At 71.3% G+C, this 115,343-nt stretch carries 94 protein-coding genes and 5 pseudogenes (2 of these 99 cut by a window edge); 42 read left to right on the top strand and 57 right to left on the bottom strand.

Annotated elements, in window-relative coordinates; all coding sequences use genetic code 11:
* The 3 genes from ACIQ7D_RS21935 to ACIQ7D_RS21925 form a co-directional block, all read left to right on the top strand.
* Positions 1–778, top strand: the 3' portion of a protein-coding gene (locus tag ACIQ7D_RS21935) for an alkaline phosphatase PhoX (RefSeq protein WP_403939967.1). Its footprint begins 587 nt before the window's first position; only the last 778 of its 1,365 coding nucleotides appear in the window; its start codon lies beyond the left edge, outside the window; its stop codon occupies positions 776–778.
* Between the two features lie 120 nt (positions 779–898).
* Positions 899–1,861 carry a PPK2 family polyphosphate kinase gene (locus tag ACIQ7D_RS21930; protein WP_403939966.1) on the top strand — a complete coding sequence of 321 codons (963 nt, stop codon included), beginning with the start codon at positions 899–901 and terminating at the stop codon, positions 1,859–1,861.
* 72 nt (positions 1,862–1,933) lie between these two features.
* Positions 1,934–2,803, top strand: coding sequence for a polysaccharide deacetylase family protein (locus ACIQ7D_RS21925; protein WP_403939964.1), 870 nt, complete (start codon positions 1,934–1,936; stop codon positions 2,801–2,803).
* Between the two features lie 118 nt (positions 2,804–2,921).
* Here the strand turns inward: ACIQ7D_RS21925 and ACIQ7D_RS21920 are convergent, their stop codons facing one another.
* The 4 genes from ACIQ7D_RS21920 to ACIQ7D_RS21905 all read right to left on the bottom strand — a co-directional run bounded on the left by ACIQ7D_RS21920 (position 2,922) and on the right by ACIQ7D_RS21905 (position 5,451).
* A complete protein-coding gene (locus ACIQ7D_RS21920; RefSeq protein WP_403939961.1) occupies positions 2,922–3,089 on the bottom strand; it encodes a hypothetical protein in 168 nt (55 codons plus the stop codon).
* Positions 3,090–3,156: 67 nt separating this feature from the next.
* A complete protein-coding gene (locus ACIQ7D_RS21915) occupies positions 3,157–3,828 on the bottom strand; it encodes an ABC transporter (RefSeq protein WP_403939959.1) in 672 nt (223 codons plus the stop codon).
* Positions 3,825–4,751: an ATP-binding cassette domain-containing protein gene (locus ACIQ7D_RS21910; protein WP_403939957.1), complete on the bottom strand. Its 927-nt coding sequence runs from the start codon at positions 4,749–4,751 to the stop codon at positions 3,825–3,827. The genes ACIQ7D_RS21915 and ACIQ7D_RS21910 overlap by 4 nt, the downstream gene beginning before the upstream one ends.
* Before the next feature lie 22 nt (positions 4,752–4,773).
* A complete protein-coding gene (locus tag ACIQ7D_RS21905) occupies positions 4,774–5,451 on the bottom strand; it encodes an AIM24 family protein (protein WP_403939955.1) in 678 nt (225 codons plus the stop codon).
* Between the two features lie 98 nt (positions 5,452–5,549).
* Between ACIQ7D_RS21905 and ACIQ7D_RS21900 the strand changes: the two genes are divergently transcribed.
* From ACIQ7D_RS21900 to ACIQ7D_RS21885, 4 genes are all read left to right on the top strand, one after another.
* On the top strand, positions 5,550–6,389 hold the full coding sequence (locus ACIQ7D_RS21900; protein WP_403939953.1) for a peptidyl-tRNA hydrolase: 840 nt from the start codon (positions 5,550–5,552) through the stop codon (positions 6,387–6,389).
* A 112-nt stretch (positions 6,390–6,501) separates the two neighbouring features.
* The gene (locus tag ACIQ7D_RS21895) at positions 6,502–7,278 is read left to right on the top strand and encodes a DUF4142 domain-containing protein (RefSeq protein ID WP_403939951.1); all 777 of its coding nucleotides are present in this window, start codon (positions 6,502–6,504) and stop codon (positions 7,276–7,278) included.
* 244 nt (positions 7,279–7,522) lie between these two features.
* Positions 7,523–8,887 carry a DUF692 domain-containing protein gene (locus tag ACIQ7D_RS21890; RefSeq protein WP_403939949.1) on the top strand — a complete coding sequence of 455 codons (1,365 nt, stop codon included), beginning with the start codon at positions 7,523–7,525 and terminating at the stop codon, positions 8,885–8,887.
* Between the two features lie 6 nt (positions 8,888–8,893).
* Positions 8,894–9,883, top strand: coding sequence for a TIGR04222 domain-containing membrane protein (locus ACIQ7D_RS21885; RefSeq protein WP_403939948.1), 990 nt, complete (start codon positions 8,894–8,896; stop codon positions 9,881–9,883).
* A 502-nt stretch (positions 9,884–10,385) separates the two neighbouring features.
* Here the strand turns inward: ACIQ7D_RS21885 and ACIQ7D_RS21880 are convergent.
* Together ACIQ7D_RS21880 and ACIQ7D_RS21875 are read right to left on the bottom strand one after the other, a co-directional pair.
* Positions 10,386–10,796 (bottom strand): annotated as a pseudogene (locus tag ACIQ7D_RS21880) (LysR substrate-binding domain-containing protein); the annotation flags it as partial.
* A 115-nt stretch (positions 10,797–10,911) separates the two neighbouring features.
* Entirely contained in the window at positions 10,912–11,751 is an 840-nt protein-coding gene (locus tag ACIQ7D_RS21875; RefSeq protein ID WP_403939947.1) for an SDR family oxidoreductase, read from the bottom strand.
* A 92-nt stretch (positions 11,752–11,843) separates the two neighbouring features.
* On the opposite strand from ACIQ7D_RS21875, the gene ACIQ7D_RS21870 reads away from it, so the two are divergent.
* Positions 11,844–12,215: a winged helix-turn-helix transcriptional regulator gene (locus ACIQ7D_RS21870; protein WP_403939945.1), complete on the top strand. Its 372-nt coding sequence runs from the start codon at positions 11,844–11,846 to the stop codon at positions 12,213–12,215.
* A 68-nt stretch (positions 12,216–12,283) separates the two neighbouring features.
* On the opposite strand, the gene ACIQ7D_RS21865 is transcribed toward ACIQ7D_RS21870, so the two are convergent.
* Positions 12,284–12,469, bottom strand: a complete 186-nt coding sequence (locus tag ACIQ7D_RS21865; RefSeq protein ID WP_403939943.1) for a hypothetical protein — start codon at positions 12,467–12,469, stop codon at positions 12,284–12,286.
* Positions 12,470–12,844: 375 nt separating this feature from the next.
* On the opposite strand from ACIQ7D_RS21865, the gene ACIQ7D_RS21860 reads away from it, so the two are divergent.
* Positions 12,845–14,479 (top strand): alpha/beta hydrolase, encoded by a 1,635-nt coding sequence (locus ACIQ7D_RS21860; RefSeq protein ID WP_403939941.1) that lies wholly within the window; start codon positions 12,845–12,847, stop codon positions 14,477–14,479.
* Here ACIQ7D_RS21860 and ACIQ7D_RS21855 read toward each other — a convergent pair.
* Positions 14,476–14,907 carry a MarR family winged helix-turn-helix transcriptional regulator gene (locus ACIQ7D_RS21855; RefSeq protein ID WP_403940036.1) on the bottom strand — a complete coding sequence of 144 codons (432 nt, stop codon included), beginning with the start codon at positions 14,905–14,907 and terminating at the stop codon, positions 14,476–14,478. The two genes, ACIQ7D_RS21860 and ACIQ7D_RS21855, sit on opposite strands and share 4 nt — an antisense overlap.
* Positions 14,908–15,244: 337 nt before the next feature.
* Between ACIQ7D_RS21855 and ACIQ7D_RS21850 the strand changes: the two genes are divergently transcribed.
* Positions 15,245–16,318 (top strand): alkene reductase, encoded by a 1,074-nt coding sequence (locus ACIQ7D_RS21850; RefSeq protein ID WP_403939939.1) that lies wholly within the window; start codon positions 15,245–15,247, stop codon positions 16,316–16,318.
* A 241-nt stretch (positions 16,319–16,559) separates the two neighbouring features.
* Here the strand turns inward: ACIQ7D_RS21850 and hemQ are convergent, their stop codons facing one another.
* Positions 16,560–17,276 carry a hydrogen peroxide-dependent heme synthase gene (gene hemQ / locus ACIQ7D_RS21845; RefSeq protein ID WP_403939938.1) on the bottom strand — a complete coding sequence of 239 codons (717 nt, stop codon included), beginning with the start codon at positions 17,274–17,276 and terminating at the stop codon, positions 16,560–16,562.
* A gap of 4 nt (positions 17,277–17,280) precedes the next feature.
* Complete coding sequence (gene hemG, locus ACIQ7D_RS21840; protein WP_403939936.1) at positions 17,281–18,741, bottom strand: protoporphyrinogen oxidase; 1,461 nt, start codon at positions 18,739–18,741, stop codon at positions 17,281–17,283.
* A gap of 146 nt (positions 18,742–18,887) precedes the next feature.
* Here hemG and ACIQ7D_RS21835 point away from each other — a divergent pair, with 146 nt between their 5' ends.
* Both ACIQ7D_RS21835 and ACIQ7D_RS21830 read left to right on the top strand, forming a co-directional pair.
* Entirely contained in the window at positions 18,888–19,931 is a 1,044-nt protein-coding gene (locus ACIQ7D_RS21835; protein WP_403939934.1) for a DUF4349 domain-containing protein, read from the top strand.
* Positions 19,932–19,978: 47 nt separating this feature from the next.
* Complete coding sequence (locus tag ACIQ7D_RS21830) at positions 19,979–21,358, top strand: FAD-dependent oxidoreductase (protein WP_403939933.1); 1,380 nt, start codon at positions 19,979–19,981, stop codon at positions 21,356–21,358.
* Between the two features lie 86 nt (positions 21,359–21,444).
* Here the strand turns inward: ACIQ7D_RS21830 and hemE are convergent, their stop codons facing one another.
* Positions 21,445–22,509: a uroporphyrinogen decarboxylase gene (hemE, locus tag ACIQ7D_RS21825; RefSeq protein ID WP_403939931.1), complete on the bottom strand. Its 1,065-nt coding sequence runs from the start codon at positions 22,507–22,509 to the stop codon at positions 21,445–21,447.
* 91 nt (positions 22,510–22,600) lie between these two features.
* Between hemE and ACIQ7D_RS21820 the strand changes: the two genes are divergently transcribed.
* The 6 genes from ACIQ7D_RS21820 (at position 22,601) to ACIQ7D_RS21795 (ending at position 32,799) form a co-directional block, all read left to right on the top strand.
* Complete coding sequence (locus ACIQ7D_RS21820) at positions 22,601–23,275, top strand: DUF3000 domain-containing protein (protein WP_403939929.1); 675 nt, start codon at positions 22,601–22,603, stop codon at positions 23,273–23,275.
* Positions 23,276–23,606: 331 nt separating this feature from the next.
* Positions 23,607–24,266, top strand: a complete 660-nt coding sequence (locus tag ACIQ7D_RS21815) for a response regulator transcription factor (RefSeq protein ID WP_329823583.1) — start codon at positions 23,607–23,609, stop codon at positions 24,264–24,266.
* A gap of 106 nt (positions 24,267–24,372) precedes the next feature.
* Complete coding sequence (locus tag ACIQ7D_RS21810) at positions 24,373–25,665, top strand: HRDC domain-containing protein (RefSeq protein ID WP_403939927.1); 1,293 nt, start codon at positions 24,373–24,375, stop codon at positions 25,663–25,665.
* Between the two features lie 185 nt (positions 25,666–25,850).
* A complete protein-coding gene (locus ACIQ7D_RS21805; protein WP_403939925.1) occupies positions 25,851–27,071 on the top strand; it encodes a thiolase family protein in 1,221 nt (406 codons plus the stop codon).
* Positions 27,068–29,194, top strand: coding sequence for a 3-hydroxyacyl-CoA dehydrogenase NAD-binding domain-containing protein (locus ACIQ7D_RS21800; protein ID WP_403939923.1), 2,127 nt, complete (start codon positions 27,068–27,070; stop codon positions 29,192–29,194). The genes ACIQ7D_RS21805 and ACIQ7D_RS21800 overlap by 4 nt, the downstream gene beginning before the upstream one ends.
* Positions 29,195–29,316: 122 nt before the next feature.
* Positions 29,317–32,799: a BTAD domain-containing putative transcriptional regulator gene (locus tag ACIQ7D_RS21795; RefSeq protein WP_403939921.1), complete on the top strand. Its 3,483-nt coding sequence runs from the start codon at positions 29,317–29,319 to the stop codon at positions 32,797–32,799.
* 129 nt (positions 32,800–32,928) lie between these two features.
* On the opposite strand, the gene ACIQ7D_RS21790 is transcribed toward ACIQ7D_RS21795, so the two are convergent.
* The 3 genes from ACIQ7D_RS21790 to ACIQ7D_RS21780 all read right to left on the bottom strand — a co-directional run bounded on the left by ACIQ7D_RS21790 (position 32,929) and on the right by ACIQ7D_RS21780 (position 35,703).
* A complete protein-coding gene (locus ACIQ7D_RS21790) occupies positions 32,929–33,906 on the bottom strand; it encodes an RICIN domain-containing protein (protein WP_403939919.1) in 978 nt (325 codons plus the stop codon).
* A 15-nt stretch (positions 33,907–33,921) separates the two neighbouring features.
* Positions 33,922–34,101, bottom strand: coding sequence for a hypothetical protein (locus ACIQ7D_RS21785; protein WP_403939918.1), 180 nt, complete (start codon positions 34,099–34,101; stop codon positions 33,922–33,924).
* A 441-nt stretch (positions 34,102–34,542) separates the two neighbouring features.
* On the bottom strand, positions 34,543–35,703 hold the full coding sequence (locus tag ACIQ7D_RS21780; RefSeq protein WP_403939916.1) for a hypothetical protein: 1,161 nt from the start codon (positions 35,701–35,703) through the stop codon (positions 34,543–34,545).
* 148 nt (positions 35,704–35,851) lie between these two features.
* On the opposite strand from ACIQ7D_RS21780, the gene ACIQ7D_RS21775 reads away from it, so the two are divergent.
* The gene (locus ACIQ7D_RS21775; protein ID WP_403940035.1) at positions 35,852–36,241 is read left to right on the top strand and encodes an NTP pyrophosphohydrolase; all 390 of its coding nucleotides are present in this window, start codon (positions 35,852–35,854) and stop codon (positions 36,239–36,241) included.
* Between the two features lie 39 nt (positions 36,242–36,280).
* On the opposite strand, the gene ACIQ7D_RS21770 is transcribed toward ACIQ7D_RS21775, so the two are convergent.
* The 9 genes from ACIQ7D_RS21770 to ngcE all read right to left on the bottom strand — a co-directional run bounded on the left by ACIQ7D_RS21770 (position 36,281) and on the right by ngcE (position 48,647).
* Entirely contained in the window at positions 36,281–37,780 is a 1,500-nt protein-coding gene (locus ACIQ7D_RS21770; protein ID WP_403939914.1) for an amino acid permease, read from the bottom strand.
* A 173-nt stretch (positions 37,781–37,953) separates the two neighbouring features.
* Positions 37,954–39,861 carry a 1-deoxy-D-xylulose-5-phosphate synthase gene (gene dxs, locus ACIQ7D_RS21765; RefSeq protein WP_403940034.1) on the bottom strand — a complete coding sequence of 636 codons (1,908 nt, stop codon included), beginning with the start codon at positions 39,859–39,861 and terminating at the stop codon, positions 37,954–37,956.
* A 239-nt stretch (positions 39,862–40,100) separates the two neighbouring features.
* Positions 40,101–41,426: a sugar ABC transporter permease gene (locus ACIQ7D_RS21760; protein ID WP_403939913.1), complete on the bottom strand. Its 1,326-nt coding sequence runs from the start codon at positions 41,424–41,426 to the stop codon at positions 40,101–40,103.
* Entirely contained in the window at positions 41,423–42,211 is a 789-nt protein-coding gene (locus tag ACIQ7D_RS21755; RefSeq protein WP_403939911.1) for an ATP-binding cassette domain-containing protein, read from the bottom strand. The genes ACIQ7D_RS21760 and ACIQ7D_RS21755 overlap by 4 nt, the downstream gene beginning before the upstream one ends.
* A gap of 312 nt (positions 42,212–42,523) precedes the next feature.
* On the bottom strand, positions 42,524–43,624 hold the full coding sequence (locus ACIQ7D_RS21750) for a substrate-binding domain-containing protein (protein ID WP_403940032.1): 1,101 nt from the start codon (positions 43,622–43,624) through the stop codon (positions 42,524–42,526).
* A gap of 133 nt (positions 43,625–43,757) precedes the next feature.
* The gene (locus tag ACIQ7D_RS21745) at positions 43,758–44,981 is read right to left on the bottom strand and encodes an ROK family protein (RefSeq protein ID WP_403939907.1); all 1,224 of its coding nucleotides are present in this window, start codon (positions 44,979–44,981) and stop codon (positions 43,758–43,760) included.
* Between the two features lie 238 nt (positions 44,982–45,219).
* Positions 45,220–46,152 (bottom strand): carbohydrate ABC transporter permease, encoded by a 933-nt coding sequence (locus ACIQ7D_RS21740; protein ID WP_403939905.1) that lies wholly within the window; start codon positions 46,150–46,152, stop codon positions 45,220–45,222.
* Positions 46,152–47,075 (bottom strand): carbohydrate ABC transporter permease, encoded by a 924-nt coding sequence (locus ACIQ7D_RS21735; protein WP_403939903.1) that lies wholly within the window; start codon positions 47,073–47,075, stop codon positions 46,152–46,154. The genes ACIQ7D_RS21740 and ACIQ7D_RS21735 overlap by 1 nt, the downstream gene beginning before the upstream one ends.
* A 120-nt stretch (positions 47,076–47,195) precedes the next feature.
* Positions 47,196–48,647, bottom strand: coding sequence for an N-acetylglucosamine/diacetylchitobiose ABC transporter substrate-binding protein (gene ngcE / locus ACIQ7D_RS21730; protein WP_403939901.1), 1,452 nt, complete (start codon positions 48,645–48,647; stop codon positions 47,196–47,198).
* Between the two features lie 423 nt (positions 48,648–49,070).
* On the opposite strand from ngcE, the gene ACIQ7D_RS21725 reads away from it, so the two are divergent.
* Positions 49,071–52,943 carry a GH92 family glycosyl hydrolase gene (locus ACIQ7D_RS21725; protein ID WP_403940030.1) on the top strand — a complete coding sequence of 1,291 codons (3,873 nt, stop codon included), beginning with the start codon at positions 49,071–49,073 and terminating at the stop codon, positions 52,941–52,943.
* Between the two features lie 69 nt (positions 52,944–53,012).
* Here the strand turns inward: ACIQ7D_RS21725 and ACIQ7D_RS21720 are convergent, their stop codons facing one another.
* From ACIQ7D_RS21720 to acnA, 4 genes are all read right to left on the bottom strand, one after another.
* Positions 53,013–55,334 (bottom strand): ATP-binding protein, encoded by a 2,322-nt coding sequence (locus ACIQ7D_RS21720; protein WP_403940028.1) that lies wholly within the window; start codon positions 55,332–55,334, stop codon positions 53,013–53,015.
* A 105-nt stretch (positions 55,335–55,439) separates the two neighbouring features.
* Positions 55,440–56,069 (bottom strand): DUF6879 family protein, encoded by a 630-nt coding sequence (locus tag ACIQ7D_RS21715; RefSeq protein ID WP_403939899.1) that lies wholly within the window; start codon positions 56,067–56,069, stop codon positions 55,440–55,442.
* Positions 56,062–56,331, bottom strand: coding sequence for a hypothetical protein (locus tag ACIQ7D_RS21710; protein ID WP_403939897.1), 270 nt, complete (start codon positions 56,329–56,331; stop codon positions 56,062–56,064). Before ACIQ7D_RS21710 ends, ACIQ7D_RS21715 begins: the two co-directional genes overlap by 8 nt.
* 342 nt (positions 56,332–56,673) lie before the next feature.
* Positions 56,674–59,388: an aconitate hydratase AcnA gene (gene acnA, locus ACIQ7D_RS21705; protein WP_403939895.1), complete on the bottom strand. Its 2,715-nt coding sequence runs from the start codon at positions 59,386–59,388 to the stop codon at positions 56,674–56,676.
* Positions 59,389–59,885: 497 nt separating this feature from the next.
* Here acnA and ACIQ7D_RS21700 point away from each other — a divergent pair, with 497 nt between their 5' ends.
* Together ACIQ7D_RS21700 and ACIQ7D_RS21695 are read left to right on the top strand one after the other, a co-directional pair.
* Positions 59,886–60,299 (top strand): hypothetical protein, encoded by a 414-nt coding sequence (locus tag ACIQ7D_RS21700; RefSeq protein ID WP_403939893.1) that lies wholly within the window; start codon positions 59,886–59,888, stop codon positions 60,297–60,299.
* Positions 60,300–60,365: 66 nt separating this feature from the next.
* Positions 60,366–61,895: a helix-turn-helix domain-containing protein gene (locus tag ACIQ7D_RS21695; protein WP_403939892.1), complete on the top strand. Its 1,530-nt coding sequence runs from the start codon at positions 60,366–60,368 to the stop codon at positions 61,893–61,895.
* A gap of 262 nt (positions 61,896–62,157) precedes the next feature.
* On the opposite strand, the gene ACIQ7D_RS21690 is transcribed toward ACIQ7D_RS21695, so the two are convergent.
* The 3 genes from ACIQ7D_RS21690 to ACIQ7D_RS21680 form a co-directional block, all read right to left on the bottom strand.
* Complete coding sequence (locus ACIQ7D_RS21690; RefSeq protein WP_403939890.1) at positions 62,158–63,099, bottom strand: hypothetical protein; 942 nt, start codon at positions 63,097–63,099, stop codon at positions 62,158–62,160.
* 4 nt (positions 63,100–63,103) lie between these two features.
* Positions 63,104–64,195, bottom strand: coding sequence for a trypsin-like serine peptidase (locus ACIQ7D_RS21685; RefSeq protein ID WP_403939888.1), 1,092 nt, complete (start codon positions 64,193–64,195; stop codon positions 63,104–63,106).
* Between the two features lie 251 nt (positions 64,196–64,446).
* Complete coding sequence (locus ACIQ7D_RS21680) at positions 64,447–64,632, bottom strand: CsbD family protein (protein WP_403939886.1); 186 nt, start codon at positions 64,630–64,632, stop codon at positions 64,447–64,449.
* A 318-nt stretch (positions 64,633–64,950) separates the two neighbouring features.
* Here ACIQ7D_RS21680 and ACIQ7D_RS21675 point away from each other — a divergent pair.
* The 3 genes and pseudogenes from ACIQ7D_RS21675 to ACIQ7D_RS21665 form a co-directional block, all read left to right on the top strand.
* Positions 64,951–65,215 (top strand): annotated as a pseudogene (locus ACIQ7D_RS21675) (non-heme iron oxygenase ferredoxin subunit); the annotation flags it as partial.
* A 5-nt stretch (positions 65,216–65,220) separates the two neighbouring features.
* A pseudogene (locus ACIQ7D_RS21670) lies at positions 65,221–65,502 on the top strand (TetR/AcrR family transcriptional regulator); the annotation flags it as partial.
* 44 nt (positions 65,503–65,546) lie between these two features.
* Entirely contained in the window at positions 65,547–66,014 is a 468-nt protein-coding gene (locus ACIQ7D_RS21665) for a hypothetical protein (protein ID WP_403939884.1), read from the top strand.
* Here the strand turns inward: ACIQ7D_RS21665 and ACIQ7D_RS21660 are convergent.
* The 3 genes from ACIQ7D_RS21660 to ACIQ7D_RS21650 all read right to left on the bottom strand — a co-directional run bounded on the left by ACIQ7D_RS21660 (position 65,963) and on the right by ACIQ7D_RS21650 (position 67,996).
* Positions 65,963–66,385: a VOC family protein gene (locus ACIQ7D_RS21660; RefSeq protein WP_403939882.1), complete on the bottom strand. Its 423-nt coding sequence runs from the start codon at positions 66,383–66,385 to the stop codon at positions 65,963–65,965. The two genes, ACIQ7D_RS21665 and ACIQ7D_RS21660, sit on opposite strands and share 52 nt — an antisense overlap.
* Positions 66,386–66,487: 102 nt before the next feature.
* A complete protein-coding gene (locus ACIQ7D_RS21655; protein ID WP_403939880.1) occupies positions 66,488–67,267 on the bottom strand; it encodes an Fpg/Nei family DNA glycosylase in 780 nt (259 codons plus the stop codon).
* 45 nt (positions 67,268–67,312) lie between these two features.
* Positions 67,313–67,996: a UdgX family uracil-DNA binding protein gene (locus ACIQ7D_RS21650; RefSeq protein WP_403939878.1), complete on the bottom strand. Its 684-nt coding sequence runs from the start codon at positions 67,994–67,996 to the stop codon at positions 67,313–67,315.
* 1,006 nt (positions 67,997–69,002) lie between these two features.
* Between ACIQ7D_RS21650 and ACIQ7D_RS21645 the strand changes: the two genes are divergently transcribed.
* The 4 genes from ACIQ7D_RS21645 to ACIQ7D_RS21630 are packed head-to-tail and all read left to right on the top strand — an operon-like array spanning position 69,003 to position 72,140.
* On the top strand, positions 69,003–70,022 hold the full coding sequence (locus tag ACIQ7D_RS21645; RefSeq protein WP_403939876.1) for an acyl-CoA dehydrogenase: 1,020 nt from the start codon (positions 69,003–69,005) through the stop codon (positions 70,020–70,022).
* Complete coding sequence (locus ACIQ7D_RS21640; RefSeq protein WP_403939874.1) at positions 70,022–70,819, top strand: PIG-L deacetylase family protein; 798 nt, start codon at positions 70,022–70,024, stop codon at positions 70,817–70,819. Before ACIQ7D_RS21645 ends, ACIQ7D_RS21640 begins: the two co-directional genes overlap by 1 nt.
* Positions 70,816–71,433 (top strand): class I SAM-dependent methyltransferase, encoded by a 618-nt coding sequence (locus ACIQ7D_RS21635; protein ID WP_403939872.1) that lies wholly within the window; start codon positions 70,816–70,818, stop codon positions 71,431–71,433. Before ACIQ7D_RS21640 ends, ACIQ7D_RS21635 begins: the two co-directional genes overlap by 4 nt.
* The gene (locus ACIQ7D_RS21630) at positions 71,430–72,140 is read left to right on the top strand and encodes a glycosyltransferase (protein WP_403939870.1); all 711 of its coding nucleotides are present in this window, start codon (positions 71,430–71,432) and stop codon (positions 72,138–72,140) included. The genes ACIQ7D_RS21635 and ACIQ7D_RS21630 overlap by 4 nt, the downstream gene beginning before the upstream one ends.
* Positions 72,141–72,233: 93 nt before the next feature.
* On the opposite strand, the pseudogene ACIQ7D_RS21625 reads toward ACIQ7D_RS21630, so the two are convergent.
* Positions 72,234–72,616, bottom strand: a pseudogene (locus ACIQ7D_RS21625) (ornithine decarboxylase); the annotation flags it as partial.
* 79 nt (positions 72,617–72,695) lie between these two features.
* On the bottom strand, positions 72,696–73,574 hold the full coding sequence (locus ACIQ7D_RS21620) for an SDR family oxidoreductase (protein ID WP_403939868.1): 879 nt from the start codon (positions 73,572–73,574) through the stop codon (positions 72,696–72,698).
* A 225-nt stretch (positions 73,575–73,799) separates the two neighbouring features.
* Between ACIQ7D_RS21620 and ACIQ7D_RS21615 the strand changes: the two are divergent.
* Positions 73,800–73,955, top strand: a pseudogene (locus ACIQ7D_RS21615) (glutathione-dependent formaldehyde dehydrogenase); the annotation flags it as partial.
* Between the two features lie 19 nt (positions 73,956–73,974).
* Here the strand turns inward: ACIQ7D_RS21615 and ACIQ7D_RS21610 are convergent.
* The 10 genes from ACIQ7D_RS21610 to gvpO are packed head-to-tail and all read right to left on the bottom strand — an operon-like array spanning position 73,975 to position 79,102.
* Entirely contained in the window at positions 73,975–74,262 is a 288-nt protein-coding gene (locus ACIQ7D_RS21610; protein WP_403939867.1) for a gas vesicle protein K, read from the bottom strand.
* A complete protein-coding gene (locus ACIQ7D_RS21605; RefSeq protein ID WP_403939865.1) occupies positions 74,259–74,489 on the bottom strand; it encodes a gas vesicle protein in 231 nt (76 codons plus the stop codon). Before ACIQ7D_RS21605 ends, ACIQ7D_RS21610 begins: the two co-directional genes overlap by 4 nt.
* A complete protein-coding gene (locus tag ACIQ7D_RS21600; RefSeq protein WP_403939863.1) occupies positions 74,486–75,304 on the bottom strand; it encodes a GvpL/GvpF family gas vesicle protein in 819 nt (272 codons plus the stop codon). Before ACIQ7D_RS21600 ends, ACIQ7D_RS21605 begins: the two co-directional genes overlap by 4 nt.
* Positions 75,301–75,669 carry a gas vesicle protein gene (locus ACIQ7D_RS21595; protein ID WP_403939861.1) on the bottom strand — a complete coding sequence of 123 codons (369 nt, stop codon included), beginning with the start codon at positions 75,667–75,669 and terminating at the stop codon, positions 75,301–75,303. Before ACIQ7D_RS21595 ends, ACIQ7D_RS21600 begins: the two co-directional genes overlap by 4 nt.
* Entirely contained in the window at positions 75,666–76,619 is a 954-nt protein-coding gene (locus ACIQ7D_RS21590; RefSeq protein WP_403939859.1) for an SRPBCC family protein, read from the bottom strand. Before ACIQ7D_RS21590 ends, ACIQ7D_RS21595 begins: the two co-directional genes overlap by 4 nt.
* 7 nt (positions 76,620–76,626) lie before the next feature.
* Entirely contained in the window at positions 76,627–77,268 is a 642-nt protein-coding gene (locus ACIQ7D_RS21585; protein ID WP_403939857.1) for a histone protein, read from the bottom strand.
* A complete protein-coding gene (locus ACIQ7D_RS21580) occupies positions 77,268–77,528 on the bottom strand; it encodes a gas vesicle protein GvpG (RefSeq protein WP_403939854.1) in 261 nt (86 codons plus the stop codon). Before ACIQ7D_RS21580 ends, ACIQ7D_RS21585 begins: the two co-directional genes overlap by 1 nt.
* A 1-nt stretch (position 77,529) precedes the next feature.
* Positions 77,530–78,276 (bottom strand): GvpL/GvpF family gas vesicle protein, encoded by a 747-nt coding sequence (locus ACIQ7D_RS21575; protein WP_403939852.1) that lies wholly within the window; start codon positions 78,274–78,276, stop codon positions 77,530–77,532.
* Positions 78,277–78,279: 3 nt separating this feature from the next.
* On the bottom strand, positions 78,280–78,735 hold the full coding sequence (gene gvpJ / locus ACIQ7D_RS21570) for a gas vesicle protein GvpJ (protein ID WP_403939850.1): 456 nt from the start codon (positions 78,733–78,735) through the stop codon (positions 78,280–78,282).
* Between the two features lie 37 nt (positions 78,736–78,772).
* Positions 78,773–79,102 carry a gas vesicle protein GvpO gene (gvpO, locus tag ACIQ7D_RS21565; protein ID WP_403939848.1) on the bottom strand — a complete coding sequence of 110 codons (330 nt, stop codon included), beginning with the start codon at positions 79,100–79,102 and terminating at the stop codon, positions 78,773–78,775.
* A 313-nt stretch (positions 79,103–79,415) separates the two neighbouring features.
* Between gvpO and ACIQ7D_RS21560 the strand changes: the two genes are divergently transcribed.
* Positions 79,416–80,453 (top strand): SDR family oxidoreductase, encoded by a 1,038-nt coding sequence (locus ACIQ7D_RS21560; protein WP_403939846.1) that lies wholly within the window; start codon positions 79,416–79,418, stop codon positions 80,451–80,453.
* Positions 80,454–80,517: 64 nt separating this feature from the next.
* Here the strand turns inward: ACIQ7D_RS21560 and ACIQ7D_RS21555 are convergent, their stop codons facing one another.
* Positions 80,518–82,296: a glycoside hydrolase family 15 protein gene (locus ACIQ7D_RS21555; protein ID WP_403939844.1), complete on the bottom strand. Its 1,779-nt coding sequence runs from the start codon at positions 82,294–82,296 to the stop codon at positions 80,518–80,520.
* Between the two features lie 444 nt (positions 82,297–82,740).
* Between ACIQ7D_RS21555 and ACIQ7D_RS21550 the strand changes: the two genes are divergently transcribed.
* The 4 genes from ACIQ7D_RS21550 (at position 82,741) to ACIQ7D_RS21535 (ending at position 89,115) form a co-directional block, all read left to right on the top strand.
* On the top strand, positions 82,741–82,872 hold the full coding sequence (locus ACIQ7D_RS21550; RefSeq protein ID WP_403939842.1) for an LPFR motif small protein: 132 nt from the start codon (positions 82,741–82,743) through the stop codon (positions 82,870–82,872).
* A 159-nt stretch (positions 82,873–83,031) separates the two neighbouring features.
* Positions 83,032–86,106 carry an FAD-binding and (Fe-S)-binding domain-containing protein gene (locus ACIQ7D_RS21545; protein ID WP_403939840.1) on the top strand — a complete coding sequence of 1,025 codons (3,075 nt, stop codon included), beginning with the start codon at positions 83,032–83,034 and terminating at the stop codon, positions 86,104–86,106.
* 52 nt (positions 86,107–86,158) lie between these two features.
* Positions 86,159–87,979 carry a thiamine pyrophosphate-requiring protein gene (locus tag ACIQ7D_RS21540; RefSeq protein ID WP_403939839.1) on the top strand — a complete coding sequence of 607 codons (1,821 nt, stop codon included), beginning with the start codon at positions 86,159–86,161 and terminating at the stop codon, positions 87,977–87,979.
* Between the two features lie 20 nt (positions 87,980–87,999).
* A complete protein-coding gene (locus ACIQ7D_RS21535) occupies positions 88,000–89,115 on the top strand; it encodes an enolase C-terminal domain-like protein (RefSeq protein WP_403939837.1) in 1,116 nt (371 codons plus the stop codon).
* Between the two features lie 25 nt (positions 89,116–89,140).
* Here the strand turns inward: ACIQ7D_RS21535 and ACIQ7D_RS21530 are convergent, their stop codons facing one another.
* Positions 89,141–91,507 carry an MMPL family transporter gene (locus ACIQ7D_RS21530; protein ID WP_403939835.1) on the bottom strand — a complete coding sequence of 789 codons (2,367 nt, stop codon included), beginning with the start codon at positions 91,505–91,507 and terminating at the stop codon, positions 89,141–89,143.
* Between the two features lie 164 nt (positions 91,508–91,671).
* Between ACIQ7D_RS21530 and ACIQ7D_RS21525 the strand changes: the two genes are divergently transcribed.
* Entirely contained in the window at positions 91,672–92,313 is a 642-nt protein-coding gene (locus ACIQ7D_RS21525) for a TetR/AcrR family transcriptional regulator (RefSeq protein ID WP_403939833.1), read from the top strand.
* Positions 92,314–92,438: 125 nt separating this feature from the next.
* Here ACIQ7D_RS21525 and ACIQ7D_RS21520 read toward each other — a convergent pair whose 3' ends face one another.
* Complete coding sequence (locus ACIQ7D_RS21520; RefSeq protein ID WP_403939831.1) at positions 92,439–92,912, bottom strand: tetratricopeptide repeat protein; 474 nt, start codon at positions 92,910–92,912, stop codon at positions 92,439–92,441.
* Between the two features lie 388 nt (positions 92,913–93,300).
* Here ACIQ7D_RS21520 and ACIQ7D_RS21515 point away from each other — a divergent pair, with 388 nt between their 5' ends.
* Both ACIQ7D_RS21515 and ACIQ7D_RS21510 read left to right on the top strand, forming a co-directional pair.
* Positions 93,301–94,380, top strand: coding sequence for a cellulose binding domain-containing protein (locus ACIQ7D_RS21515; protein WP_403939829.1), 1,080 nt, complete (start codon positions 93,301–93,303; stop codon positions 94,378–94,380).
* Between the two features lie 106 nt (positions 94,381–94,486).
* Entirely contained in the window at positions 94,487–96,154 is a 1,668-nt protein-coding gene (locus ACIQ7D_RS21510) for a cellulase family glycosylhydrolase (protein WP_403939827.1), read from the top strand.
* Here the strand turns inward: ACIQ7D_RS21510 and ACIQ7D_RS21505 are convergent.
* A complete protein-coding gene (locus ACIQ7D_RS21505; RefSeq protein WP_403939824.1) occupies positions 96,086–97,585 on the bottom strand; it encodes an acyltransferase in 1,500 nt (499 codons plus the stop codon). The two genes, ACIQ7D_RS21510 and ACIQ7D_RS21505, sit on opposite strands and share 69 nt — an antisense overlap.
* A 218-nt stretch (positions 97,586–97,803) precedes the next feature.
* Entirely contained in the window at positions 97,804–101,154 is a 3,351-nt protein-coding gene (locus ACIQ7D_RS21500) for a S8 family peptidase (protein ID WP_403939822.1), read from the bottom strand.
* 320 nt (positions 101,155–101,474) lie between these two features.
* Between ACIQ7D_RS21500 and ACIQ7D_RS21495 the strand changes: the two genes are divergently transcribed.
* Entirely contained in the window at positions 101,475–103,304 is a 1,830-nt protein-coding gene (locus tag ACIQ7D_RS21495) for a hypothetical protein (RefSeq protein WP_403939820.1), read from the top strand.
* Positions 103,305–103,398: 94 nt separating this feature from the next.
* On the opposite strand, the gene ACIQ7D_RS21490 is transcribed toward ACIQ7D_RS21495, so the two are convergent.
* Positions 103,399–103,797 (bottom strand): RidA family protein, encoded by a 399-nt coding sequence (locus tag ACIQ7D_RS21490; protein ID WP_403939818.1) that lies wholly within the window; start codon positions 103,795–103,797, stop codon positions 103,399–103,401.
* Positions 103,794–104,981, bottom strand: coding sequence for an acyl-CoA dehydrogenase family protein (locus ACIQ7D_RS21485; protein ID WP_403939816.1), 1,188 nt, complete (start codon positions 104,979–104,981; stop codon positions 103,794–103,796). The genes ACIQ7D_RS21490 and ACIQ7D_RS21485 overlap by 4 nt, the downstream gene beginning before the upstream one ends.
* A gap of 98 nt (positions 104,982–105,079) precedes the next feature.
* Between ACIQ7D_RS21485 and ACIQ7D_RS21480 the strand changes: the two genes are divergently transcribed.
* Positions 105,080–106,756 carry an AMP-binding protein gene (locus tag ACIQ7D_RS21480; RefSeq protein ID WP_403939813.1) on the top strand — a complete coding sequence of 559 codons (1,677 nt, stop codon included), beginning with the start codon at positions 105,080–105,082 and terminating at the stop codon, positions 106,754–106,756.
* A 4-nt stretch (positions 106,757–106,760) separates the two neighbouring features.
* Complete coding sequence (locus tag ACIQ7D_RS21475) at positions 106,761–107,597, top strand: PaaX family transcriptional regulator C-terminal domain-containing protein (protein WP_403939811.1); 837 nt, start codon at positions 106,761–106,763, stop codon at positions 107,595–107,597.
* Here ACIQ7D_RS21475 and ACIQ7D_RS21470 read toward each other — a convergent pair.
* Both ACIQ7D_RS21470 and ACIQ7D_RS21465 read right to left on the bottom strand, forming a co-directional pair.
* Positions 107,584–109,854 (bottom strand): bifunctional salicylyl-CoA 5-hydroxylase/oxidoreductase, encoded by a 2,271-nt coding sequence (locus ACIQ7D_RS21470; RefSeq protein WP_403939810.1) that lies wholly within the window; start codon positions 109,852–109,854, stop codon positions 107,584–107,586. The two genes, ACIQ7D_RS21475 and ACIQ7D_RS21470, sit on opposite strands and share 14 nt — an antisense overlap.
* Before the next feature lie 219 nt (positions 109,855–110,073).
* Positions 110,074–110,904, bottom strand: a complete 831-nt coding sequence (locus tag ACIQ7D_RS21465) for an enoyl-CoA hydratase family protein (RefSeq protein ID WP_403939808.1) — start codon at positions 110,902–110,904, stop codon at positions 110,074–110,076.
* Between the two features lie 319 nt (positions 110,905–111,223).
* Between ACIQ7D_RS21465 and ACIQ7D_RS21460 the strand changes: the two genes are divergently transcribed.
* Positions 111,224–111,634 (top strand): ATP-binding protein, encoded by a 411-nt coding sequence (locus ACIQ7D_RS21460; protein ID WP_403939806.1) that lies wholly within the window; start codon positions 111,224–111,226, stop codon positions 111,632–111,634.
* A 66-nt stretch (positions 111,635–111,700) separates the two neighbouring features.
* Here ACIQ7D_RS21460 and argF read toward each other — a convergent pair whose 3' ends face one another.
* From argF to ACIQ7D_RS21445, 3 genes are all read right to left on the bottom strand, one after another.
* Positions 111,701–112,711, bottom strand: coding sequence for an ornithine carbamoyltransferase (gene argF / locus ACIQ7D_RS21455; RefSeq protein ID WP_403939804.1), 1,011 nt, complete (start codon positions 112,709–112,711; stop codon positions 111,701–111,703).
* 181 nt (positions 112,712–112,892) lie between these two features.
* Positions 112,893–114,125 carry an arginine deiminase gene (locus ACIQ7D_RS21450; RefSeq protein WP_403939802.1) on the bottom strand — a complete coding sequence of 411 codons (1,233 nt, stop codon included), beginning with the start codon at positions 114,123–114,125 and terminating at the stop codon, positions 112,893–112,895.
* A gap of 18 nt (positions 114,126–114,143) precedes the next feature.
* On the bottom strand, positions 114,144–115,343 hold the 3' portion of the coding sequence (locus tag ACIQ7D_RS21445) for a hypothetical protein (protein ID WP_403939800.1). 1,131 nt of this gene lie beyond the right edge of the window; 1,200 of the gene's 2,331 nt are visible here — the last part of the coding sequence; its start codon lies beyond the right edge, outside the window; the stop codon is at positions 114,144–114,146.

Genomic DNA, 115,343 nt, shown 5'->3' with positions numbered 1-115,343 from the left:
CGGAGCCGTGCCGCTGACCGCCATGGGCCGCTTCCAGCACGAGGCGGTCGCGATCGACCCCGGCACCGGCGTCGTGTACGAGACGGAGGACGCGTTCGAGAAACCGTTCGGGCTCTTCTACCGCTTCCTCCCCGAGAAGCCGCGCGGCGGCAGAGGCTCGCTGCGCGCGGGCGGGACGCTGGAGGCCATGCGGGTGCCGGGGGTGCCCGACCTGTCCACGGTCATGGAGACCGGCGCGGCCTTCGACCGGATCGAGTGGGTCCCCGTACCGGACCCGCTGGCGCGGGAGACCCCGATCCGCTTCCAGGACTTCGGCCCCGGTGGCATCACCCACGCGCAGAAGCTGGAGGGCTGTTACTGGGGCGACCGGGCCGTCTACTTCGTGTCCAGCTTCGCGCACAGCGCGGACGGCTCGGCGGGCGACCACTACGGGCAGGTCTGGAAGTACGAGCCGCGACGGCGCCGGCTCACGCTGGTGATCGTCTTCGGCCCGGACACGGACATCCAGTTGCCCGGTGAGTCCCCCGACAACATCTGTCTGGCGCCGAGCGGCGGCCTGATGGTGTGCGAGGACGGCGGGGGCGCGCAGCACGTGTTCGGGGTGACGCGCCGGGGCGAGGTGTACGCGATGGCCCGGGGGGCCAACAACGTGGGCACCCCGGAGGATCCGGAGTGGGGCGAGTTCGCCGGGGTGACGTTCTCGCCGGGCGGCTCCACGATGTACGTGAACTGCTACACGCCGGGGACGACGTTCGCGGTGACGGGCCCCTGGCGCTGACAGGTGCGTACGGGACGGCGCGCCCCGCGGCGGCGCCAGCGGTCGCAGGGCGCGCCGGTCCGTCGCATCCTCGGGTGAGGGCCCTTCGGTGCGGGGCCGACCGAGCGGAAGGGGTGCGCGGTGGCCGCGAAGGGCGGGAAGACCGGTGGAGCGAGGAAGCCGGGAAAGCGGGGGAAGCCGGGAGCTCGGCCCGGACCGGAGCCGGGTCTGCGTGAGCTGCTGCGCGTCCCCGGGGGCGCCGCGGTCGACCTCTCCGGGTACGACACGAGGGCGACCCCGGGCGGTCCGGCGGACAAGGCGGCGGGCCGGGCGGCCCTGGGCGCGCTGGCCGAACGCCTGGCCGGTCTCCAGGACCGTCTGTACGCCTCCTCCACCGCGGGCGACACGCGCCGCCTGCTGCTGGTGCTCCAGGGCATGGACACCAGCGGCAAGGGCGGCACGGTCAAACATGTGATCGGGCTGTTCAACCCGTCCGGTTGCCGGATCAGGGCGTTCAAGACACCGACGCCGCGGGAGCGGAGCCATCCGTTCCTCTGGCGGATCCGGCGGGCGCTGCCCGAGCCCGGCGAGATCGGTATCTTCGACCGTTCGCACTACGAGGACGTCCTGATCGCCCGCGTCCGCGCGCTGGCCTCCCGCCGGAACCTCGCCGACCGGTACGAGCAGATCAACCACTTCGAACGGGAGCTGGCGGACAACGGGACGACGATCGTGAAGGTCTTTCTCCACATCGGCTACGAGGAGCAGCGCGACCGGCTCCTGGCCCGGCTGGACAACCCGGACAAGCACTGGAAGTTCCAGCCGTCCGACATCGCGGACCGGGCGCTGTGGCCCGCCTACCAGGAGGCGTACGAGCTGGCGCTGCGGCGCTGCTCCACGGAGGCCGCGCCCTGGTTCGTCGTCCCGTCGGACCGCAAGTGGTACCGCAACTGGGCGATCAGTACTCTGCTGCTCGAACACCTGGACGCGCTGGCCCCGGTGTATCCGGCGGGCGACTTCGATGTCGAGGAGAGCCGCGGACGGCTGCTGGCGATGGACCCGCCGGGCCGAGCCCGCGGGGCCGATCGGGTCCCCGCCTCCTGACCTGACACGCGACTTCGGTGTGTGCGAGTGCCGTACACCGATTCCAGGTAGATCATCATATATTTTCCGCGTGTGACCAGATATGTACGCACGCTCACCGCCGTCGGCGCCCTCGGGGTACTCGGCCTGCTCGGCGCCGCCCTGTCCGGGTGCGCGGGCGCCGGCCGCGCCGCCGCCGGGCCCGCCTCCGCCGTCTCCGCCCGCCCGCCCACCGCGACGCCCGGCCCCGCCACGGCCAAGGGGCCGCCCACCATGGTCCCGGGGCCCGACGGCCTGACGCCGGTCTTCCAGCGCGGCGCCCCCGCCGCCGGGAAGACGGTGGCCCTCACCTTCGACGCCGACATGACGGCCGACCAGGGACCGCGGGCCGCGCGCGGCGAGCGCTTCGACAACCCGTCGCTGATCGCGCTGCTACGCCGGCTCGAAGTGCCCTCGACCGTGTTCATGACGGGGCGCTGGGCCGAGGAGTACCCGACCCAGGCGAAGTCGATCGGCACGGACCCGCTCTTCGAGATCGCCAACCACTCGTACAGCCACTACGCCTTCACCGCCGACTGCTACGGGCTGCCGGTCATCGGCAAGGAGCGGATGGCCGACGACGTCCGGCGGGCCTTCACGGCGTTCCGTAACGCGGGGGCGCGCAATGTGGTGCCGTACTTCCGCTTCCCCGGCGGGTGTTACGACAAGGCATCGCTGCGCGCGCTCGCCCCGGAGAAGGTGACCGCCGTGCAGTGGGACGTCGTCAGCGGCGACGCCTTCGCCACCGACCCGGACGCCGTCGCGGACCAGGTACTGGCGGATGTGAAGCCCGGCTCACTGGTGGTGATGCACTGCACGCGCAGCGCGGCGCCGGTGACGGAGGACGCGGTGCGCCGGATCGTGCCGGAGCTGCGGGAGCGCGGCTACCGCTTCGTCCGGGTGTCGGAGCTGATGGCGCACTGAGGGGCGGGAGGCCCGGCTGGCGGCGCCGTCCACGGGGTGGTCGAGCCAGAGGGTGGTTGAGCCGCAGGGACGGTTCGGCCACGGGGGTGGTTCAGTCGCAGGGACGGCCACGGGGACGTCAGCCCGAGCAGGCCGTGCGCTGGGCCTCCTGCCACTCGCAGACCGGGCAGAGGGTCGCGCCCCTGACCGTCTCCGGGTGCTCGGTCGGCTCCCCGCACAGCACGCAGTCCGCGTACACCGTCACCGCCGGTTCCCCGGCCGTCCGCCCACTCGTCCGCTCGCTCATACGGCCGAGCCTACTGGGGTTCGCTCGCTCCCCGGATCCGGTCCCGGTCCCTGCCCCGGTCGCCCGCTCAGCCGTCCCGCCGGGGACCGAACAGGCACGCCACCGCCGCCGCCACGCCCGCCACCAGCAGGGCCGCCACCAGCTCCGGCCCCGGCGGCGCGGCCTCGCCGGTCAGCGAGCCGGTCACCAGGCCGGTGACCGCGTACCGCGCCGGGGACCCTCCGATCACCAGCGCGACCAGCGAGACCACCGTCGTGGCGGCGATCGACCAGCCCCGGGCCCGCAGCAGCGGTCTGTTGCACAGCGCGCCGACGGCCGCGCCGACCAGCAGACAGACCAGCGCGGCGAGCAGCCCCGCCGTACCGGCGGACACCACGTCCACCTCGACCGTGAAGTCCGCGTTCCTCGGTTCGCTGATCAGGATGACGAGCAGCGTGCCCGCGGCACCGATGGCACCCGCGACGGCCACGGCGGCCAGCAGCGTGGCGAGATGCGCCCGGCGCGCCCCGCCCGCCGCGCCGACGACGGCGCGGGAGGCCGCCGGTTCCTGGGTGACACAGATCCGCACCAGCCAGGCGGTGACGGGCAGCAGGGCCGCCGCCGCGTATCCGAGCGAGTCCAGGATCGGCTGCCCCGCCTGCACCCCGACGATGAGGAAGATCCCGTACAGCAGGAGCGGCGGCAGCCAGCGCTGCGAGCGCAGCAGCAGGGCGATCTGATAGCTGAGCAGTGCGGTCATGAGGAGAGGCGCTCCTTCTCCGTGACGGCGGAACCGGACCGGGCGGGCCGGACCGCCTCGGCGGCCTCTCCCACCTCCCTGATGTGCCAGGGCGGGCCGGCGGTGAGCAGCGCCCGCAGCAGCGCGTCGGAGTGCTCCGCCGACACCGTCAGCAGCACGGAGCCGTCCTCGGCGGCCGTGTCGTACACCGGAGCCCCTGGCAGTCCGGCCGCCGCCTCGTCGTCGAGTACGTCGCCGTCCGGTGGCCCCTCTGCGAGGATCCGCACCACCACGCCGGGCTCCCCGTCCGGGCCGTCGGCGGGGAGCGCGCTCTCGGTACGGGGCACCAGGGCGCCGTCCACCACCCCGTACAGCGCGTCGGACGCCCCGGCCAGCCGCCGAGGGTCGTGGTCGACGAAGACGACCGTGCCGCCCGCGGCGACGCGCTCGGCGACCGCCAGGTCCAGCTCCCCGCGGACCGCCGTGTCCAGTCCCGTCCACGCCTCGTCGAGGACCAGCAGCTCGGGCTCGGCCAGCAGCGCCTGCGCGACGGCCACCTTCTGGCTGGTGCCCTTGGACAGCTCGGCCATCGGCGTACGGGCGTGGTCCCGCGCCCCGAACCGCTCCAGCCACTCGACGGCGCGGGCCGCCGCGACATCGCGCCGCAGCCCGTGGATCCGGCCGAGGTGCATCAGATAACCGGCGGCCGTGAAGGGGAGCGAGACGGGAAAGCGCTCGGGAACGAGCGCCGTGCGGGGACGGCCGTCGACGCGTCCCTCGGTCGGCGCGTCGATACCGGCGATCAGCCTCAACAGGGTCGATTTCCCACTGCCGTTCGCGCCCTCGACCCGGACCAGGGAGCCCGCGGGGAGATCGAGATCGACCCCGCGCAGCACCCAGGGCCCGCGGAGGCCGTAACGGCGGCCCACACCTTGGAGGTTCATCCGGGCATGATCTCAGCTCGCGTCAGTGCGCGGTGGGCTTCTGAGGAGTCGCCTCGCTCGGCCGTACGATCACGAACCCCTCACCCTGGAGCATCAGTTGGACGGCCTCGCCGGATCCGCCGCGGATCATCGAGCCCACGGACTGGGAGCGATGCAGGGATGTACCGAGTTGTGCGCTCCAGCCGACGACGGCATCCGTGTCGACATACACCGGCGCCTGCGCCGTGACGGGAATCACTATGGGATCGCCCTCGCAGATGACACCGAGCCTGCCGTATCCGGTGAAGACACTGTTGAAGAGACCGCCGCCGGTCATCCCCGCGCCCTTCACCGTCTTGATCTCGTAGCTGAGCGTCGGATCGAAGCAGAGCACGTTACGGCCGTTGATGGTGAGCGCGTCGCCCTGCTCCACATCGACGATGAAGCAGTGGGCCGCCTCCTGGGCGAGCCACACCTCGCCCTGGCCCTTCACCGTCATCAGCGGCAGCCCCTCACCGGTGACCGCGCGCTTGAGGAGCCCGCCGAGGCCCTGCCCCTTGCGTTCGAACTCCAGCGAGCCGCGGTAGGCGACCATCGCCCCCTGCCGCGCGAACATCTCGCCGTTGACGGCGTACTTGATCGACTTGGAGTTCTGGAGGGTCATCCCGGGCGCGGTGGCCGGCTGTGCCATGTGTTCCGTGGAGAAAAGGTCGCTCTTCATGCCGTGCATCGTCGCCCGGACCGGTACGTTCCGCCAAGAAAGGTTCGGCCAAGAAATCCGGGGGCGGGCCGGGGCGCGGCGGCTGGCAGACTGGGCCCGTGAGCAGCGAGAGCAACGAGAACGCCCCGGTGGACAGCCCCTTCCGGCACGAGCCGGCCGCCCGTGACGAGGCCCCGCAGTACGTACTGCCGCTGGTGGTCCGGATCGAGAAGGCCGCGCCGCCGGCCCGTACCGACGCGCTGGAGACGGCGGCCCGTGCGGTGCTCACCCTGCTCGCGGACGAACGGGCCCTGGGCGAGGGCGCGTACGAGGGCGAGTGGGCCCGTGCGGTACGGGACTGGCAGGACGCCCGGATCCGCAAGGTGGTACGGCGGGCGCGCGGCGCGGAGTGGCGCCGTGCCTGCGCGCTCCCCGGGATCACGGTGACGGGCCGCGGCCCGCTGCTGCCGAAGGTGCCCGAGGCGCCGGCCACGGATGCGACCTCACCCGCCGAGGAGGCCGCCGCGGAAGCCCCCGAGGCCGCCGCGTCGTCGTCCGTCGCCGAGGTACGGGTCTTCCCGCCCGTCCCGCTCGACGGCTGGCCCAAGGAGCTTGCCAAGCTCCAGGTCTCCGGCACCGACCTGGACGACCCCGCGCCGCCGCCCCCGGCCGACCCGGCGCACCCCGTGCTGTGGCTGAGCCCCGATCTCGCCATGTCGGCGGGCAAGGCGATGGCGCAGGCCGGACACGGCGCCCAACTCGCCTGGTGGGAGCTGTCGGAGACGGACCGCGCGGCCTGGCGCAACGCCGGCTTCCCGCTCTCCGTCCGTACCCCCGACGCCGCGCGCTGGCGTGAACTCATCGCCGCCGGGCTGCCGGTGGTCCGCGACGCGGGGTTCACGGAGATCGCCGCGGGATCGTGCACGGTGGTCGCCGACCATCCGTCGCTGCGCCGTTGAACACATCCGGTCCGCCGTGCGTATTCCTCCATACCGCCACGCGGGTTGAACTGCCGCGCTCTCAGCGGTTGATTCAGCGGTGTCAGTTTTCGGTTCGGGAGGCAGCACATTGTTGCGACGTATCAACGGTTCGGCGCTCATCATCGCGGCATTGGTCGCCACAGTGGCCGCATTGGCCTTCCCCGTGTGGTCGTACGCCGACCGTTCCGGGACCGGGCAGGCCAATCTCAACGCGGCGGCCGTCTCCACCCAGTGGGGCCCGCTGACCGCCACCGACCGTGACTTCCTTGTCAAGGTGAGGCTTGCGGGGCTGTGGGAGCTGCCCGCCGGGCAGCAGGCCCTCGAACGCGCGCCGACCAAGGCGATCAAGGAGTGTGGTGACCACCTCGTCGTGGGTCACACGGACCTCGACAAGCGGTCCCGTGACGTGGCGGCGAAGCTCGGCGTCGAGCTGCCGAACCAGCCCAACGAGCAGCAGCAGGGCTGGCTCAGGGAGCTGTCGGCGGCCACCGGCCAGGAGTACGAGCAGAAGTTCGCCAACCTGCTGCGCAACGCCCACGGCAAGGTCTTCTCCCTGATCGCGCAGGTGCGGCACACCACCAGGAACACCCTGATCCGCCAGCTCGCCAGCGACGCCAACCTCACCGTCCTCGACCACATCACCATGCTGGAGGCCACCGGCATGGTCGACTTCGACTCGATCGCCAACGAGGCCGCCGGCACCGTGACCGCCAGCCCGACCGGCCCGCCGCCGCCGAACGGCAACCTGCCCCCGGCCGCCGATCCGGTGGAGCCGAACGGGAACCAGACGGTGACCTCCGAGCCCTCCACCGGGCCGGGCGCCCCGACCTCGATCAACACCAACCGGCCGGACCCGGGCGCGAGCTGATTCCGGGCAGCCCCTCACTCACGCGGCACGGTGTCTCCCCCGCACGTTCACGGGGAAGGCGCCGTTCCGCGTCGTTCCGGGGGAGGGGCTGGGGGCAGGGACTGGAGACAAGGACTGAGCGCAGGGAACCTCAAATCAACCTCTGAACGTCCTCCGTCCAGGATTCCCGAGGCGTTCCCGGGGCCATGACCCTCACAGCCGCGAGCGGGAACGCGCACGGAGGAGTCCGCGACAGGGGGAGACCATGAACAACACACCACACCTGGGCACCGGCATCGGCTGGCGTCCGGAGATCGCCGGCACGGTGGAGGCGCTGCCCGGGGTCGACTGGGTCGAGGCCGTCGCGGAGAACCTGTGCCCTGGCCATCTCCCCGCGTCGCTGGTACGGCTGCGCGAGCGCGGCGTCACCGTCGTGCCGCACGGCGTCTCGCTGGGACTCGGCGGCGCCGACCGGCCCGATCCGGGGCGGCTGGCGGATCTCGCGGAGCGCGCCGAGGCCCTTGGCTCCCCTCTGGTCACCGAGCACATCGCGTTCGTACGGGCCGGGGGTCCGCGCACCGCGTCCCCGGTGCTCGAAGCGGGTCATCTGCTGCCGGTACCGCGCACCCGTGACGCGCTGCGCGTGCTCTGCGAGAACGTACGGATCGCCCAGGACGCGCTGCCCGTGCCGCTCGCCGTGGAGAACATCGCCGCTCTGATCTGCTGGCCGGACGAGGAGATGAGCGAGGGGCGCTTCCTCGCCGAGCTGGTCGAGCGCACCGGGGTCCGGCTGCTGATCGATGTCGCCAATCTCCACACCAACCAGGTGAACCGAGGCGAGGACCCGGCCAAGGCGCTGGACGAACTGCCGGTCGAGGCCATCGCGTACGTCCATGTCGCGGGCGGGATCGAGCGCGACGGCGTCTGGCACGACACCCACGCCCACCCGGTGACCCGGCCCGTCCTGGACATCCTCGCGGAGCTGCGCTCCCGGGTGGCGCCGCCGGGTGTCCTGCTGGAGCGGGACGACGACTTCCCGCCCGCGGCGGAGCTGGCGGGCGAACTGGCCCTGATACGCGAGACGCTGGAGACCGCGGGGACGGGAACGGTGCGGGCCCCGGCCTCCACGGCCGTTTCCGTACGGGCGGCCCCGAGCGCGGCGGAGGAACACACCGACGGCACCGAGACCACCGATGCCACCGATGCCACCGACGCGTCCGACGCGGCCCGGGAGCGGCTGGCGCTCGCCGAGACCGCGCTGCTCTCGGCGCTGGTCGCGGGCACCCCCGTACCGGAAGGGTTCGATCCGCGCCGTCTCGGCGTGCAGAGCCGGGCCCTCGCCGCCAAGCGCGCCGGTGTCGTCGCCAAGGTGGCGCCCGAGCTGCCCGGGATCCTCGGCGCCGGTTTCCGCCCCGCGTTCCTCGCGTACGCCGCGCACCGGCCGATGCGCGCCGGATACCGCAGGGACGCGCTGGACTTCGTCGAGGCCCTGCTGATCGAGGGGCGCCCCGAGGACCCCGCGGCCCGGCGGCGGCTGACCCAGTGGTGGCAGGAGCGTGCGGGGGCGCGCCCGCCGCGCCGGGCGGTACGGCTCGTGCGGGCGGCCCGTGCCGCGCTGGTCAGGGGGTGACGGGCGATGGCCTCTCTTCCCGTACTGGCGGCGCATCTCGCGGTGGTCGCCTCGTCCGTGACGCTGATCGCCGGGGTGGCCGGTTCGCGCGGCCGGGGCGCGGACGGCGCCGGCCCGCTCCACGACGGGGCGGAGGCCGCGTTCCTCGGCGGTGGTCCCGGGCGGGTGGTGGACGCCGCGCTCGCCGGGATGCACGCGGACGGCCGGATCTCGGTCGGCGGCCCGGGGATCGTCGCCGTACTCCGGCCGGTCGCCCATGACCCCGTCGAGCGGTCGGTGCTCGACGCGCACGCGGCGGCGCCGCACGGCGGGCTGCACGGGCTGCGGCTGGCGGTGATGCGCGGCCCGGAGGTCCAGCGGGTGGGCGACGCGCTCGCCGCGCGCGGGCTGCTGGTCCGTCCCGAGCGGGCCCGTCCGTGGAAGCGGTGGGGCACTCTCCAGGCGGTGCTGTGTCTGCTGGCCGTGCCCGTCACGTTCGCCGTGGCCTTCCTGTCGGCCTTCCACGACGACGGTCTGGGCGACGGCTTCGAGAACTTCGGTCTTCTGCCCACCTTGGTCGCCGGCGCCGTCGTCGGCCGCGTCTGTGTCTCCGTCGCGGGCCGCCGGGTCACAAAGGGCGGGCGGCGGGCTCTGCGCGCCTTCCTCGCCGGGCAGGCGTCCGCCCCGTCGTCCGTCGCCGGGCAGGTCGCGGCGCGTGGCCTGGCGGGGGTGCCCGACCCGCTGCTGCGGCAGCAGTTGCGTACGGCGGCGGGGATGCGCCCCGGACGGGACTTCTCGCCCGCGCCGCAGACGGCCGCCGGGACCGTGGGGTGGTGCTCCGGCGCGCAGCCCGGTTCGGGGGCGGGGTGCGGCGGATCCGGGTCGGGCTGCGGCGCCGGCTCCTGCGGGGGCGGAAGCGGTGACTCCGGATCCGGTGGGGGCGGCGGCGGTTGCGGAGGCGGCAGTAGCTGCGGCGGAGGGGGTGGCAGTAGCTGCGGAGGTGGCGGAAGCTCCTGATCGGAGTGTGCCGTTTCGATGGCCTCCGGGTATGCCTGGCTCTTCTCGTGCTCGGCCGGCGCCCGAGTGCTGATCTCCTCGGAGAAGATCTCGTCCCGGTGGATGTTCTTGGCGGCAAGCGCGTCCGGTCGCGACTGGAGCTCCTGGGTCAGGCTGGAGCAGCGCGCGTACCCGATGCGGGTGTCCGCGGTCGGCGTGTCCGGGGCGACCGGCGCGCGGACGGGAGTGCCCGGCGCGGGGACGGGAGTGCCCGGCCGCCACGGCTGCCCCGGGCCGCGGTCAGCGGGTGTCGGGACGCTCAGGAGCTTCGCGAGCCGGGGCAGGGGTACCGCTCGACGTCGTCGGCGTCGGGCACGAGGGCGGTTTGAGGGCCCGTCATGACCCCGAACGCTGTCACAACCATTGCCCGGAACACGCCCGGTTGCACTTTTGAGTGAGAACGAGTCGTGACAGTGCTGTGTTGATCGGGGTCGTCGCCGGTGGCCGCCCTCCTGATCCGGGTTCAAAGACGGGTTGCGACGCGAATCAGGTCAGCGACCGTACGAAGGCGGCTGTGCGGCGGCCAGGCGATCACCGTTGTCACGGACGGAGCGTCCAGGATCGGCACGGCGGAGAGGTCCTGGCGCAAGCCCGCGCCGGCTGACTCGGGAATAGCCACGGTGGTACGGCCGAGCGCGATCAGCTGGAAGAGCTGTGTCAGGTTGTGTACCTCTGCGCCCGGTCCTTCTGGGTAGCTGCCGCCGGGACCGGGCCAGCGGGCCATCGGGAGCTCCGGCAGTGTGGTGACGTCGGCCATCCGGACTTGGGGGCGGCGGGCGAGCGAGTGGGAGGCCGGCAGGATCGCTACCTGTCCTTCGGTGTACAGCGTTTCGGTGTCGAGCCCGGCCGCTGAGTCGAAGGGCAAGTGCAGCACCACGTCCCAGTTCGCCGACGCCGATCGCGTCCTCCGCGGAGGTGGAGCGACTCTCGCCGACACCATTGTTCGGCGAGTGCCACTGGAGTCGGAACTCGCCTATGGAGCCGCCGTCTCAGCGGAACGCGGCGACGTTGCGGGCGGCCCAGTCGGCGAAGGGGCGTGGGGCTCGGCCGAGGACCCGCTCGACGTCCGGGCTGACACGCAGTTCGGCCGGGCTCGGGGAGCCGAGAATGTCCAGGGTGTCGTCGGCGAGCTCCGCCGGCATGCCCTGGGTCATGGCGGCCTTGGCCTCGTCGCGGGTGAGCTCGTGGAATCTCACCGGCGAGCCCAGGGCGGCGGCGATGGCCTCGGCCTGCCGGCGCGGAGTGACCACCTGTGGGCCGGTCAGCTCGTAGACGCCGCCGGTGTGCCGGTCGTCCAGCAGGCAGGCTGCCGCGACCGCGGCGATGTCCGCCGGGTCGATGATCGGTACCCCGACGTCGCCGAAGGGCGCGGCGACGACCTGTTGCGTGCGGACGGACTCGGCCCACCACAGGGCATTGGAGGCGAAGCCACCCGGCCGCAGGATGGTCCACTGCAGACCGGACTCCCGCAAGGTGTCCTCCAGTGCGCGCATCGCGATCCGCGTGGGGCCGCTGGGCCTCGTCACCACGCCCAGTGTGGAGAGCAGGACGACCCGGCGGACCCCGCCGGCCGCAGCTTCGCCAATGATGTCGGCAGGGTTGGCGCCTGTGGCGTGCAGGTCGCCGGACAGCAGCAGGAACAGCGCCTTCGCTCCGGCCAGCGCGGGCGAGAGGCTGACCGGCTTGGCCAGGTCGGCCACCACGTGGCGGGCGCCGTTGGGCACCGCTGCCGTGTGCCGTGACACTGTCGTCACCTGCTGGCCCGCTTCGGTCAGTGCCTGCGTCAACGGCCGGCCGATATTGCCGGTGGCCCCGGTCACCACGATCATCTTCAGCTCCCTTGTCAGATGTCTTCTGTGGCTCTCACGCTAGGAGCCGGGCTAACTTCCAGTAAGGGCATACCTCTGAGTAAGCTCACGACATGACAGAAAGCGTGCAGCGTGGAGGCGTTGAGGCGGAGGGGCGGTATGACGTGTTTCACACCGACTGCCCCGCGCGCGGTGTGGTCGACCATGTGACCAGCAGATGGGGGGTCTGGGTACTGATCTCCTTGCGGAGCAGAAGCCTTCGGTTCTACGAGCTGCGCGAGAGCATCCAGGGCATTAGCGAGAAGATGCTCGCCCAGACGCTGCGGGCGCTGGTCCAAGACGGCCTGATCTGGCGGGAGGTCGAGCCGACGACGCCGCCGCAGGTCACCTACGGGCTGACCGAGTTCGGCCGGGACGTCGGCGAGCCGTTGACGGAGTTGTTCGACCGGATCACACGGCGACTGTCGCCGCAGAGCACGGGATAGCAGGGCACGCTGCCGGGCCATTCGTGCGCCGGTGTCCGGCCCGCACGCCATGGCCCGGCCAACTGTCTTCAGTCCAGGTCGGACATGTCGAGCACGTCGCGCGCCGCAGCCATGTGATGGGTACCGGTGGAGTCGATGAGGTCGTGAGCGCCGAGCTCGCGGGCGTCGTCGCGCTTGTCCTGGGTGCGGCTGATGACGGTCGCGGTGGCGCCGAGTGCCACGGCCATCTTGACCACCGCGGCCGGTGGAGGCACGCATCCCTCCCATGACTGCCGCCAACACCCCTGGTGACGCTCACGCACGTTGCCCGGGGTGTTCATGTCCAGCTCGAACCGGCCATACGGATTCCCGTGGGTCCAGAACAGCGGAGAGAGCGCCCGCCGGTCCGCGTCGGTGAGTACGAGAACACGGCCGCCCAGGACCGCCCCGCCCCTTCGCACACCCCCACCCGTTCCGCACGCCGGGCGGTGCCCAGGAGTGGCCCTGGGGCGCATCGGGGTCATCGGCATCCGACACCGCCCACCGGTCCTTGCCAAGCCCCGGCCCGCTGCCGACCCTCGTCGTGCCGTCGCTCCCCCGGATTCCGGGGGATCTCCGGACCGCTCCCCCGCACGCACGAAGGGAACACGATGAGAGCAGTCGCGAAGTACGGGGCTCTGACGACCCTCGGCTCCCTGGTCCTGTCGGCCCTCGTCGCCGTCCCGGCGGACGGCGCGTCCGCCGACAGCGCTCCGGCCACCGCCCCCGCCACCGCCGAGACACGCGGAGTGGCCCGGGCCGCGGCGCGCGCCGCGGCCACCGGTGTCACGTTCGGCGCGTGCCCCGAGGCCGAGAAGCTGCCCGCCCCCGTCACCTGCGGCACCGTCGAGGTCCCCCTCGACTACGCCGCGCCCGACGGGCCCACGATCGGCCTCACCGTCAGCCGCGTCGCCGCGAGCGGCCCCGCCCACCGGCGGCAGGGGGCGCTCCTCTTCAACCCCGGCGGCCCCGGCGCCTCCAGCATGTACTTCCCGCTCGCCGCCGAGGTGACCCAGTGGAAGCGGATCGCCGCCGCGTACGACCTGGTCGGCTACGCGCCGCGCGGCGTCGGCCGTTCCGCGCCGCTCTCCTGCCAGGACCCGGCGGACCACGCGAAGGCGCCGACCCAGGCACCCACGCACCCCTCCCCCTCGTACAAGCGGGAGCGGATCGCCGAGGCGAAGGCGTACGCGCGGGGCTGCGCGGACCACGCGGGAGAGGCCCTGCGCCACTACCACTCCCTCAACAACGCCCGCGATCTCGATGTCCTGCGCGCCGCGCTCGGCGAGCGGAAGCTGACGTTCATGGGCGCCTCGTACGGGACGTACTTCGGCGCCGTCTACGCGACGCTCTTCCCCTCGCACGTACGGCGGATGGTCTTCGACTCCGCCGTCGACCCGGACCCGGACCGGATCTGGTACCGCAACAACCTCGAACAGTCGGCCGCGTTCGAACGGCGCTGGGAGGACTTCCGGACCTGGATCGCCAAGCACGACGCGACGTACCACCTGGGCACCGACGCCGCGCAGGTGCAGAGGAGTTACGAGCAGGTGCGCGCCGGGGTCGCGCACGAGCCCGCGGGCGGCAAGGTCGGCCCCGGGCAGCTCCAGGCGGCGATGCTCGGCGCGGGCTACTACGACGACTACTGGGCGCTGCGCGCCACCGCGCTCTCCGAGTACGTCAAGGGCAACCCCGAGCCGCTGATCGCGCAGGCCACGCCCCGCCCGGCGGCCGCCGCGAGCGGCGAGAACGGCAACGCCGTCTACACCGCCGTCGAGTGCAACGACGCGCCGTGGCCGACCCAGTGGCAGGTGTGGGACCGCGACAACACGGCGCTCGCGCCGCACGCCCCGTTCGAGACCTGGGACAACGCCTTCACGAACCTGCCGTGCGCCTACTGGCCCGCGCCCCGGCAGGAGCCCGTCGACGTCCGTACCCGCCCCGGGCAGCTCCCGCCGACGCTGATCCTGGCGGCGGAACGGGACGCGGCCACCCCGTACGAAGGGGCGCTGGAGCTGCAACGGCGGCTGGCGGGCTCGGCGCTGGTGACCGAGCGGGACGCCGGTACGCACGGCGTCTCGGGCGGCGACAACCCGTGCGTGAACGCGTATGTGGAGGAGTACCTGCTGAGCGGAAGGACCCCGGCACGGCGCACCACCTGCGCACCGCACCCGGAACCCAACCCGATCTCGCTCGAACCGGCCGACACCCGCGCCGCCCTGCGCGGAAGGAACGGAAGACTCTAGGCGAGGGGCGCCTGCCGTTCGACCGCCGCGCCGAGGCTGTCCTCGATACGGGCCAGCACGCCGATCATGGCGTTCTGCTCGTCCGTACCCAGACCGGCGGCGACGGCGGCTTCGAGTTCCGCCCAGACCTGTTCCACCTCCACGCGCAGCGCGAGGCTGGCCGCGGTGGGTTCGATGATGGTGGCGCGCCGGTCGGTCTCGCTGGGCCGGCGGCGGACGAAGCCCGCGTTCTCCAGCCGCTTGACCGTACGGGTCATGGTGGCCGCGTCCGAGCCGAGCAGCCGTACGAGGTCCGTCTGACGCTGCGGGCCGAGGTCCCAGAGCTGCATCATGACGAGTTCCTGCCCGGTGTGCAGCCCCACGCGGCGCAGGAGTTGTCCGGCGAGCATCCGGTGCAGGCGGGCCACGCGGAAGATCGCGTGGCTCATGGGCCCCGCCTGTACCGAGGGCGGCAGGAGGGGGCGGGCCACGTCCACGGCGGGCCCCTCGTCCCCGGCCGCCCCCTTGTCCCCAGCGACCCCCTGGGAGGGCTCGGCGCCCGGCTGCTTCGTCACATCGTTCACGGCCCCTCACGCTGGTCACTGTCCGGACAGGGACACTCTACCGCCGCCCCCTTTCGTACCGGAGTACGGAACTGCCAGCACACCCACGACGGAAAGTGACGCAGGTCACGACGATCGAGGAATGGATCAGAGCATTTACCTGTTCGGACAGGTAATGGCATCACCGTGGTGCCGGACACCCGAACCGAAGAGGAACCCGATCATGACGACGGCCTTCTCCCCCTACGACCTCGGCGGCCTCCGCCTGTCGAACCGCATCGTGATGGCCCCCATGACCCGCAGCCGCGCCTACGGCCCCGGGCAGACCCCCACGGAGCTGATGGCGATCTACTACACGCAGCGGGCGAGCGCCGGCCTGATCGTCACCGAGGGCACCCAGCCGTCCGTCGTCGGCCAGGGGTACCCGGACACCCCCGGGATCCACTCCGCCGAGCAGATCGCGGCCTGGCGCAAGGTCACCGACGCCGTGCACGCCGAGGGCGGCACGATCTTCCTTCAGCTCATGCACACCGGCCGGGTCGGCCACCCCAGCCTCATGGGCCTCGCCCCCGTGGGCCCCTCCGAGGTCACGGCCAAGGGGCAGGTCTACACGCACCAGGGGCCGCAGGACTTCGTCACGCCGCACGAACTGACGGAGACGGAGATCGCGGAGACCGTCGCGGACTTCGCCACCGCGGCGCGCAACGCGATCGAGGCGGGCTTCGACGGGGTGGAACTGCACGGCGCCAACGGCTATCTGATCCACCAGTTCCTGGCGCCCAACTCCAACCGGCGCGACGACGCCTGGGGCGGCAGCCCCGAGCGGCGGATCCGCTTCGCCGTCGAGACCGCGAAGGCCGTGGCCGAGGCCATCGGCGGGGACAGGACCGGCTTCCGTATCTCGCCCGGCAACCCCTACAACGACATCGACGAGAGCGACCCGGCGGACATGGAGGCCACCTACACGGCCCTCGTGGACGCGCTCGCCCCGCTGGGCCTCGCCTACCTGCACCAGATGGAGGCGCAGGGGGTGCGCGACCTGGTCGTACGGCTGCGCAAGGCGTGGCCGGGCACGTTCGTCCTCAACCCGTTCACGGGTACGGACCCCACAGGACCCGAGGAGCTGACGCTGGTCGAGGACGGCACCGCCGATCTGATCGCCTACGGGGCCCTCTTCCTCGCCAACCCCGACCTGCCCACGCGTCTCGCCGCGGGCGGGCCCTTCAACGCCCCGGACCGCGCCACGTCCTTCGGCGGTGACCACCTCGGCTACACGGACTACCCGGTCCTCGGCTGACCGCACCGACCCGGGTTCCATCGGCCGCGATCGGGGCGGAACCGGCTGGACCGGGGAAGAATGAGGATTCTTCCCCGCGGTCACAGCGTTTCCGCAGGCCGGCGGCCGATGGGAACCCGGAGCCGAACCCGGTGTCGCTGGACGGGCGTGCGCGCAGCAGGCAACTGCCGCCGCTCGTCTGATCTTCCGGGTGGGGTGGCCCGGTCCGTGCGGTCACGGACCGGGCCACCACGTCATTCCGTCACGCCAACCCTGCCACGAGGTCCGCGACCGACTTGCGGCGGCCCGTGTAGAACGGGATCTCCTCCCGCACGTACAGCCGCGCCTCGGACGCGCGCAGATGGCGCATCAGGTCGACGATACGGTGCAGTTCGTCGGCCTCGAAGGCGAGCAGCCACTCGTAGTCGCCGAGCGAGAAGGACGCCACGGTGTTGGCGCGCACGTCAGGGTAGCCGCGCGCCATCTTGCCGTGGTCGGCGAGCATCCTGCGGCGGTCCTCGTCGGGCAGCAGGTACCAGTCGTAACTGCGGACGAAGGGGTAGACGCTGATGTAGTCGCGGGGCGTCTCGTCGGCCAGGAAGGCCGGCACGTGCGACTTGTTGAACTCCGCGGGGCGGTGCAGCGCCATGTTCGACCAGACCGGCTCCAGCGCGCGGCCGAGCCGGGTGCGCCGGAAGCGGTTGTACGCGTCCTGCAGCTCGTCCGAGGTCTCGGCGTGCCACCAGATCATGACATCGGCGTCGGCGCGCAGCCCGGACACGTCGTAGGTGCCGCGTACGGTGACGTCCTTGGCGCCGAGCTGGTCGAACAGCTCCTGGACCTCGTCCGCGTAACCGGTGCGGTCCTCGGGCAGGACGTCGCGCAGCTTGAAGACGGACCACAGCGTGTAGCGGATGACCTCGTTGAGGTCCTTGGCCTTCTTGCCGGCGTTCGGGATCTTCTCGGGAGCAGCAGTCATGGGGCTATTCTCCCGCGCCGCGTCCGGTGCCCGGCGCCAGGGTCGACGTGGCGATGATCTCGTCCGCGGCGCGCCGGGCGCTCGCGACGCAGGCGGGGATGCCTACGCCGTCGTACGCGGCGCCGCAGACGCGCAGCCCGGGGAGTCTGGCGAGGGAGTCGCGGATACGGGCGACCCTGGCCTGGTGGCCGACCGGGTACTGGGGCAGTCCGGCGGTCCAGCGGGTCACCTCGTGGGCGACCGGGCGGGCCGTGAGGCCGGTCGCCTCGCGCAGGTCGCGCAGGGAGACGTCGAGGAGTTCGGTGTCCTCGCGCTGGAGCTGTTCCTCCTCGCCGTACCGGCCGATCGAGGTGCGCAGCACGAACAGGTCGGGGGCGGCCTTGTCGACCCACCCCCATTTACGGGTGGAGAAGGTCGACGCCTTGATGGTGCGGCCGTCGACGGGCGGGACGAGGAAGCCGCTGCCGTCGGGCAGCGCGCCGGTGTCGGCGCGCCGGAAGGCCATCGTCACCAGCGCCATCGACGCGTACTCGATCGCGGCGAGTTCGGCGGAGGCGGCCGGTGACTCGTCGGCGAGCAGCGCGGAGGCGGACCACGCGGGGGTCGCGAGGACCACCCCGTCGGCGGTCAGTTCGCGCAGATCGGGGCGGGTGGGGTGGCCGGTGCGCAGGTGCCAGCCCGCGGCGGTACGGGTCAGGGCGAGGACAGGTGTCTCCAGCAGGATCTCGCCCCCTCCGGCCCGTACGGCGTCGGCGACGGCGCCCGGGAGGCGGCCCACGCCGCCTTCGACGCCCGCGAAGACGGGGCCGCCCCGCTGCTGGGCGGCGGTGCGCTCCTGGATCTCACGGACGCCGGCCAGCAGCGAGTCATGGGCCGTGGCGGCTTCGAAGAGCTGGGGGACGGCCGCCTTCATGGAGATGCGGTAGGCGTCGCCCGCGTAGACCCCGCCGAGCAGCGGTTCGACCAGCCGGTCGACGACCTCGCGGCCGAGCCGCTCGGCGACGTACGCGCCGACCGCGACATCGTCCCCGACCTCGGTGGGGGGCAGCTCCGGTTCGCGGGCGATCCGGGCGAGCCCTTCCTCGGAGAGGAGACCGGCGAGGTCGGCGGGGTCGCCGGGCACGCCCATCACATGGCCCTTGGGCATCGGCCGCAGCGCGCCGCGCGTCCAGACGGAGGCGGTGGTGGCGGTGGGCGGCTGGAGGAGCGGTCCGAGCCCGACGGCCTCGGCGAGGCCGACGGCCTCGGGACGGCGGGCGAGCATCGACTCGGCGCCCAGGTCGACCGGGACGCCCTCGATCCCGCCCGTACGGAGCTTGCCGCCGAGCCGGTCGGTGGCCTCCAGCAGGGTGACCCGGATCCCGGTGCCCAGCAGCCGGTGGGCGGCGGCGAGACCGGCGATACCGCCCCCGATGACGACGACATGGCCGGTATGCGTGTCCACGTGCTGCGCGCTCGACTCCATGCGCTCACTCTCTCAAACGCGTTCTCCCCATCCGTACCGAGTCCCTACCGTGACCGCTTCGGGACCGTGGGGCGGCAACCCGCGCAGGGGACTCGTACGTCGAACCGGCATCATCAACCGAATTCCCTGGGGGGACCATGCGTGCGATGCCCGCGTTCGCGGCGGCGCTGCTCACCGTTTCACTCACGCTCGCCGGATGCGGCGCGGGCACCGCCGACGAGGCGTCCTCGAAGGGCGTCGCGAGGCCCGACGCGGGGCGGGGCGGGCAGGCGGCCGGCCTGGAGACGGGGGCCGGGGCCGGTGACGCAGCCGTGTCCGGCGCGTCCGGTGCCTCCGCGGCGCCCGGGGCCCGGGGCGCGGACGGGAAGAGCGCCGCTCCCGCCGGGGTCCATGTGATCCGTACGGCCGAGCTGACCGTGCGCGTCGAGGACACACCGAAGGCGCTCTCCACGGCGCGGGCGGCGGCCGAGGCGGCCGGCGGCCTGGTGCAGGACGAGGTGACGGAACGGGACGAGGACAGCGGGGTGACCTCGCGGATCGTGCTGCGCGTCCCGCAGGCTTCGTACGACACCGTGCTGGCCGAACTGTCGGGCACCGGACGGCTGTTGTCGCGCAAGGCGAACGCCGAGGACGTCACCGACCAGGTGGTGGACGTGGACAGCCGGGTCGCCTCGCAGCGGGTGAGCGTGGCGCGGGTACGGGAGTTGATGGACCGGGCCACGAAGCTGAGCGATGTGGTGGCGCTGGAAGGCGAGTTGAGCAGCCGCCAGTCGGCGCTGGAGTCGCTGCTCGCCCAGCAGGCGTCCCTCAAGGACCGCACCACACTGGCGACGATCACCCTGGAGCTCTTCGAGAACCCGGTCGTGCGGGAGGAGAGGAAGGCGGAGGATCCGGGGTTCCTCGACGCGCTGGGCGGCGGCTGGGACGCGCTCCTCGCGACGTTGCGGTGGATCGGGGTGGTCCTCGGGGCGGTGCTGCCGTTCGCCGCCGTGTTCGCGGCGCTCTTCCTGCTGTGGCGGCTGCTGCGCGGGCTGCTGCCCGCCAGGGCTCCGGCGCCCCCGAGGGCCAAGCCGGTGAAGCCGGTGAAGCCGGTGAAGCCGGTGGAGCCGGTGAAGCCGGTGAAGCCGGTGGAGCCCGCCGAAACCGCCGGGCGGGGGCGCGAGGAGGACCGACCGGCTCCGCCCGCGTAGCGTTCCCCTCCGGTACGACCTCATGAACAGGACCGGAGGGACGCGCAATGGCGGCGGATCGCATGGTGGTCATCGGGGGCGACGCGGCGGGCCTGTCCGCCGCGTCGCAGGCCCGCAGGGGCCGGGGCCCGGACGAACTGGAGATCGTCGCGTTCGAACGCGGTCACTTCACCTCGTACTCCGCGTGCGGTATCCCGTACTGGGTGAGCGGCGACGTCAACGACCGGGACGCGCTGATCGCCCGTACACCCGAGGAGCACCGGGCCCGTGACATCGGGCTGCGGACCCGCACGGAGGCCGTGGAGATCGACCTGGCGGGGCAGCGGGTACGCACCCGCGACCTGGACGCCGGTAGGGAGAGCTGGACCGGCTTCGACAAGCTGGTCGTCGCGACGGGCGCCCGCCCCGTACGGCCCGCGCTGCCCGGGATCGACGCGCCGGGCGTGCACGGGGTGCAGACCCTCGACGACGGTCAGGCGCTGCTGGAGACGCTGGCCGCGACGACGGGCGGCCGCGCGGTCGTCGTCGGCGCGGGGTACATCGGGGTGGAGATGGCCGAGGCGCTGCTGAAGCGCGGGTACGAGGTCACGGTCGTGCACCGTGACGCGCAGCCGATGGCGACCCTCGACCCGGACATGGGGCGGCTGGTCCACGAGGCGATGGACGGCCTCGGCATCACCACCGTGGGCGGCGCGGAGGTGACCGCGATCCGCACCGGCGAGGACGGCCGGGTACGGGCGGTGGCCACCGCGGAGGCCGAGTATCCGGCGGATGTCGTCGTCCTCGGTATCGGCGTCCAGCCGGAGACGGCCCTCGCCCGCGCCGCCGGGCTGCCCGTCGGACCGTACGGCGGGCTGCTCACCGATCTGTCGATGCGGGTACGCGGCCACGAGAACGTCTGGGCGGGCGGCGACTGCGTGGAGGTCCTGGACCTGGTCTCGGGCGCCACCCGCCATGTCGCGCTGGGCACGCACGCGAACAAGCACGGCCAGATCATCGGCACGAACGTGAGCGGCGGCTACGCCGTCTTCCCCGGGATCGTCGGTACGGCCGTCAGCAAGGTCTGCGACCGGGAGATCGCCCGGACGGGGCTGCGCGAGAAGGACGCCCGCAGGGCCGGGCTCCGGTACGTGAGCACCACCGTCGAGTCGACCAACAGCGCGGGCTACTACCCGGGCGCGGCGCCGATGACGGTGAAGATGCTCGCGGAGCACCGGACCGGGCGGCTGCTGGGGGTGCAGATCGTCGGCCGGGAGGGGGCGGCGAAGCGGGTGGACATCGCGGCGGTGGCGCTGACCGCCGGGATGACGGTGGAGCGGATGACGACGCTGGACCTGGGGTACGCGCCGCCGTTCTCGCCCGTCTGGGACCCGGTGCTGGTCGCCGCGCGCAAGGCGACGGCGGCCGTCAGGGCGGCGGGCTGGTGACCGCCGCGGGGGCGGGGGCCGACCCGAGTCCCACCACCCCCGACCCGGGATGAATCGCCCCCGCCCCACCAGCGGTTTTCGGCCAATCAGCGAGCGGTCTGCGTATGCACATAGTCGACGAGCCTGGTCAGTGAGTCCGGGTCCATGCTCGGCAGCACGCCATGGCCCAGATTGAAGACATGGCCCTCCAGCCCGGCCGCCGCGTCCAGCACCTCCCGGGCCTTGGTCTCCACCGCCGGGGTCGGGGCGAAGAGGACCGCCGGGTCCAGGTTGCCCTGGAGCGCCTTGCCGGGGCCGACCCGGCGGGCCGCCTCGTCCAGCGGCACGCGCCAGTCGACGCCGACGACATCGGCGCCCGCCTCGCCCATCAGCCCGAGCAGTTCGCCCGTACCGACGCCGAAGTGGATGCGCGGGACACCGTACGGGGCGACCGCGTCGAAGACCTTGGCGGAGGCGGGCAGCACGGAGCGCCGGTAGTCGGCGGGGGCGAGGGCGCCCACCCACGAGTCGAAGAGCTGGACGGCGCTCGCGCCCGCCTCGATCTGCACGGTGAGGAAGGCCGCGGTGATCCGGGCGAGCCGGTCGAGCAGATCGGCCCACAGCTCGGGGTCGCCGTACATCATGGCCTTGGTGTGCTCGTGGTTGCGGGACGGGCCGCCCTCCACGAGGTAGCTCGCGAGGGTGAAGGGCGCCCCGGCGAACCCGATGAGCGGGGTGGATCCCAGCTCGCCGGTGAGCATGCCGATGGCCTCGGTGACGTAGGAGACGTCCTCGGGCGTGAGGTCGCGCAGCCGGGCCAGGTCGGCGCGGGTGCGGATGGGCTCGGCGACGACGGGTCCGACGCCCGGCTTGATGTCCAGGTCGAGGCCGATGGCCTTGAGGGGGACGACGATGTCGCTGAAGTAGATCGCGGCGTCGACCTTGTGGCGCCGTACCGGCTGGAGCGTGATCTCGGTGACCAGGTCGGGCCGCATGCAGGAGTCGAGCATCCCGACGCCCTCGCGGACCTTCAGGTACTCGGGCAGCGAGCGCCCCGCCTGACGCATGAACCAGACCGGGGTGTGCGGTACCGGTTCCCGTCGGCACGCCTTGAGAAAGGCCGATTCGTACGTCTTCGTCTGCTGGCCCGGGGGGCGTTCGTTGGCGCTCACGTACAGAATCTTCCCATGTACGGGGAAGCCGCCGCCCCGGGCAGGGTGTCCCTCCCTGCGCGAGGCGCGGGTTCCGCCTACTCTTCCCCGCATGGCTGCGGCTCAGGGACAGTTTTCCGATCATTCCAACGGCACCGGGGGGAAGGGCGGCGGGGAGGGGGATTCCGTCCCGCCCGCGTTCCGTTCGGCGGTCGACGCGCTGCGGACGGCCCGGCTGCGCCCCGGCGTCGAGATCGAGCCGACCCCACCGCCGAAGCGGCTCGCGCCGTACGCGTACGCCCTGGAGGCGGCGGTGGTCGACGGCGAGGACGATCTCGCGGACGGCCGGCTGATCCTGCTGCACGACCCCTCCGGACACGACGCCTGGCAGGGCACGTTCCGGCTGGTGACGCTCGTACGGGCGGAGCTGGAGCCGGAGATGGCCGCCGACCCGCTGCTGCCCGAGGTGTGCTGGTCGTGGCTGACGGGCGCGCTGGAGGCGCGCGGACTGTCGTACGGGGAGGCGAGCGGCACCGTCACCCAGGCCGGGTCGTACTACTTCGGCGGGCTCGCGGAGCGCAGGCCGGCCACCCAGATCGAGATCCGGGCGTCCTGGACCCCGCGTGAGGGCCGGGGCGGGCTGCCCGACACGGCGGCCCATCTGACCGCGTGGTGCGATCTGCTCTGCCAGGTCGCCGGGCTGCCGCCGGGCGCGGGCGGACCGCCGGGCACGGGGGACGCGGGCGTGGTGTCACTGCCCCAGCGGCGCGGCCCGCGGACGCCCTGACGAGGGGCCCACGGATCGCCTGACCGAGGCCCGCGGACGCCCTGACGGCCCTTCAGCACGCCCGCCCGCACCGCACGCCCCTTCACCGCTCCGCCACACCACGTCCGCCGGGCGTCCCTCGCTCGTCCGCCGGGCGCCCCCGCCCGGGGGACCACTCGTAGGATGATCGATCACGCATCCGAATTGCCCGAATTGTTACTCACTAATTCGTGATCATTCTCTAAAGGCGAGCGGGATTGCTGCCGAAGAGGTCAATGACCCTTCACACACGGTTCGCCCCGGCTTCACCCCCCGCAGCCGGCCCCGTACCGCACCTTCCCCAGGAGGCCTGGTGTCCGTTCTCCTTGAGCAGCCCGCAAGCCTGGTCGCCTACCGCCCGAACAAGCCGACGGCCATGGTCGTCGTGGCCGACCCACGCGTCCGCTCCACCGTCACCCGCCACCTGTGGGCCCTTGGAGTACGTGACGTCATCGAGGCGTCGTCCATCGCGGAGGCCCGCCCCCGCGTCGGCAACCCGCGCGACATCTGCGTTGCCGACGTCCACCTGCCCGACGGATCCGGGCTCACCCTGCTGTCCGAGACCCGGGCGGCCGGCTGGCCCAACGGCCTCGCCCTCTCCGCCGCCGACGACATCGGCGCCGTGCGCAACGCCCTCGCGGGCGGCGTCAAAGGCTACGTCGTCACCGGCACCCGCACCAACATCGGCCACCCCGGCCGCCCCGGCGTCGCCCCCCTCGGCGCCGGCCAGCGGATGCACCGCCGCCCTCCCGGCGCCCCGAACCACCCCGGTGGCTACCGGGAGCTGTCCGGCCGCGAGGTCGAGGTGCTCCGGCTGGTCGCCGAAGGCCAGTCCAACAAGGCCATCGGCGTCTCGATGGGCCTGTCCGCGCTCACCGTCAAGAGCCACCTCGCCCGGATCGCGCGCAAGCTCGGCACCGGGGACCGGGCGGGGATGGTCGCCGTGGCCCTCCGTACCGGAATCATCCACTGAACCGGGCACACCACCGGACCGGGCCACTGACCGCTTCTCGCCCCCACCGCCCGTCGACGGAACGTTCCGTCGACGGGCGCCGTCCGTTCACAGATACCCTTGACAGGTGACCGACGCCCAAGAGACCGCAGCAGAGCCAGCACTGCGAACCACCGGGGCCCCGCGACGGCAGTCGCTGGTGTCGCTTCCCCCGGACGACGTCGAAGCGGCGCCGATCCCCTTGCTGGAGCCCCGCGAGGGCATTCCACCGGTGGTCGCCACCGACGAGGCGCTCGCCGAGGTGATCGCGGCCTTCGCCGCGGGCACCGGACCCGTCGCCGTCGACGCGGAACGCGCCTCCGGCTACCGCTACGGCCAGCGCGCCTACCTGGTCCAGCTCCGCCGCGAGGGCGCGGGCACGGCGCTGATCGACCCGGTCGGCTGCCCCGACCTCTCCGGCCTCGGCGACGCCCTCTCCGGTACGGAGTGGATCCTGCACGCGGCCACCCAGGACCTGCCCTGCCTGCGCGAAATAGGCATGATCCCCACTCGGCTCTTCGACACCGAGCTGGCCGGCCGCCTCGCGGGCTTCCCCCGGGTCGGCCTCGGCGCCATGGTCGAGAACGTCCTCGGGTACGCCCTGGAGAAGGGCCACTCCGCCGTCGACTGGTCCACCCGCCCGCTCCCCGAACCCTGGCTGCGGTACGCCGCGCTCGACGTGGAACTCCTCGTCGACCTGCGGGACGCGCTGGAGAAGGAGCTCGACCGGCAGGGCAAGCTCGACTGGGCGCACCAGGAGTTCGAGGCGATCGCCTCCGCCCCGCCCGCGCCCCCGCGCAAGGACCCCTGGCGCCGCACCTCGGGCATGCACAAGGTGCGCCGCCGCCGGCAGATGGCCGTCGTACGGGAGCTGTGGACGACCCGCGACCGGGTCGCCCAACGGCGGGACGTCTCCCCCGGCAAGGTGCTCAGCGACACCGCGATCGTCGAGGCGTCACTGTCCCTGCCCGCCACGGTGCAGGCGCTCACCGCGCTGCCCGGCTTCGGCCACCGGATGGGCCGGCGCCAGCTCGAACAGTGGCAGGCCGCCGTCGATCGCGCGAAAGCCCTCCCCGACACCGAGCTGCCCCAGCCGGGCCAGCCCCTCACGGGCCCGCCGCCGCCCCGCTCCTGGGCGGACAAGGACCCCGAAGCCGCGGCCCGGCTCTCGGCGGCACGCGCGGCCGTCTCGGAACTCGCCGAGCGGATCACCATGCCCCAGGAGAACCTGATCACCCCGGACACCGTCCGCAGGGTCTGCTGGGAACCGCCGCAGGACCCGACGGTGGAGAACGTGGCAGCGGCCCTGACCGGCCACGGAGCCCGCCAGTGGCAGGTGGACCTGGTGGCCCCCCTGCTGGCCAAAGCGCTGGTTATTTGATCGAGGGAAACGGGCCGGGTGGTGCGGTGCCGGATCTTCTCCCCGTCCGCACGCCTGGCAGGCGAACCGAGCCCAAAAAACAAAGAGGACTGGGCAACTTGGTTACTGGTAAGTAGCATGGGGGTGGGAGCGCGCCATAGGCGTGCTCCCCGCAGTGCCACCCCGCACCCTGGAGGAGAGCCATCGTGCCTCGTACCGTCAGGGATGTCGTCTTCGTCGACGGCGTCCGCACCCCGTTCGGCAAGGCGGGCCCGAAGGGCATGTACCACGAGACCCGGGCCGACGATCTCGTCGTCAAGGCGATCCGGGAGCTGCTGCGCCGCAACCCGGACCTCGACCCCGCCCGGATCGACGAGGTGGCCGTCGCCGCGACCACGCAGATCGGCGACCAGGGCCTCACGCTCGGCCGTACCGCGGGGATCCTCGCCGGGCTGCCCCAGTCCGTGCCCGGGTATTCGATCGACCGTATGTGCGCGGGCGCGCTGACCGCCGTGACCTCCACCGCGGGCTCCATCGCCTTCGGCGCGTACGACGTCGTCGTGGCGGGCGGTGTCGAGCACATGGGCCGGCATCCGATGGGTGAGGCCGTCGACCCGAACCCGCGGTTCGTCTCGGAGAAGCTCGTCGACGACTCCGCGCTCTTCATGGGCATGACGGCGGAGAACCTGCACGACCGCTTCCCGCATCTCACCAAGGCGCGCGCCGACGAGTACGCGGTGCGCTCGCAGGAGAAGGCCGCCAAGGCGTACGCCAACGGGTCGATCCAGCAGGATCTGGTGCCGATCTCGATCCGCCGTACCGACCCGGCGACCGGGGAGACCGGCTGGGGGCTGGCCACCGCCGACGAGCCGATGCGGCCGGGTACGACGCTGGAGATGCTGGCCGGGCTGAAGACGCCGTTCCGGCCGCACGGCCGGGTCACGGCGGGCAACGCGGCGGGGCTGAACGACGGCGCCACCGCCTCGCTGATCGCCGCCGAGGACTTCGCGCGGGAGCAGGGGCTGCCGGTCAGGATGCGGCTCGTGTCCTACGCCTTCGCGGGGGTCGAGCCCGAGGTGATGGGGTACGGCCCGATCCCGGCGACCGAGAAGGCCCTCGCCAAGGCGGGCCTCTCGATCGCGGACATCGGTCTCTTCGAGGTCAACGAGGCGTTCGCCGTGCAAGTGCTCGCGTTCCTCGACCACTACGGCATCGCGGACGACGACGAGCGCGTCAACCAGTACGGCGGCGCGATCGCCTTCGGCCATCCGCTGGCCTCCTCCGGGGTACGGCTGATGACCCAGCTCGCCCGGCAGTTCGAGGAGCGGCCGCAGGTCCGTTACGGCCTGACCACGATGTGCGTCGGCTTCGGCATGGGCGCGTCGGTCATCTGGGAGAACCCGCACTTCGACGGAGGCACCAAGTGAGCACCGCTGAACTCCTGAAGGGCGCGGCCGAGCTGTTCCCCGGCGAGGTCGTCACCCAGGCGCATGTACGCCACTTCGAACTCCCGGCGGGCGCCGGGCGGTTCGCGCTGATCACGCTGGACAACGGCCTCGACCACACGAAGCCGACGACGTTCGGACCGCAGTCGCTGGCGAATCTGGACGCGGCGCTCGACCAGGTCGGGCGGGAGGCGTCCGAGGGCGCGATCGTCGGTGTCGGGATCACCGGCAAGCCGTTCATCTTCGCGGTCGGCGCCGACCTCAAGGGCGTGGAGCTGCTGAAGCGCCACGAGGACGCGCTCGCGATCGGCCGGGGCGGCCACGAGGTCTTCAAGCGGATCGCCGCGCTGCCCGTGCCGACCTTCGCGTACTACAACGGCGCGGCGATGGGCGGCGGCGTCGAGGTCGGGCTGCACTGCACGTACCGTACGGTCTCCGCGGCGCTGCCCGCGTTCTCGCTGCCCGAGGTCTTCCTCGGCCTGGTGCCCGGCTGGGGCGGCTGCACGCTGCTGCCGAACCTGATCGGCGCGGAGCGTGCGGTCACGGTCGTCATCGAGAACTCCCTCAACCAGAACAAGCAGCTCAAGGGCGGTCAGGTCTACGACCTGGGGATCGCGGACGCGCTGTTCGACGGCGCGGACTTCCTGGAGCAGTCGCTGGTCTGGACGGCGTCGGTGCTCAAGGGCGAGGTGACGGTCGTACGCCCCGAGGTCGACCGGGGCGAGGCGTGGGACGCGGCCGTGGCCCGCGGGCGGTCCGTCGCGGACTCCAAGGTGCACGGTGCGGCCCCGGCCGCGTACCGGGCGCTGGACATCATCGCGGCGGCGAAGGACGGCGACCTCCAGGCGGGCTTCGACGCCGAGGACCGGGCTCTCGCGGACCTGATCATGGGTGGTGAACTGCGCTCGGGGATCTACGCGTTCAACCTGGTGCAGAAGCGCGCCAAGCGGCCGGCAGGGGCCCCGGACAAGTCGCTGGCCCGCCCGGTCACCAAGGTGGGTGTCGTGGGCGCGGGGCTGATGGCCTCGCAGCTCGCGCTGCTGTTCCTGCGCCGCCTTGAGGTGCCGGTCGTGCTGACCGACATCGACCAGGACAGGATCGACAAGGGCGTGGGCTATGTGCACGCCGAGATCGACAAGCTGCTGCTGAAGTCCCGGATCAACCAGGACAAGGCCAACCGGCTCAAGGGCCTGGTCTCGGGTGTGCTGGACAAGGCCGAGGGGTTCGCGGACGCGGACTTCGTCATCGAGGCCGTGTTCGAGGAGATGGGCGTCAAGCAGCAGGTGTTCGCGGAGGTCGAGGCGGTCGCCCCGGCGCACGCGATCCTCGCCACGAACACCTCGTCGCTGTCGGTCTCCGAGATGGCGTCGAAGCTGAAGAACCCCGAGCGGGTCGTCGGCTTCCACTTCTTCAACCCGGTCGCGATCCTGCCTCTGCTGGAGATCGTGCGCGGCGAGCGGACCGATGACGCGTCGCTGGCCACCGCGTTCGGGGTGGCCAGGAAGCTGAAGAAGACCGCGGTACTGGTGAAGGACGCCCCGGCGTTCGTCGTCAACCGGGTCCTCACCCGCTTCATGGGCGAGATCCAGAACGTCATCGACGAGGGCACGCCGGTCGAGGTCGCGGAGCGCGCGGTGGAACCGCTGGGGCTGCCGATGTCGCCGCTGGTCCTGCTGGAGCTGGTCGGCCCTGCGATCGGCCTGCATGTCTCCGAGACGCTGCACGGCGCGTTCCCGGACCGCTTCACCGTCTCGGAGAACCTGGCCGCGGTGGTCAAGGCGGGCAAGCGCGGCTTCTACGTGTACGAATCCGGGGCGCCGGAGCTGGACCCGGAGGTCGCGGCGCTGCTGAAGCAGGGCGACACCGTGCTGACCGAGGAGCAGACGCGCGAGCGGGTGCTGGACGCGGTCGCCCAGGAGATCGGTCTGATGCTGGCCGAGGGCGTCGTCGCCGAGGCGCAGGACATCGACCTGTGTCTGATCACGGGCGCGGGCTGGCCCTTCCATCTGGGCGGTGTCACGCCGTACCTGGACCGCGAGGGTGTCTCGGAGCGGGTGAACGGCAAGCCGTTCCTCGCGCCGGGTGTGGCGAGCGTGCCGGCGTAGCGCTCCGGACGGGTCCGCACGGGATCCGGCGCCGGTCGACGGGTCGTACGGGATTTCCGTACGGCCCGTTCCGCGTGTACGGGTGGGGTGTCTGAGCCAACTACCGGCCGTATGCGGGCGAGTTGATCGACGGACCGTTGATCGGCACCGCCCGGGGGGCTACGTTCACCGCTGTGTGGTGGGCGGTGCTGGGCACGGTGGAGGTGCGGGTCGGTGGCCGGACGGTGGAGTTGGGGGGCGCCAAGCAACGGCGGGTGCTGACGGCGCTGCTGGTCGACGCCGGGAGCGTGGTCCCCGTGTCGCGCCTCGTGGACAGTGTGTGGGGGGACGACCCGCCGCCGTCCGCGGTCCGCACCCTGCGCTCGTACGTCGCTCATCTGCGGCGGGCGCTCGAACCGGACCGGCCGCCGCGCGAGGCCGGGAAGGTGCTGGTCAGTGTGGAGGCCGGGTACCGGCTGCGGGTGCTGCCCGAGCAGTACGACGCGGCGCGCTTCGGCGCGCTGGCGGAGGCCGGCCGGCTGCGGCTGGCCGGTGGCCGGCCGCTCGACGCCCTCGCCGAACTCGACCGGGCGCTGGCGCTCTGGCGCGGTCCGGCCTACGGGGAGTTCGGCGCCGAGCCGTTCGCGGCGCTGGAGGCCGACCGGCTGGAGGAGCTGCGGCTCACCGCGCAGGAATGGCGCTGCGGGGCCCAGTTGGCGGCCGGGCGGCCCGAGTCCGCCGCCGCGGAGCTGCGTTCGCTGGTCGCGGCGGAACCGCTGCGCGAGCGGCGCTGGGAGCTGCTGGCGCTCGCCCTCTACCGGTCCGACCGGCAGGCCGACGCGCTGGCCGCGCTCCGTGACGCCCGCCGGATGCTCGACGAGCACCTCGGTGTGGAGCCGGGCCGGCGGCTGCGCCGACTGGAACAGGCCATTCTCCATCAGGACGCGGACCTGGACCTGACGCCGGGGCTCACCCCCGACGCGGCACCGGAGCGGGCGCCGGTGGCACCGCTCGCGGCTCCCGGGGGGCCCCGGGGCGCCTGGCCGCCCGTACCGGAAGCCGCGGTTGCCGGCCCGGCGCTCGCCGGGCGGCGGGAGGTGCTGGCCGGGGTGGACCGGGCCCTGGCGGCGCTGGCGGACGGCCGCGGCGGGCTGATGACGGTCACCGGGGAGCCGGGCATCGGCAAGACCCGGATCGCCGAGGCCGCTGTCGCGCGGGCCGCCGCGGCCGGGATCACGGCCGCTGTCGGCCGCTGCCCCGACGGGGAGGGCGTGCCCGCCCTGTGGCCCTGGGTGGAGGTGCTGCGCGCCGCCGCGCCCGGCCGGGCCCCGGACGCGGCGGGTCCCGGGGGCGGCGGGCGCTCCGGCGCCCCCGCGATGATGGTCGAGCGGCTGGTCCGGGTGGCGCGGAGGCGGCCCTTCCTGGTGGTCCTGGAGGATCTGCACTGGGCCGATCCCGACTCCGTGAGCGTGCTGCGCGTCCTGGCCACGATGGTTCCGGAACTGCCGCTGCTCGTCCTGGTCACCAGCCGTGAGCGCCCCGAACTCGACGACGCCGCCGCCTCCGTGGTGGCCGGGCTGACCGGTGACTGGGTGACCCGCCACCCGCTGGCCCGGCTCACCGAGGCGGAGGTGGCCCAGATGCTCGCCGAGCACACCGGCCCCGGTACGGATCCGCGCCTGGCGGCGGTCGTCCACCGGCGCTGCGGCGGTGTGCCCTTCCATGTGGCGGAGCTGGCGAAGCTGCTGCCGCGGGCCGGCGCGGCCGCCGGAGCCGGCACGCTGGCGGAGGCGCTGCCCGAGGGGACCAGGGACCTCATCCGGCACCGGCTGCGGCGCCTTCCGGAGGGCTCCGAGGACGCGCTGCGTGTCGCGGCCGTCCTGGGCGAGCGCTTCGGGCTCGACGTGGTCGCGGAGGCGGCCGGTACGGAACCGGACCGGCTCCTGGACATCCTGGAGGCGGCGGTCGCGTGGGGCCTGGTCGTGGAGACCGGGCCCGTAGGCCACTACCGGTTCGGCCACGCCCTGATCCGCGACACGCTCCGCCTCTCGCTCTCCCGGATCCGCCGGGCGCGGCTGCACGCCCGGGTGGCCGGCGCCCTGGAGCGCCGGGTGGCCCGGTCCACCGGCGGCGGTGCCGAACTGCTCGACGCGGTCGCGTTCCACTGGCTCGCAGCGGCGCCGGTCGGCCACGCCGGGCGGGCCCTCGCCGCCGTCACGGCCGCCGCGGAGCGGGCCGAGCGCGTCTACGCCCACCGGCACGCGGCCCGGCTCGTCGAGGCCGCGATCGGTGTCGTCGACACGTACGCCGCCCCCACCACCCCCGAGGAGACCCGGCGCCTCTTCGAACTGGTGCTGCGCTGGGGGCGGTTGTGCTGTCGCGGCGCCCTGCGCACGGAATCGGCCCGGGCCCTGGACCGCGCCATCGGCCTCGCCCGGGAGCTGGCCGACCCGGAGGCCCTGGCACGGGCGGCGACGGTCCACACCATCGAGACCTTCACCCCGATACGGGAGTACGGCAGTTCGCACGACACCGTACTGACGGCGCTGCGCGACGCCGTACGTCTGCTGCCCGGAGAGGACACGCCGCTGCGCTGTCTGGCCCTCGCGGCGCTCGCGGCCGAACGGTACTTCGCCGGGACCGGGGAGACGGACGGCGCACCGGGCTCCCCCGGCGCCGACGGGCTCGTGGCGAAGGCGCGGCTCTCGGCGGAGGCGGTGGAGATGGCCCGCAGGCTCGGCGACGACTCCCTGCTGCTCCGCGCGCTGCACCTGCGCCACCAGGCGGTACGCCACCCGGACACCCTCGCCGAGCGACAGCGCCTGGTCGAGGAGCAACTGGGCCTGGCCGGGCGCCCCGGTGTGAGCCCCGACTGGATGCCCATGCTGCTGCTGCGCCGGGCCCTGACCCGGCTGGAAGCGGGCGACATGCCCGGCGCGCAGCGCGACATCGACGACTGCGCCGCCGCCAACGAGCGGGTCAGACTGCCCGAGATCGACGCCCATCTGCGCTGGTGGGCGGCGCTGCGGCACGGCCTGGCCGGGGACCTGCCGGCGGCGGAGCGGCTGGCGGGGCAGGCGTACCGGCATCACCAGCAGGCCGCGTGGGGCGCCGAGCCCGCGCTGTTCGCGCACCGGGTCTCCTGGCTGCTGGACGGGGACCGGTACGACGAGATGGAGGCGCTCGTCCTCGCCGCCCACCGGCCGGGCACCCCGATCACCCCGGAGCACCTCGGGCTGGTCCTGGCGCTCCAGGGCCGTCTGGCCGAGGCCGGGACCTACTGTCCGCCCGCCGAGGCGCTGCCCGAGCCGCCGCACGACTGGCTCTGGCTCCTCCAGATGGTCCTGCGCGCCTACACCTGGGCGCTCTGCGGTGATGTGCGCTCCTGCCGCTGGGCACTGGACCGGCTGCTCCCGTACGCGGGACGCGCCGTCACCACCGGTTCCGCGATGCTCTGCTGGGGCTCCATCGACCACTTCCTCGCCGAGGTCGCCGAGGTCGCGGGCGAGCGTACGGCGGCGGCCACGCTGATGCGCGGGGCGGTCCGGCACAACGGTGAACTCGGCTGTGTGCGCTGGGCGCAGCGCTCGCGGCGCCGGCTGGCCGAGCTGACCGCCGCGCCCTGAACCGCTGTTGACGCCTTCGGACCCCGGCCGTGGACGCGCGGAGGGCCGGCGGCCGGTGCACGCGCACCGGCCGCGGGCCCTCCTCCCCCTTTTCCCCATTCCCCCGTTCCCCCGTTTTCCCCTCGCCCGTCAGTTCCAGGGATTGGCGTTCTGGTCGTTGATCGCCGTCCAGAAGCGCACTCCGGTCGGCAGGGTTCCGGCGGCCCAGAGCGACCAGCCTCCCCCGTCGTGGAACTCGGCCATCCGCCAGCCGTCGCCGAAGTACGCCTGGCAGACGGTGTCGGCCACGGTGCGGCTGATCAGGTCGGCGCCGCGTACCGCGGGCGTGGCCCTGACCTCGCCCTTGGCCCAACTGTGCGCCCCCGTGGTCGGGATGCCCGCCGGTGCGGCCCGGCCGTCCATGCGGAGGCAGAGCACCGGGAGCGAGGCGGCGGCCGGGGTGTCACCGGTGTACGGGTCGGAGCGGTCCTCGTCCCGGCCCACCTGCACCACGCCGTCGGAGCGCTGGTTGAGCACCGTCCAGGTCATGCCCGCGTGCGAGGCCGTGCCCTGGTACGTCTCCGCGAGACCGCCCGCCGCGGCGGCGGTGATGTTCCACTGCTGGTACGCGCCGTCGTTGCAGGTGCTGTTCGGGTAGATCTTCCAGCCGCTGAAGTTGGTCAGGGTGGTGTCCGCGCAGACCCCCGTCGCGACGTTCTTCAGCCGGACACCGACCTCGCCGCCCGCCGGGGGAGCCGCCTGGAAGCGGGTGACGATCCACTGCTGGTGCGGGCCGCCGTTGCAGAGCAGGACGTAGATGCGCGAACCGTTGTTGTCCAGGCACTCGCCCGGTGCGGCGAAGGCGCTGAGCTTGACGTACTTGTGGGTGGCGGGCATGCCGGGGACGGGCGAGAAGACCCACTCCAGGTCCTGGAGGAAGCCCGTACAGCGGGAGGCCACCGTGTTGGCCTCGCCCTGCCCCTGGAGACAGCCGTTGCTGTAGCCGTTGGTCAGCCGTGTCACGGAGGTGTCCGCCGCGGCGGGTCCCGGTGAGGTCAGAAGGACCAGCCCGAGCGCCGCGAACAGCGCCGGGAGCAGTCTCAGGTGGTGCGGGAACCGTGGTCTCACAGCAGTCCTCCCCTGTCAGCCGAAGAGCGCGTTGAATGAGACGAGCGGGGTGTTCCACGGCTGGGACGTCGCGGCGTTGCCGCAGGCGCTCGCGACGATCGCCCAGTTGTCGGCGGCGTCCGTGTCCATGCACGTGCCGCCGACGATGCTCTCCATCCGTACGCCCGCCATTCCCGCGGGCGGGGTGCCGGGCACAGCGCGCTCCGCCGGTTGGTGAACTTCACCGCCGGGGGGTCGGCGGCGGCCGACGCGTGGGGCGCCGTGACGACGCCCCCGGGGACGGCGGCGGCGATGACGCCGGCCCGCTTGAGCGGAGACAGCAAGAGGAGCCTCCTCCATGAGTGGCTGGTGGTCCGTACGCGGTCCACAGTGACGAGCGGAGGTTGTGGTCCGGTGGGAACCCGATGGGGGTGCGGTGGGAAACGGATGGGAGCGCGGCGGGAGAGCGGCAGGGATGGAGCATGTCGAGGCCGCGGGGCGGACGGACGCGCTCCGGGAACTGCGGGCCCCGCACCCGCGGTTCGACCGTCTCGAAGAACTCGTCGCCCGGGATCGGGGGCCGCGCCCCGGACCGCCGGCCGACCGGGAACGGCGCAGGGCGAGCGGAGTACGGCGTACAGCGAGCGGAGTGCGGCGTCAGAACCGGCGCCATGCCTCCAGCGCCAGGCCCGTCTCGTCCTTCTGCCGGGTGACGCGCAGCGCCCCGTCGAGTCCGAGGCAGGCCAGGACCACGCGTCCCGTGCCGTCCAGGGCGAGCGCCGGGGCGCCCGCGCAGGGTTCGCCGGTGGGGGTCCAGTGCAGGCCCGCGTCCTCGTCCTCGGTGGGGTACGCGGCGACCTGGAGGCGGCCGTCGGGGCCGCGTCCGGCCAGGATCGTGCAGTCGTACCCGTCGACGGGGGTACGGAGCGGGGCGAGCGGTCCGGTGCCGGGGCCGCCGAGGGAGGCGGGTTCGCCGCCCGGACGCCAGGCGCGGACGGTGGAGTCGTCCGCGTCGCGCCAGAAGCGGGTGAGCCCGCCGGTGCCGGTGCGCTCCGCGGTGACCGTGCCGTGGGCGATGTCCGCCACCGGTTCCTCCTCGGCGCGCTCCAGTTTCGCGTCGGGCCTGCCGCGCAGCCAGCGCACCGTGCCGCCGCCCGCCGGGACGAGGATGTCGATGGCCCCGCGGTCGGTGACAGCTGCGGAGGTCTCGCCCGTCAGGGTGGTGTCCGTGGCGTTGGCCCCGCCCCAGGGCTGCCAGCGGCCGGTGGGCGACTGGTGCTTGGCGGAGAGGCCGCCGTTGGCGTTGCGTACGAACAGGTGCATCGAGCCGGTGGTGTCCAGGACGGCGGACGGCATACCGATCCGGGCGCCCTTCGCGCGGTCCTTGCCGTGCGGGTTGCCCACCGACTGCCACTCCCGCAGCGGGCGGCCCGTCTGGAACTGGACGGCGTGGACGAGATCGCGCTCGACGGCCCCTCCGGCGCCCGGCCGGTCCCGTACCCCCAGCAGATGGACGAAGCCCTCGGCGCTCCGCGCCACCGACACGTACGGCAGGAGCCCGGCGAGCGGCAGCGGCTCGGGGCCGTCCCAGTCGGGGCCGCCGGCCCGGGTCTCGGTCCAGCGGAGGACTCCGCCCGGGGTGGCCGCGTACGCCGTCAGCCGGCCGTCCTTGCCGCGCAGCAGCCAGCCGGTGACAGGGGGAAGGGAGCCGTCCGCGGCGGGGGTACGGTGCGGATCCGTGACCGGCGGGGTGGCCGGCGCTCTGTCTCCCCCGCCGTCCTCCGACCGATTCGACGTCCGTCCGGACCTCGGTGCCATGGCCTGCCGCCACCTTCCCGAGCGCGAGAAAACCCAGACAACGATAGTACGCGCGGGTATGCGGCGGGCGCCGGTAGCCTCCCCCGCCCGGGGCCGCCCGGCTCGGCGGGCGGACGCGGCCCGGCGGCTGTGGCACGCTGCGAAGGTGATGGACAAGCTGATCGTCGACGCGGCGAATGTGGTCGGTTCCGTCCCCGACGGATGGTGGCGGGACCGGCGCGGGGCCACGGAGCGGCTGCGCGACTCCCTCGTGCCGTTCGCGGCGGACGGGGTGGCCGGGCAGCCGGGACCCGTGGAGGTCGTGCTCGTCGTGGAGGGCGCGGCCCGGGGCGTGGAGTCGGTGCCGGGGGTACGGGTCGAACCGGCGGCCGGCAGCGGCGACGACCGGATCGTGGAGCTGGCCGCCGCGGCGGAGCGGGACGGGGTGGGCTGTGTCGTGGTCACGGCCGACCGGGAGCTGCGGCTGCGGGTGGCGGCGTACGGGGCGCGGTGCGCGGGGCCGAGGACCGTACGGGAACTCCCGGACGAGCCCGCGTAGCGCGGGCCCGCCCGGGGTGTGTCCTGGCCCGGCAGTGTCTCAGCGGGGCGTGTTGATACGGCTGTGCGCGCGTCCGTACACGAAGTACACGACGCAGCCGATGACCATCCAGATGCCGAAGCGCAGCCAGGTCTCCGCGGGCAGGTTGAGCATCAGCCACAGGGAGGCCAGTACGGACGCGATCGGCACCCAGGGCACCAGCGGGGTGCGGAAGGCACGCGGCAGGTCCGGGCGTTTGCGGCGCAGGATGATGACGCCGAGCGCGACCACGATGAAGGCGAACAGGGTGCCGATGTTGACGAGTTCGGCCAGCTCCTCGATGGAGGTGAAGCCCGCGACGATCGCGACGAGCACCCCGAGGAGGATGGTGGAGCGGTAGGGCGTGCCGAACTTCGGGTGGACGTGGGAGAAGGTCCTCGGGAGCAGCCCGTCGCGGCTCATCGCGAAGAAGACCCGGGTCTGGCCGAGCAGCAGGATCATGCAGACCGAGGTGAGTCCGACGGCCGCGCCGAAGCTGATCAGGCCGGCCCAGAAGGGGTGGCCGACGGCCTTGAAGGCGTCGGCGAGCGGGGCGTCCACGGAGAGTTCGCTGTAGTGCTGCATGCCGGTGACGACGATCGACACGGCGACGTAGAGCACGGTGCAGATGAAGAGCGAGCCGAGGATGCCGCGCGGTACGTCGCGCTGCGGGTTGCGGGTCTCCTCGGCGGCGGTCGCGACGATGTCGAAGCCGATGAAGGCGAAGAAGACGACGGCCGCGGCGGTGAAGATCCCCATGACGCCGAAGCTGGTGGGGGTGTAGCCGGCCATGAGCTGGATGATCGGTGCGGTCAGCCCGCCGCCGCCCTTGCTCTCCTCGGCCGGCGGGATGAACGGCTTGTAGTTGGAGCCGGTGATGAAGAAGGCACCGACGATGATCACGAGCAGCACGACGGTGACCTTGACGGCGACGATGATGCCGGTGATGCGCGAGGAGAGTTTCACCCCGGCGACGAGGATCGCGGTCAGGACGAGGACGAGCAGGAAGGCCAGGAGGTCGAAGCCGAATGTCCCGTTCTGGGTGCCGGACAGGTAGTCGGGCAGGCTCGCCCCGGCGTTGCCGAGCAGCGAGCGTACGTATCCGGACCAGCCGACGGCGACCACCGCGCAGCCGAGCGCGAGTTCCAGGACAAGGTCCCAGCCGATGATCCAGGCGGGCAGTTCGCCGAGGGAGGCGTACGAGAAGGTGTACGCGGATCCGGCGACCGGCACGGTCGAGGCGAACTCGGCGTAGCAGAGGGCGGCCAGGCCGCAGACGATGCCCGCGACGACGAAGCCGAGCGCGGTCGCGGGTCCCGCCGTCTGTTTGGCGACGACGCCGGTCAGCACGAAGATGCCGGTGCCGATGATCACTCCGACGCCGAAGACCGTCAGGTCGAGGGCGGAGAGGGTCTTCTTGAGCGCGTACTCGGGCTCTTCGGTGTCACGGATCGACTGCTCTACGTTCTTTGTACGGAAAAGACCGCTTTGGACCGGTCCCGGGTCCTGTTGCGTACTCACCGGCGTACCTCCGTGTGCGCGTTCATCCGGCAATAATCGAGAGGTTGCGGGCCCCGAATACCCCGTATCGCCGTAATTCACACGGATGGGCCGTTCGGACCGCCCGGGAAGGGTGGTCCGAACGGCCCATTCACGCCATCCGGCGCGGGTGGAGCTGGACGCCGGTGAGGGGGTCAGTCGCGGGCGACCTCGGCGGAGGCGTCGACCAGCCGGCCGTCGAGCTTGGCGACCAGGCCGGTGACCTGGCGGGCGATGTCCGGCGCGGTCAGCCCGATCTCGGCCAGGACCTCCTTGCGGGAGGCGTGGTCGAGGAAGCGCGGCGGAATGCCGAAGTCCCGCAGCGGTACGTCGACCCCGGCGTCCCGCAGCGCCTGTGCGACGGCCGAGCCGACGCCGCCGACGCGGCCGTTGTCCTCGACGGTGACGACGACGCGGTGCTGCTCGGCGAGCGGGGCGAGCGCCTCGTCCACCGGCTTGACCCAGCGCGGGTCGACGACCGTCGTCGTGATGCCCTGCTTGTCGAGGAGCCCGGCGATCTCCAGGCACATCGGGGCGAGCGCGCCGACGGAGACGAGCAGCACATCGGCCACGCCCTCCTCGGGCCTGCGCAGCACGTCCATGCCGCCGATCCGGCCGAGGGCGGCGACGGCCGGGCCGACGGCGCCCTTGGAGTAGCGGACCACGGTCGGGGCATCCTCGACCGCGACGGCCTCGCGGAGCTGGGCGCGTACCTGGTCGGCGTCGCGCGGCGCGGCGATCCGCAGCCCGGGCACGCACTGGAGCATCGACATGTCCCACATACCGTTGTGCGAGGCGCCGTCGGTGCCGGTGACCCCGGCCCGGTCCAGGACAAACGTCACGCCGCAGCGGTGCAGGGCGACATCCATCAGGACCTGGTCGAAGGCGCGGTTGAGGAAGGTCGCGTAGAGGGCGAAGACCGGGTGCACGCCGCCGGTGGCGAGGCCCGCCGCGGAGACCGCGCCGTGCTGCTCGGCGATACCGACGTCGTAGACGCGCTCGGGGAACGCCTTCGCGAACTTCTCCAGGCCGACGGGCTGGAGCATGGCCGCGGTGATCGCGACGATGTCCTCCCGCTCGTGGCCGAGCTTGACCATCTCCTCGCCGAAGACCGAGGTCCAGTCCATGCCGGCGGCGGCGATGGGCAGGCCGGTGTCGGGGTGGATGGGGCCGATACCGTGGAAGTGGTCGGCCTCGTCCTGCTCGGCCGGCTCGTAGCCGCGGCCCTTCTCCGTGATGCAGTGCACGATGACCGGGCCGCCGAAGCGCTTGGCGCGCAGCAGCGCGGACTCCAGGGCCTCGATGTCATGGCCGTCGATGGGGCCGACGTACTTGAGGCCAAGGTCCTCGAACATGCCCTGCGGGGCGATGAAGTCCTTGAGGCCCTTCTTGGCGCCGTGCAGCGTGTCGTACAGGGGGCGGCCGACGACCGGGGTGCGCTCCAGGAGGTCCTTGCCGCGGGCCAGGAAGCGCTCGTACCCGTCGGTGGTGCGCAGGGTCGCCAGGTGGTTCGCGAGGCCGCCGATGGTCGGCGCGTACGACCGCTCGTTGTCGTTGACGACGATGACGAGGGGGCGGTCCTTGGCGGCGGCGATGTTGTTCAGCGCCTCCCAGGCCATACCGCCGGTGAGGGCGCCGTCCCCGATCACCGCGACGACATGGTCGTCCTTGCGCAGCACCTCGTTGGCCTTGGCGAGGCCGTCGGCCCAGCCCAGGACGGTGGAGGCGTGGGAGTTCTCGATGATGTCGTGGTCGGACTCGGCGCGGGAGGGGTAGCCGGAGAGGCCGTCCTTGCTCCGCAGCTTCGAGAAGTCCTGACGCCCGGTGAGCAGCTTGTGCACATAGGACTGGTGGCCCGTGTCGAAGAGGACCTTGTCCTTCGGGGAGTCGTACACGCGGTGCAGGGCGATGGTCAGCTCGACGACTCCGAGGTTGGGGCCGAGGTGACCACCGGTCTTGGCGACCGCGTCCACGAGGAACGAGCGGATCTCGCCGGCCAGCTCCTGGAGCTGCTCCGGGCCCAGCCGGTCCAGATCGCGCGGTCCCCTGATGCGGGTCAGCATCGTCACCCGTGCCTCCTTGCGCTTCCGTGTATGAGCCGTCAAGCCCTGCCGATCCGCCGAGTCTAATGTTCCGCTCGGACGGGCGGACGCGGGGCAGTGCATTGCGCGTCACTCGTTCGGACGTACGCGGGTCCTACCCGCCCGCCGTACCGGCACGCACACGACACGCCGGGACGACGCGGCCCGGCCCCCGGAGGTCGACCGGGGGCCGGGCCGCGTCGTGCGGAGGCGCCGCCGGGTCAGGCGCGGCCCGCGGTCTTCTGGGTCCTGCGGGTGACGGCGTCGATGACGACGGTCGCCAGCAGCACCGCACCGGTGATCATGAACTGGATCGCCGAGGCGATGCCCTGGAGGGCCAGACCGTACTGGATGGAGACGATCACCAGCACACCGAGCAGCGCGTTCCAGGTGCGGCCGCGACCGCCGAAGAGGCTGGTGCCGCCGATGACGGCCGCCGCGATCGCGTTCATCAGCAGGTCACCGCTGCCCGCGCCCTGGTTAGCCGAGGCGATCTTGGAGGCGATGAAGAGGCCGCCGACCGCCGCGAACGTACCGGCGATCGAGAAGACCGAGATCCGGATCAGGGTGACGTTGATGCCCGCGCGGCGGGACGCCTCGACGCTGCCGCCGAGGGCGAAGACCTTCCGGCCGTAGGAGGTACGGCGCAGCACGAAGTCGGTGACGACGAGCACCACGAGGAAGATCACCACCGCCAGGGGCAGGCCCTTGTACTGGTTGTAGAGGATCGCCACGCCGAAGGAGAGGACGGCGAGCAGTCCGGTGCGCAGCAGGATCTCGCTGAGCGGACGGGACGGGACCCCGGCCGCCTCGCGCCGGCGGTTGTCGAGGAACGCCGTGAGGAAGTATCCGGCGACCGCGACGACGGCGAGGCCGTAGGCCGCGGCGACATCGGTGAAGTAGTAGCTGGTGAGCTGGGCGACCACGCCCTCGGAGTCGAGGTTGATCGTGCCGTTGCTGCCGAGGATCTGGAGCATGAAGCCGGACCAGAAGAGCAGCCCGGCCAGGGTGACGGCGAACGCGGGGGCGCCGATGCGGGCGAAGAAGAAGCCGTGGATCGCGCCGATGACCGCGCCGCTGAGGATGGCGACGAGCAGGGCCAGCCATTCGTTCATGCCGTGGGTGACACTCAGCACGGCGACGATGGCGCCGGAGACGCCGCTGACCGACCCGACCGAGAGGTCGATCTCGCCGAGCAGCAGGACGAAGACGATCCCGACGGAGATCATTCCGGTGCCGACCATGGCGACGGAGATGTCGGAGAGGTTGCCCGCGGTGAGGAAGTTCGAGTTGAGGCTCTGGAAGATGGCCCAGATGACGACGAGGCCGATGACGACCGGTATGGAGCCCAGGTCGCCGGCGCGTATCTTCCGCTTGAACTCGGTGAGGTAGCCGGCGAAGCCCTGCTCGCGTACGAGGAGCCGCGGGTCGACCGCGGTGACCGCGCCGTCCGCGGCGGGCGGGGCGTCCACCGGGGCGGTGCCCGGGGCGGGTGCCTGCGCGTCGGTGCTCTTGGCGAGCGACGGGGAGGCCTTGTCCGTACTCACTTCTGAACCTCCACGTTGCGCGAAGCGCGGCGGGTCACGGCATTGTCCGTGGCGCCGGTGATGGCGGCGATGATCTCTTCCTGCGAGGTGCTCGCGACATCGAAGACACCGTTGTTGCTGCCGAGCCTGAGTACGGCGACGCGGTCGGCGACGGCCTTGACGTCCGCCATGTTGTGGCTGATCAGGAGGACGGCGAGGCCGCGCTCCCGGAGCCGCTCGACGAGGTCGAGGACCTGGGCGGTCTGTTCGACGCCGAGGGCCGCGGTCGGCTCGTCGAGGATGACGAGCTTGGGCTCGCCGAGCATGGAGCGGGCGATGGCCACGGTCTGGCGCTGGCCGCCGGAGAGCGAGGCGATCGGGATACGGACACTGGGTATCCGGATCGACAGCGTGGTCAGCAGCTCACGCGAGCGGCGCTCCATCTCGACCTCGTCGAGGACGCCCCAACTGCGCAGCTCACGGCCGAGGTAGAGGTTTCCGACGACATCGATGTTGTCGCAGAGCGCGAGGTCCTGGTAGACGGTCGCGATGCCCAGGTTCTGGGCGTCGTGCGGGCGGCCGATCGAGACGGGCCTGCCCTCCCACTCGATGACGCCGTCGTCGATGGGGTGGACGCCGGCGATGGTCTTCACCAGCGTGGATTTCCCGGCGCCGTTGTCGCCCACGAGGGCGACCACCTCACCGGAGTGGACCTCAAGCTCTACGTCGGTGAGCGCCTGGACGGCACCGAACCGCTTGGAGACCCCTCGCAACGCCAGCACGGGCGTAGCGGTCACATGAACCATCTCCTTCGCCGCCTGACCGGCGGGGATGCCGCGCCGGGGGAGGGCGCGGAGGTCGAGCACAGAGAACGGGGGGAGCCGGCCGCGCGGAGCGTACGGGCGCGGAGCGCGGCGGGTGGAACGACCCGCGACGGCGGCCGGGGACGACGGCCGTCGCGGGTCCGTCCGGCGTCCCGCCCTTGCTGCGGGGCGTGGACGGGCGGGACACCGGACAGGTGTACGGACCGGGCCTTCTCAGGCCGGCCGGCGCTCGGTCCGGCCGGCCGTCGAACCGGCCGGACTCAGGTCCGGCCGGCCCGCTCGGCGCCGGTCGGCCTACTTGACGCCGATCGCGTCGCAGCCGGCCTTGTACTTGGTGGTGCAGATCTCGGCGGCCGTGTAGATGCCTTCCTTGATCACGGTGTCGTTGATGTTGTCCTTGGTCAGCGAGACGACCGGGACGAGCACCGTCGGGACGCCCTTGGTGGTGGGGCTGTCCACGGTGGTCTTGGCGATGGAGTCGAGCTTCTCGCCCTTGGCGAGCGCGACGGCCATCTCGGCCGCGATCGCGGCTTCCTGCGGGTAGGACTTGTAGACGCTCATGAACTGCTCACCGGAGACGATGCGCTGCACACCCGCGAGTTCGGCGTCCTGCCCGGTGACCGGCGGGAGCTTGCTGAAACCGCCGCTCTTGAGGGCCGTGATGATGCCGCCCGCCATGCTGTCGTTGGCGGAGTAGACACCGATGATCTTGTCCTTGCCCAGCGCGGAGATGGCGCCTTCCATGTTGGCGTTGGCGTTCTCCGGCTTCCACTCCTTGGTGTCGTACGACTTGCCGATGTTCACCTTGCCGTCGAGGACGGAGAGCGCGCCCTTCTTGAACAGGGCGGCGTTCGGGTCGGTGCTGGCGCCGTTCATCATGACGATGTCGCCCGACTTCGCCTTGTCCCCCAGCTCGTCCAGGAGCGCCTTGCCCTGGACCCTGCCGACCTCTTCGTTGTCGAAGGAGGTGTACGCGTCGATCGGGCCCTCGGCGAGCCGGTCGTAGGCCACGACCGGTATGCCGGCCTCCTTGGCCCTCTTGACCCCGCTGGCGATGGCCTTCGAGTCGACGGCGTCGACGACCAGCACGCTCACCTTGTTGGTGATCATGGTGTCGACCTGCTGGCTCTGCGTCGTGGCGTCCTGCTTGGCGTTGGCGTAGACGACCTTGCCGGTGCCGTCGGTCAGCTCGCTGACCTTCTTCTCGATCAGCGGCTTGTCGAACTTCTCGTACCGGGCCGTCTGATTCTCCGGCAGGAGCAGCCCGACGGTGATCGGGCCCTTCTTCTCCGCCGTGGACGCTTCGGCCTTGTCTCCGGACTCCTTCGCGCTGCCGCAGGCGGCGAGGGAGACGGCCATCGCGGTCGCGACGGTGGCCACGGCGGCGCGACGCATCTTTGCGTTCACTTCAAAAACCTCCCTGACGAGGCCGCGTCGTTGCGGCCGAGGTGGCTGGAAGTCAACTCTCGTCCGATGTCGGCGTCAAGGAGTAAATCCTTAACGAGATGACAACGGTGCCATCCGTTATCTAAGTGAAGGCAGGAGCCGAGACGGATGAGGCTGCGGGCGTGGCGGCCGGAAGAGCGCTCTCCAGCAGGGTCGAATCGCCCATCTCGCTCAGTACGAGCGCCAGCGCCCCCAGCACCTCGGCCCGGCCGCCCAGCGCTCCGGGGAGCACCGAGAGCTGCCGTGCGGCGCTCGGGATGGCGTACCGCGAGACGGACTCCCGTATCGGCGCGAGCACCAGTTCGCCCGCCTCTGCCAGGTCCCCGCCGAGCACCACACGGCTGGGGTTGAGGAGGTTGCAGAGGTTGGCGACGCCGCTGCCGACATGGCGGCCGACGTCCGCGATCACCCGGCGGCAGCCGGGGTCGCCCTCGCGGGCGAGCTGGACGACGCGCTCCATGGTCAGGTCGACGCCGTGGCTGGACCGGAGCAGGGGCAGTACGTAGCGGGTCGCCGCGAAGGTCTCCAGGCAGCCCCGGTTGCCGCAGCGGCAGACGGGGCCCGACTCGTCCAGCGTGATGTGCCCGATCTCGCCCGCCGTGCCGCCGGGGCCGCGGTAGATCTGGCCCTCGATGACCAGGCCCGCGCCGACACCGCTGCCGACCTTGATGTACGCGAGGTCGCTGACCCCGCGCCCGCTCCCCCAGACCAGCTCGCCGAGGGCGCCGAGATTGGCGTCGTTGTCGACGTACACCGGTACGCCCAGGCGCCCGGCCAGCTCGTCGCCGGGGTTGATGCCGCTCCAGCCCGGCAGGATCGAGGTGGAGCCCAGCGTGCCCGATTCGACGTCGATGGGGCCCGGAACGCCGAGCCCCACCCCGATCACCTTCTGACGGCTGACACCGGTGGCCACGATCAGCCGCTCGACCAGCTCCTCGGCGCGGCCGAAGCCGTGCGCGGAGGAAGCGTCCACGTCGAGGGGTTCCGACTCCTCGGCGAGCACCTGGTGGGCGAGGTTGCCGACCGCCACCCGCAGATGCGTATGGCCGAAGTCCACCCCGACGACGACCCCCGCGTCCCCGCTCAGGGAGACGCTGCGGGCCCGGCGACCCCCGGCCGAGGTGGGGGTGACCTGGACCGTTCCGCCGTCCTTCAGCTCACGGACGATGTTGGAGACCGTGGCCGCCGACAGTCCCGTGCTCCGTGCGATCTCCGCCTGGGTGAGCGAACCGGCCATGCGCACCGCGCGTACGACCCGTTCGAGGTTGGCCCGGTGCAGAGACGACTGCGACCCTGGAGTCTGCACGACTCATCCACTCCTGCCCTGGGCGGACGGCACGACGACCGCCGCCGGCCGGGGTCGCGCCCATGAGACCCCGACGTATCTCCAACTTGTGAACCCTAAGCTCAGCTTTCGGGCCCGCCCCCGTCAAGACCTTGAGCAAGGTGAACGCGCCGAACCGCCCGTCGGAGAGCCTGGACGGGCGGTTGGACCGTACCTTCGGTGCCCGTACGGGCAGGGTGGCCCCGTACGGGGCGCCGTGCTACTTGAGCGCTCCCGCCGTCAGTCCGGCGACGACCTGCCGCTGGAAGATGATGTACGCGGCGAGGACCGGCAGCATCGCCATCACCAGCCCGGCGAAGAGCCCCGACCAGTCGCCCTTGTACCCCTGGCTCACCGCGAGCTGCACCAGCCCCTGGGAGAGGACCTTGCGGTCCGGGTCGGTGTTGAGCACCGTGGGCAGCAGGTACTGGTTCCACTGCCCGAGGAAGTTGAAGATGCCGACGCTGATCAGCCCGGGCTTGGCCATCGGCAGCATCACCTGGAAGAACGTCCGGGTGTGCGAGGCGCCGTCGATGAGCGCGGCCTCCGCGACCGAGCTGGGCAGCGTTCTGAAGAACGAGGTCAGGAAGAAGACCGTGAACGGCAGCGAGTAGGCGATGTAGACCAGGATCAGGCCGTGGATGGAGTTGAGCAGGCCCAGATTGTTCATGACGTAGAACAACGGGACCAGCGCCAGGATGATCGGGAAGCTCATCCCGCCGACGAACAGGTAGTAGATGAAGCGGTTCCCCGGGAACTCGAAGCGCGCCAGGACGTACGCGGCCATCGAGCCGAGGAGCAGCGTGCCGACCAGCGAACCGGCCACCACCAGGATGGTGTTGAGGAAGTAGTCGCTCATGTGCGCCTGCGTCCAGGCGCGCGACCAGTTCTCGAAGTGCAGCCGGTCCGGGAGCGCCCAGGGGCTGGTGAAGATGGACCGGTCGTCCTTGAAGGACGTCATGACCGCCCAGAGCAGCGGCATGGCGACCAGGAACGCCCAGATGACGAGGACACCGTGGGAGAAGACGTTGAGGACGCCGCCGGTCGCGCTCGCCTTCTCGGGGGGCGCGTCGGTCTTGGTCACGGTGGCCTTGGCCGCGGGGTCCGCCGCGGGGGGCAGATCGGCCGGCGGAGAGGTGTCGGTGGTCTTCATCAGTACTCCAGCCGCTCACGTCGGCCCAGCCGCATCACGAGGGCGGCGAAGGCCAGCGTGACGATGAGCAGGGCGACACCGATCGTGGTCGCATAGCCCGCCTGACCGTCACGGAACGCCTTCTGGTAGACGAGCAGGGTCAGGACATTGGTGGAATCGGCGGGGCCGCCGGGACCCACGGTCATGATCTGAACGACCGCGAAGGACTCCGCGCCGAGCGCGAGGATCCCCATGTAGACCCAGCCGGACTGCACGGTGTCCCAGAGCAGCGGCAGGGTGATGCGGAAGAAGGTCGTGACGCGGCTGGCGCCGTCCAGCAGGGCCGCCTCGTAGAAGTCCTTCGGGATGGAGGCCATGCCCGCGGAGAACAGGACCACGAAGAACCCGGTCGTACTCCAGACGAGGACGGCCATCACGCACCACAGCGCGAGGTTGGGATCGCCGAGCCAGTCGGGCTTGACGCTGTCCAGGCCGACCGCGGCGAACGCGGAGTTGATGGCGCCGCTGTTCGGGTTGTACGCGAACTGGAAGAGCAGCGCCACGATCGCGATCGAGAGCACCTGCGGGAAGAAGTACACGATCTTGTAGAAGGACGAACCGCGCACGCCCGAGACCGCCGCTCCCTTCACATTCCGCCCGCCGACGTTCAGCATGAACGCGAAGAACAGCGCGAGGCCGAGCACGACCACGGGCAGCAGCAGCGCGAAGAGCAGGCTGTGCCGGAGCGAGCTCCAGAAGGTGCTGTCGTCGAGCATCCGGCTGTAGTTGTCGAAGCCGACCATCGAGAAGTCGGGGCTCAGACCGGTCCAGTCTGTGAACGAGTAGTAGATGGACTGGACGAATGGCCAAATGACGAAAAGCGCGTACAGCGCGAGGGGGAATACCAGAAACCCCACGATGAAACGGTACTTGCCGTGCTGCATGTCTCCCGACCCCGAATCTCCGGCGGGTGGCGCCGTGCCGCTCTGGGAGCCCGTACGACGGGCCGTGACCCGGAGGCCCCTGGTACCGGGGCCTCCGGACGTAATCGCTGCTGCTCCGTGCTACTGGTGCTTGTAGTGCTTGATGGAGGTGTCCTTGGCCGCGGCGTCCGCGAACTCCTGGCACTTCTTGACCGCCTCGGCCGGCGTCATGCGCCCGGCCATCATCTCGCCGAGCACGCCCACCCCGATCTTCTGCTTCTGGAGCTCCACGTACCAGTCCTGCATCCGTGGGTTGAGCACGTTGTCACCCGCTTTGGCGAGCGCGTCGACCCCGGACTGGAGCGCGGTGGAGAGGGTGAGGCCGTCGGTACCGCCGTTGAAGGCACTCAGGGACTTCACCTTGGAGGTGAAGTTCTTCGACGACGCCTCGCTCAGCATGATGCGGAGCTGCTCCATGCCGCCGTCGGGGTTCTTGGCCTTCGCGGGCACGATGAAGGGCTCACCGCCGGAGGCCCAGAGCGTGCCGAACGGCAGCTTGTCCGAGCTGTCCAGACTGGACGGCGCGGCCACCTTCATCTGGAAGTCCTTCGGCGTGGTCTTCGCCGCCTCGTTCTCCACCCAGGAGCCGTTGGGGATGAAGAGCGCCCTGCCCTCGGTCCACGCCGTCTGCGACTGGATGTGGTCGAGACCGGGCGTGCCCTGGAGGATGTAGCCCTTCTTGAACAGCTCGAAGTACGCCTCGAACGCGGACTTCACGGCCGGGTGCTTCCAGGCGTTCGGCTCCAGGTTGTCGATGGCGTCCAGGACTTCACGGCCGCCGATCTTTCCGATGAACGGGGAGAGCGAGAAGGGGAGGTAGTACGGGTACTTGCCGGCGTACGTCCACCCGGCGATGCCCTTCTTCTTGGCCTTCTCGCAGAGGGCGAGCATCGCGTCCCAGTCCTCGGGGTACTCGGCGTCCAGCCGGTCGAGGGCGGTCTGCGAGTACCACACGCCGTACACCGTGTACGCGTAGTACATGATCCACACGGGGTCGCCGTCGAGCTGGCCCATCTCCAGGACGCCGGGCCGCAGCGTGTCGCGGACCTTCTTGGCCGGGTCGTCGTACGACGGGGCGTCCATCAGCGCTGTCAGATCGGTGAGCTGCTTCTTGCCGGCGAGGACGCCCATGTCCATCTGCTCGGCACCGGAGTTGTCGATCAGGTCGGGCGGGGTGCCGCCGTTGAAGCGCGGCGACAGCTCGGACTGGATCTTCTCGGTGGCGCCGAACTTCACCTCCGCCTTGGGGAAGGTTGTCCGGTACTGCTGGACGGCGTCCTTGGCGTACTCCGTACCGAATCCGCCGTTGAACAGGACGAAGTCGAGCGGCGCACCCTCGTTGACCCCGAGCGGGTTCTTCTCGGACGTCTTGCCCTTCTCGACCTTCTTGTCGCTTCCGCTGTCGCTGCTCGCGCAGGAGGCGAGGAAGCTCATCGTCGGGACGGTGATCAGACCGATCGCGGCAGACCGCTTGATCACATCACGACGGCCGAGGCCCGCATTGTCGTTCCGAGCGGAGGTGGTGGATCCCATGCTCAAGTCCTCGCCTTCTCCAGGACTCAGGCGGTGTACCGGTCGCCCGTCCTTCTCACCTGAGGAGAAGGGCTCCGCCACCGCGGTCGAATGAAGCTGGGTCGTGCAGGAATGTCGTACTCGATCATGTTCGGCCATCAGGGGCGGACGCCGACAGGTATAGTCCATTTCCTGTCAACTGAGCAAGATCAAAAGGGAGTTTGCCCAGCAGTCTTTCCCTAGTTGAGACCTCCCGGATATCCGCACCGGTCGACCGCCGCATTCGACCGCACCGGTCCTTCGCTCATGTCCACTTCCGGACACGCCGTCCCTTCAACGCCCTTGACACCACTGTGCACTTGCCCCCTACTGGACCCTGCGCCTCTGGTTTGACAACGTTGTCCAGCTCGGTACGCAGGAGGAAAGCTCGGTATGCAGCTCGGTATGCAGCTCAGACCCGGACTCCGTCCCGGACCATGGCATTCGGCCGCCCTGGTGGCGGCTGCCTCACTGCTCGTCGTGACAGCCCAGTCCGCCGCCGCCGTACAGACCGCCGCACCGCGTCCGACGTCGGCGGAAAGGGAATTCACATCCTCGTTCGAACAGGAGGAATCCCCTCCGGACTGGCGCAACACCGTCGACGTGGGGCCTGATGGCGAGAAGCGGTCGTCGGGTGTCGACGGGGGCCTCACCGGCGGAATTCCGGGCAATGTCACCGACCGGGTGGTGGACCTGCGCGCCAGCGGGGAGAACACCGGCGGCGGTGAGACCAAGGAGAACCTGGTCGACGTGCGCTCCGCCACCAAGTGGCTGGCGTTCACGCCCACCGCCTGGGTCGAGTTCGACCTGGACGAGCCGGTCAAGGTGGTCACATACGCCCTGACCTCGGCCAACGACCACCCGGAACGCGACCCCCGGGACTTCACGCTCCAGGGCTCCACCGACGGCAAGGAGTGGAAGGACCTCGACACCCGCGAGGGCCAGACCTTCCCCGAGCGCTTCCGGACGGTCAGTTACACCGTGGACGCGGCGGCGGCCGGCGCGTACCGCCACTACCGGCTGGACATCACGAAGAACAACGGCGCCTCCGACGCCACCCAGTTGGCCGATGTCCAGTTCTCCGACGGCGGTACGAGCACCCCCGCGCCCGAGGACATGCGCACCCAGGTCGACCGCGGGCCCGTCGGCTCCCCCACCGCCAAGTCCGGTGCGGGCTTCACCGGGAAGCGGGCGCTGAAGTACGCGGGCACCCACCGGGCCGAGGGACGCGCCTACTCGTACAACAAGATCTTCGACGTCGATGTGGCCGTACGGCGGGACACGGCGCTCTCGTACCGGATCTATCCCTCGATGACGGGAACGGACCTCAACTACCCGGCCACGCATGTGTCCGTGGACCTCGCCTTCACCGACGGCACCTATCTGAGCGATCTGAACGCGCGCGACTCCCACGGCGGGGCGCTGACCCCGCAGGGCCAGGGCGACGCCAAGCGGCTCTACGTCAACCAGTGGAACCAGGTGGACGCCCGGATCGGCCAGGTCGCCCAGGGCAGGACGGTCGACCGGATCCTGGTCGCGTACGACTCCCGTACCGGCCCTGGGGAGTTCGAGGGGTGGATCGACGACATCACCCTGGCGCCCAAGGCGGCCGAGAAGCCGCTCGCCCGTCTCTCCGACTACGCGTCGACCACACGCGGCACCAACTCCAGCGGCTCGTTCTCGCGGGGCAACACCTTCCCCGCGACGGCCGTGCCGAACGGGTTCAACTTCTGGACGCCGGTGACCAACGCCGGTTCGACGAGCTGGCTCTACGAGTACAGCCGCGGAAACAACGCCGACAACCTCCCCACCCTCCAGGCGCTCGCCGCGAGCCATGAGCCGAGCCCGTGGATGGGCGACCGGCAGACCTTCCAGCTCATGCCGTCGGTGGCCGAGGGCACCCCGAACGCCTCCCGCACGGCGCGCGCGCTGCCCTTCCGGCACGAGAACGAGACCGCGAAGCCGCACCGCTACGGGGTGACGTTCGAGAACGGCCTGAAGACCGAGATGGTCCCGACCGACCACGCGGCGATGGTGCGCACCACCTATCCGGGTGACAACGCGAGCATGATCCTCGACAACATCTCCAACGCGGGCGGGCTCACCCTCGATCCGGAGACCCGCTCCTTCACCGCCTACTCCGACGTACGGAGCGGACTGTCGACCGGCGCCACCCGTCTCTTCGTGTACGGCGTCTTCGACGCGCCGGTCACCGCGAGCGGCAAGCTGCCCGGCGGCGGGGGCGCGGATGTCACCGGCTATCTGCGCTTCGACGCGGGCTCCGACCGTACGGTCACCCTGCGCCTGGCGACCTCGCTGATCAGCGTGGACCAGGCGAGGAAGAACCTCGCCGACGAGATACCGGCGGGCACCCGCTTCGAGCGGGTCGAGGACCGGGCGCAGCGCGCCTGGGACGACATCCTGGGCCGGGTGCGGGTGGAGGGCGCGGACCACGACCAGCTCACCACGCTCTACTCCAGCCTGTACCGGCTCTACCTCTACCCCAACTCCGGTTTCGAGAACACCGGTTCGCTCGCGCGGCCGAAGCAGAGTTACGCGAGCCCCTTCTCGCCGAAGACGGGGACGGACACCCCGACCCGGACGGGCGCGAAGATCGTCGACGGTGAGGTGTACGTCAACAACGGGTTCTGGGACACCTACCGGACGACCTGGCCCGCGTACTCCTTCCTCACCCCGAAGAAGGCGGGGTCGCTCGTCGACGGCTTCGTCCAGCAGTACAAGGACGGCGGCTGGATCTCCCGGTGGTCCTCCCCCGGCTACGCCGATCTGATGACGGGCACCAGTTCGGACGTGGCCTTCGCGGACGCGTACGTCAAGGGCGTCGGCTTCGACGCGGAGGCGGCGTACGAGGCGGCCCTGAAGAACGCGACGGTGGCGCCGCCGAGCGCGGGCGTGGGCCGCAAGGGCACGGAGACCTCGCCGTTCCTCGGCTACGCCTCGACCGAGACCCACGAGGGGCTGTCCTGGTCGCTGGAGGGCTACCTCAACGACTACGGCATCGCGAAGATGGGCGAGGCGCTGTACAAGAAGACCGGGAAGGCCCGGTACACGGAGGAGTCCTCGTACTTCCTCAACCGCGCCCGGAACTACGTCTCGCTCTTCGACAAGGACGCGGGCTTCTTCCAGGGCCGGAACCTGAAGGGTGACTGGCGGGTCCCGTCGGGGAAGTTCGACCCGAGGGTCTGGGGCTACGACTACACGGAGACGAACGCGTGGGGTTACGCGTTCACGGCCGTGCAGGACTCCCGGGGGCTGGCCAATCTCTACGGCGGGCGCGCGGGCCTCGCCCAGAAGCTGGACACGTACTTCGCGACGCCGGAGACGGCCGGGCAGGAGTTCGTCGGGTCGTACGGCGGGGTCATCCACGAGATGACGGAGGCGCGCGACGTACGGATGGGCATGTACGGCCACTCCAACCAGGTCGCGCACCACGTCACGTACATGTACGACGCGGCGGCACAGCCGTGGAAGACGCAGGAGAAGGTCCGTGAGGTGCTGGGCCGGCTCTACACCGGCAGCGAGATCGGCCAGGGCTACCACGGTGACGAGGACAACGGCGAGCAGTCGGGGTGGTACCTCTTCTCGGCGCTCGGCTTCTATCCGCTGGTGATGGGCAGCGGGGAGTACGCGGTGGGCTCGCCGCTCTTCACGAAGGCGACGGTCCGGATGGACAACGGGCGCACGCTGGTCGTCAAGGCGCCGAAGAACAGCGCGAAGAACATCTACGTGCAGGGCCTGAAGGTCAACGGGAAGAGCTGGAACTCGACGGCGCTGCCGCACGAGGTGCTGGCGCGGGGCGGCACGGTGGAGTTCGCGATGGGCCCCGAGCCGTCGTCCTGGGGCTCGGGCAAGGGCGCGGGCGGCGAGGGCCGCGACGCGGCGCCGGTCTCGATCACGCGGGACGACAAGGTGCCCTCGCCGCGCACCGACGCCCTGACAGGGACGGGTCCGCTCGTCGACAACACCTCGCGCACCCAGGCGCCGGTCGAGTCGGTGGAGCTGCCGGTCGCGTCGGCGACGAAGGCGGTCCAGTACACGCTGACGTCGGCCACGGCCGACAGCGCCCCGACCGGGTGGACGTTGCAGGGCTCCACGGACGGTACGACGTGGCGGACCCTGGACACCCGGTCGAAGCAGTCCTTCGCCTGGGACCGGCAGACCCGTGTCTTCACGGTGGCGAAGCCGGGCTCGTACGCGAAGTACCGCCTGGTGAGCGACGCTCCGGCGACCCTGGCGGAGGTGGAGCTGCTGCGCTGACGCCCCGGCGACGCGGCGGGGGCGGGTCACCGGAGAACTGCCGGTGACCCGCCCCTCCTGTCGTACGGGTCACCCGGGCAGGGCCGCCGCCAGATCGCGCCCGACGCGCTCGCGCAGGGCCGTGGCCCGGGGGTCGTCGTCGTATCCGTCGAGGAGTTCCAGCGCGCGCGTCCAGTGCGGTACGGCGTCCGCGGGAGCGGTGGCGCGGAGGGTGGCCGCGAGCCCGTCCAGGGCCTGCGCCTCGTCCCAGGCGTCGCCCAGCTCCCGGTGGGCCGTGGCCGCCAGCCGGTGGAAGTGCGCGGCCTCCTCGTCCCGGTCGAGCCCGCGGTAGGTGAGGGCCGCGCCGTGCCACGCCTGGGCCTCGCGGCTGCGGTTGCCGAGGCGGCGGTGGAGCGTCGCGGAGCGCTGGTACGACTCCAGGGCGTCGGCGAGCGCGCCGCTCACGCGCTGGGCGTCGCCCAGGGGCAGGAGCCAGTAGCCCTCCAGCCGGTGGTCGCGCAGCGCGAGCGCGATGTCGAGCGCGGCCCGGGCCGAGGCGAGGGCCTGTTCCGTCTCGCCCTGCTCGCAGGCGATCCGGCTGAGCAGGCGCAGGATGTTGCCCTCGCCCCGCTGGTTCTCCAGGGAGCGGTGGGCCTCCAGCGCCTGCCGGGTGACGGTGGCGGCCTCCGGCAGCCGTCCTGCCTCGTAGTGGGTGCTGGCGAGGTTGGAGAGCGCGGTGGCCGCCCAGTGGTCGGAGCCCAGCTCGCGGAAGACGGCGATGGCCTCTTCGAAGTGGTCCGCCGCCTGCGCGAGTTGCCGGCCCCGGAGGTGGAACAGGCCGATCAGGTTGAGCGAATGCGCCTCACCGAGCCGGTCCCCCAGTTCGCGCCGGATCAGCAGGGCGTCCTGGTGGCTCTCGTGGCTCCGGGTGAGGTGGTTGATACGGGCGTAGCCCATGCCCAGCTCCGTGAGGAGCAGTGCCTCTCCGGCGCGCTCGCCGAGCCGTCGCGCGGCCGCCAGGCCGATCCGTCCGACGGCCGGCCAGTCCGCCGGCGGGGCGGAGGGGTAGCGGGCGTTCGCCAGTACGGCGGCGAGCTTCCAGGCGCGTTCGTCATGTCCGGTGGAGGCGGCGGTGCGTACGGCCTGGAGCAGGTTGGTGTGTTCGCGCTCGGCCCAGTCCACGGCGGCGTCGTACTCCGTGAAGGCCCCCGGGCGCACGACGTCGGCGGGCGGGGCGAGGTCCAGATGGGGTTCGGCGGGGCTGATCCAGCTCTGGGCCGCGTCGGCGGTGTGCAGATACCAGTCCAGCACGCGGTGGAGCGCGGCGTCCCGCTCCGCGGCCGGCTCCTCCTGCGTCGCCTGGTCGGTGGCGTAGGCGCGCAGGAGGTCGTGGAACTGGTAGCGGTCGGGGCCGGTCTGCTCCAGCAGATGGGCGCCGACGAGGGAGTCCAGCAGTTGCCGGCCACGGCCGGGGGGCAGCGCGCTGAGCGCGGCGGCGGCGTGCAGGCCGAACTCTGGTCCGGGGTGGAGACCGAGCAGCCGGAACAGCCGGGCGGCCTGGTCGGGCAGGGCCCGGTAGGACCAGGCGAAGACCGTACGGACCGCTTCGGCCTCCTCGTCGTCGCCGGTGCTGAGGGCGTCCCACAGGGCGCTCTCGTCCCGCAGGTCGGCGATCAGGTCGTCGAGCCGCATGTGCGGGTGGCTCGCGGCGCGTTCGGCGGCGATCCGCAGGGCCAGCGGCAGCCGGGCACAGAGTTCGGCCAGCTCGGTGAGCTTGTCCGCGTCGTCCTCGGGCCGGTACCCGGCGGTGACCGCGCGGAGCAGGGCGACGGCCTCCGGCTGGGGCAGGGTGCCCAGCGTCAGCCGGCGGGCCCCGTCCCGGACGGCGAGCCCGGAGAGCCTGCTGCGGCTGGTCACCACCACGAGGCAGTCCTTGCTGCCGGGGAGCAGCGGGCGGACCTGGGCGACCGTGGCCGCGTTGTCGAGGATGATCAGTATCCGCCGGTCGGCGAGGCGGGAGCGGTAGAGCGCCGCGGCGGCGTCGGGATCCTGCGGCACCGAGGAGGGGGGTACCCCGAGCGCGGGCAGGAAGCGGTGCAGCGCCTCCTGGGCGGTGACCGGCTCCCCCGGGTCGTAACCGCGGAGATTGACGTAAAGCTGCCCGTCTGGGAAGCGCTCCTGGACCTGGTGGGCCCAGCGCAGGGCGAGCGAGGTCTTCCCCGCGCCGGCGGTGCCCGCGATGACACAGACGGAGATGACCAGCGGTCGGCCTGCCTCGTCGGCCAGCACGGCGTTCAACTGGTCCAGTTCGTCCGTGCGGTTGACGAATTGCCTTACATCGGCGGGAAGTTGACGCGGGGGGTGATTCGAGGAGCCGTCATCCGCCGGTGCGTCGCGGGCATGGAAATGAATTCCGCCGCTGACACTTCCCGCCTGTACGACATCGCGGGAATTCCCCGACAGGTCGTTCCGCGACGTGCCGGGGTAGCCCTCGCTTCTGCTGGACTCGTTGATCGCCTAATCCGCCTTCGGTGTCGGCGGGGGAAGGTGGGCCACCTCGCGGTCGAAGTAGCTCATCACATCCTCGCCCGCCCGGTAGAGGTACTTGATGTAGCTTTCCCAGTCCCCGACGACATCGGGGTCGGTATGACGGACCGCGCCGTCCGGAACACCGGATTCGGTGTAGAGCACCTGGTACAGCACGTCGCCGCCGAGGACGACCAGCTCCGGCAGGAGACCGTCGCTCTCCGACGGGGCCACCAGGCCGGCGCCGACCACTCGTACCCGCATTCCGCATTCCGCCTGCTGCCGCAGCGAGTGCAGCTCCCACTGGAGATACGGCGTCAGCGGTTGCTCGACGACCCGTACCCGGTGAAAGAGGGAATTGCGCCGCTCGTCCTCACGGGCGGCGGCGAGAAGATTCTCGCGCCGTTCCTCCATGAGCCTCAGCGATTCCGCCCAGTCGCCGCGGGAAAGCGCGTCACGGCTCGGGCTGCCCTGCTCCTCGAAGTGCTGCCGGCGCTCCAGTTTCCACGAGTCCCGGTCATGGATCGCCGCGTCCCGCTCCCAGAACTCCCGCTTGTAGATTTCCCCGGAGAGGCGCACACCCTGCTCGCTGCGCAGAGCGGGGGCGCTGAGGTCAAGCATCGGCGATATCCGGTTTGGCGGCCCGGAGCATGTTCCCGGGAATGACCACGAGCCGCTCGTCCGCGGCGAGGGCGACCCCCTCCGGCAGCCGGGGCGCATAGTGGGACGTGAGGTCCGTACCGATCACGGCGATATCACCGTTGTCGAGCTGCCAGATGTCCGGGCACTGATCTTTTCCGTCGGAATTCCCTAATTCCTTCGCCGACTTTCCCAGCCGTCGGAAGAATAACGCGGTCGGATCGGCCTCCCAGGCACGTTGCATCCTTGCCTCCACTCGGTTTGGTTGAGCCCACAACCGCTATCCACTCTATATCCGAATGGTTACGGAGAGCAACATACACCGGGGGCAAGTTCACGCCACTACACCCTCCCCACAACCGGAATCAACGATACGGCGACCGTCCGTGACCGATACCCGTCAACGGAACACCCGCTCCCCACACCCGGCGGACGGATGATCCGACTGACGAAACGCACCGGATGAATCGATACTTCTCGTCGATACCTCCCGGGCCCGCCCCCGCATACGCCGAGGGCCGTGCCCCGTACGCGAACGTACGGGGCACGGCCCTCGGCCGGCCGGTCGGCGCGAGCCGCGTGGCGGCTACTTGCGGATCAGGCTGCGCAGCACGTACTGCATGATGCCGCCGTTGCGGTAGTAGTCCGCCTCACCCGGGGTGTCGATACGGACCACCGCGTCGAACTCCACGCCGGTGTCCGTCGTCACCTTGACGGTGCCCGGGGTGGTGCCGTCGTTCAGCCCCGTGACGCCGGTGAAGGAGAAGGTCTCCTCGCCCGTCAGGCCCAGGGACTGCGCCGAGGCGCCCTCCGGGTACTGGAGCGGGAGCACGCCCATGCCGATGAGGTTCGAGCGGTGGATGCGCTCGTACGACTCGGCGATGACGGCCTTCACACCGAGCAGCGCGGTGCCCTTGGCGGCCCAGTCGCGGGACGAGCCCGAGCCGTACTCCTTGCCGGCCAGGACGACCAGCGGGATGGACTGCTCGATGTAGTTGCGCGAAGCGTCGTAGATGAACGAGACCGGGGCCCCGTCCACGGTGAAGTCGCGGGTGTAGCCGCCCTCCGTGCCCGGCGCGATCTGGTTGCGCAGGCGGATGTTGGCGAACGTGCCGCGGATCATGACCTCGTGGTTGCCGCGCCGGGAACCGTACGAGTTGAAGTCGCGGCGCTCGACACCGTGCTCCGTCAGGTACGTACCGGCCGGGGTGTCGGCCTTGATCGCGCCGGCCGGGGAGATGTGGTCGGTGGTGACCGAGTCGCCCAGCTTGGCCAGCACACGCGCGCCGGTGATGTCCGCGACCGGCGTCGTCTCCATCGTCATGCCCTCGAAGTACGGGGGCTTGCGGACGTAGGTGGACTGCGGGTCCCACTCGAAGGTGTTGCCGGTGGGGATCGGCAGCGCCTGCCACTGCGCGTCGCCCGCGAAGACGTCGGCGTAGGACTTGTTGAACATGTCCTCGCCGATGGCGTTGGCCACCACGTCGTTGACCTCGGCCTCGGTGGGCCAGATGTCCTGGAGGTAGACCGGCTTGCCGTCCTGGTCGATGCCGAGGGCGTCCTTGGTGATGTCCACCTTCATCGACCCGGCGAGGGCGTAGGCGACGACCAGCGGCGGGGACGCCAGGTAGTTCATCTTGACGTCGGGGTTGATCCGGCCCTCGAAGTTACGGTTGCCCGAGAGCACCGAGGTGACCGCCAGGTCGTGCTCGTTGACCGCCTTGGAGACCTCCTCGGGCAGCGGGCCCGAGTTGCCGATGCAGGTGGTGCAGCCGTAGCCGACGAGGTTGAAGCCGACCTTGTCGAGGTACGGGGTCAGGCCCGCCTTGTCGAAGTAGTCGGTGACGACCTTCGAGCCCGGGGCGAGGGTGGTCTTGACCCACGGCTTGCTGCTCAGGCCCTTCTCGACCGCCTTCTTCGCGACGAGCGCGGCGGCCACCATCACGTACGGGTTCGACGTGTTGGTGCAGGAGGTGATCGCGGCGACGGTGACGGCGCCGTGGTCGATCTCGTACGTCGAGCCGTCGGGGGCCGTGACCAGCGTCGGGCGGCTCGGCACACCGTTGGCGGAGGCCGGGGCGTCGGAGGCCGGGAAGGACTCCTTGCCCGCCTCCTCGTCCTCGGAGACGTAGTTGCGCACGTCCTCGGCGAACTTCTCCTTGGCCTCGGCCAGGACGATGCGGTCCTGGGGGCGCTTCGGGCCCGCGATGGAGGGGACGACCGTGGAGAGGTCCAGCTCCAGCTTCTCCGAGAAGTCGGGCTCGGCGGCCGGGTCGAGCCAGAGGCCCTGCTCCTTCGCGTACGCCTCGACGAGGGCGACCTGCTGCTCGTCCCGGCCGGTAAGGCGCAGGTACTTCAGCGTCTCGTCGTCGATCGGGAAGATCGCGGCGGTGGAGCCGAACTCCGGCGACATGTTGCCGATGGTGGCGCGGTTGGCGAGCGAGGTGGCGGCGACGCCCTCCCCGTAGAACTCGACGAACTTGCCGACGACACCGTGCTTGCGCAACATCTCGGTGATCGTGAGGACCAGGTCGGTGGCGGTGGTGCCGGCGGGCAGCTCACCGGTCAGCTTGAAGCCGACGACGCGCGGGATGAGCATCGACACGGGCTGGCCGAGCATCGCGGCCTCGGCCTCGATGCCGCCGACGCCCCAGCCCAGCACGCCCAGGCCGTTGACCATGGTGGTGTGCGAGTCGGTGCCGACGAGGGTGTCGGGGTACGCCTGGCCGCCCCGGACCATGACCGTACGGGCCAGGTGCTCGATGTTGACCTGGTGCACGATGCCGGTGCCCGGCGGGACGACCTTGAACTCGTCGAAGGCGGTCTGACCCCAGCGCAGGAACTGGTAGCGCTCGCGGTTGCGGCCGTACTCCAGCTCGACGTTCTGCGCGAACGCCTCGTGCGTGCCGAACTTGTCGGCGATGACGGAGTGGTCGATGACCAGCTCGGCCGGGGCCAGCGGGTTGATCTTCGCCGGGTCGCCGCCCAGCTCCTTCACGGCCTCACGCATGGTGGCGAGGTCCACCACACAGGGCACCCCGGTGAAGTCCTGCATGATCACGCGGGCCGGCGTGAACTGGATCTCCTGGCTCGGCTGCGCCTGGGAGTCCCAGGAGCCGACGGAGCGGATGTGGTCGGCGGTGATGTTCGCGCCGTCCTCGGTGCGGAGCAGATTCTCCAGCAGCACCTTCAAGCTGTAAGGGAGGCGTGCGGAGCCCTCGACCTTGTCCAGCTTGAAGATCTCGTACGACTCGTCGCCCACGCGCAGCGTGCTGCGGGCGTCGAAGCTGTTCGCCGACACGACAGTCTCCTTCATCAATGTGCACGTACTACGTCATGCTGCCGCCTCGGCTGCTCACCGATCCGCTAAGGTAAGGCTTAGTTAGGTAACCCTTACCGAAGGGCGGCCGCGGTACGCCTTCGGGCAGATATCTCGATGTCGAGATAACTCTAGTACATGACCGCTGCCCGGTCATGCCCAGGTGCGGTCGATCTGCCTCCGGCGAGCCACCCCCGGCCGGACGCGCCATGCCGGCGCGTCCGGCCACCGGCCCCCGCCTCGCGGCAACTCCTTTGCGTACACACCACGTCCACCGACGGCCTGGAAAGCCCTCCACTGCGCGGTCGCCTGGTGGGGAGCACCTTGAACCGCCGCCCGAACGCCGCCCAACCGCCGTCCGCACCAAGCCGGTCGGAGCCGCGAACGAAGGAAGAAGGAGGGGGTGTCGCCATGACGTGGCGAACCTAGCCGCCCGCCCGGAGAGCCCGGGTCCGGGCGGCGGTTCCGGAAGGAACGCGATGTCCCGTACGGACAGAACCAAGCCGTTGTGGGTGCGCCACGCCGAGCACGACCCCCGGCCGGTCCACGACCACCGTCACGGCGTATGCGATCTGCCGCCGAGCCCGGCACTGGAGGCCGCCGACACGCACTGCCGCTGGGAAGACCCCGCGGCCCTGCTGCTGTTCGGCGCCCACTGCTGCGCGGGCTGCAAGATCCGCTCCCACATCGAGGAGCGGCAGCGGTGGGCCAGGTCCGCCGTCCGCAAGGAGCGTTACGCGGGCCGGCGCGAGGCCCGGCGCGCGGCCATGGAGGAGAACGGCGACTGCCCCCGTCCGCGTCGGACAGGGGTGCCGTTCCGTCAGACCAGGGCTGCTCGGCCATCCGTACGGCCGTACCCGGGTGGCCGAGCGGCCCCGTCGGCCGCAGGATGAGGCGGTGACACTCCGACAGCCCACCCCAGGAGAGCGCTTATCTCACATCTGAGATAACCTGCCGCCATGGCAGACGACTACCTCGTACGCATCGGCAAGCTCATCCGTGACGCCCGGCAACACCGGGGGTGGACACAGAGCCAACTCGCCGACGCATTGGCCACCAGCCAGAGCGCCGTGAACCGCATCGAGCGCGGCAACCAGAACATCAGCCTTGAGATGATCGCGCGCATCGGTGAGGCGCTCGACAGTGAGATCGTGTCCCTCGGTTACGCGGGCCCGATGCATCTGCGGGTGGTCGGCGGACGCCGGCTCTCCGGGGCCATCGACGTCAAGACGAGCAAGAACGCGTGCGTGGCGCTGCTCTGCGGCTCCCTGCTCAACAAGGGGCGTACGGTGCTGCGCCGGGTGGCGCGCATCGAGGAGGTCTTCCGGCTGCTGGAGGTGCTGAACTCCATCGGCGTCCGCACCCGCTGGATCAACGACGGCGTGGACCTGGAGATCGTGCCGCCCGCCGAGCTGGACCTGGAGGCCATCGACGCGGAGGCCGCCCGCCGTACCCGCTCGATCATCATGTTCCTCGGCCCCCTGCTGCACCGGATGGACGCCTTCCGGCTGCCGTACGCGGGCGGCTGCGACCTCGGTACGCGCACGATCGAGCCGCACATGATCGCATTGCGCCGCTTCGGCCTCGACATCGCGGCCACCGAAGGGCTTTACCACGCCCAGGTGGACCACTCCGTCTCGCCGGACCGCCCGATCGTCCTGACCGAGCGCGGGGACACCGTCACCGAGAACGCCCTGCTGGCCGCCGCCCGCCACGACGGCACGACTGTCATCCGCAACGCCTCGTCCAACTACATGGTCCAGGACCTCTGCTTCTTCCTGGAGGCGCTGGGCGTACGGGTCGACGGCATCGGCACGACCACGCTGACCGTGCACGGTGTGCCCTCCATCGACGTGGACGTGGACTACTCCCCCTCCGAGGACCCGGTCGAGGCGATGAGCCTGATCGCCGCCGCCGTGGTCACCGAGTCCCAGCTCACGATCCGCCGCGTGCCGATCGAGTTCCTGGAGATCGAGCTGGCGGTGCTGGAGGAGATGGGCCTCGACCACGACCGTACGGCCGAGTACCGCGCCGACAACGGCCGTACCCGGCTGGTGGATCTGACCGTACGGCCCTCGAAGCTGGAGGCGCCGATCGACAAGATCCACCCGATGCCGTTCCCCGGCCTGAACATCGACAACGTGCCGTTCTTCGCGGCCATCGCGGCGGTCGCGCAGGGCCAGACGCTGATCCACGACTGGGTCTACGACAACCGCGCCATCTACCTCACGGACCTGGGTCGCCTCGGTGGCCGCCTCCAACTCCTCGACCCCCACCGCGTCCTGGTGGAGGGCCCGACCCGCTGGCGCGCCGCCGAGATGATGTGCCCGCCCGCGCTGCGGCCCGCGGTGGTCGTGCTGCTGGCGATGATGGCGGCGGAGGGCACATCCGTCCTGCGCAACGTGTACGTCATCAACCGGGGGTACGAGGACCTGGCGGAGCGGCTCAACTCGGTGGGCGCGCAGATCGAGATCTTCCGCGACATTTGATGTGCGGATGCCGCCGCACCCCTCCTGACCTGCTACTCAGCGGGCCAGGAAGGGGCGCGACAGTATCGTTGGGACCTCTCTGGGACTTGGGTCCCCCTGGTGGGCTGCGGGCCACGCTCCACGAGCTCTGCCGGCCGACCGCCATCAGGTGAAGATCGCGTCGATGGCTGGTCGCGTCCCGTCACCAGGAGGCTGCGGCCATCTACCACTGCGATTCTTCCGGGCAATGCGCCCGTGACGCAGTCGGCACGAGTCCGGCGCGTCACTCCGGGAGGCGGTCGGGCGGGAGGCCCGGGAATTCGCCGCCACCGTCGCCACCTTCGCCGCCGCCACCTCCGCCGCCACCTCCGCCGCCGTCGCCGCCGCCTCCTCCTCCGAATCCGCCACCGCCGCCGGCGTCGCCCCCGCCACCGCCGTCACCGCTACCGCCGCCGCCCGCGTCCCCACCGCCCGCGTCACCGCCGCCACCCCCGGCGTCGCCGCTACCACCCCCGGCGTCGCCGCTACCACCCCCGGCGTCACCGCCACCCGCGTCACCGCCGTCACCCTCACCGCCCGCGTCACCGCCCCCGGCGTCACCGCCACCCGCGTCACCGCCGCCACCGGCATCCCCACCGCCGCCGTCACTGCCACCGTCACCAGCGTCTCCCCCGCCTGCGTCAGGGGCGGGCGCGACGTTGCTGACCGGTGTCGTGTTGTCGGAGACGGGGTCGCCGTTGGCGTCGACGACCTCCTTGTGCTGGGTGCCGTCGCCGTTGGCGTCGACGGTGGTCGTGGTGAGCGTGGTCTCGCCGGTCGCCTGGTCCGTGGTCGACTCCGAGGTGCTGGTGTTGTGGTCCTGGTCGGTCCCGGTCACACCGTCCGTCTCTTCGGCGTTCCCCGCGCTGTCGACGTCCTTCTCGTGCCAGGTCGTCTGCGAGGTGCCCGCCGGGTGTTTGCCGTCGGAGGATTCGTGGTCGTACACGACCGTATGGGCCTCCTTGTCGACGACCATGTGCCCCTGCTGGTCGAAGACCTGGGTGGCCCGGTCGATCTTCTGGTTTCCGTCGGCGTCCAGCTGGCGCGTCTCATGTCTGAGGGCGGTCACGAAGCCGCTGGGATCCCGGTGAACGTAGTCGGTCTGCACCTGTCCGTCGGATTGGCTCACGGTCTTCTCTATCGAGCTGCCGTCGGCCTGCGAGGTGACCGTTGTCTGGCTTCCCATGGCGTCACGTCCAGGTGGTGCGGGCGAAGTTGACGAGTCCCGTCAGCGCGTTTCCGCCGGCTGAGATGTTGTTGTCCTCGCTTCCGATACCGAGAGGGCCGCTGACCTTCTCGAACCCGCTGACGGTGCCCACCGCGTACGGTCCGTCGCTCCAGGTGGCGAAGAACGCCCCGCCCGAGTCGCCGGGCGTCTCGTCGGCGTGGTGCTCCAGTTCCTGCGCGTCCCCGTCCTCGTCGTCGTCGATGACATGAATGCCGGACTGGAAACTCGGCCGCTCGGCGTTGTCCACATCGCCCGGGTAACCCACCGAGGTCCAGTAGGCACCGCCTCTCCAGCTGTCGTCGAAGGGCCTCGCGCCCATGCCGCCCAGCCAGTCTCCGAGCGGGTCGGCGAGCCGCAGCACGGCCATGTCGTGCGCCGTCACATCCTGGCCGGCGTACCCGTGGGCGGCGGTCGCCCACGACTGGCCGCCCGCCCCGGCGCTGGAGGTGCCGTCGAAGTAGCCCGCGACGAACTGGATGGAGGCGTTCGGCGCGCCCCACGGGACCGCGTGCGCGGCGGTCAGTACGGCGCGCTTGCCGACGAGCACCGCGGTGCCCGACGCGTCCCAGTTGGGGGAACCGGCGTCGTTCCGGATGAAGATCCGTCCGATGCACGACCAGGGGAAGCCGGACGGGAAGAAGGTCTGCCGGGGTGCGTACTCCCCGTAGACCCCGGTGGTGAGCGGGATGACGGTAGTGCCGTTGACGCGGCGCATCATCTTGTGCGAGACCCCTGTGGGGCGGGGGTAGTGGAGCAGCGGCTGCCAGAGCGGACGGTGCGGGGGCGGTGGTGTGCCCGGGGCCCGCAGAGTACCCATCTCGTGCAGCTCGGTCTCGGTCATCGCCCGGCCGTAGAACGAGCCCTCGGGCATGATGAACGTTCCGTCGTCCTTCGGCCGAAGCCTCTCGTTCGGCGGCATGGTGACCAGGGCTCGCGCGGTGGCGAGGCCTTCCCTGACCTCGTCCGGGGCCTTCTCCTCCGCGGCGAGGTCGTCCAGGCGCGCCAGGTCCTCCAGGGTGAGCGGGGGTGCCGGGTGGGCATGGTGAGCGTTCATGGTCGTTCGCCTCCTTCTCTCCTTTCACCGTGCGCCGGTTCGGAGGCTCGCGCACGTACGGAGGTGAGCTGCGGTAGAGCTACCAGCGCCTCCCCTGTCCACTGTGGGCCAAACGGGTGAATGGGTGAGCGCGTGGACGTACCGGCTCAGGCCGGGGAGGCGCAGTCTCGGGAGGCGGTGGATGTCGCGGGCCGTGCCCGTGACGCCCACGGTGGCGTCGAAGTAGCGCCACGCGGAGCGCACCTGGATGCTCAGCTCTCGTCGCGCATGGAGTCCTTCATGCCCTTGGCACGGTCGCGAGCGCCCTCCACGGTGTCCTTCGTCCTGCCTTTGGCCTGGTCGGTCTTGCCCTCGGCTTCCTTGCGGCGGTTACCGGTGGCCTTCCCGGTCACCTCCTTGGCTTTGCCTTTGGCCTTGTCCATCGCGCTGCGGCCCATTGCGGCTCCTCGGTGGTACGAATGCAGACCATCTCAAACCATGCCCAATGCAATATGTACGCCTGGTGGGGCGAAACCACCTCCACACGTTTCGTCGGCTGAGGCAGGTTAGGGCTTCGGACCGGTCCCGATGCCGTGCCGCGCCGCTAGCGTGGGCGGTCAACCACGAGTGCGGGCGTGACGCTCCCGGCCCCGACGATCTGCCCCGTGCGCCCCGGTGGAGCGGATGTCCGCCGCCCCGGACGCACCCAAGGAGTTCGATGCCCACCTGCGGCCACACGTACCTCTGCCGGTTCGAGGTACTGGAGGAGGGCGTTCCCCCGGCGGTTCGAGGTGGAGGGTGTACCCGTCGCCCTGGTCCTGGCCGAGGAAGAGGTCTTCGCGATCCATGAGGTGTGCTCGCAGCGCCGTCTCGCTCTCCGAGGGCTACGTGGAGCGGTGCACGGTCGAGTGCCGGCCGCACGGCTCCCGCTTCGACCCGCGCACCGGAAAACCCCTCGATCCGCCGGCGACCCGGCCCGTCCCGGTGTATCCCGTACGGGTCGAGGACGGACGTGTGTACGTCGACGTCGTACCGCGGAGCGCTCGGTGGCCCAGCCGCCGGACGACTTCGCGGGGGTGCGGGCCGATGCCGCGCGCAACCGGGCCCGGCTGCTGGAGGCGGCTGCCTGGCTGGTGGCCGAGCGGGGCGCCGAGCACGTGACGATGCACGAGGTCGCGCGGGCGGCCGGGGTCGGAAAGGGCACGCTCTTCCGCCGATTCGGCGACCGCAACGGACTTCTGCTGGCCCTGCTGGACGACGTCGAGGCGGAGTTCCACGAGACGTACGCCTGCGGTCCTCCGCCACTGGCGCCGCCGATCTGCCGGCTGGTGTTGAACACACCGCTGGCGGTGCCGGTCCGCTCGGCGGACACGTGCTCCAGCAGCAACGCCGTGGTCGACGGCATCACCAGCGGCCCGGACAGGCCGATGGGAATCAGCAGCAGCACTTCCACCACCCCGCCGTCGGCGACCTCGACCTCGACTACGACGCCCTGGAGATCCCCGCCGACCCCGGCCTGACGATCGTCACCTACCCCCTCGCCCCCACCTCGCCGCAGGCCCCCGCGTTCCGCCGGCTCCAGCAACTCATCGCGACTCCCGCCGAGGCGCCGAGCCGACAGCCGGCAGCAGCCCGTCCGGCCCGTGAGGGTGTGATCGACGGCCGGGGGGGGAGGGGCCGGATGCCACGCTCACCGGGCAGGCCGATCGCGGTCCGCCCACGCCCTGTTCGAAGCGTGGGGGCTGGATCCGAACATCGGTCGTCGAACCAGCCCCGGCGTCGCTCACGTCAGGTCAGCTTGGGGGGCACCGGAGCGTTGGCGAGGAATTCGTCGCTGTAGGTCACGGTGAGGAACTCCATCTCGTGGCCGTCCGGGTCCTGGATGTACACGCCGCGGCCGCCTTCCAAGTGGTTGATGGTTTGCGGGTGAGCGTGGCGTGGGTCGGCCCAGTAGGGCAGGTCGCGTTCCTGGATTCGGGCGAAGATGGCGTCGAACTCCTCATCGGTGACGCGGAAGGCGTAGTGGGCGGGCACCCATTCCTTGCCCTTGACGAGGTGTTCGGCGTAGTCCAGGACCACCTGATTGTCGAGGCGCACGGCGACGAAGGGACCGAATTCCTTGGGCTCGGGTACACCGAGCAGGTCGGCGATGAAACGGGCGCCGGCGAAGCGATCGGTGCTGTGGACGATGGTGTGATCGAGCTGAGGCACGGAAGTTCCTTCCTCGATGAGTGGGGGGAATCGATGCGCGCTAAACGATAAAATCTCAAGTTCGCTTGAGGTCAAGAGGTTGGATTACGCCAGCTGCCCCGGTCAGCCGGTCTGGCAGTGGGGACACCACACGGTGCTCCGCCCCGAGACGCGGCCTCTGCGCAGCTTTTCGCCGCAGCGCGGGCAGGTCGCGTCGGTGTCGTCCCGATGCCCGGTGAGCCAGGTTTTCCTCGGTGGGACGCGTCCGGCGCGCACGGCCGAGCGGACCGTGCGCCTCATGTCGGTGTACAGACGCCCACGCTCTTCCTTGGTCAGCCTTCCCGCCTCGCGTGCCGGGTCGACACGGGCGCGCCACAGGATCTCGTCGGCGAGCAGGTTCCCGAGCCCGGCCAGGTTGGACTGGTCGATGAGGGCCGACTTCACGCCGCCCCCGCGTTGGGTGAGGAGCAGGTCGAAGTCGTTCCGGCCGATGTCTGCGGCGTCGGGCCCCTGACTGCCCAACAGACGTTCCACGTCCTCTCCCCCGGCCAGCCACAGGCCTTTGAGCTTGCGCTGGTCCCGGTAACGGAGCTGGCGGTCGTCGCCGACCGTGAAGGTGACGCGGTCATGAGGATGCAGGTTCTCGTCGGGGCGGCAGCAGACGAGTTGGCCGGTCATGCCGAAGTGCAGCAGAAGCGTGGGGCCATCGGTACGGGCCAGCAGCCACTTCCCGTGCCGCTCGGACTCGGCGAACCGGCACCCCTCCAGCTCACGGCGGAACCGGGCGGCGCTCACCCCGTGCAGGACGCCGGTGTCCCGCACCTCGACCCGCTGGACGGTCCGGCCGCCCGCACACGAGTCAAGGACCGTGCGGAAGGTTTCGACATCGGGTAGTTCGGGCATCTGTCGCTCCTTCTCGGCCGTCGAACCTGCTCAGCGGAGGCATGCTCAGCGGAGGGCTTCAGCCGCCACGCGAAGGTCCGATACGAGTCCCGAGTACATGGACGCGCGGTCGTCGGCCCGCAGAACGGCCGACGGATGGATCGTCGCCATTGCGCCGGCGCTGCCCTGTGCGGTCGCTCCGTCGTCACTGCCGTCAGGAGCGGGCATCGGAAACAGGACGCCCCGGTCCTTCGTCACCCGGAAGGAGGGACCGAACAACGACCGGGCCGCAGCCGCACCGAGCGCCACGACCACATCCGGGTCAACCAGCCGCAATTCGGCAGCCAGCCAGGGACGGCAGGCGGCCAGTTCACGCAGGCTCGGCGGCTTGTGGATCCGGCGCTTGCCCGCCCCGGCGGAGGTGAACTTGAAATGCTTCACCGCGTTGGTGAGATAGGCCTCCTCCATGTCCACACCGGCTTCTTCGAGGGCCTTTCTCAGCATCCGGCCGGCAGGCCCGACAAACGGCTCTCCCTGACGGTCTTCCTGGTCCCCCGGCTGTTCTCCGACGAGTACGACGCGGGCCGAAACGCCTCCGGATCCGAACACGGTGCGGGAGGCGTTCTCGAAAAGAGGGCAGCCCCGGCACTCCGAGGCCGCTTTCCGGTGTGCCGGGAGCCCACCACGGGCCGGAAGGTAGGGGGCGGCGTCGTACCCCTGCCCCGCCGCACCTTCGCTGCGGCCGGTCATCCCGGTGCTCCCCCGCTGTGCGGGCCCCGGCACACGCCGTACGGGCTCCGGTGACTGACGCGGACCGAGGAGGGCTGGGGACAGCGCAGCGGCGGGAACACTCTGAATCCCTCCTCCATGCGGTGACAAATACCCTCATAAAATATAATAAGTTCTCATGCTCCGGATGCGAGACCGGCGCAAAGGGTGAAGGGTGGTTCGAGGGGGTTCCTCCGTGCTTCTCGGCCCGGAGGCGATGCTCGGGGTCAGCAGCCGACGTAGCACCCGCGAACGAGCGCGGAAGTGCGATGGCGGCAAGGAGGCAGGTTCCGATGTCGGACAGAAAAGGTGCAAGGATCCAGGAAGAGCCGCAGGAGGAGCGCGGGGCGAAGGGGTCTCGTGACACGGGCTCGAACGAACCCTCCGGCGGACCGGCCGACAGGCCGGCCGGCACAGCGGACGAAAAGTCCGACACATCCATCAGGCCTCGCAAGCCCTCCCATCCGGACGCCCCCGACCTGCAGTCCGGCGACGGCTGAGACGATCCGGGCCCGTGGCGGCCGAGGACATGAGTGACAAGTGTCGGCGCACTCCAGCGCCCCACCTCGGCGCATCCGTCACAGGCTGCTGAGTGCCCGCGGCGTACTCGGACGGGGACCGAGGGCCCGGGCCCCGCCGGGTCGAGATCCAGGTCGAGATCCAGACCGGGCCGTACGTTCCGACTGGACAGGACGTTGTGCGTCAGCACGGTTACCGTTGTTCCGAGGACACATGGCAGGCGTCGGCGTGGCTGCACGCGTCATGCGGTTCACCGGTCAAATCCAGGAAGTTCCATTTCAGGAAGTAGGCGTTCCTCGGAACGCTCCCTGTGCGGAGCAGCCAGATCAGACCCTGACCGCCTGGATTCCGCTCGTGGTCCCGGCCTCGAAGCCGGTGCGTTGTGCCCCTTGTGCCCGTTGTGTCGCGAGGACCGCTCCCCCGAGCCTTGGGAGGGTGGGGCGCTCTCCCCTGGCGAGAGGATCGGGGTATGTCGAGCAGCAGGTTACTGGTATCAGCCGCAGACGAACCGGAGGCCGCGCCGGGCGCAGCACGCCGGGAGAGCGCCGCACGGTTCGCCTCGGTGGTGGATCTCATCTCCGCGGGTGGCCTGGAGTTCCCGCTGCCCGGTTCGGGAAGAACGGCGGCTCGCTTCGCGGCCCTCCGGTCCGTCGCGGAGGAGGACCTCTGCTCGGCGCGTCTGGTCGAGGGGCATGTGGACGCGCTCGCGATCCTCGCCGAGCTTGACGGGCCGCCGCCCGCGCCGGGCCGCCGATGGGGGGTGTGGGCGGCCGAGCCGCCCGGCACCACGCTCAAGGCCGCCCGATCGGGCGAGGGCTGGCTACTCAGCGGACTGAAACCGTACTGCTCGGGTGCGCACAGCTGCACCGACGCCCTGGTCACGGCACGGGCTCCGGACGGACGCAGGCTCTTCGCCGTCACGGTCGACCCACGGCATTGCGTTCCTGTGGAAGGTAGTTGGCGGGCGGTCGGCATGGCGGGCAGCGATACACCCGCCGTGCGCTTCGACGAGGTCCCCGCACTCGCCGTCGGGGAGGTCGATTCCTATGTACGCAGGCCCGGCTTCCAGCACGGTGGGGTCGGGGTCGCCGCATGCTGGTACGGCGGAGCGCTCGCGGTCGCCCGCACGCTGCGACGCGCCGCCGGCCGGCGGCCGGACCCGCACAGCGACGCCCATTTCGGCGCGGTGGACATGCAGTTGCACGCGGCCGGGGTGCTGCTGGAGCAGGCGGCGACGGAGATCGACGGCGACCCCTCGGACGACCGGGGCCAGGCACGCGTACGCGGTCTGAGGGTGCGCGCCTTCGTCGAGTCCGTGTGCGCCGAAGTGCTGACGCGGGTGGGACGCGCCACCGGAGCGGGGCCGCTCTGCCATGACTTGCGTCATGCGCGCAACGTGGCCGACCTGGCCGTCTATGTGCGTCAGCACCATGGCGAACGCGACCTCGCGGAACTGGGCGCCCTGCTGGCGCGCCCCGGAGGCTCCTGATGACACGGCACCAGTCTCGCGGCGGCACCACGGACCGCGCGGTCGCCGAGCACCCCGGCACGAACCCCATCCAGGCCCCCGGTACCGACGAGAAGTACTGGCGGAGTTGGGACAGGTGGAACGCCCTGCCTTTGGCTCACGTACCGGACGGCGGCCACGTCGTGGTGGTGGCCGCGCATCCGGACGACGAGGTGCTCGGCTTCGGCGGCACCATGGCACTGCTCACGGCCCGTGGAGTGGAACTGACCGTCGTCTCGGTCACGGACGGCGAGCGGTCACACCCCCGCAGCCGGATCGCCACGCCCGCCATTCTGGCGCGCCGACGGCCCCGCGAACTACGTGCCGCGCTCGCCGAACTCGGGGCAGGCCGGGCACGGATCATCCGGCTCGGGCTGCCGGACACCGAGGTGGCGCGGCATGAGGAGCGGATCGCCGCGACGCTCGTCCCCCTCGTCCGCGAGGCGGCCCTGGTCGCCGCGCCCTGGACCGGCGATGTGCACAGCGACCACGAGGCAGCGGGCCGCGCGGCGCTCAGCGCTTCCCGCCAGGCCGGCGTGCCGTGTCCGCTCTACCCGGTCTGGATGTGGCACTGGGCCTACCCGGACGACCCGAGGGTCCCCTGGGAGGCAGCGGCGCGCATCCCCCTCCCGCCGCGGATCCAGGCCCTGAAAAAGGCGGCGGTCGACCGGTTCGCCACCCAGATCCGTCCGCTCGGCCCCGGGCCGGACGAGGCAGCGGTCCTGCCGCCGGAGGAGATCGCCCACCATCTGCGCGCCATGGAGGTCGTCTTCCAGTGAGCACACCTCCCCAGTACTTCGAGAGCATGTACCAGCACTCGTCGGACCCTTGGCGGCTGGCCGAGCGGTGGTACGAGCAACGTAAGTACGACGTCACTCTGGCCGCCCTCCCCCGCCCACGCTATCGTCGGGCCTTCGAACCCGCGTGTTCCGTGGGTGAGCTGACACTCAGGCTGGCCGAGCGCTGTGACGAGGTGCTGGCCTGCGACCGTGTCCGCTCGGCGGCCGGGACCGCGGCCAGGCGGACCCGGGGCCTGCCGCACGTGGAGGTCCGCCACCTCACTCTGCCCGCGCAGTGGCCCGAGGGCAGCTTCGACCTCGTCGTACTGTCCGAGCTGCTGTACTACTTCGACACCGACGAACTGGCGCTTCTGCTCCGGCGTGCGGTGGACGCGCTGGAGCAGGGCGGCACCCTCGTCGCCGTGCACTGGAACCATCCGGCGGCCGAGCACCTGTACACCGGCGACGAGCTGGCCGGCATCCTCACGTCCGTACCGGGGCTGGCACCGGCCTGTGTGCACCGTGAGGACGACTTCGTACTGCAGACGTTCGGCCGACTGCGTCGCGACGGTACGGCCCCCCTGTCGCCCGCTGCGCACGAGGGCCTGGCGTGAGACCCCACACCCTTGCCGTCATCATCCCGGCCCACAACGAGGAAGCCCTGCTTTCCGAGGCGTTGGAAGCGATCCGCACCGCGTCGCGGCACCCCGCCCTCCAGCGGGTCCGGGTGCTCACCGTGGTCGCCGCGGACAGTTGCGTGGACGGCACGGCCGCGACGGCTTGGCAAACGGGCGCTCAGGTCGTCCCGGTCAGCTACCGCAACCCCGGACGGGCTCGCGCGGCGGCGGCCGACCTCGCTCTGAAGACCATGGGTGGCCCGGCGGGGTGCTGGCTCGCCTCGACGGACGCCGACAGCACGGTGCCGCCGTCCTGGCTGGCCTTCCAGTACGCACGCGCCTGCGAGGGCTGGGACGCCGTCGTCGGAACCGTCACCGTCACGGACTGGCCCCCGCACGTGCCCGGCCTGGCCGGCCGTCACCACCGGCACTACGACGCCACCCGCCCCGCCCACGGCCCCTGGCTCCACCCTCATGTGCACGGCGCCAACCTGGGGGTGCGCGCCGAGGCCTATACGGCTGTCGGCGGCTTCCCGCCCCTGGGAGCCGGCGAGGACCACGGGCTCGTCGCCGCGCTCAGCGCCGGGAGACACCGCATCCTGCGTACCTCCGACTGTCCCGTCGTCACCTCGGGCCGTCTGCACCCCCGCGCGCGGGGCGGATTCGGCAACCACCTGGCCAGGCTGGCGCTGGAGGAGGACTAACCCTTTCGTCTGGATCTTGCTGGCTCGCGTGCCCGGGCGACGAGTGGGGCCGCCCCCGTCGGATCTCAGTCGGCACCCGCGTCGATGGCCCAGGCGGACACCCGAGAGGATCAGGCCCGAGACCACCGATTTATGGGCGTCTCGTCCGATCAGCAGCTTCTCGTGCGGCCCGGCGACCGAGAGCATGGCGGCTTTCACCGACAGTGAACTGCCGCAGGTGGAGCAGAACGTGTGCTCAGCGCCCACGGCGTCGGCCATCAGCTCTTCCGCCCGCTTGAGGATTCCCTGGGAGACGGTCCGGTCGTCCATTCCGGACACCGCGAGCATGTCCGCGCTGAAGAGGGCGTCACCCAGGACAGCCCGTACCCTCGGGTCGGCCCCCGACCCTGCTTGTGGCCAGGCGGTGTGAAAGGGAGCTGCTCCCGCGCCTGGTACGCCGTCAGGGCGTCGAGAACCGGAGCTGTCGAATGGTCCATGGTGTGCGGCTTCCTGGTGCGGTAGGGCGAAAACGACCGGCGTCGTCGGTGACGGTCGCGACGACTCCTCTCGTGCCCGCTACTGAATCGGTGTACCGCCGGTGGCATTGACGATCTCCGCGGTGATGTAGCTCGCTTCGGGAGAGGCGAGAAAGACGTAGGCGGGAGCCATTTCGGCCGGTTGGGCGGGGCGGCCCAGGGGGGACTGTTTCCCGAACTCCGCGGTGTCCGGGAGGGTCGCGGGGATCAGGGGCGTCCAGACAGGCCCTGGTGCCACGGCGTTGACGCGGACACCGTCGGTGGCGACCATCTGGGCCAGCCCTTGGGTGAAGGTCGCGATGGCGCCCTTGGTCATGGCGTAGTCCAGCAGATGCGGACTGGGCTTGTACGCCTGGACCGAGGTGGTGTTGATGATGGAGCCGCCCCGCGGGATGTGCGGCAGCGCCATCTTCGACAGCCAGAACATGCCGTACAGATTGGTGCGCACCACACGGTCGAACTGCTCGGTGGTGATCTCGGCGATGCCTTCCGGCTGCGACATCTGATAGGCGGCGTTGTTGACGAGGATGTCGATACGGCCCCATTCCGCCACCGCGCGTTCGACCAGCCGTCGGCACTGTTCCTCCTCCCGGATGTCGCAGGGGACGGCCACAGCCGTGCGGCCCGCCCCCTCGACCAGCCGGGTGGTCTGCGCCGCTTCCTCGCCTTCCTCCGGCAAGTAGGTGAACAGCACGTCGGCGCCCTCCCGGGCGAAGGCCAGCGCGACGGCCCGCCCGATGCCCGAGTCGCCGCCCGTCAGCACCGCCTTGAGGTCCTGGAGCCGCCCTGAGCCCCGGTACGAGGTTTCACCGTGATCCGGCGGCGGGTCCATGGGCCCTGTCCATCCGGGATGCTCCTGGTCCTGCTGCGGGAACCTCGGTTCGGGTTGCCGGGGCTGGGAACGGGGTGTGTCGGACAACGAATCGTCCCTCCTGTGGTGACCGGACCGGACTGACACGGACCGGTACTTTTCGGAATGTCCTCACATGGGCCGGTTTCGGCCGTTCCACTCCGTGAGGAGCATTCTGTCCGCACAGGGCGCGTGCCCCCGGCTGAGTGATCCATTCAGGTCAACCGGAGGCCGGTACGGACGGCCGGTGGTGGTGCCGGGCTTTCCGGCACGCGGGCTTCGAACGGCTCATCCTGGGTCGACGGCATCCTGCCGCTCCTCAACGAGGAAGACGTCCTCGGAGTGGACGGCTTCGCCACACACACGCTGCCCCTCGAAGACGGGCCGAAGACCTACGAGACCTTCCAGGCCAAAGAGGACGGCATGATCAAAACCGTCCTGACCGTCTGACCCACCGGTCGGCCCGGGTTCAGTGGTATTCGTCGCGGGGCAGCAGCGTGCCCAGGGGGCCGAGATCCAGGTTGAGGTCCTCCATGCTGAGCCCGTGCTGTTCGCAGAGCTCGTTCATGCGTTCGTCGAGCAGCATGAGCGTGGTGCCGATCCGGTCGATCTGCTCGTCGTTGAGGTCGCCCTGTTCCACCCGGCGGATCGCTTGACGCTCCATCAGTTGACGCAGGAGTTCCACGATGGTCAGGACCAGGGCGACCAGGTCGCGTCCCACCCGGTCGCTGTCCACATCGATCGTCTTGCCGGTCACAGCGGCCCTCCGTCCGCCCAGGGGGCGGGAATCCGTTCGCTCACGGAGGAGAGCAGGGCGTGCAGGGACAGTCTGACCAACGGAACGTCGGCGATCGCGATGACGAGGTCGCCGCTCACGACCACGCCGGTCGCCAGTACACGGTCCAGCAGGTCGACCAGGGGGACTCCGATGGGCCCGGTCAACGGTTCCGGCTCGGCCCACGGCACGGGCTCACGTGTGGTCATGCTCCCACCTCGCCCACGAACGAGTAGGGCACCCAGGGCCCGGACATCTCGATGTCCGCGCCGGTCGACCGCCGAAGTCCGGCGATCGTACGGGCGACCTCGTCGACCCGCTCCTCGTCCACCAGGTAGGCGGCGTTGAGTACCTGCGTCCTGCCCGGCTCCTGCGGTTCCTGGGCATGGGTACGCAGGCGCCGGGATGCCGCCGCCACGGTTCGCAGCGCCGAGTCCACGGTCTCGGCGGTGCGCAGCGCCTCGTCGTGCCGCTGTTCGCGCCGTTTCTGGAGTCCTCGTTTACGGTCCAGATACGCGCGGCCGCCACATGGGGACGAGCGGTCATGGCCTTCCCCGGCCGGCGGGGCCGTGGCCAACACGGGTGCGGGTGCGGGTGCGGTGTGCGCGTACACCTTCACCGCCCACTCGACGCGTCCCGCGATACGGCGCAGGACGGTGTGGAAGCGCTCGGCGTCCTGACGAAGCGCCTGCCGGGCCCGCTCGTCGCTCCGGTAGAGCGTGGCCAGGGGAAGGGGGGCCGTGGGCCCGCGCAGGGCGGCCGCGGACACCACGTCGTGGTGAGCACGGGCACAACGCTCCAGTTCCCGTTCGTCCGAGAGGCGCACACGCCAGGCGTCCTCGTTGAAGTGTGCCGCCTCGACATGCTGCACAACGGCCGTGAGCGCCCCGAACGGCAGGAGCCGTACCGGAAAGCTCTCCCCGATCCCCGGAAGCGCGGCGAAAGCGCTGTGATCGACGTGTCCGCAGACCGCGAACACGTAGGTGGCGGTGTGTTCCTGAAGGGCGGGGCCGAGGACGGTCATGTCCCTCGTCTCTCTTCGGTGGGGGGTGAGGAATGAGCCTGCTCAGGACCGGGTTCCAGGGATTCCAGGGCTTCCAGGCGAGCGCGGAGCACGTCGTTCTCCTCCTGGAGGGCGCTGCGGGCGGCGCGCGAGCTGAGCGCCGGGTCGGTCTCCCACCAGTCGATGCCCGCCTTCTTGGCGGTGTCCACGGACGCGACGAACAGCCGTAGCCGGATGGTCAGCAGTTCGATGTCGAGCAGGTCGATCTTGATGTCGCCGGCGATGACGATGCCCTTGTCGAGGACCCGTTCGAGAATGTCGGCGAGGTTGGTGGTGCTCGTGCCGTACGCGGGCGCGCCACGCTGCCTGAAGTCGACGTCGGTCACCGGGGTTCCTCTTCCTCGTCCTCACCGGGCTCTTCGTCCTCGTACACCCACTCGCCGTCGTCCTCGTCCTCCTCGTCCTCCTCCTCGTCAGCGGCTTCGGTGTCGTCGTCCTCCTCGGCCCGCGCGGCCTCTTCCTCTTCCATCGCTTCTTCGTGGGTGCGGACCACCTCGCCGTCGCGGATCTCACCCCGCCACGCGTCCTCGGGTTCTTCGTCGGTGAGTGTGACGTAGCGCTGGAAGTGTTTGAAGTCCAGGCGCAGACGGCGGCCTTGTGCCCGCCAGAGGTTTCCGGTCTTCTCGAAGAAGCCGGACGGGTAGTACTCGACGACGAGGACGATCCGGGTCAGGGACGGCGCCAGTTCGTGGAAGCTCACCGCCCCCCTGGTCGTGGCCTTGGCGCCTTCCGAGGTCCATACGATGCGCTCGTCGGGCACCTGCTCCTGGACCGTCGCCTGAAAAGCACGGGTCGAGGGGCCCACCTTGGTCTTCCAGTCGCTTGTCACCTCATCGCTCTGCGACACATTGCGCACGCCCTTGGTGAAGCCGCTGAACTTGTCGTACTGCGTCCAGTGGTCATAGGCCGTACGCAGCGGCACCCCCACATCCAGCACTTCGATGATGCTGGTCACCTTGGTGTCGCCGGGCTTGCGCCCGCCGCCGCCGAAAGCCTCTTTGGCTTTGTCCACGACGGTGTCCTTGACGTCTTTCGCCTTCTCCGAGAGGAGGGCCTTGACCGGCGATTCACCGTGGAGAAGGCGGGACCCGATCTCGGGCAGCGCTCCGCCGTTGTCCGCGATGTCGGTGAGCTGACCGGTGACGTCGGTCAGTTTGCCGGAGGCTTTCTCTGCCAGGCGCCCCACATGGGCGCCGAGATAGTTCGAGAACTCTTCGCGTAGGCGCCCGAGCCCCGAGTCGCCGGATTCGGGCGTGTCCCGTGTTGTTCTGGTCATGTCGCGGTCACCTCCGGTGTTCGGAGCGCGTAGAGGTCTTGTGGGCCGCCTTCTTGGCGGATGACGTCTTCTTGGCGGAGGACGTCTTCTTGGCGGCCGACGCCTTCTTGGCGGGTGCTGCGGATTTCCTGGCGGAAGCGGCACGGTGGGACGGGGCCGCCTTCTTGGCCCGGCCCCGGTCGGCGTGTTCCGGTGACCGGGCCGCCGCTCCCGCGGAGTCACGGGCGCCACGCCGACGATGCCTGGGCGGCCTCTCCTCCGCTTCCTCCGACTCCGCTTCCTCCGTCTCCTCGTCCTCCGGCTCCTCCTCGTACTCCTCCTCCGGCTCCTCGTCCCTGGGGCCGAGCCCAAGCGTGCGCTCACTGATCGCGTCCGCGAGAGAACTCATATTCCGCCCGACGACCGCCGTCAGCGCGTGCCGAGCCGCTTCGAGGCCCTCGGTGCGCAACTGCTCCTGAAGCTCCGCCACCTGGGGAACCCGGCCGAGGCGCCGTACTCCCTCAGCCGCCAACTGCCGCGGTTCGAGACCGAAGCGCCTGCCCGCCAGATAGGTCACGGCGGTGAGCGCGAGCCGTCCCTTTCTGGTGCGGCCCAGCACGTAGCCCGCCGCGACCGCGGCGGCCAGTGTCACCTTGGTTCTTTCGTCCATCAGGGTGCCTCCCTCGATCGCCCGGCAGGCGCGGCGCCCGCTTCGTCCAGCCGGTCGAGCAGCCGCTCCTCTTCCTCCTCGAATTCTTCGAGGCTGAGACTTCCTTCTTCGAACTCATGGTTGAGCGCCGCGAGTTGAGCGCGAATCAGTGCAGGGTCGTGAATCTGGGCATCCGCCGCTTCCATGAGCTGCTCAGCGATCCACGACACTCCGCGAACCGGGGCCAGCGGGAAGAGGAGGAGCCCACTGATCAGACCCATGTCATGCTCCCGCGCCGGCGAGTGGGCCCTCGGCCTCGACGAAGCTGTAGCAGGGAATCGGCCCCGCGACGCGCAGTTCCACCCGCTCACGGCGGCTCGCGGCGAACTCCCGTGCCACGGCCAGGAACCGGTCACCGGCCGCTCGGTCGACGAGGAACGACACGTTGAGCACACACCCAGGGACCTGAGGCCCCCCGGCGACAGCGTGGGCCAGAGGTGTCAGCTTCCGTACGGCGTCCCGTCCCGCTTCCGCCGCTCCGCGCGCGAGCTCCGTGGCGACCGCTTCGCCCAGACGTAGATTCGCCTCGTAACCAGGGCTTCGCCGCGCGGTGTCGTAGAGCCTCCGGATGGTCCTGTGTTCCCGGACGAGCGGCGCCGGCACGTCGGACGGGGCGAACGCCTTGAGGTTCACCTCCACCCGCCCGGCGAGCCGGTCCAGTACCACGAGGTGGTGTTCCTCCGACGCGGCGAGCTGCGCACGGACCGCGGCCTCGTCCACCGCGACCATGCCGAACCGCATCGGCAGGGCCGGCCCGACAGCGGTGAGCCGTGCCAACACCTCCTGGTGGGCGAGCAGGTCGCGGCGGCGGGCGCGCAGATTCGGCGGAGCGTCACTGATCACCGCCCCGAGGCGCCCCTCGGTGAGGACATGGAGAGGAAGCGGCGGGCTTCCCACACCGGCGATTTCGCGTGGCGCGCGCTGCTCCGCCCGGACGATCGCGTACACGTACACTCCGACACCTGTCACCGGTCAGTCCTCCGCCGAGCGACGGCGCGCGCCGGTACGGGCAGGAGCACGGCGCCGCGGCCTGGCCTCCTCGTACTCCTCCGAGTCGTCGGAGTCCTCCTCGGAGTCCCCGCCGGTGACCGCGTGGCGCACCTTGTCCCCCACCGACTCGGCCGCCTTCTTCGCCTTCCGCTTGCCGACAGCTCGGGCGGCCCCACCGCCGAACAGTTCGGGGACCGTCGTGCTGCGGGTATCGGCTTCCAGGTCGAGCCGGTTGCACGCCTCGGCGAACCGGAGGTACGTGTCGACACTCGCCACGACGATCCGGGCGTCGATCTTGAGGATCTCGATGCCGACCAAGGAGACCCTGATGAAGACGTCGATCACCATGCCCCGGTCGAGGATGAGTTCCATCACGTCGTACAGCGTGCCGGCGCGCGGCACGCACGCGATGTCGTCGGAGTAGGTGGTCGTTCTCATGGGCACGTCCTTTCGTCAGCAGGTCGGCGCGTCCGGCTCACTCGTCGGCGGCGCCTCTTCGGAAGCGGCGGACCCTGCGGTACTCCAGAAGTTCGCCGTCCCGGTCGATGCTCACCTCGTACGAGGCCAACAGGCTCGTGGTGTCAGGGATCCGGGCGAGTTCCAGCACGTCCACGACGACACACCAGCCGTCGTCGGTCCGCCGCACACCCGACACACCTTCCGTACGGTGGCTGATCAGGCTCCCGAGGTGTTCGCGCGCGGCACGGGCCGCACGGGCGGCGCCCTCCGTTCCGTGGCCGGGCGCGACATGCCGACGCTTCGCGGCCGAGGTGGATCGTGACCGCGTCCGAGGTTCTTCTCCCATAGGCCAAGTCTCGTCACTGTCTCGCGCACCGCATCCGCACAGGTACTCTCCGCGGCCGGAGCCGGGTTGACCGAGCAGGTCACGTTCCGAAGTGAGGACGCCCGCGTACGGCCGGAACGCGCGTCCACGGGTACCGGGCCGCGTGGTGTACGCCCCGCCGAGGGGACTGAGCCAACAGAGGGAGCGGCCCGTCGCCGGCGGCGCCCCTCGCGATGGCCTGACCGCCGCGGGACCGGCACGGTGTGCGGGCACGGCGAGGGCATGACGCGGGCATGACCGGTACGGCAGCGTGCTCAGCGGGTAGGCGGGGACCATGAGCACGCAAACACAACACCGCCCCAGGACTGTTGTCGTGACCGGCGCCAGCGGAGGTGTGGGCCGCGCCACGGCCCGCGCCTTCGCCGCCCGTGGCGACCGTGTGGCCCTGCTGGCCCGGGGCCTCACAGGGCTCGACGCCGCCGCCGACGAGGTGCGCCGGGCGGGCGGCCAGGCCCTCGTCCTGCCGGTCGACGTGGCCGACGCCCAGGCCGTCGACGAGGCGGCCGCCCGCGTCGAGGAGGAGCTGGGGCCGATCGATGTCTGGGTCAACAACGCCTTCGCGGGCGTGTTCGCGCCCTTCACCGAGATCGAGGCCGACGAATTCCGCCGGGTCACCGAGGTCGCCTACCTCGGCTACGTACACGGCACCCGGGCCGCCCTGCGGCGTATGCTGCCCCGCGACCGCGGCGCGGTCGTACAGGTCGGCTCCGCGCTGGCCTACCGCGGCATCCCCCTGCAGTCCGCGTACTGCGGGGCCAAGCACGCCATCCAGGGCTGGAACGAGTCGCTGCGCTGCGAACTGCTGCACTCCGGGACCAGCGTCCGTACGACGATGGTTCAGTTGCCCGCGCTCAACACACCGCAGTTCGACTGGGTGCTGAACCGGTTGCCGCACCTCGCCCAGCCCGTGCCGCCCATCTACCAGCCCGAGGTCGCCGCCCGCGCCATCGTCCACGCCGCCGAACACCCCGGGCGACGCGAGTACTGGGTCGGCGTCAGCACCGCCGCCACCCTGCTCGCCAACGCGGTCGCACCGGGCCTGCTGGACCGCTACCTGGCCCGTACCGGCTACAGCTCGCAGCAGACCGACGAGGACAACGGCCCGTCCGCGGGTCCGGCCAACCTCTGGCATCCGGCGGACGGACCCGAAGGCCGCGACCACGGCGCCCACGGCCGCTTCGACGCCGTCGCCGCCTCCCGCAGCCTCCAGTCATCGGCCTCCCGGCACCACACCGTCCTGGCCGGCGCGGTCGCCCTGACCGGCGCGGCCCTCGCGGCGGGCCTGGCGGGCTACCGGCGGTGCCGCCAGTAGCCGGTGGTTCCCCGCCCGGGCCGCCAGGTCGCCCGTGTGCCCGCTCGTGTCGGGCCCGCCCGCGTCAGGCCGTAGCGGACGGATCGGCGAGGCGCGCGGCACATTCGAGCATCAGCGCGTGTACGAAGGCCTGCGGAAGGTTGCCGCGCATCTCCCGTTGCGCCACGTCGTACTCCTCCGAGAAGAGCCCCGTGGTGCCGCAGGCGGCCCGATTGCGTTCGAACCAGCGCAGCGCCGATTCCCGGTGGCCTTGCCGCTGTTCGGCGAGCGCGACGACGAAACCGCACATCAGGAAGGCGCCTTCGGCCTCGGCGAGCGGCCGCTCGTCGTGCCGGAACCGGTAGGCGTAGTGGTCGTCGGTGAGCTCCGTCAGGTAGGCGCGCAGCGTCTCGGCCGTACGCGGATCGCCTTCGGGCACGGCGCCGCGGATGGCGGGGAGCAGGAGAGCGCCGTCCAGGCCCGGGTCGTCGGGGGAACGCTGCCAGCGGCCACTGGGATGCTCCCCGTCCCGGCCCGCGGCGGCGACGAGGGTGTCGGCCAGTGTGTTCCACCGCCCCGCGTGCCGGCCCGGCGCGCCCGCCGCGACGATGGCCCGCAGCCCCGCCGCACATGCCAGACGGCTGTGTGTCCAGTGCCGCGGGGCCAGTTCCCATACGCCGGCGTCCGGCTCGTGCCAGCGGTCCGCGATCGCCCCCGCGGTGAGCTCGGCCGCCTTCCAGCCGTCGCCGTCGAGCCGGTCGTGCCGGGCCGCCGCCGCCAGGAGCAGCAGGACCTCGCCGAACGCGTCGAGCTGGAACTGCTGGGTGACGCGGTTGCCGACCACGTCGTAGCCACCGGGGTAGCCGGGCAGGTCGAGCCGGTGCTGGTCGGGGATCGACCGGCCTCGGGTGGTGTAGGCGGGGGCGAGCCCGGGCCCGTCCTCGTGCACCCGGGCCGTCACGAATCGTACGGCGTCGTCCAGCAGCGGAAGCGCTCCTGCGGCGGCTACCGCCTGGCCGGCGTAGCACTGGTCCCGGATCCAGACGTACCGGTAGTCGTAGTTCCGTCCTTCCCGCGCCCGTTCCGGAAGGCTCATCGTCGCCGCGGCCACCATCCCGCCCGACCGCCCCGTCAGTCCGCGCAGGACCGCGTACGCCTGCCGGGCGTCCCGCTCCCCGAGGGTGCGAGGCAGCGCGGGCACCTCCCGGCGCCAGGCCGCCTCGGTCTCCCGCCACAGGTGCGTGGCGTCGCGGGGCCCGGCCGGTGGTTCCCCGTCGCCGACCTCCAGCACGAGGTCGTGCGGCGCGCCCGGGCGCACGGTGAGGTCCAGTTCCCACCCGTCGCCCGAGGGCAGCACCCGGGCGTCGGCACCACCGGTCCAGCGGAACCGCAGGCCCGCGGACCGGCAGGTCCACACTCCGTGGTCGTCACGGTGGAGTTCCCCGGCCCGGTGGTCGCCGAAGCCACTGACGGGTGCCAGGCGCACCCGCAGCCGGGCCGTGTGATCGAGCGCGGTGATCTGTCGCAGGATCACCGTGCGGCGGGGGTCGCCGGGGAAGGCGAGCGCCTCGCGGCACTCGGCGACTCCCTTCTCGGTCACCCACCGGCTGTGCCAGATCAGGGAGCCTTCCTCGTAGTAGCCGCCCGGCACGAAGCGGCCCGTCGGAGTGACGCTGTACTCGCCTCTCCCCCCGATCAGGCCGGCGAAGACGCCGCCGGAGTCCCAGTGCGGCGCGCACATCCAGGCGTACTCGCCGTGCGGTCCGACCAGAGCTCCTCGCTCGCCGTCGGCGAGCAGGGCGTAGGAGCGCAGCGACCGCGGTGCGTACGGGCCGTCGTCGCTGGTATCCGCGGTGTTCGACATGGCGTCCTCCCGGGTGGCCGTCCGCGTCCGTGGGCCGGCTCGCCCCACGACGCGCGGCGTCGTCGGCGGCTGTCTTTCGTTCCGGGCCACCCGGGTCCAGCCTTCCCCGACTTCGCGATCGCTAACTTCCCTGCCCACCGCGTCTCCCGGGCGAGGAGGTCCGATCGCGGGAGCGTGCGGGGCCGGCGGCGAGCCACGAGGCGGGCACCGGCCGGGCGCTGAGCCATTCGGCTCCGCGCCGACGCGCGCGATCGCTCGCGGCGTAGCGAGAATCAGGGAGTGATCACGATGGATTCACCGCCTCGCGACGTCCCCGTTCGAGATCGATGCCGTCAGCGACCCCACGACGGGTCAAAGTGCCGGAAAGGGGTAGGCGGAGTGCTCACGCGCCGCGTCGGCCGCCCGCCGATCCGGCGCGACCGACCAGGACAAGGAGGGTTTCTCATGCTGAAGGCCATCGCCGATGTGCTGCGCACGATCGCCGGCGCCATCGCCACCGTGGTCACACTGCCCTTCCGGGCCGTCGCCCGTCTCTTCGGCGGCGCCTCGGACGCCGCACACGGCCGCCGCGGCTGAGCGCACCCGGCGGGGCCGGACACCCGGTGACCGTCATCGCAGTGAGCGGGAGGTGGGCACCGTGCCGCCGCTCGACCACGACCAGGGCCCAGTTGAGCGAGAAACTCGGCCGCCGGCACCCGCACCGGCGGGGTACGGCGGAGGACCGGGAAGGCGCGTATGACCACCGAAGGAGAAGCCACCGAAGGAGAAGCCGAGCTCGACACCGCCGCGCTGGAGGACGCCCTGCGGGCGGCGGTGGACGGCGAGGTGCGGTTCGACGCCGGCAGCCGTGGCGCCTACGCCACCGACGGCTCGAACTACCGGCAGGTGCCGATCGGGGTGGTCGTCCCGCGTACCGTCGATGCCGCCGTGGCCGCAGTGGCCGTCTGTGCCCGGTTCGGGGCGCCGCTGCTCTCCCGCGGGGGCGGCACCAGCCTGGGCGGCCAGTGCACCAACACGGCGGTGGTGATCGACTGGACGAAGTACTGCGACGCGCTGGTCTCGGTGGACCCTCAGCGGCGCACCTGTGTCGTCGAACCCGGCATCGTCCTGGACGAGCTGAACCGGCAACTCTCCCCGCACGGGCTGATGTTCGGACCCAAGCCGTCCACCCACAGCCACTGCGCCCTCGGCGGCATGATCGGCAACAACTCCTGCGGCGCGTCGGCCCAGGCGTACGGCAAGACCGTCGACAACGTGCGCCGTCTGGAGGTGCTCACCTACGACGGTGCCCGGATGTGGACCGGCCGCACCTCGCCCGAGGAGTACGAGGCGATCGCCGCCGCGGGGGGCCGCCGCGCCGAGCTCTACGCAGGGATGCGGGGAATCGCCGACCGTCACCTCGCCGACATCCGCCAGGGCTACCCGAAGATCCCGCGTCGTGTCTCCGGCTACAACCTGGACGACCTGCTGCCGGAGAAGGGCTTCCATGTCGCCCGCGCCCTGACCGGCAGCGAGGGCACCCTGGTGACGGTGCTCCACGCCGAACTGGAGCTGGTGCCCGTGCCCGGCGCCGAGGCGATCCTCGTGCTCGGCTACCCCGACATCTGTGCCGCCGCCGATGACGTCCCACGGCTCCTGGCGCACAGCGAGCCCAGCCAACTGGAAGCGCTCGACGACCGGATGGCCGAGCTGATGCGCGCGGAGGGCAGCCATCTGGAGTCGCTGCGTTCCTTCCCGGAGGGCGGCAGTTGGCTGCTCGTACAGTTCGCCGGTGACGACCGGGAGGACGTGGACCGCCAGGCGCACGAGCTGCTGCGGGCGCTCGGCCGCGACCGGGACGACCCGACCGTCGCGCTCTCCGAGGACCCGCAGCGCGAACAGCGGATGCTGCGGGCTCGCGAGGCAGGGCTCGGTGTCACCGCCCGCCCGCCCGACGGCCGCGAAACCTGGGAGGGCTGGGAGGACTCGGCCGTACCGCCGGAACGCCTCGGCGACTACCTGCGCGACCTGAAGAATCTCTTCGCCGAGTTCGACTACGACCACCCGTCGCTCTACGGCCACTTCGGGCAGGGGTGTGTGCACACGCGTATCCCCTTCGGACTGCGTACCGCCGAGGGAGTCGCCCGCTTCCGCGCCTTCCTGCACCGGGCCGCCGACCTCGTCGTCTCCTACGGAGGTTCGCTCTCCGGGGAGCACGGCGACGGGCAGGCCAGAGGAGAGCTGCTGCCGAGGATGTACGGCGACCGCCTCGTCGGCGCCTTCGGCGAACTCAAGGCGCTCTTCGACCCGGGCGACCGGATGAACCCCGGCAAGGTCGTCGCCCCGAACCCGGTGGACGGGCAGCTACGGCTCGGACCGCACTGGCGGCCCCGCGACGACCGTGACGCCCGGTTCGGCTACCCCGAGGACGGTCACTCCTTCAACCAGGCCGTGCTGCGCTGTGTCGGAGTCGGCAACTGCCGCAGCCACGAGGGCGGTGTGATGTGCCCTTCCTACCGGGCGACCGGCGAGGAGGAGCACTCCACGCGGGGCCGCGCCCGGCTGCTGTTCGAGATGATCGGCGGCCACGGCGACTCCCCGGTCACCGACGGCTGGCGTTCCACCGAGGTCCGCGACTCCCTCGATCTGTGCCTGGCCTGCAAGGGCTGCAAGTCGGACTGCCCGGTCGGTGTGGACATGGCCACGTACAAGGCGGAGTTCCTCTCCCACCACTACCAGGGCCGGCCGCGGCCCGCCGCACACTACTCGCTGGGCTGGCTGCCGCTGTGGGCCCGGCTCTCCCGCGTGGCACCGGGCCTGTTGAACACCGTGCTGCGGGCGCCCGGCGTCGCCCGGCTCGGGAAGCGGCTCGCGGGCGTGGCGTCCGAGCGTGAGGCGCCGCTGTTCGCGCGGGAGTCCTTCGTCCAGTGGTGGCGGGCCCGCAGCCGTGAGCTCGGCAGGCCCGAGCCCGACCCGGCGGACCCGCGCACCGTCGTCCTGTGGCCCGACACCTTCAGCACGTACTTCCACCCGTCGGTGGCCCGGTCGGCCGTGCTGGTGCTGGAGGACGCCGGGTTCCATGTCACCGTGCCCACCGGGTCCGTGTGCTGCGGACTGACCTGGATCTCCACCGGTCAACTGGCCACCGCCGAACGCGTACTGCACCGTACGGTGGAGACCCTGCGGCCCTGGATCGAGGCGGGCACCCGCATCGTCGGTCTCGAACCGTCCTGCACGGCCGTCTTCCGTGCCGACGCCCTCGAACTCCTGCCGGACGACGAGGACGTCAAACGGCTCTCCCAGCAGTTCCTGACCTTCTCGGAACTCCTGCTCCACCACGCCCCGGCACAGTGGCGGCCACCCGCGCTGAGCCGGGCCGCGACCGTACAGACCCACTGCCACCAGCACGCCGTCACGAAGTTCGACGCCGACCGTGAGCTGATGCGCCGTGCCGGGATCGACGCGGACGTCCTCGACGAGGGCTGCTGCGGTCTCGCCGGCAACTTCGGCTTCGAGTCAGGTCACCACGGACTGTCCATGGCGGTGGGCGAGCTGGGCGTCCTGCCTGCCGTACGGGGGACCCCGCCCGGCGACCTGGTGCTCGCCGACGGCTTCAGCTGCCGTACCCAGATCGAACAGGGCGGCACCGGCCGGGGAGCGATCCACCTCGCCGAGGCACTCGCCCTCGGCCTGAACGGCCCCGCGCCCGCCGACCACCCGGAGAAGGCCACCGACCGACCTGTCCCGCCCACCCGGGCGGCCGCCCGCACGGTCACCGCCGTCGTGGCCGGTGTGTGCGCCTACGCGCTTCTGCGGCGACGAGGGACCTGAGAGCCGCCGCCCCGCCATTCGTACCGCGAGTACAGCAACGAGAGGAATCCCTGTGTCCACCAAGGTGTCCGACTACGTACTCACGCGACTGCGCGCATGGGACGTCGACCATGTCTTCGGCTATGCCGGCGACGGGATCAACGGCCTGCTCGCCGCGTGGGGACGCGCCGACAACAAGCCGGAGTTCATCCAGGCCAGGCACGAGGAGATGGCCGCCTTCGAAGCGGTCGGCTACGCCAAGTTCTCCGGGCGGGTCGGGGTGTGCGCGGCGACCTCGGGCCCCGGCGCGATCCACCTGCTCAACGGTCTGTACGACGCCAAGCTCGACCACGTACCGGTGGTCGCCATCGTCGGCCAGACCAACCGCAGTGCCATGGGCGGCAGTTACCAGCAGGAGGTCGACCTGCTGTCGCTCTACAAGGACGTCGCCTCGGCCTACTGCGAGATGGTCACCGTCCCCGAGCAACTGCCCAACGTCCTCGACCGCGCCCTGCGCACCGCCTACGCCCAGCGGACCGTCACCGCAGTCATCATCCCCGCCGATGTGCAGGAACTCGACTACTCCCCGCCGACGCACTCGTTCAAGATGGTGCCCTCCAGCCTCGGCCTCGCGAACTACGCGCCCGTGCCCGCCGACGAGGACATCCACCGCGCCGCCGAACTCCTCAACGCGGGCGAGAAGGTGGCCGTTCTGATCGGCCAGGGCGCCCGCGGGGCCCGCCCCGAGGTCGAGCAGCTCGCCGATGTCCTCGCGGCGGGGGTGGCCAAGGCACTGCTCGGCAAGGACGTACTCCCCGACGACCTGCCCTATGTCACCGGCTCCATCGGCCTGCTCGGCACCCGCCCCTCGTACGAGATGATGCGCGACTGCGACACCCTGCTCGTCATCGGATCGAGCTTCCCCTACACCCAGTTCCTGCCGGAGTTCGGTCAGGCCCGCGCGGTGCAGATCGACAACGATCCCTTCATGATCGGGCTGCGCTACCCCTTCGAGATCAACCTCGTGGGCGACGCGGCCGGCACCCTCAAGCGGCTGCTGCCACAGCTCAAGCGGAAGAAGCACGGCTCGTGGCGCAAGGCCGTCGAGAAGAACAACGCCCGCTGGTGGGAGGTGATGGAGCGGCGCGCCGCCGTGGACGCGGACCCGGTCAACCCCGAGTACGTCGTCCACGCCCTCGACGCCCTGCTGCCGGAGAACGTCATGCTCGCCGCCGACTCCGGGTCCGCGGCCAACTGGTACGCCCGGCACCTGCGGATGCGCGGCACGATGCGCGGTTCGCTCTCCGGTTCGCTCGCCACCATGGGCCCTGGCGTGCCGTACGTCATCGGCGCGAAGTTCGCCCACCCGGACCGGCCCGCGGTGGCTGTCGTCGGCGACGGCGCCATGCAGATGAACGGCATGGCCGAGCTGATCACCGCCGCCAAGTACTGGCACACCTGGGAGGATCCGCGGCTGATCGTGGCCGTCCTCAACAACCAGGACCTCAACCAGGTCACCTGGGAGATGCGCGCCATGGAGGGCGCGCCGCAGTTCCTCCCCTCCCAGTCCCTTCCCGACGTGCCCTACGCGGACTTCGCCCGGTCCATCGGCCTCGACGGGCTGCGGGTCGAAACCCCCGAAGGCGTCGTGGGAGCCTGGCAGCGGGCGCTCGCCGCCGACCGTCCGTTCGTCATCGACTTCCGCACCGACCCCGCCGTACCTCCGATCCCGCCCCACGCGAGCCTCGACCAGATCGAAGCCGCGGCCGAGGCGGTGCTGCGCGGCGACAGCGACCGGGGCGGCATGGTCAAGCAGGGCGTGAAGGCGAAGGTGCAGGAGATGCTGCCCGGCAAGCGGCACCGCGCCGACCGGCCGGGAGCCGGGGGCTCGTGAGTCCCGTGGACGGAGCGGACGTGCCGGGCACGGAGGGGGTGGAGGCGGTGGAGGCGGTGGACGCCGCCGTCTACACCGTGCCGACCGATACGCCCGAGGCCGACGGCACCCTGTCCTGGGACTCCACGACCCTGGTCGTCGTCCAGGTACGCGCGGCGGGCGCCACCGGGCTCGGCTGGACCTACGGTTCACCCGCCACCGCCGCAGTGGTCCGTGAACACCTCGCGCAGGTCGTCATCGGACGGTCCGCCTGGGACGTTCCCGCCGCCAACGACGCGATGAGCAGGGCGGTGCGCAACGCCGCCCGCCCCGGCATCGCCGCGCACGCGATCTCCGCGCTCGACATCGCCCTGTGGGACCTCAAGGCCCGCCTCCTCGGCCTGCCCCTGGTCCGCCTCCTCGGCGCCGCCCGCGAGGAGGTGCCCGTCTACGGCAGCGGCGGCTTCACCACCTACGACGCCGAGCGGCAGGACCGCCAACTGCGGTCCTGGACCGAGGAAACGGGCATCCCCCGGGTCAAGATCAAGGTGGGTGAGTCATGGGGCCGGGCCGAGGAGCGCGACCGGGAACGGATCAGCCGTGCCCGGCGCAGCATCGGCGACCGCGTCGAACTCTACGTGGACGCCAACGGCGCCTACACCCGCAAGCAGGCGGTACGGCTGGCCCGGCACCTCGACGCGGAGGGCGTCACCTGGTTCGAGGAGCCCGTGTCCTCCGACGACCTCGCCGGGCTCGCGCACATCCGGGCCGCGATCGGGGCCGACGTCACCGCGGGCGAGTACGGCTACACCCTGCCGTACTTCCACCACATGCTCGCCGCCGAGGCCGTGGACTGTCTGCAGGCCGACGCCACCCGCTGCGGCGGCTTCACCGTGTGGCTGCGCGCCGCCGCCCTCGCCGAGGCCCACGGCCTGCAGATCTCCGGCCACTGCGCGCCCCATCTGCACGCGCACCCGGCCGCCACCGTGCCCAACCTGCGCCATCTGGAGTGGTTCCACGACCACGTCCGCATCGAGAACCTGCTCTTCGACGGCGCCCTCGATCCCTCCGGTGGCACCATTCGCCCCGGCGCGACGGCCGCTCCCGGCCACGGGCTGCGCCTGCGCTCCGGTACGGCTGAGGCGTTCCGGGTGTGATGAGGTGCCTGCCGGCCGGGTCGTCTCATGACGTGAGGTCGGCCTTCGGTGCCTCGGCGGCGTGCGACGGGACGGCGGCGGGGCGGGGCAGCGGGATCTTCCGCGCGAGCTTGTCGCCCTCGACGTCGAGGTCGGGCAGGAGGCGGTCCAGCCGGGCGGGCAGCCACCAGGCCTTCTCCCGGGCGAGGGCCATGGTCGCCGGAATGAGCGTCATGCGGATGACGAAGGCGTCGATGAGGATGCCCGCGGCCAGCGCGAACCCGGCCTGTTTGATCATGGGCTGGGCGTTGAAGACGAACCCGGCGAAGACGCAGACCATGATGGTGGCCGCGGCCACGACGACGGAACTGGCGCGTGCGAAGCCGGTGACGGTGGCGTCCAGCGCGGTGGCGCCGTGGACATGTGCTTCGCGCATGGAGGTGACCAGGAACATCTGGTAGTCCATGGCGAGCCCGTACAGGACGCCGGTGATGATGATGGGCAGCAGGCTCACGACGGGCGCTGTGGCATCCAGTCCGATCAGCTCCTGCAGCCAGCCCCACTGGAAGACGGCCGTGGTGACGCCGAAGGTGGCCGCGATGGTCAGCAGGAATCCGAGCGTCGCGGTCACGGGGACCATGACGGAGCGGAAGACGAGGAGCAGGACGACCAGGGAGAGCCCGAGCACGGTGGCCACGTAGAGGGGCAGGACGTCGGCGAGCCGGTCGGAGACGTCGATGGCGAGGGCGGTGAAGCCGGAGACGCCGATGGTGGTCCCGGTGGACTCACTGATCCGCGCGCTCTCCCCCCGTACGTCGGCGACGAGGTCCTTGGTGGCGTCGTCGTTGGGGCCGCTGTCGGGGACGAGGCCGAGGACGGCCGTGGTGCCGGCGGTGTTCATCCCGGCCAGTGACACGGCGGTCGCGCCCTTGATGTCCCGGAGACCGGCGGTGACCGCGGCGAGGGTCGCCGGGGTGAGCGGGCGCGCCGTGTCGGCGGAGTTGACGGCGATCATGAGCGGCCCGTTGGAGCCGGGCCCGAAGGCGTCACTGACCAGGTCGTAGCTCTGGCGCTGCGCGGTGTCGGTGTTGTAGCCGGCCCCGGAGGGCAGGCCCATCCTCATGTCGGCGGCGGGCACCGCCAGGATCACGGGGATCAGGAACGCGGCCGCGAACGCCGGGTACTTGTGGCGGACCAGACGTGCTCCCCACCGGGCCCCCCGCGTGTGCCGGGCGCTCTCGGCGCCGGCCGGCCGCCGCTGGGCCCTGCGCCGGGCGCGGGCCGGGCAGACACGCTCCTTGACCAGCCCCAGCAGCGCGGGCAGCAGGGTCAGGACCAGCAGGACGGCGACCGCGATCGTGGCGGCGGCGACGACGGCCATGGTGCTGAGCAGGGTGATCCCGACGACCAGCAGTCCCGCCAGGGCGATGACGACCGTACTGCCGGCGAAGAAGACCGCGCTTCCGGCGGTGCCGATCGCCCGGCCGGTCGCCTCGTGCGCGTCCAGGCCGTCGTCGAGGATCAACCTGCGTTCCCGGGCGACGATGAACAGGGCGTAGTCGATGCCGACGGCCAGCCCCAGCATCAGGGCCAGGACCGCGGTGAGCGAGTGGATCTCGAACACGGTGGAGAGGGTGAAGGCGCCGCCCACTCCCACGGTGACGCCGACCAGGGCGATGACCAGGGGCAGGCCCGCCGCCACGACCGACCCCAGGGTGACCAGCAGGACGATGGCCGCCACGACGACGCCGACGGCCTCCCCCACGCCGACGACCTCGGGTATCTCCATCATCGACGCCGACGGCAGGACCTTGAGGCCACCGCGGGCGGCCTGCCGCTCGGCGGCCTCGACGGTGCCGTCGATGGTCCCGGAGGGAAGCTCATAGGTCTGCTCGTCGAACTGGAACTGCATCAGGGCCGCGGAGCCGTCGGCGGATACGACGACACCGGGCACCGGCGCTCCGTCCACCCGCAACGGAACGGGCGTCCTGCCGGAGGACGGCTGCCCCGCGGCCTGGGCCACGGCAGCCTGAGCCCGCAGCAGCGGGCTGCTGTCCCCCTTGGCGGCTTCTACCGCGAGAGCCTCGCGGAGGTCGATGACGTGGTCGTGGCGGTAGACGGCGTCCACGGCCGCCATCAGCGCGCTGCGGACCTTCTCGTCGCCGATCCGGGCGCCCTCGGGCGCCTTGAAGACCAGCATGCCCTGGCCCCCGGACGCCTCCGGCAGGGACCTGGCCAGATCGTCGATGACCCGCTGGGACGGGGTGCCGTCGATGCGCACCTCGTTGCTCACCTTGACCGGGGTGGCCACCAGGAGCCCCACGACGGCGGCCACGACAGCCAGCCAGCCCCCGATGACGTACCAGGGTTTGCCATAGGCAAACCTTCCCAGCCGGTACAGCAGAACCGACATGGCTCTCTCCGCTCTCCAGACGTCTTCGTGCGCCCGTTCGGGGACGCACCCATCACGAAACGAGAGGGTACTACTAAAGCGATAGGTAGCTATCGAAGCGATAGGCAGCCATCGGTGAAATGTGAGGGCGGATACCCTTCATGGCAGAGCAGGAAGGACCTCAGATGGCCACCACCAAGGGCGACCGCGCCCCGCGACGCAGAGTCGACGCCCGCTCGACCATCGAGCGCGTCACCGCCGCCGGACGGACCGTCCTCGGCGGCGGCGAAGCCTCCCTGGAGCAGATCGCGGCCGAGGCCGGCGTGGGCATCGCCACGCTGTACCGCCACTTCCCCAACCGCGAGGCCATCGTCCGTGCCGTCCTCGACGACATCCTCGAAACCGATCTGCTCCCCCTCCTCGACGGCGCCGTCGACACCCCCCACCCCCGCCAGACCCTCCAGGCGATCGCCACCCGCCTGCTCGACCTGATCACGGAGGAGAAGGGGCTGGTCACCTTCGCGAGCAACTTCTCCGACGTCGCCGTGGACGCCCTCCAGCGCTTCAGCGAGTCGCTGCACCCGCTGCTGCTGCGCGCGCAGCAGCAGGGCGAGGTCCGCGGTGACCTCACCGAGGAGGACATCCCGCGCTTTCTCGTCATGGCCGTCGCCGGGCTCGCGATCCCGGGCACCGCGCCCTCGATGCGGGCCCGGTTCACCGCCCTGCTGTTCGACTCGCTGAATCCCGCCAGCGCGACGCCCCTGCCACCGCTGCGGCCGGGAGAGGACGACCTGCACACCGCGGTCGGCAACATCGCGTACCCCTGACCCGGCGGGGCGCCGTCCTCAAGGGCGGGGAGGAGGCGCACTTCGGCACCATCTACCTGGTCAACGGGTCTGGCGGCGTGTCGCGTACGTGGGCAGCGGACAGCGCGGTGGCCGGGCCGCCACGCTCACTTTGCGGGGCGCCGACCGCTCCCGCCGAGGTCACCAGCTCCGCCATCGGCGTCCAGATCACCGGAGAAGGCCGCCGCCATGCGCAGCCATGTGGCCGCCTCCTCGGTGCGGCCCTGGCGTTCGAGTGTGCGCCCGAGCATCAGGTGGGCATAGTGCTCGACCGGGTCCCGCTCGACGATCTCGCGCAACTCCTCCTCCGCGCGGCCCAGTTGCGCCGAGTGGTAGTAGGCGCGCGCCAGCAGCAGTCGCGGGGCGGTCTGTTCGGGGGCCTCGTCGACCACGGCGGTGAGCAGTTCGGCGGCCTTGGCGTAGCTCTTGGCCTCGAACAGCAACTGGGCGCGTTCCCAGCGCTCGATCGTCGTCTCCTCGTGAGGTACGCCGGCGCCGTTGTCGAAGAGGTGCAGGGCGCTCGCCCAGCGGTCGGCGGAGGGCTCTCCGTCCGGCCCGTACGTCAGGGAGGTGTCACTCACGGAAGACTCCTTGCGCAGCTGTGCGGACCGGTGCCGACCGCCGAGACCAGGACGTCCCGCCACGAGGCGCCCACGGCGGCGGGGCTGCCCCGGGACGCGGCGCGGATACGGCGGACGGCTTCATCATGACCCCAGCCTACGGAGGGTTCCGTGCGATGCGCACCGGACGGGGGTGCGCGGCGCCGGGGTCCGGCGCGGCGGGGGAATGCCGGGCCCGGGGCGGCCACGCGTGCCGTAACCCTTGACATGCCTTCGCCAACGGTGCATTGATGTGCCCAGGCCCCCGAAGGTGACGCGGACCACTCCGGCCGCGAGTGGGAGCGCTCCCATCATCGCTTCGACGGGCCGCCGTCCTCTTACTCCGCATGCACGGGAAGGGACCTTGGATATGCGGAACAGCACAGCTCCACGGGCGCTCCTGGCCGTTCTCGCACTCACCGTCGCCCTGCTCACCGCGCTGGTCGCGCACCCGGGCACCACCGCCTCGGCGGCGGCCGATCCCGTACGGATCATGCCGCTCGGCGATTCGATCACCGGGTCTCCCGGCTGCTGGCGGTCCGTGCTCTGGAACCGTCTTCAGGATTCCGGTTACTCCTCGATCGACTTCGTCGGCACGCTCGGTCCGCAGGGGTGCGGGCAGCCGCACGACGGGGACAACGAGGGGCACGGCGGCTTCCTCGCGACCAATGTGGCCGCGCAGAACCAGCTTCCCGGCTGGCTCGACGCGACCGACCCGGACATCGTTGTCATGCACTTCGGTACCAACGACGTGTGGAGCGACATCGCGCCCGACCGGATCCTGGCCGCGTTCGACACGCTCGTCGGGCAGATGCGGGCCGCCAACCCCGACATGAAGATCCTCGTCGCGCAGCTCATCCCGATGAATCCGAGTTCCTGCGCCCAGTGCGCCCAGCGCGTGGTCGATCTCAACAGCCGTATCCCCGCCTGGGCCGCCGGGCGGACCACCACGCGTTCGCCGGTGATCGTCGTGGACCAGTGGACCGGTTTCAGCACCGCTGCCGACACCAATGACGGCGTCCACCCCAACAGCTCCGGCGACAACAAGATCGCCGGCCGCTGGTATCCGGCGCTGACCCCGCTGCTGACCCCCGGCACGCCGACGCCGACGCCCACTCCGACCCCGAGCGATCCGGGCGGCGCCGGATGCGGTGCGTCGCTCAAGGTCGTCTCCTCCTGGCAGGGCGGCTATCAGGCCGAGGTGACCGTGGCGAACAACGGCCCCTCCGTGCTGCGCGGTTGGTCCGTCGGGCTGACGCTGCCGGGCGGCGAGACGATCACCCAGATCTGGAACGGCGCGCTGACCGCGGCGTCCGGCGGCGCGACGGTCGGCAACGTGTCCTGGAACGGCGCGCTCGCCTCCGGTGCCTCCACGGCCTTCGGCTTCATCGCCGACCGACCGGGGACCGCCACACCCGCCGCGCAGGTCACCGGCTGCACCGCCGACTGAGGCGCCCCGCCCGCGAGACACCCGTTTCCGCCACGACCGACGCCGCACCGAGCAGACGTGTCAGAGCCGCGCACCCCCGCACCGTCCATGGATCCAGGAGACCCGTATGCGTCCACGCCCCATGCACCCGCGACCACCCACCCGAACCTCCCGGGCCACGCTCCTCGGCCTGCTGCTCTCCGTTCTCTCGCTCCTCGCTCTCGGTACGACCGCCCCGCCCGCCCAGGCGGCCGTCCGCGCCACCGGTCTGCACATCAGCGGCGGTCGGCTGCTGGAGGGCAACGGCAACGACTTCGTGATGCGGGGCGTCAACCACGCCCACACCTGGTACGCGGGCCGGACCACGTCCGCGCTGAGCGACATCAAGCGGCTCGGCGCCAACACCGTCCGGGTGGTGCTCAGCACCGGCGACCAGTGGACCAGGAACGATGCCACCGATGTGGCGAACATCGTCGCGCAGTGCAAGCAGAACAAGCTGATCTGTGTGCTGGAGGCCCATGACACCACCGGTTACGGCGAGCAGAGCGCCGCGGTCTCCCTCTCCCGCGCCGCCGACTACTGGATCAGTGTCCAGAGCGCGCTGACCGGCCAGGAGAACTACGTCATCGTCAACATCGGCAACGAGCCCTATGGGAACACCAATTACGCGGGGTGGACGGCCGACACCAAAGCGGCGATCCAGCGGCTGCGGAGCGCCGGTTTCGATCACACCCTGATGGTCGACGCGCCGAACTGGGGCCAGGACTGGTCCTTCACCATGCGGGACAACGCGGCCTCGGTCTTCGCCGCCGACCCCGACCGCAACACCATGTTCTCGATCCACATGTACGGCGTCTTCGACACGGCGGCCGAGGTCTCCTCGTATCTCAACAGCTTCGTCGGCGCCGGACTGCCCATCCTGGTCGGCGAGTTCGGGCAACTGCACTCCGACGGCGACCCGGACGAGGACGCCATCATGGCCACCACACAGTCGCTCGGCCTCGGCTATCTCGGCTGGTCGTGGAGTGGCAACAGCGGTGGTGTGGAGTATCTCGACATGGCGACCGGCTTCGACCCGAACGCGCTGAGCGCGTGGGGCCAGCGCATCTTCCGGGGTGCCAACGGGATCGCCGCCACCGCCAAGCAGGCGACGGTGTACGGCATTTCGTCCGGCGACACCACGGCGCCGACCACCCCGGGGACCCCGACCGCGGCGAACGTCACCGCCTCCTCGGCCACCCTGTCCTGGGCCGCCTCCACGGACGCGGCGGGGGTGACGGCGTACGACGTGGTGCGCGTCAGCGGGACGGCCGAGACGAGCGCCGCGTCCTCCACCACCCCCTCGGCGACCGTCACCGGGCTGTCGGCCGCCACGGCCTACGACTTCGCCGTCTACGCACGGGACGCGGCGGGCAACCGGTCGGCGCGGTCGTCGACCGTACGGGTGACCACCGCGCCGGGCGGCGGGTCGACGGGCTCCTGCGCGGTCGGTTACACGGTCAGCGGTGAGTGGAGCGGTGGGTTCCAGGGGGAGATCGTGATCCGTAACACCGGCGGTTCCACCGTCGACGGCTGGACGCTCGGTTTCACCTTCCCGGGCGGGCAGCGGATCACCAATCTGTGGGGCGGTACGGCATCCCAGAACGGCTCCGCCGTCAGTGTGACCGCCGCCCCCTACACGGCGGTGATCGCGCCGAACGCCACCATCGCCGTGGGGTTCACGGCCTCATGGACGGGGACCAACGGGAAACCCACCGCGTTCACCCTGAACGGCTCCGCCTGCACGGTGAGTTGACTCTCGCCTCGATGGGGGCTGCCGGCCCGCGGCCTCGACCAGCAGCCAGCCGACGGCCGTCATGGCCACGGCGACCGGAGCGGTGACCGGGACGGCGACGAGCACCGCGGAGTGCCCCTCCAGCAGCCCGGCGAAGCCGACGATCGACAGCCCGAGCACACCGAAGAGGGTGAGTGTGACACCGAGGGCCGCGCCCGGACCGCCCCACCGGACGGTCCGGGCGCGGTCCTCGGTGGTACGGACGGGCTCCGCGGTGTTACGGGCAGGGTCCTCGGTGGTACGGGCGGCGGCCTCGGCCGTACCGGGGGAAGCCGGGCCCGGCGGGCGTTCCGCGGCGCGGAAGACGGCGACCAGCAGTGCGGTGAGTCCGGCCGCCGCCGCCAGCCGGACCGGGGCCTGGGCCCACCAGGTCCCGGTCCCCGGCGCCGGGAAGGGCGCGCCGAGACCGAGGGCGAGCGCGTACACGCCGAGCATCGCCGTGAGGTGCCAGAGGAAGGCGGTCATCGCGACGCCGTTGGCGGCGACGACGCCACGCCACACACCAGGGCGGGCCAGCAACCGGGCGGCGGGGGTACGGAGCAGTTCGACGGCGCCGACCAGCCAGATGCCGTGGCAGAGCAGTGCGAACGTCGGCGGGGCCATGTTGCTGATCTTCTCGCCCGGCATGCCCACCATGGAGAGCGGATACGGTCCGAACGCGACCAGCGCGGAGGCGGCGGCCAGCCCGGTCGCGGCCAGCGCGGCCGGCAGCCGGGGTGTCCGCAGCCGGCCGTCCGCCCGGAGGAAGCCGAGCTGGTGGACGGCGAGCCAGACGAACGCGAAGTTCAGGAAGGGGACATAGGGCACGCCGAGCGCGAAGCGCAGCAGGTCGACGGTGGCGGCGGCGAGGGTGAGCGCGGCGAACGCGGCCCATCCGTAGCGCTCGTGGAGTTTCAGCAGCGGCGGGGTGAGCGCGACCATCGCCAGATAGATCCCGATGAACCAGAGCGGCTGGGCGACCAGCCGGGCCGCGATGTCGGGCAACTGACTTTTCGGAACGAAGAGTTGGAGGGCGAGGGCGGTCGCGCCCCAGACGGCGGTGAACAGCATGACCGGCCGGAGCAGTCGGCGCAGCCGGGCCCGCAGGAAGGCCGCGTACACGTCCTGGCCGTCGAGCCGGCGGTGCAGCGAGCGGTAGGAGAGGGCGTGCGAGAAGCCGCCCACGAAGAAGAACACGGGCATGATCTGGAGCAGCCAGGTCAGGAATTGCAGCGCGGGTTCGACCGCCAGCAGATTGCCGACCCCGGCGCGGCCGTCCTGGCCGACGGTCACGGCCGCCATCAGCCAGTGGCCGAGCACGACCGTGCCCAGTGAGGCCACGCGCAGCAGATCGATGTAGCGGTCCCGCCCGGCGGGTGTCGCGGCGGCGAGGGCACGCGTGGTCAACTCCATGGCGCCAGCCTCCCGGCACGGGAGGCCTGGCGGCACGGGCTCCGTACTCAACTCCGCTGCCAAGGAGTTGAGTACGCGTACTCAGCCGGGGGTCACGGGGCCCGGGTCATCGGGGCGGGAACGGGCCGCGCCCGGGGAACGGTGGACGTTCCCCGGGCGCGGCTCGACGCGTGCTTCCCTTGCGTGCTTTCCCTTGCGTGTTTTCCCTACCTGCGGGCCTACTTGAGGAGGTAGGCCTTCAGGACGGTGGCGTCGTACGTGTTGCCGTTCCTGTCCGTCAGCTTCGCCTTGAAGGAGACCGAGGTGGCCTTCTTCGGGTGGCTCAGCGACAGGCTCTTCCTGCCGTCCTTCGCGGTGGTGACCGGCGCCTTGGTCCACGTGGCGCCGCCGTCGTAGGAGACCTGCACGGAGAGCGACTTGAAGCCCTTCCCGGCGGCGGGGCCCTGGATCGACAGCGGGACGGTGAGCTTCTTACCGGCGGCCGCGGTGCTCGCCAGGTCCAGCTTCGGGGCGAAGCGGACGGTGGAGAGCGGCAGGGTCACGATCGTGTCCGCGGCGGGCTTCTTCGAGGTGAACCCCCAGGCGGCGGTGAGCCGGCTGGTGACGCCCGCGACCTTGGTGGAACGCGAGACGTCCGTGCTGATCACGTAGCGGGAGGACTTCGAGGGCAGCGCGTCGGTGTACTGGCAGAGCGGCCCCTTCACGTCGACGAGCTTCTTGCCGTCGGCGCTGATGACGGTCTGCTGCTTGGTCACCGACGAGGACCCGGAGTGCCCGGCACCGTCGGTGAACACGTCGACGCAGACCTGCATCTCGTTGTTGAGACGCTGGGCGAGGTTGAACTCGTCCACCTTGGGACTGAACACACCGACGTTGTACGTCTTCTCGTACGTCTTCTTCGGCGTGTACGTCCTGGCCGGGTCGGAGCCGAGGTACGCTTCGCCGCCGTCGTCCGTGCGGCCCTCCTGGGTGACGAAGAACTCCCAGGTGACGCCCTTGGGCGCGGTGACATAGGTCTTCGCCGTGCCGGGCAGCGCGATCGGGGCGCCGGCCGTGCCGATGCCGTACGTCGAGGTGGACCAGAAGGGGTTGACGACGCCGTAGCGGCTCTTGGCGGAGGCGCCGATCTTCAGGTTGAGCTGGGCCAGTTCGCTCGTGGCCGCCTTGTGGGTGAAGCCGGTGTACATCGAACCGGTTCGTGCGTAGAGCAGATTGTAGCTGGTGCTGCCCTTCTGCCAGATTCCGCCGATCTGGGCGCCGAACTGCTGCGCGGGCAGTGCCGGGCCGACCTGAGCGGTCCTGATGCCCTTGAAGGAGTCCAGGAAGAAGGTGTAAGCCACGCTGGTGGCAGGGGTGTTCAGGGCGTAGTTGACGGAAGCGCCGCCGATCTTCGCGGACTCCGGGGCGGTGATGGAGACCGGCTTCGCCTCGCGGGCGTCGAAGGTCACCGTCCCGTTCTTGGTGACGGAGTACGTCGGCCGTGTCATCAGCGCCACGTCCGGGTCGCCGCCGCCCGCCTTCGGGGTCTCGACCGGGGCGTCGATCAGGTACGTGCCCTTCGGCAGCCGGACCTTGGTGGGGCCGTTGCCGGGCACGTTCTTCCAGATGACGCCGTCGTGGCCGTAGACGGAAGCCGCCGCCACGGCGGGCTTGCCCTTGGTGTCGATGAACTTCAGGGTGAGGTCGTAGGACTCGACCTCACGGTTCACACCGAAGGAGGTACGGACGCTCTGGCCGCCCTCGGTGGCCTTGGCGACGAGGGCACCGGAGTACATGCCGTCCAGGCTGCCGATCCGGGTGTTCGTGGTGAGACCGACCTTCGCGGTGCCGCCCGCGGGCACGGTGACCCGATCGGCGTCCGCCGTGAAGAAGCCGGCCGGGGCGGGCTTGCCCTTGGGGCCGACGCTCTCCACCGAGAGGGCGAGGGTGACCGGCGCCTTGCCGCTGTTGCGGTAGGTGATCTGCTTGGTCACGGCCTTGTCGTCGGTGTGCGGCCACTGCTGGAGGCCGAAGTTCACCGAGGTCTGCTCGCTGACCACCGTCTGGGTGATCGCCTTGGCCACATCGGCGCGGCCGGTGCCCTGCTGGAACGCGGTCAGGCCGCTGCCGGGCTTCGCGGAGGCGGTCAGCGTCTGCTTGATCCGCTGCCCGCTCCAGTCCGGGTGCTGCTGCGCGAGAAGCGCGGCGGCGCCCGCCACGTGCGGGGTCGCCATCGACGTACCGGACATCGCCACATAGCCGTCGGCGGCGGGGTCGCCGAGCTGGCCCTGGGCGGCCTTCGCGGCGACGATGTCCACGCCGGGGGCGGTGATGTCGGGCTTGAGGGAGCCGTCGGCCGTAGGACCGACGCTGGAGAAGTCCGCGATCGCGTCCTTGCGGTCGACCGCGCCGACGGTGAGCGCGGAGGCCGCGCTGCCGGGCGAGCCGATGGTCTCCGCATCGGGCCCGTCGTTGCCCGCCGCGATGACGAACAGGATGTTCTTCTCGGCGGAGAGCCGGTCGACGGCCGCCTCCAGCGGGTCGACCTCCGCCGTATCGCCGCCGCCGAGGCTGAGGTTGGCCACCTGGGCGCCCTGGTCGGCGGCCCACTGCATGCCGGCGATGATGCCGGAGTCGTCGCCGAAGCCGCTGTCGTCGAGCACCTTGCCGTCGAGGATCCTCGCGCCGGGCGCGACCCCCTTGTACTTCCCGCCGGACTTGGCACCGGACCCGGCGGCGGTCGACGCGACATGCGTGCCATGGCCGACGTGGTCGACGGTGTTGCCCGAACCGGAGAAGTCCTTCTCCGCTATCTCGACGCCCTTGAGGTCCGGGTGCGTCTGGTCGACGCCGGTGTCCAGGACCGCGATCTTCACGCCCTTGCCGTCGTAACCGGCCTTCCAGGCGGTGGGCGCGCCGATCTGCGGGACGCTCTTGTCCAGGCTCGCACGGCGCTTGCCGTCCAGCCACACCCGCTCGATACCGGTCGCCGCCGCACGGTCGGCGCCGCGCCACGTACTGGGGGCCGTGAGCGCGTGCCACACCTCGCCCGAGTCGGTCTTCGGCGCGGTCACCGCCTCGCCCTTGACGGCGGGCAGGTTACGGCGGACCGAGACGTCCGCGGCCGCGATGGCCGACTTCGCCCGCGCCTTGTCCTTCGTGTACGACACGATCAGCGGCAGTGTGGAGCGGTGCGCGTCGTCGTACTTGTTCCTGATGAGCCCCGTGACGTCGAACAGCCGCCGGTCCAGGGTGCCCTGGACGATCAGCGCACTCGCGTCGGACGGTACGACGTAGGTGGCACCGCCGACCCGGTTGACGGTTGTCCGTATGCCCTCGCGCCCCTGCGCGGGCTCGACACGGGTCACCCGGCCCTTGCCGTCCACATGCACCCGGTCCCCGGTGATCAGGGTGACCACGGACGAACCACCCTGCGCCTGCCGGACCTTCGCCTCGAACGTCTGGGTGGCCGCGTCCCCCGCCGTGTTGCCCGCCGTGTCCTGGCCCGCCGCGGCCGCGCCCGTCGTGAGGCCCGCCGTGAGCAGTGCGGCGACCATGGCCGCGCCGGCTCTGCGTGTGCTTCTGTGCAACTCTCCCCCAAAGGTGAAGTAAAGACTCGTCAAACCCCGGTTCGGCCCGGAAGACGGGAGTTGGCACCGCCCGGTTCATTCACCGGGTGCTCGGATCCGAGAATGTTTCCCTCGCGCCGATCCGTACGGGATCACACCGTCCCGGTACCCCCCACGCACCGCCCCGGCCGCTCCCCTGGCTGCTCAGGGCCTATGCCCACCCCGTCATAGGTCTGCACCTGGGCCCTGAACTGGGCCCTCGGACCCTGCCGTTGGGCCCAGGTTCATCTTTAGGCTACCGGCGCTCGGGGGAACGGCGACGGCACGGGTGAGGAGTACGGATGAAGCGCTCCCGAGGGGTGCGCGAGGGGCACACGCGGGGCGGATGTCCGCGACATGCCGCCCGCCGCCCCTATCGCGACAGCGCAGGCCAGACCGGGATCGAGTATCTCGCCCTGCTCGGTGTGGTGGTCCTGCTCATCGGCGGGATATCGGTGGCGGCGGTGTCCCGGGCGGAGAACGAGGGGCTGCGGTACGCCGCGTGCCGCGCCATGAACCCGTGGGGCGGGGCCGAGTCCTGCGCCAGGCCCGATGTCTCCGACGGCAAGGACGACAAGAACGGCGACGGTAAGGACGGGGACGGCGAGGACGACGGCGGCGGGGACGGTAAGGGCGACGATCCGATCGTCCCCGTGGACGATCCCTTCCAGCCCGCCAAGTGCCTGCTCTCCGTGGACCAGACCAAGACCACGGTCGTGGTGCAGATCCTCTTCATCAAGATCAGCAGCTCGGAACAGCTCAAGGTCAGCCAGTGGTCGGACGGCACCGTCACCCTGGAGCGGGTCACCGAGACCGGGGGCGGTGTGACGGCGAGCATCTCGGCGGGGATCCCCGGGCTGAAGGACTGGGGCGGCAGCGCCTCGCTCAGCGGCAGCTACATGAAGAGCAGTGGCGGCGGCGGACAGTGGCTGTTCAACGGGAACAAGAGCGACGATCCGCAGGCCGACCTGGAGGCGAACCTGGAGGACGCCAAGCAGTTCGCCGAATTCCTCAAGGCGGCGGAGAAGTGTCAGAGCCGTCCCGCCGGGGCCCGCTCCGCCGAGCTGGGGATGATATGCAATGCCGGCGCCCAGAAGAAGAGGCCGGACATCGATCCGGAGAAGGCGCCGGATGTCGACATCACCAAGGCCTCCACGGAGGTGTCCGGCGGGGTGAGTTTCGGCAAGTCGTTCGCCAAGGACGACAAGGGGGTCAAGGCCCTCAAGGACACCATCGCCAAGGAGGTCACCAAGAACAACCCGAAGGTCAAGGGGGAGGCGCTGGAGAAACTCATCAAGGAGTCCCAGAGCAAGAGTGTCATCGGTTCGGCCAAGGACACCAAGGAGGTCGGCAATGTCTCCGCCGACGGGCTGGCCGGGGCGATGAGCAACGACGTGGTGGTGATGCGCACCAAGACCGGGCCCGACGCCGGGAAGATCACCTTCATCTACACGTTCTCCCTCAACGGTACGGTCGGTGCGGTCGCGCAGGCCAAGGGCAGCCGGATGCAGCAGATCGCCGTCACGTACGACGCCGCCGCCTACGACCAGGAGGAGGACGACGACCAGCCGCACCACCCGGAGAAGCTGGTCATCACCTCCAGCCAGGAGAGCGGCGACGGTCCCGGCGTCCAGGTCGGCGGCGGTGCCAACGCCGGTCCGGTGACGATCGACGTCGGCGGCGGGGGCGGCACCATCAAGTCGCAGATCCACACCGAGTCGGCCGAGGTCAAGCTCGACAACGACGCCGACAGCCAGGCCGTCGAGGACTGGCTGCGCGGACGCGGTGACGACCCGGCCAGCAAGGCCATCCCCTCCCCCACCTCGGCAGCCGAGCCACTGACGGACGACGCGGGCCCGATCGACCGGCTGCTGCACGACAAGGGAAAGCTGACGCGGCTGGACTACGAGGCCAACACCGACTGGTGGAATGCCTCGCTCGGCATCGGATTCGGCGTCTCCGCCGGGCAGTTCACCCTCGGGTTCAAACTCTTCGGCATCGACATCACGCACGAGGAGCGCAACCAGAAGATCACCGGGAACCCGACGTACGCGACCGGCCCGCAGAGTGGCGGCGGCCGTCCCTGGGTCCCGTTCACCAACTGCACGAAGACCACACCGATCGACTCGTGAGGGTCGGCCGGTGACTTCCCCCCGACCGGGACCGCGCAACGGTTCCGGTCGGGGAGCCGCCGGCGGCTTCCGGTCGGGGAGCCGCCGGCGCGCCTCATGGCAGGACCGCGATGCCGTCCAGTTCCACCAGAGCCTGCTCGTCCCACAGGCGTACGACGCCGATCACCGCCATCGCCGGGTAGTCACGGCCCGCCAGTCCGCGCCAGATCCGGCCGAGTTCGGGCGTGTGTACGCGGTACCGCGCGACATCGGTGGTGTAGACGGTGACCCGGGCCAGATCGCCCGGCGCGCCGCCCGCCGCCGCGAGCGCGGTCAGCAGATTGCCGAGGGCGGTGGCGAACTGCGCGGGCAGGTCCGCGTCGACGATCCTCCCGTCCGGGTCGAGCGCGGTCTGGCCGGCCAGCAGGACGATCCGGCCGCCCGTGGCGACGACGGCGTGCGAGAAGCCGGTGGCGGGCGCGAGGCCCGCGGGGTTGAGGCGTTCCGGGCTCATCCGTACAGCTCCTTGGCGATGATCGTGCGCTGGACCTCGGTGGCGCCCTCGTAGATCCTTGGCGCGCGGACCTCCCGGTAGAGGTGTTCCAGCGGATGGCCGCGCTGGAGGGCGCGGGCGCCGTGGAGCTGGACGGCGGCGTCGACGACGTACTGGGCGGTCTCCGTGGCGTACAGCTTCGCCATGGCCGAGCGCGCGGGCACGTCCGGGGCGCCGGTGTCGTACGCGCAGGCCGCCGCGTACACCAGCAGCCGTGCCGCCTCGGTCCTGGTCGCCATCTCCGCGACCTGGTGCGCGACGCTCTGGAGGTCTTTGAGCGGGCCGCCGAACGCGGTGCGGGTGGCGGTGTGCTCCAGCGTGGCATCCAGGGCCGCCTGCGCCATGCCGACGGCGAACGCGCCGACGCTGGGGCGGAACAGGTTCAGGGTGGTCATCGCGGTACGGAAGCCCCGGCCCACCTCGCCGAGGACGTCCTCGCGGGTCACGGGGACGGCGTCGAAGGCGAGGGCGCCGACGGGGTGCGGGGAGAGCATGTCGATGGGCGATCCGGTCAGCCCCGGGCGGTCGGCGGGGACCAGGAACGCGGTCACGCCCCGGGACCCCCGGCGGGGTCCCGGGGCCCCGTCCGGGCCGCGGCCGGGGGCCGGGTCCGCCGGGGCCGAGCCGTCGGCCGGTGCCGCCGGGCCGGGGGCGGTCCGGGCGAAGACCGTGTAGAAGTCCGCCTCGGGCGCGTTGGAGATCCAGCGCTTCTCCCCGGTCAACCGCCAGCCCCCGCCGTCCGGTTCGGCCCGCAGCGCCAGCGCCGCCGCGTCCGAGCCCGCGCCCGGCTCGCTCAGCGCGAACGCGGCGACCGCGCGCCCCGCGCACACCTCCGGCAGCCAACGGGCGCGCTGTCGCTCCGTACCGGCCAGGACGACGGGGTACGTACCGAGCCCCTGGAGCGCGAGCGCGGTCTCGGCCTCCGTGCATCCCTGGGCGAGGGATTCCCTGAGCAGACAGAGGTCCAGCGCCGAGGAGGTGAACACCTTTTCCAACAGGCCGAGTCGGCCGAGTTCCGCCACAAGGGGCCGGTTCACCCGGCCCGCTTCACCCCGCTCCGCGAGCGGGCGCAACCGGCGCCCGGCCAGGGCGCGCAGCTCCGCGCACCACGCGGTCTGTACCGGATCGAGCGAGAAAACAGGCATCCGGACCCACCTCCAGCACGCCTATGACGCGCCGTTGACTGTCGTCAAGTTCACGATACGCTCGATGGGCGACCCCACACACCGGCAGGGGGCGAACCATGGAGCTGACACCGTCCGCCCACACCGACACCTTTCCCCGCGACCAGCTGCCCCCAGCGGAGCAGTGGCCCCGGCTCCTCCCCCTCCCGCAGGGGGTGCGCGGTCCCGAACGCCTCAACGCGGCGGTCGAGTTGCTGGACCGTACGGCCGAACGGTTCGGCCCGGACCGCCCCGTCTTCCGTACCGCCGCGGGCGAGGTCTGGTCGTACGGCACACTGCGCGGCCATGTCGACCGGATCGCGCGGGTGCTCCAGGAAGACCTGGGAGTGGTGCCCGGCAACCGGGTGCTGCTGCGCGGTCCGACCACCCCCTGGCTGGCGGCCTGCTGGCTCGCGGTGCTCAAGGCGGGCGCGGTGGCCGTGACGGTGCTCGCCCAGCAGCGGGCGCCGGAGCTCGCGGCCATCTGCGAGATCGCCCGGATCCGCCACGCCCTGTGTGACGTACGGTCGTTGGACAGCCTGGCCGGGGCGCGGGTGCCGGGGCTGCGGATCATGGCGTACGGCGGGGCGGCCCCGGACGATCTGCTGTCGCGGGCGCGCGCCAAGCCGGGGCGGTACACGGCGGTGGAGACCGCGGCGGACGATGTGGCGCTGATCGCGTTCACCTCGGGGACGACGGGGCGCCCCAAGGGGTGCACACACTTCCACCGCGATGTTCTGGCGGTGGCGGACACCTTCTCGCGTGAGGTGCTGCGCCCCGAGTCGGGGGATCTCTTCGCGGGCAGCCCGCCGCTCGGTTTCACCTTCGGTCTCGGCGGCCTGGTGATCTTCCCCATGCGGGCGGGCGCGTGCGCTCTGCTGCTCGAACAGGCCCAGCCCAAGGCGCTGTTGGCGGCGATCGGGGAGCACCGGGTGTCGGTCCTGTTCACCGCGCCGACCGCCTACCGGGTGATGCTCGACGCCCTCGACGCGGCCGGGACGGTGCGGGGTGCCGGGGAGCGGCCGTACGACGTGTCCAGTCTGCGGCGGTGTGTCTCGGCCGGGGAGAATCTGCCCGCCACGACCTGGCACGCCTGGCACCGGCGCACCGGGCTGCGGATCATCAACGGCATCGGGGCGACCGAACTGCTCCACATCTTCATCTCGGCGGCGGACGACGCGATCAGACCGGGCACGACGGGGGTGCCGGTGCCCGGGTGGCAGGCGCGTGTGGTGGACCGGGCGGGGACGCCGGTGCCGGACGGGCAGCCGGGGCTGCTGGCCGTACGGGGTCCGGTGGGGTGCCGGTATCTCGCCGATCCGCGCCAGTCGGAGTATGTACGGGACGGCTGGAATCTGACCGGTGACACGTATGTACGCGAGGCCGACGGCTACTTCCGCTATGTCGCCCGCGCCGACGACATGATCATCTCGGCGGGTTACAACATTCCGGGACCACAGGTCGAGGATGCCCTGCTGGCCCATCCCGAGGTGCTGGAGGCGGCGGTCGTCGGCCGCCCGGACGAGCTGCGCGGCGAGATCGTCGCCGCGTATGTCGTACTGCGGGACGGGGCGGCGCGCGACGAGCAAACGACGGCGGCGCTGCGGGAGTTCGTCACGGCGAGGCTGGTGCCGTACAAGTGCCCGCGCGTCTTCGTCTTCCTGGACGCGCTCCCCCGTACCGCCACCGGCAAACTCCAGCGCTACCGGTTGCGCACCCCGGGGCCGGTCGCGCCGCCGGCCCCTGGCCTAAAGTGATCACGTGGCCGACCAGCACACCCCCCGATCCCTGATCATCACCCTGTACGGCGCGTACGGCCGGGCGCCGGACGACGCGCCGCTCCCCGTCGCGGAGCTGATCCGGCTCCTGGACGCCGTCGGGGTGGACGCGCCTTCGGCGCGCTCGGCGGTCTCCCGGCTCAAGCGGCGCGGGCTGCTGGTCCCGGAGCGTACGGCGACGGGCGCGGCCGGCTATGTGCTGTCGGGCGAGGCGCGCCAGCTCCTCGACGACGGGGACCGCAGGATCTACGCCCATCCCGCGCCGCTGCTCGCCGACGGCTGGGTGCTCGCGGTCTTCACCGTCCCCGAGGCGGAGCGCCACAAGCGTCATCTGCTCCGCTCCCGGCTGGGCCGGCTCGGCTTCGGGACGGCCGCGCCGGGCGTCTGGATCGCCCCCGGCCGGCTCCACGAGGAGACGCGCCATACTCTCGAACGGCTCCAACTCAACCCGTATGTCGCCCTGTTCACCGGCCAGCATCAGGGTTTCGAGGCGACGGCGGAGGCCGTGGCGCGCTGGTGGGACCTGACGGCGATCGCCGGACTGCACAGCGAATTCCTCGCGGTGCACGAGCCGGTGCTGCGCCGTTGGGAGGGCCGGGCCGCCGGGGCGGCCGGGGACGCGCCGCGGGCCGCCTACCGGGACTATCTGCTGGCCCTGGACTCCTGGCGGCGGCTGCCGTACGCGGACCCGGGCCTGCCGGCCGAACTGCTGCCGGGGAACTGGCCGGGAGAGCGTTCCGCGGCGGTCTTCGCCGGGCTGCACACGCGGCTGCGGGACGCGGGGCTCGCGTTCGTACGGCCTCCGGTCAGCGCGGGGTGAGACGCGGCCTCGGAGTGTCGGTGCGGCCGGCCGGGGGCGGACGGCTGCCCGCGAGGTACGGAACCGGCCAGGGCGCCCCGGGGCCCGCGTACCCCTGGGCGGCCGCCGCGTGCAGGGTCCACTGCGGGTCGTGGAGATGCGGCCGGCCGAGGGCGCACAGGTCCGTACGGCCCGCCAGCAGAAGTGAGTTGACGTCGTCCCAGGAGGAGATCGCGCCGACCGCAAGCACCGGGACGTTCAGGGTGTTACGGATCAGGTCGGCGTACGGGGTCTGGTACGAGCGGCCGAACTCCGGGCGTTCGTCCGCGACGACCTGACCGGTCGAGACGTCGATCGCGTCGGCGCCGTGCGCGGTGAAGGCGCGGGCGATCTCGACGGCCTCCTCGGCGGTGGTGCCGCCGGGTGCCCAGTCGGTGGCGGAGATACGGACCGTCATGGGGAGTTGATCGGGCCAGTCCGCGCGGATCGCGTCGAAGACTTCGAGAGGGAACCGCAGCCGGCCCTCCAGCGAGCCACCGTAGGCGTCGGTCCGCCGGTTGGTCAGCGGGGAGAGAAAACCGGAGAGCAAGTAGCCGTGGGCGCAGTGGAGTTCGAGCAGGTCGAAGCCGCTGCGCCGGGCCCGCCGGGCGGCCGAGGCGAACTGTTCACGCACCGTGTCGAGTTGGCGGATGCTCAACTCCTTGGGGAGCTGGCTGACACCGGGTCGGTACGGCAGCGCTGAGGCGGCCCACACCTGCCAGTTGCCCGTCGCCAGCGGTTCGTCCATGCCCTCCCACATCCGCCGGGTGGAGCCCTTGCGGCCCGAGTGGCCGAGCTGGATACCGATGGCGGTGCCCGGCGAGGACTCATGGACGAAGTCGGTGACGCGGCGCCAGCAGTCGCCCTGTTCCCTGGTGTAGATCCCGGTGCATCCCGGGGTGATCCGGCCTACGGGGCTGACGCACACCATCTCGGTCATGACGAGGCCCGCGCCGCCGAGCGCCCGGGCGCCGAGATGGACGAGATGGAAGTCACCGGGCATCCCGTCGCGTGCCGCGTACATGTCCATGGGCGAGACGACGATCCGGTTGCGCAGGGTCAGTCCGCGCAGCCGGAAGGGGGTGAACATGGGCGGGGTGCCGGGTGGGCAGCCGAAGTCCCGCTCCACCTCCCGGGTGAAGCCGGGGTCGCGCAGCCGCAGATTGTCATGGGTGACCCGGCGGCTGCGGGTGAGCAGCCCGAAGGCGAACCGGTGGGGCGGCTGGCCGGTGTAGGTGGCCAGCTCCTCGAACCAGCGCAGGCTGGCCGCCGCCGCGCGCTGGGTGGACTCGACGACGGGGCGCCGTTCGCTCTCGTACGCGGCGAGCGCGGCCGGCAGGTCGGGCTGCTCCTCTACCGCGGCGGCGAGCGCGAGAGCGTCCTCGACGGCGAGCTTGGTGCCGGAGCCGATGGAGAAGTGGGCGGTGTGCGCGGCGTCGCCGATCAGCACCGTACGGCCGTTGCTCCAACGGGCGTTGACGACGGTACGGAACGCGGTCCAGGCGGAGGCGTGGGAGCGCAGCGGGCGTCCACCGAGGGCGTCGGCGAAGATCTTGCCGCACCGTTCGGTGGACTGCCGCTCGTCGAGTCCGGCGAAGCCGGCGGCCCGCCAGACCTCTTCGCGCATCTCGACGATGACGGTGCTGCGGTGCGGGGAGTACGGGTATCCGTGGAGCTGCATTACTCCGTGCGGGGTCTCGGCGGTCTCGAAGCGGAACGCGTCGAAGGCGAAGTCGGCGGCGAGCCAGACGTAGCGGCAGCGGTGGGTGGTGACGGTGGGGGCGAAGACATCGGCGTGGGTCTCGCGGGTGCGGCTGTGCACCCCGTCCGCGGCGATCACCAGGTCGTGGGTCGCGGCCAGTTGAGCGGCGGGCGGTGCCTCCGTGCGGAAGAGGAGGCGTACGCCGAGCGACGCGCAGCGTTCGTGCAGGATCTCCAGCAGCCGTCGCCGGCCGAGCGCGGCGAAGCCGTGGCCGTGCGAGGTGAGCGTACGGCCGCGGTGCACGATGTCGATGGCGTCCCAGCGGACGAACTCGGCCTGGAGCGCCCGGTGGACGACGGGGTCGGCGTCCTCGATCCCGCCCAGGGTCTCGTCGGAGAGGACGACGCCGAAGCCGAAGGTGTCGTCGGGGGCGCTCCGTTCCCAGACGGTGATCTCGCGGGTGGGGTCGAGCCGTTTGAGGAGGGCCGCCGCGTAGAGGCCGCCGGGCCCGCCACCTATGACGGCGACACGCGCCACACTCCGGGCGCCGACACGTGTGCCGCCGCTCCATGTGCCGTCGTTCGGTGTGCGATCAGTCGGTGTGCCGCCGCTCTGTGTGTCCCCGCTCTGTGTGTCCCCGCTCTGTGTGCCGTCGCCCTGTGTGCCGTCGCTCGGTGTGCCGTTGTTCCCTCCCGGTGTCGGCCGCGGCCTTCCGGGGTCCGTTCCGTCCTCCATGGCCGGCTCTCCCCTCCCTGGTCAGCGCCCCTGCCACCGCGGGGGCCGCTTCTCGGTGAACGCGGCGTGGAATTCGGCGTAGTCCTCGCCGTGCATCAGTAACGCCTGGGTGGCGGCGTCGAGTTCGACAGCCGCCGCGAGCGGCATGTCCAGTTCGGCGGTGAGTAGCGCCTTGGTCTGCGCGTACGCCAGCGCGGGGCCCGAGGCGAGCCGTCCCGCCAGCGCGGCGGCGCGCGCGTCGGCCTGCCCCTCGTCGGTCAACTCGCTGATCAGACCGATGCGTTCGGCCTCGGGGGCGCGGACGGGTTCGCCAAGCATCAGCAGCCGGGTCGCGTGGCCGAGGCCGACGACGCGGGGCAGCAGATAGGCCGCGCCCATGTCACCGCCGGAGAGGCCGACCCGGGTGAAGAGGAAGGCGAAACGGGCCGTGGGGTCCGCGATCCGGAAGTCGGCGGCGAGCGCGAGGACGGCGCCCGCGCCGGCCGCCACCCCGTGCACGGCGGCGATCACCGGAAAGGGGCACATACGGATCGCCTGGACCACCTGCCCGGTCATCCGGTTGAAGTCGAGAAGCCGGGCGGTGTCCATGTCGAGCGTCGCACCGATGATCTCGTCGACATCGCCGCCCGAGCAGAAGCCGCGTCCCTCGCCGGCCAGCACGAGGGCCCGTACGGAACGTTCCCGGGACAGTTCGGCGAGCAGGTCGCGCAGATCCGCGTAGGCGCCGAAGGTCAGCGCGTTCAGCTTGGCGGGGCGGGCGAGGGTGATGGTGGCGACCCCGTAGTCACCGCGCGTGAGCCGTATGTGGCGCCACTCCTGGGTACGGGGCGCGGAACCGGAGAACGGGCTCATATGGAGCGGCCTCCCTCGGCGGGCGCGGTGGGCGCGCGGTGGCGGGCCACCACCGATGTACGGACCCCGTCACAGCCTCGCCACTGAACGGTATCACTCGTACGTGACTGCCGTCACGAGTGCGCGATAGACCTGTGACGTGACCGCGACATGCCTCACGTAGGCTGCCAAAGGTCCCGGTCGACACAGGACATAGGTCCCCAAGTCCGGCAGGCCGGCGCCCCTTGTTAACCTGCTCACGCTCCGTATGGTTGAACGCGATAGCAAATACCCTCGTCCCCCACCACGGCCGCCACCGTGACCCGATCGGACCGACCCCATGCCAGAAGCCGCCGGCTCCTCTCCCTGGAGAGTCACGCTGCCGCACAGCGTCGAAGCTGTGCCGCTCGCGCGCGCCCTGGTCCGTTCCGCGCTGGCACACCTGGCCGAGCCCACCCACAGCGACACGGCGGAGCTGCTGACGGCGGAACTGGTCGCCAACGCGATCCAGCACACCGACGGCGACGAGCCCATCGAGCTGGTCGTGGAGCTGCTGCCGACCGGCTGTCAGGTCGAGGTGCACGACTGCGACCCGGCCCCGCCGGGCAATCTGACCCGCCCCGGGTCCATGCCGGACCCCTGGCAGGAGGACGGCCGCGGTCTGCTGCTGATCAGTACGCTCAGCGCGGCCTGCGGCCATCGCGCCACGGACCAGGGCAAGGCGGTCTGGTTCACCCTGCCCGCCGTGTGACCGGCGAGCCGGCCGCGCCGCCCGGGCCGCGAACCTGCCCTCGGACCTCGTCCTCGGACCTCGCCCTCAGGCCTCGTCCTCGGCCAGCGTCGCCACCAGTACGGCCTTGATCGTGTGCATCCGGTTCTCCGCCTCGTCGAAGACCACCGAGTGCGGCGACTCGAAGACCTCGTCGGTGACCTCCAGCTCGGTCAGTCCGTGCCGCGCGTGGATCTCGCGGCCGACCGCCGTCCCCAGGTCATGGAAGGCCGGGAGGCAGTGCAGGAACTTCACGTTCGGGTTGCCGGTCGCGCGCAGCACATCCATCGTCACGGCGTACGGACCGAGCGCCGCGATCCGCTCGTCCCAGACCTCCTTGGCCTCGCCCATCGAGACCCAGACGTCCGTGACCACGAAGTCCGCGCCGGCCACGCCCTCCGCGATGTTCTCCGTGAGGGTGAGCCGCGCGCCACTGGCCTCGGCGGCCTCACGGGCCAGGGTCAGGATCTCGTCCGCGGGCCAGTAGGCCCGCGGTGCGACGATCCGTACGTCCATACCGAGGAGCGCGCCGGTGACGAGATACGAGTTGCCCATGTTGAACCGGGCATCGCCCAGATAGGCGAAGGCGATCTCCGGCAGCGGCTTGGCGCTGTGCTCGGTCATCGTGAGCACGTCGGCGAGCATCTGCGTGGGGTGCCAGTCGTCCGTCAGACCGTTGAAGACGGGGACGCCCGCGTACGCGGCCAGCTCCTCGACCGTCGCCTGCTCCGACCCGCGGAACTCGATGCCGTCGAACATGCGGCCGAGGACCCGGGCCGTGTCCTTCGCGGACTCCTTGGAGCCGATGTGCGAGCCCGCCGGGTCGATGTAGGTGGTCGACGCGCCCTGGTCGGCCGCCGCCACCTCGAAGGAGCAGCGCGTACGCGTCGAGGACTTCTCGAAGATCAGCGCGATGTTCCGGCCGCGGAGCCGCCGCACCTCGGTGCCCGCCTTCTTCGCGGCCTTCAGCTCGGCGGCCAGTTCGATCAGGCCGCGGAACTCCTCCGCCGTGAAGTCCAGCTCCTTGAGGAAGTGGCGGCCTTCGAGGTGTATGGCCATGGTGGCTGCTCCTGGGCGCGAGTCGTGGGTGTCGTATGCGGGGTGGACAACGGCAGGGGACGCCGGAACGCCCCTGCCGGACATTCCGGAGACTGGAACTCTATACGATGAGCCGTATTGCTATACAGGTCGCTGTACGGGCCGCGGGCCCTGAACGGGCGGTGGAGACGGTCCCGCTCCACTACACCGCGTCCCGCTCGACGGGGCAGCTCATACAGCGGGGACCGCCCCGGCCCCGGCCCAGCTCGCTGCCGGGGATCTCGATCACCTCGATGCCCTGCTCGCGCAAATGGGTGTTGGTGGTGATGTTGCGTTCGTACGCCACGACGACGCCGGGCTCGACGGCCAGCACGTTGCAGCCGTCGTCCCACTGCTCCCGGGCCGCCGAGTGCACGTCCTGGGTCGCGGCCAGAACCCGGATCTCCGGTAGCCCCAGCGCCGCCGCGATCGCCCGGTGCATGTGCTCCGGCGGATGGTCGGTGACCTTCAGCTCCGTACCGTCACCGCCCGGTTCGATGGTGTACGAGCGGAGCATGCCGAGCCCCGCGTACTGGGTGAAGGTCTCCCCGTCGACCATCGTCATCACGGTGTCGAGGTGCATGAACGCCCGCCGCTTGGGCATGTCGAGCGCCACGATCGTGGTGGCGGAACCGGCCGCGAAGAGCCCACGGGCCAGCATCTCGACCGCCTGCGGGGTGGTGCGCTCACTCATCCCGATCAGCACGGCGCCCGCGCCGATCACCAGCACATCGCCGCCCTCGATGGTGGAGGGGTAGTCGTCCTGCCCCTCCGACCAGTGGTGGAAGGCTCCGGCCGACGGCGCCGCGAAGAGCGGATGGTGCCGGTAGATCGCCTCGAAGTGCACGGTCTCCCGCTGCCGGGCCGGCCAGCGCATCGCGTTGATGGAGACGCCGTCGTAGATCCAGGCCGAGGTGTCGCGTGTGAAGAGGTGGTTGGGCAGCGGGTCGAGCAGGAAGTCGTCCAGCGCCATCACATGGAACCGGACCGAGGTCGGCTCCTCGTGCCGCTCCAGGAACTCCCGCTTCGTCACCCCGCCGACCAGCGCCTCCACCAGGTCGGCCGTCGGCAGCCCGTCGAATATCTCCCGGAGATGGCCGGTGGCGAGCGGACCGTACTCCTTCTCGTCGAAGACCCGGTCCAGCACGAGGCCGCGGGCCTCGGGCAGGTCGAGGCAGTCGCCGAGGAGATCTCCGAAGAGATGGACCTGGACGCCCCGGTCACGCAGGACGGCGGCGAACGCGTCGTGCTCCTCCTGGGCGCGGCGCACCCAGAGCACGTCGTCGAAGAGCAGCGTGTCCTTGTTGCCGGGGGTGAGGCGCTTCAGCTCCAGATCGGGGCGGTGCAGGATGACGCGGCGCAGCCGCCCGGTCTCGGAGTCGACATGGAATCCCATGGCTCCATCGTCGCCCGCTCAGTGGAACAGCGCTATCAGCAGAATCACTACGCCCACGACAAAGAGGACGACCATACCGGCGAAGATGTTCCGGCCGTCCGGCGGTCGCCGCTCCGGCTCGCGCCGCTCCTCGCGCCCGCTCCCGCGCTCGCCATCGGTATCGGCGGTGCGGTCGGCCCCGAAGTAGCGGGCGAAACGGCGGAGGGGAGGGTCGGCCGGACGGCCCGGGGGCCGGTCGGGCCGGGGCGGGAGCGGGGGTGGTGACGGCGGCGGTGGTGAGGGAGGTGGCGATGACGACGGGGGTGGTGGCGGAGGTGGGGGCGCTGTGTACGACGGAGCCGAACGGCCCCGGTCCGGCGCGGCTTCGACGGCGTACCCGTACGGCGGCCGGGGCGCGGATAACGCGGGCGTACCGGGCGCGGCGGGTGCGCCGGGGAGCGGGGGCGGTAAGGGCGCGGCCGGGGCGGAGCCGCTCTCGCGCCATCCGGCCCTGACGATCGCCAGCCAGACGTCCTTGCCCAGCCCCGGGGACTTCTCCCCCTCCAGGATCTGTTCGACGGCGGCCCGGCCGGCTCCGCTCGCGTCGCCGCTCAGCCTGGGCAGCAGTTCGAGCAGCCGGGCCCGGAACGGCCCCACGTCGGCCAGCGGTCGCACGGCCCAGCCGTACAGCGCGGCGGCGTTGGCCGCGCGGGTCTCGCGGGACGGCAGGCCCACGGAGGCCGGCCACGGCCGGTCCCCGACGAACAGCTCCCTCTTGAGCACGGCGTCGCACAGTTCGTGGCGTCGGTTCCTGGGCCACTCGGCGTACCGCGTGGCGATCTCCCCCACCAGCGCCGAGACCGCCGCGTAGTGCAGCCCGTCCTCCCCCATGGCCGCGATCAGGCTTCTGCCGCTGCTGCCGCGCAGCGCGTCCCTGACATTGCGCGAGGAGGCGTTCGGCTCCTGGAAGGTGCGCAGCACGGCCAGGAGATGGTCGAGTTCGACGGTGATCTTGCGGCGGGTCGCGAAGAACCCGGCCGAGTCCGGCACGACCGGCCACTCCGGCGGAACCGGCCGGAACATCCGGCGCCCCTGCCGTCGCGGTTCGGGCGCCTGCTGTACGGGCGTCTCCTGTACGGGCGTCCGCTGTACGGGCGGCGCCGGGGTGTACGACGGCGCGGGCGCCCCGTACCGGTCGTCGGGCCGGTGTCCGTACGGGTCGTGATGCCGGTCGCCTTG

This window comes from Streptomyces sp. NPDC096310 (assembly GCF_044763125.1).
Classification (GTDB): domain Bacteria; phylum Actinomycetota; class Actinomycetes; order Streptomycetales; family Streptomycetaceae; genus Streptomyces.
This window is presented reverse-complemented; position numbering and strand designations above follow the sequence as displayed.

Bases quoted from the DNA above. Each gene is read 5' to 3' on its own strand.
- ACIQ7D_RS21870 (WP_403939945.1), top strand. From the start codon at position 11,844: ATGACAGAAAGCGTGCAGCGTGGAGGCGTTGAGGCGGAGGGGCGGTAT.
- ACIQ7D_RS21885 (WP_403939948.1), top strand. From the start codon at position 8,894: ATGGCCTCTCTTCCCGTACTGGCGGCGCATCTCGCGGTGGTCGCCTCG.
- ACIQ7D_RS21490 (WP_403939818.1), bottom strand. From the start codon at position 103,797: ATGAGCCCGGAACGCCTCAACCCCGCGGGCCTCGCGCCCGCCACCGGC.
- ACIQ7D_RS21735 (WP_403939903.1), bottom strand. From the start codon at position 47,075: ATGCAGCACGGCAAGTACCGTTTCATCGTGGGGTTTCTGGTATTCCCC.
- ACIQ7D_RS21505 (WP_403939824.1), bottom strand. From the start codon at position 97,585: ATGGAGTTGACCACGCGTGCCCTCGCCGCCGCGACACCCGCCGGGCGG.
- ACIQ7D_RS21555 (WP_403939844.1), bottom strand. From the start codon at position 82,296: ATGTCGAACACCGCGGATACCAGCGACGACGGCCCGTACGCACCGCGG.
- ACIQ7D_RS21910 (WP_403939957.1), bottom strand. From the start codon at position 4,751: ATGAACCTCCAAGGTGTGGGCCGCCGTTACGGCCTCCGCGGGCCCTGG.
- ACIQ7D_RS21905 (WP_403939955.1), bottom strand. From the start codon at position 5,451: ATGAAGAGCGACCTTTTCTCCACGGAACACATGGCACAGCCGGCCACC.
- ACIQ7D_RS21855 (WP_403940036.1), bottom strand. From the start codon at position 14,907: ATGAGCCACGCGATCTTCCGCGTGGCCCGCCTGCACCGGATGCTCGCC.
- ACIQ7D_RS21695 (WP_403939892.1), top strand. From the start codon at position 60,366: ATGGCAGACGACTACCTCGTACGCATCGGCAAGCTCATCCGTGACGCC.
- ACIQ7D_RS21875 (WP_403939947.1), bottom strand. From the start codon at position 11,751: ATGATCGTGGTGACCGGGGCCACCGGCAATATCGGCCGGCCGTTGACG.
- ACIQ7D_RS21655 (WP_403939880.1), bottom strand. From the start codon at position 67,267: ATGCCCGAACTACCCGATGTCGAAACCTTCCGCACGGTCCTTGACTCG.
- ACIQ7D_RS21510 (WP_403939827.1), top strand. From the start codon at position 94,487: ATGCGTCCACGCCCCATGCACCCGCGACCACCCACCCGAACCTCCCGG.
- ACIQ7D_RS21605 (WP_403939865.1), bottom strand. From the start codon at position 74,489: ATGACCACACGTGAGCCCGTGCCGTGGGCCGAGCCGGAACCGTTGACC.
- ACIQ7D_RS21560 (WP_403939846.1), top strand. From the start codon at position 79,416: ATGAGCACGCAAACACAACACCGCCCCAGGACTGTTGTCGTGACCGGC.
- dxs (WP_403940034.1), bottom strand. From the start codon at position 39,861: ATGCTGACCCGCATCAGGGGACCGCGCGATCTGGACCGGCTGGGCCCG.
- ACIQ7D_RS21495 (WP_403939820.1), top strand. From the start codon at position 101,475: ATGAAGCGCTCCCGAGGGGTGCGCGAGGGGCACACGCGGGGCGGATGT.
- ACIQ7D_RS21515 (WP_403939829.1), top strand. From the start codon at position 93,301: ATGCGGAACAGCACAGCTCCACGGGCGCTCCTGGCCGTTCTCGCACTC.
- ACIQ7D_RS21710 (WP_403939897.1), bottom strand. From the start codon at position 56,331: ATGCAACGTGCCTGGGAGGCCGATCCGACCGCGTTATTCTTCCGACGG.
- ACIQ7D_RS21550 (WP_403939842.1), top strand. From the start codon at position 82,741: ATGCTGAAGGCCATCGCCGATGTGCTGCGCACGATCGCCGGCGCCATC.
- ACIQ7D_RS21740 (WP_403939905.1), bottom strand. From the start codon at position 46,152: ATGAAGACCACCGACACCTCTCCGCCGGCCGATCTGCCCCCCGCGGCG.
- ACIQ7D_RS21920 (WP_403939961.1), bottom strand. From the start codon at position 3,089: ATGAGCGAGCGGACGAGTGGGCGGACGGCCGGGGAACCGGCGGTGACG.
- gvpO (WP_403939848.1), bottom strand. From the start codon at position 79,102: ATGGGAGAAGAACCTCGGACGCGGTCACGATCCACCTCGGCCGCGAAG.
- hemQ (WP_403939938.1), bottom strand. From the start codon at position 17,276: ATGACTGCTGCTCCCGAGAAGATCCCGAACGCCGGCAAGAAGGCCAAG.
- ACIQ7D_RS21775 (WP_403940035.1), top strand. From the start codon at position 35,852: ATGGACAAGCTGATCGTCGACGCGGCGAATGTGGTCGGTTCCGTCCCC.
- ACIQ7D_RS21485 (WP_403939816.1), bottom strand. From the start codon at position 104,981: ATGCCTGTTTTCTCGCTCGATCCGGTACAGACCGCGTGGTGCGCGGAG.
- ACIQ7D_RS21750 (WP_403940032.1), bottom strand. From the start codon at position 43,624: ATGCGTCGCGCCGCCGTGGCCACCGTCGCGACCGCGATGGCCGTCTCC.
- ACIQ7D_RS21530 (WP_403939835.1), bottom strand. From the start codon at position 91,507: ATGTCGGTTCTGCTGTACCGGCTGGGAAGGTTTGCCTATGGCAAACCC.
- ACIQ7D_RS21725 (WP_403940030.1), top strand. From the start codon at position 49,071: ATGCAGCTCAGACCCGGACTCCGTCCCGGACCATGGCATTCGGCCGCC.
- ngcE (WP_403939901.1), bottom strand. From the start codon at position 48,647: ATGGGATCCACCACCTCCGCTCGGAACGACAATGCGGGCCTCGGCCGT.
- ACIQ7D_RS21780 (WP_403939916.1), bottom strand. From the start codon at position 35,703: ATGGCACCGAGGTCCGGACGGACGTCGAATCGGTCGGAGGACGGCGGG.
- argF (WP_403939804.1), bottom strand. From the start codon at position 112,711: ATGGCCATACACCTCGAAGGCCGCCACTTCCTCAAGGAGCTGGACTTC.
- ACIQ7D_RS21690 (WP_403939890.1), bottom strand. From the start codon at position 63,099: ATGGGAAGCCAGACAACGGTCACCTCGCAGGCCGACGGCAGCTCGATA.
- ACIQ7D_RS21860 (WP_403939941.1), top strand. From the start codon at position 12,845: ATGAGAGCAGTCGCGAAGTACGGGGCTCTGACGACCCTCGGCTCCCTG.
- ACIQ7D_RS21525 (WP_403939833.1), top strand. From the start codon at position 91,672: ATGGCCACCACCAAGGGCGACCGCGCCCCGCGACGCAGAGTCGACGCC.
- ACIQ7D_RS21915 (WP_403939959.1), bottom strand. From the start codon at position 3,828: ATGACCGCACTGCTCAGCTATCAGATCGCCCTGCTGCTGCGCTCGCAG.
- ACIQ7D_RS21585 (WP_403939857.1), bottom strand. From the start codon at position 77,268: ATGGACGAAAGAACCAAGGTGACACTGGCCGCCGCGGTCGCGGCGGGC.
- ACIQ7D_RS21830 (WP_403939933.1), top strand. From the start codon at position 19,979: ATGGCGGCGGATCGCATGGTGGTCATCGGGGGCGACGCGGCGGGCCTG.
- ACIQ7D_RS21685 (WP_403939888.1), bottom strand. From the start codon at position 64,195: ATGAACGCTCACCATGCCCACCCGGCACCCCCGCTCACCCTGGAGGAC.
- hemG (WP_403939936.1), bottom strand. From the start codon at position 18,741: ATGGAGTCGAGCGCGCAGCACGTGGACACGCATACCGGCCATGTCGTC.
- ACIQ7D_RS21600 (WP_403939863.1), bottom strand. From the start codon at position 75,304: ATGACCGTCCTCGGCCCCGCCCTTCAGGAACACACCGCCACCTACGTG.
- ACIQ7D_RS21590 (WP_403939859.1), bottom strand. From the start codon at position 76,619: ATGACCAGAACAACACGGGACACGCCCGAATCCGGCGACTCGGGGCTC.
- gvpJ (WP_403939850.1), bottom strand. From the start codon at position 78,735: ATGAGAACGACCACCTACTCCGACGACATCGCGTGCGTGCCGCGCGCC.
- ACIQ7D_RS21460 (WP_403939806.1), top strand. From the start codon at position 111,224: ATGCCAGAAGCCGCCGGCTCCTCTCCCTGGAGAGTCACGCTGCCGCAC.
- ACIQ7D_RS21650 (WP_403939878.1), bottom strand. From the start codon at position 67,996: ATGACCGGCCGCAGCGAAGGTGCGGCGGGGCAGGGGTACGACGCCGCC.
- ACIQ7D_RS21715 (WP_403939899.1), bottom strand. From the start codon at position 56,069: ATGCTTGACCTCAGCGCCCCCGCTCTGCGCAGCGAGCAGGGTGTGCGC.
- ACIQ7D_RS21450 (WP_403939802.1), bottom strand. From the start codon at position 114,125: ATGGGATTCCATGTCGACTCCGAGACCGGGCGGCTGCGCCGCGTCATC.
- ACIQ7D_RS21835 (WP_403939934.1), top strand. From the start codon at position 18,888: ATGCCCGCGTTCGCGGCGGCGCTGCTCACCGTTTCACTCACGCTCGCC.
- ACIQ7D_RS21640 (WP_403939874.1), top strand. From the start codon at position 70,022: ATGACACGGCACCAGTCTCGCGGCGGCACCACGGACCGCGCGGTCGCC.
- ACIQ7D_RS21680 (WP_403939886.1), bottom strand. From the start codon at position 64,632: ATGGGCCGCAGCGCGATGGACAAGGCCAAAGGCAAAGCCAAGGAGGTG.
- ACIQ7D_RS21700 (WP_403939893.1), top strand. From the start codon at position 59,886: ATGTCCCGTACGGACAGAACCAAGCCGTTGTGGGTGCGCCACGCCGAG.
- ACIQ7D_RS21890 (WP_403939949.1), top strand. From the start codon at position 7,523: ATGAACAACACACCACACCTGGGCACCGGCATCGGCTGGCGTCCGGAG.
- ACIQ7D_RS21545 (WP_403939840.1), top strand. From the start codon at position 83,032: ATGACCACCGAAGGAGAAGCCACCGAAGGAGAAGCCGAGCTCGACACC.
- ACIQ7D_RS21480 (WP_403939813.1), top strand. From the start codon at position 105,080: ATGGAGCTGACACCGTCCGCCCACACCGACACCTTTCCCCGCGACCAG.
- ACIQ7D_RS21820 (WP_403939929.1), top strand. From the start codon at position 22,601: ATGGCTGCGGCTCAGGGACAGTTTTCCGATCATTCCAACGGCACCGGG.
- ACIQ7D_RS21645 (WP_403939876.1), top strand. From the start codon at position 69,003: ATGTCGAGCAGCAGGTTACTGGTATCAGCCGCAGACGAACCGGAGGCC.
- ACIQ7D_RS21850 (WP_403939939.1), top strand. From the start codon at position 15,245: ATGACGACGGCCTTCTCCCCCTACGACCTCGGCGGCCTCCGCCTGTCG.
- ACIQ7D_RS21465 (WP_403939808.1), bottom strand. From the start codon at position 110,904: ATGAGCCCGTTCTCCGGTTCCGCGCCCCGTACCCAGGAGTGGCGCCAC.
- ACIQ7D_RS21755 (WP_403939911.1), bottom strand. From the start codon at position 42,211: ATGGTTCATGTGACCGCTACGCCCGTGCTGGCGTTGCGAGGGGTCTCC.
- ACIQ7D_RS21580 (WP_403939854.1), bottom strand. From the start codon at position 77,528: ATGGGTCTGATCAGTGGGCTCCTCCTCTTCCCGCTGGCCCCGGTTCGC.